The organism is Atribacter laminatus (assembly GCF_015775515.1).
In the GTDB taxonomy this organism is placed as follows: Bacteria; Atribacterota; Atribacteria; order Atribacterales; family Atribacteraceae; genus Atribacter; species Atribacter laminatus.
Map to the genome: position 1 here is coordinate 1,557,130 of NZ_CP065383.1, position 115,343 is coordinate 1,672,472.

Genomic DNA, 115,343 nt, shown 5'->3' on the forward strand with positions numbered 1-115,343 from the left:
GGTGGCGAAGAAAAACCGCTCCTATCGGTTCGAAACCTTTCTACTGATTCGATTCACCAAATCAGTTTTGATCTTTGGCCTGGTGAGATAGTTGGTTTGGCTGGACTATTAGGAAGCGGACGTACCGAAATATTTAAAGCTCTTTTTGGCTTGGATCCTATAAAAAGTGGAGAAATATTTATTCAGGGTGAAAAATCAACTATTCTATCGGTTCCCGATGCTCTAAAGCACGGGCTGGGTTTGGTCCCAGAGGATCGACGAAATCAGGGTCTTATTATGGATTTTTCAATTAATGAAAATATCTTGCTTCCTCTAATGAACAAACTGACTCAGCTCATTTTAATCAATGATCAAAAAGGGAAAGAAATCAGTCAAAAATTTGTCAGTGATTTTAAAGTGAAATGTGATGGTATTGAACAACAGGTTCGGTATCTTTCCGGCGGTAATCAACAAAAAGTTGTCGTTGCTAAAAATGTGGCCAATCAACCAAAAATCGTTCTCCTTGATGATCCAACATTTGGAGTGGACATTCAATCGAAATGGGAAATTATGAATATAGTTAAAGAATTTGCCCGATTGGGGAACGGTGTTTTATTTATTTCTTCCGAGTTTGGAGAAATAGCCTCTTTCTGTGATCGGGTGTTGGTGGTTAAAAAAGGAGAGATAATTGAAACAATTGTTAATTGTAATGAACAAAGCCTTGATGAAGAAGCCCTCTTGAAGATGGTGCAGTAGGTTTTATTGGTTTTCAGATTGATTTAATTTTTTATTCATAATCCATGCTAAGTCATTATTTAGTTCCTTCTCCCTTGATGGGAGAAGGCGAGGATTTGTGCCCGGCATGGGCCTATTCTATAGGGTGAAAATCCCGAACGACGAAGGGAATCGTAGTCGTTAGCTCAAGGCAAGGGTGTCCACCGTGAGGTGGAATCTGAAGGAAGCCAGCGGCAAATCTCCGGCCTGAGGAACACGAACCTCAAGCGAGGCTCTTGACAAGTGGATGAGCTTGCATCCCAAAGCGAAATCCTGATTCCCAAAGGTGTCAGGAGTACATGAGGCAGGTAGATGGAGAGACAGAATAGGCTCTTACCCGGGGAGGCCTGCTGGCCGGCCGGGCCATCCGGTAAGGGACATCATATTCAAAAGTGTCCGTGAACCAGCAGGAGTCAGCAGAGGCCATAGTACTTAAGAAAAAGGAAGGGCCAAACGAAAGGAATGGGAGTCACGTCATGAGTTCAGACCAAAAACACCGACAGCCGAATATCTCGAATGAGAGCTTCCTCAAAGGGGAAACGGTGAATCCGTCTTCCTTCCGAGAAGTGCCGAGTTCCCGTCGTGCACCCCGACGCCAGCCTCCCAACGAAGCACTCGGTTGGTAAGTATAAAAGGCAAATACCAGAAGCTTCGGGTATCCTTTTGAACCGCCGTATACCGAACGGTACGTACGGTGGTGTGGGGGGACGGGGGTTAGTCGCCCCCTCCTACCCGGTGAGGGTGAAAGGTTGGATTTAGAAACAAGTTTTGTGTTTTAAATTGAACTTGAGGAAAATATCCAAATATCCCCCTCACCTGAATCCTCTCCCACCAGAGGAGAGGAAAAAAAGAGAAATAGGAGAAGGTCAGGATGAGAATCTGGTAAGCTCCATGTCATGACATGGAGCTGCATTAAATAGGTATTGTATTTGTATCCCAACATTTTAAAAATATTTAATAGAGCTTGATTTAAAAAGAATGCTATTGGTTCAGAAAAGAAGAATATCTGAAGGAAGGAGATTGCTCTTGAAAAAAAGAAGTCAATCAAATCGAGCCATCAATACCAATGAATTTATAGTGTATATTGCCTTTTTAGCAATTTTTGTCTTTTTTTCTATCGTTCTCAGAGGGCGGGGATTTCTCTCTTCGGAGAATTTAATGAACATTGCTCGTCAGACTGCCATGATTTCGGTTATGGCTGTTGGGATGACTTTTGTCTTGGCTGCTGGAGAAATTGATCTTTCGATCGGTTCTATTGTAGCGTTGGCGTCACTTACAACTGCATTAGCCCTCCGCCACAGCTCCTTATTGGTTGGAGTTATTACTGGGTTGGGTACCGGAGTTTTAATTGGTATGGTTAACGGTCTTTTTGTAGCTAAAATCGGAGTCCCCTCCTTTCTTGTCACCCTGGGAATGACCGGAATTATTACCGGATTAGCCCGTTGGATTACGCAGCTTAAATCTATTCCGGTAACTAATAAAACCTATAATTTTATTTTTGGATCAGGAGATATCGGACCGATATCAATTCTTTTTGTTTGGACAGTTGTTTTGCTCATTATGGGTCAAGTTGCCTTGAGGAAGACCAAATTTGGTCGTTATGTGTTGGCAACTGGTGGAAATAAAATATCTGCTCTTTATTCAGGAATCAATGTTGAAAGAATTAAATTTTCCGTTATGGTTTTAAATGGTGCCTTAGCAGCTTTGGCTGGAATGCTATATGCTGGTAGACTTCATGGTGCTCGTTATACTTTAGGCGAAACTGATTTGATGACGGTTATAGCAGCAGTTATCATTGGAGGCACCAGCATGTCAGGAGGCCGGGGATCGGTAATCGGTTCCATCGTTGGTTCTCTTATAATGGGAATGATTAATAATGGATTGATATTGATGGGTTTATCAGTCGATCAACAAATGATTTTCCGTGGATTGATTATTATTATTGCAGTTTCTTTGACCATGAGAGAAAAGAAAAAATAAAGGAGGCCGGTAGATGCCACCATCTTTGCCATTTTTACGTATACCAAAGGCTGCTCAACTGGTCGTAGTAACCGATCTTGAACAGGAAAGCTTCCCCGTCACCCAGTTGAAAAAATATTTTCAACAGCGGGATTTTGTTATTCTTTCTCCTCGAGACTTTAAACTTCGTGATTGGAAAAAGGTTGATAAAAACTTTAAAGGTTTTATTTATCTGGAAGAAAAGGAAAACCAACTTTTCTCTGATATACAACCTTCAGGGAAAAGCGCTCAACTGGTAGAAGATGGTTTTAAAATTCAAACCGCTCAATGGCAGGAAATTCCATTGATACTCCTTTTAGGGGGTGGTCGACCGGGTTTGATTTATGCGGTGAATGAATTGGGTCAAAAAATTCTTTCATATCAGGGTGATGAGATATTCATTCCGGAAGTGAATCTTGAGCAGTCACCTTTACTTCCTTATCGTTTGCTTTGGACCTGGGACCATAGTACCAACTGGTGTTTGGAGCAAGTCGGTATTCAGGAAATCGGTGCCATGAATTATTATTCCAAACCCCCAGAGGGGTTTTTAGAAGACTACTATCGATTAGTTGATTTTATGAGTCTCAATCGAATTGGGGGAGTTACTATCTACGGCTTTTTGAGGGATTGCCATGGAGGAATTGAAGCCGCGCAGAAGCTCTGCCGATATGCAACTGACAGGGGAGTCCGGATTCTCCCCGGAGTTGGAATTAATGCTTACGGAGGGATCTATTGGGAAGGAAACCACCGCTTTAATTTAACCCAATGGCTCCGACAACATCCAGAATTAAAAGCCGTATTAGGAGCGCCGGCCGCTTTTTCCATTCCTGACTTACCTCCTCTTTGGTTTCCAGAAAACCAATACACCGATACCGCCTGTCCTTCAAAATCGGAAAACGCCCGATATCATGAGGAGGCGATTGCTTGGTTAGCAGAAACCTTCATGATTGGTGGGATTAATTTTGAAACCGGAGATTATGGAGTTTGCCAGTGCGAAGAATGTTCTCGAAGACGTAAAGAAAATTCAACTTGGTCGTTACGAGATATGGCTCTCCTTTATCCACGTCTTTTTTCGGCTGCTCGAAATCAGCGTCAAGACCTTTGGTTGGTCAGTGAGGCTTATTGGGATAACCTTTTAAACCGACAAGTACTTCAATCTCTTGATGAATTGCCCGACGAGGCAATTTATCAATTTTGTTTTAATCGCTCTTACTGGCCTCGTTTAAAAACTGATTTAACCAGGGAATATGTTCAAGGATTGCCTCGGAGTAAAAATATCTTTCGCACCCATATGGGTTCACAATGGAATCGGGAACGGTATGAATTAGTTGCTGACCGTTTCGCTGAAATGATGCAGTTGGCCTTTAAAAGTGGAATGAAAGGCGCAACCATTTTTGGTGAGGTTAGTGCATTTAGCGTCGTCAATGAAATCAATTATTTAGCGTTCGCTCGCTTTGGTTATCAACCGACTCTGACTTGGGAGAAATTTATTGAAAAAGACCTTAGTCCTCTTTTCGGAGGGAAACTGGCTGCCGAAATCTATCTTCGGCTTCTTACGGTTCCATCGCAAGGAGATATTTTGAGTCAAGCGATTGGCGAGGCTCGGGAAATGAGTCACTCGTTGAGCGGAGAGCAGTATCGACGGTGGATATGGCTTCAAAATCGTCTGATGAAAAAGAAAGCCATGGTGATTGATTAATCTTTTTCATGCAATGGTTAAAGAATGAAAGAAGGTGAGGATGAGGGTGAAAGCCAAGATTGAAATCCAGGTTTGGTGTTATGAAATGAAGTTTATGGAAGGTATCCAATCCCCCCTCACCTTAATCCTCTCCCACCAGGGGAGAGGAAAAAATAAGATAGAACTCTCCCATCAGGGAAGATTTGGTAGCGGTTTGATAAATCAAGCCCGCTAAAAAGTTTACAGGACAGAGATAGGAGCTTGACCAGTGAGTGGTTTTTTATTTACAAGATTTTGGGCAGCTGCTAAAGCTGAACAAGGTCGACTGGAGTAAGTACAAATATAAGTACTCACTGAAGGAAATTCGGAAAGCTCATAGGAGCTGCGAAAAGCAAGAACGATCATTCGATCGCCGACAGATGTTGATAGTTTATTTACTAACTGTTTTTGGAGGTTGGTTTCAAAATCCGCACCAGGAAGTGGATAATCCTCGGTCACTGCAATGAAAGAATGAGCTGATAATATTGTTTCGGGGATAGCTTCATCCCTTAAGTCTTCATAATGATAGATTTTAATGTCAACACCTAAACGAACCAGTTCTTTTTCAAAGATGTCAAATGCCGGTTCCGATTGGTTTGGACCAATGCCTCTGGTGTGAGAGAGAATAGCATAGGCATCGCGTGGGACACAATTAATGACAGTAAGCGGCTGATTTAAATTTATTGGCCATAATTGCGAACGATCCCGTAAAATTGTAATTGCTGAAGACGCCGCATCAAGGGCTACTGATGCATGATCACTCAAGCCAAACTGTGGTTTTAAATCGGCTATCATCGACGGAGCAGAGAAAATCCCTTTATTAAATTTGAGAGTTAGAATTCTTCCCGAAGCTTGGTCTAATCTTTCCTGAGTTATTCTTCCTTTTTTTACCGCTTGAATGACGCTTTGGATAAGCTTCATATGCTGTTTAATATATATCGAGGAATCATGATCGTAGTGTTCTTCAGCTAACATAATCATATCAACACCGGCTTGAATGGCCTTGATGGCGGCTTCATCAGAAGGGTAATTTTTCTTTATAGCTCCCATATTCATGCTGTCAGTGAGCACCACTCCTTTAAAGCCCATTTTTTCCCGAAGGAGATGGTTCATAATTAAGGGGGACATAGTCGCAGGATTGATAGAATCGATTTGAGGGAAAAGGATATGGGAGGTCATGACCATATTGACACCAGCGTCAATACCTTGTTGAAAAGGATAAAGGTCACCTTGTTCTAATTGATTGAGGTTTTTATTCACAGTTGGGAGATTGCGATGGCTGTCTATGGAAGCATCTCCATGACCGGGAAAATGCTTCAAGGTTGATATTATGCCACTGGTATTTGCTCCTTTGACGGCGGCTACAACCTGGTCAGCGACTCTATTGGGAAATTCACCAAAGGATCGCATACCGATAATGGCATTATGAGGATTGGAATTACAATCAGCACAGGGAGCAAAAATAGCATTGAAGCCAACCGAGAGCATTTCTTTTCCAAAAATATCGTATATTTTTTGTGTTAGTTCTGGTTTTCCGGTTGCACCCAAGGCTAAATTTCCCGGCCCGGTTGTACTATACGGAACCAGCACTCCCCAGGTTCCCTCATGATCTACGCCTAAAATAAGAGGAATTTGATGGGATGTTCGCTGGGTAAATTTCTGGAGTGAAAGCGTCAATTCTTTTGCTTCTTCAGGATTGGAGGCGTTCTCCTGGCTTAAATAGCAGCCACCAATACCGTATTCTACAATAAGTGGTGTAATCGGGTTAAGGTTGTGCCCTGCAAAAGCTAGAAGAAATAGCTGTCCAACTTTTTCTTCAAGAGAAAGAGAATTCAGAAGGGACTGAATTGGTGATGGAAAATTCATGCTCATCCTCCCCAATATTATTTTACCAATTATAGCATGCATTTCCGTTGACATTGATTCTATTTATTGTTTACAATGTTAATAGTTCGTTCTCGAATCGAACAAATGGTACAATGATGATGACAACTCTAACCAGTTCTCGAGTTAATGATATCCACAAGAAAATGGTTTTCCGTTATATCTGGGAAAAAGAACAGGTATCACGAACCCAGATACGGTCCAATTTTGGGTTTAGTAAATCGACGGTATCGGGTATTATTCGTGATTTAATTGACCAAGGTTTAATTGTTGAAAATGGTCAAGAAGATGCTCCTTTGGGGAGGAAACCCGAGCTTCTCACGGTGAATCCCCAGGGACCAGTGGTCCTCAGCGTTTTACTTAAAGATTTTGGGGACGTTGAAGTTGCTATTGTTGACCTCAAGGGTACCATCCTTAACCGAGAATCCTTCACCTTATTAACCAAAGAACCACCCCGAGCCGCTGTGGATGAGGTTGCCTGGTTTGTGAATGAAGCTCTTTCGAGGTTTCCAGAAACGACCTGTTTAGGTATAGGCTTGGGTGCTCCGGGTATTGTTAACCATCGTTCGGGAGTTATTGAATACTCAGCTCATTTTGGGTGGAAAGGGATACCAATCGGTTCGATGTTGGCAGCGAGTGTAAATCAAAAATTCCCTATTTTAGTTGATAACCGAACCACTGCAGCCACCTTGGGGGAAATGTGGTTCGGAAGCGGAAAAAACTCTCGAAATCTTATCTGTATCAACTGCGGAGAAGCCATTGGAGCAGGAATTGTCATTGAAGGGAAAATATATCGGGGTTTTTTAGATGGCGTTGGTGAAATAGGTCATATTCCTTTGATCCAAAATGGAAATCCTTGTTTTTGTGGAAAAACCGGTTGTATTGAATCAATGGTTTCACTTCCCGCTTTAATGAAAAAAATGGGAAGAAAATATACCGGAGAGGACGATGCAACTCGTATACTGCGAGATAAAATTAAGAAACCTTCGACAAGGGAAATGACCTTGGAAGCCTATTCTACTTTAGGCGAGATAACTGCCATCCTTACTAATGTTTTAGCACCCGAGAAGATTATTTTTGCCGGAGGGCTTACCCGGATCGAGCCGGAGGAAATGTTACGTTCAGTCCAACAAAAAGTCCAAGAAAAAGCTCTGGAACCTTTAGCGCGCAATATTCAGTTAGAAATGAGTCGTTTTCACCAAGAAGCTGAAGCGCTCTGGGGTGCTTCTCTGGTGATGGAAAATTTATTTAGTTTAGAGATAATTCGTTGATGGAGGGTTGATGATGGAAAAAATTGGTTTTGGCGTCATCGGTGCCGGAATCTGGGGCAATTCTCACGCTTGGATTTATTCAACTGAGCCATTTTCAGAACTGATTGCAGTATGTGACAAAGTTGAAGAAAAAGCGAAAATCCTAGCGGAAAAGTATCATGCTCGGCGTTGGTATACAGATCCAGAAAAAATGTTAAAAGACCCTGAAATACAAGCTGTTGGGATAGCAACACCCGATTTTGCCCACCGAGAACCTTTTGTTGCTGCCTGTCAAGCAGGTAAGCATATTCTCTTGGAAAAACCGCTGGCAACCAATCATGAGGATTTAAAATTTATGAAAACCGCTTATGAAAAATCAGGAGTGCGAGTCATGGTTGATTTCCACGCTCGTTGGAATCCACCTTTAGTCGTTGCCAAAAAGAATATTGACCAGGGAACCATCGGTGAGATTATTTCCATGTACTACCGTTTGAATGATACCATTTATGTTCCCACCCAGATGTTATCCTGGGCTGAAGAATCATCCATCCTTTGGTTTTTAGGAAGCCATACGGTTGATACCCTTCGATTTCTTTCCGGCAAAGAGGTCAAAAGAGTATATTCGGTTTCCCGGGCTGAAGTCTTAGTGAAGCTTGGTGTGAATGTTCCCGATATTTATCAAAGTGTTTTGGAAATGGAAGATGGAATTATTGCCAGCATTGAAAACAACTGGATTATCCCAAATTCTCATCCCAACTGGAATGATATAAAGCTGAACATTTTGGGGAGTAAGGGGATGTTTAATATGGATCTGACCAATAACCAAGCCATTGAACGCTATCTTCCCGAAAAGAGTGATCATCCCGATATCCTGGTAATGCCCACCATACATGGCAAGCCGAGTGGTTTTGCTCATGAAAGTATTCGGGATTTTATTCATAGATTAAGGACCAGTGAGAAATTTGTTGTTGACTTTGAAGATGGATACCGGGTGAGCAAGGTTATTCTCGCTATTATGGAATCAGCAAAAACCCGAATGCCGGTTGAAGTCACCTATAATTCTTAGTAATAAGTCAGGAGGGATTCGAATGCTTGATAATGCCATAAAAATATTTGATTTAAGTGGAAAGGTAGCTTTGATAACTGGAGCAAGTAAGGGTTTAGGGAAGGCATTTGCTACCGCTTTAGCTGAAGCCGGGGCAACGCCAATTTTACTGGCGAGAAATCAATCGGAACTGGAGAAAACTGGCAAGGAAATTGCTCAGATTAATCCACAATGTACTTGGTATGCAGCAGATATAACCAAAGAAATTGAAGTTGAAAAAGTTGTGAATAAAATAATTGATCAGTTCGGAAAGATCGATATATTAGTTAACAATGCAGCAACCGGTCGAATTAATCTTCCCCCCGAAGAAACCAGTTTAGACCAATGGAATTTTGTTATTGATACTAACCTCACCGGTATGTTTATTTGTTCCAGGGCGGTTGGGAAGGAAATGATAAAACAAAGGGCCGGGAAGATAATCAACTTGGCTTCAATTTCAGGGTCAATAATCAACAAAGGTGTACATGGCGGATCCTATGAAGTTTCAAAATCGGCAATTGCAGCCTTAACCAGGGCTTTGGCTGTCGAGTGGGCTCCTTATAACATTAACGTCAATGCCATTGCCCCTGGATATTTCCTGACTGAACCGAATATCAAATTTTTTGAAGCTAACCAGGATTTTTATAACCAGGTAGTGGATATGGTCCCTTTAAAGCGAATTGGGAATCCCAATGAACTCAAGGGAACCGTTATATATTTAGCGTCGGAAGCTTCCAACTTTATGACTGGATCAATTGTCGTTGTTGATGGAGGATATACTTTGTGGTAAGAGAAAAGATAAAAAGAAAAAAGGGAGGTGATAGCTTAGCTTTTCATGAGTCACAGATTTTTTAATCAGATAATAATAAAAAGGGGGAAAAATGAGATGCGTAAGTTTATTATTCCATTCGTGATATTGCTGTTTTTTTCATTAGCAAGTGTTGTTTGGGCAGAAGTCCCGGCCGAGGTAGCTACCTGGTCGAATATGGTTAAAGAAAAATTTGATGGCACAACCATTACCTGTGCTTTTACCTCACACCCAACCACCGATGCCATGCAAGCAATGGTTGACGAGTTCACGGAATTGACTGGGATTAAGGTTCGATGGGATATCATTGAGGAAGGCTTGCTCCGCCAGAAACTGCTTTTAGAACACGAAGCCAAAACCGGTGTCTATGACGTTATACTCATCGATGCTTTCAATATGGCTGAGTACGCGCCAAGCGGAGTAGCACTTGATCTTCAGCCGCTCCTCGAAAACAAAGAAATTACTCCTGATTGGTATGAATATGCTGATATTCTACCGGCCTACCGGGATGGCATAGGAACTTTCAATGGAGTCATCAGTGGAATTCCAGTCGCTGGTGAGACTCGTTATGTTGGCTATCGGACTGATCTTTTCGAAAAATACGGCCAGAAGCCTCCTGAAACCATGGATGAATTGTTAGCAATGGCCAAATTTTTCAAAGGAAAAGAAGAAAACCTTTATGGAATAGGAATGCGTGCCCAAAGAGGAATCCATTTTGCTTCCGGTTGGTTGACGGTAATGTATCAACTGGGTGGCCAGGTACTCGATCAAAAAACCTGGGATGTTCTTTTGAATGATCCAAAAACAGTAGCCTCACTTGAATACTATGTGGATCTATTAAATCAAGGACCTCCGGATATTGCCGTTTATACTCATGAAGAAGCGGTTTCAGTATTTACTTCTGGCCGAGCGGCCATGTGGTTTGACTCAACCGCTCTTACTCCCTGGGTTATTGATCCAACCAAATCGGCCATTACTGATAAAGTCAGTTTTGTGCCACCTCCTAGCGGGCCAGCTGGAGCATATGGAGTTTTAGCCGGGTGGAACGTTGGTATTTCCAGCGATGTCGATGAAAAAAGACAGGAAGCCGCTTGGGCGTTCATCGTGTGGATGACCAGCAAATATAAAGCGAAAGACTATGTCAAACTTGGTGGTACCCCAGTGCGAGAATCGGTTTATACTGATGAAGAACTAGTTGCCGCCAACTGGACCTTCCCGATTCAATTAGAATCCTTAGGTCGTGCCGCCAATTTAGTTAAAGATGGTATGATGTGGTTGCCTCCGCACCCAAAACTAATGAAAGTCTTGGAAATTGCTGGATCCTATGGTTCCGATGTGTTAGCTGGACAGATGTCTGCCAAAGATGCTATGGATAAAGCCCAAGCTGAATGCGAAAATATCATGGCTGAATAGGAATGACTCTCGGGGAGGGTGAAAACCCTCCCCCCCCATCGGGAGAATTATCGATGAAGAACAAAAGGGAAGAACACTATTGGTATTTACTGCCGTCACTGCTTACTTTAGTGGCGATTGTAATTTTTCCCACAATTTTTCTCTGGTATATGGGTTTCACCAATTATGATTTGACAATGGGATGGGAACAACACAAATTAATAGGTGTCAGAAATTTTCAATATCTGGCTTTTGAAGACAAAGATTTTTGGCATTCGATGAAAATTAGTCTCTGGTTTATGGTTTTTACCGTTGTCATTGAATTCGTATTGGGTTTAGCTATTGCTTTGCTTTTTAATCGACGTATTCGCGGGAAAAGATTATGGATGTCTTTTTTAATCATACCCATGGTGATCACCCCGACTATCATTTCGCTCATCTGGAAATTAATGCTCAATACCGAATATGGAGTTCTTAATTATATTCTTTCTTTATTTTCTATTACAAAAATCAACTGGTTAGGGTATGAAAACGCTCTCTGGTCGGTTATGATGGTTGATATTTGGGAATGGACTCCTTTTGTTGCACTTATTCTTTATGCTGGTTTACAATCTCTTCCTCAGGAACCCTACGAAGCGGTTGTCGTTGATGGCGCCTCACCCCTGCAAATATTTTATTACCTTACCCTTCCTCTTTTAAAGCCGATGATTCTTATTGCCATTTTGCTTCGTTCCATTGATTCTTTAAAAATATTTGATATTGTATACGGTTTGACTCAAGGAGGACCGGGAAATGCTACTGAGTTAATGAGTATGCATATCTACCGACTCGGTTTCCGACATACCAATTGGATTGGACGAGCATCGGCGAATGCTATGGTTTTACTGGTTATTATTACAATATTGACGAACATATTGCTACGGATAATGAGAAGAGGGACCAGGGGGGAATTTTAAATGACCACATTTTTTAATTATACCCGACAAAGAAGAGTCAAAAACATCATCTTAGATATTCTAATTGCTTTGGTGGTTATTGTCTGTGTTTTTCCTTTTATCTGGATGTTTATGACTTCAATAAAAACTCGGGTTCAGACCATTGATCCTTCAGTTTGGTTTTTCCAACCAACTCTCGAAAATTATCGAGCGATATTTCAAAAAAGAGATATGTTTATGTATATCAACAATAGTATCATTGTAGTATTGTTTACCACCTTGATTTCTGTTGTATTAGGCACTTTTGCTGCCTATGGACTAGCACGTTTTCAGTTCAATAGAAAAGAAGATATTGCCTATTGGATTCTTTCGCTCCGGATGTTACCACCTATGGCAGTGGTTATACCCTTTTTCCTTCTAGGGCGTTTTGTAGGGCTTCTTGATACCCACCTCCTTCTCATTATCGTGTATCTGAGCTTTAATATTCCTTTTACTATTTGGATGATGAGAGGCTTTATTGAGGATATTCCTCGTGAACTCGAAGAAGCAGCTTGGGTGGATGGCTGTTCAAGATTCCAGGCCATACGACGAATCATTTTCCCGCTCATTGCTCCGGGGATTGCTGCTACTTCAATTTTTTGTGTCATCCAATCCTGGAACGAATTTTCTCTGGCCTTTTTTCTAACCAGTTTTAATGCTCGGACTATACCAACGACGGTAACTTTTTTCCTTTCAGTTCTTGGTGTAATCTGGGGAGAAATGGCGGCAGTGGGAATAGTTGCTACTATACCAGTTCTTATCTTCGCTTTAATAGTTCAAAAATATCTGGTTCGTGGTCTTACTTTTGGTGCTATTAAGAGCTGAGCAGCTAATAAAGGATTATTGTACCTTGAAATGGAACTCTCCGAGGAATAGAATATGAATGAAGATATTCCTAAGGTGGAGATGAAATGAAAATAACAAGACTAATCGCCTATACCGGGTTGTCGGTTGCAGTGGTCACAGTTGTTACCATGGTAGTACAGGTACCGATACCGCAAACCAAGGGGTATATTAATCTTGGTGATGCGGTTATTTTGGTTTTTGCTATGCTTTTTGGTGCCAAGGTGGGGATGATTGGTGGCGGGTTAGGTTCAGCTTTAGCTGATATTCTTACTGGTTATGCTCACTGGGCGCCGTTTACTCTTATCATTAAAGGAATAGAAGGGCTGATCGTTGGTCTTTTTGCTTCAAAAGAGATGAGCGCTGGAAAAAGAATTCCTATTCTTATTCTTGCGGTTCTAGAAATGGTTTTTGGTTATTTTTTAGTTGAAACCCGTCTCTATGGTTTGGGGGCAGCTTTGGTTGAAATACCTGGAAACTTAATACAAGCAGGAAGTGCCGTTATCATCTCACTTTTACTTTTTTATGCGATAAAAAGAGTTGAGAAGGTTTATACTCGAGAAGTATGAAAAAAATTAAATAAAGGGATTTTTCTTGAGGAAAAATCCCTTTATTTAGAAACGGTATTATTTTTAACCTAAAAAATTAGTTCAGAGAAGATAGGTTCTAAAAGGTCTTGAACTCAGATTATTGTTTTTCGAAGAGGTCTTTTGAAGCACCACATACTGGACATACCCAATCCTCAGGAATATCATCGAAAGATGTACCAGGTTTTACTCCAGCATCAGGATCGCCTAATTCAGGATCATATACGTATCCGCAAACTGTGCAAACATACTTATCCATAAATCTACCTCCCTTACAATTTAAAAAATTATAACTCTATTCTACCAAAATATATTTCCAGTTTTGAAAATATTGTGGGCTAAATATTTTCGATATCTCCTCAACGTCTTTTACACTCCACCTTTAATAAGGCGAGATTTGAAAAAATTCTAAGAGAATCGAATCCCTCTTAATCTCCCTTTATCTAAAAAGAGAGGAATGAAAAAGATTGAACTCATGAGATTGCCACATCACTTCGTTCCTCACAATGACGAATCAGAGTTCCTTCTCCCTTAATGGGAGAAGGTGAGGATGAGGGTGAAAAGCCCAAGATTCGACATGCCCTGGCATGTCGCTACATTAATCGGGTGCAATAAATTGCGCTCCATCATTTTTTAATTCTTTTGTAGGGTCTTGATTTATCAAGCTCGCGGTTTTATGAATCAAGTTAGATATCGTTTATAATTAATGATAACTATTCACCTATCACTACTTCATACCTTGACAAATATTTGTTGAAAGAGTAATACTATATCTTAGTATGGAATAAATAATGGAAAGGAGATGATAACAAAAAAATAAATATCATTATTAGTTATTTAGATTCAATTTTTTAAAAAGGAGTGGGAGGATCAATGAAAATGAAGAAATATGTTTTATGGTGTGTGATATTGGTTTTCGCACTTTCCCTGCTTTTCCCAGCTATCAGTATCGCTGCAAACAAATATGTATTTGCTTGGATCCCAAAAGCTCTAAATAATCCAGTGTTTGAACTAGGCCGAAGTGGTGCCTTGCAAAGAGCTAAAGAATTGACTGAAGAAACCGAAGATACAGTGGAAGTGTTGTATGTAGCCTCGGTTAATTCCGATGCTGCCGAACAAGTTCGGGTGGTTGAGGATGTTATCTCTAAAGGAGTAGATGGTATTGGTGTATCTTGCAACGACCCGACTGCCCTCGAAGATGTAATTGATAAAGCTATCGAAGCCGGTATTCCAGTTATGACCTGGGATTCAGATTCCCCTGAAAGCCAACGCTTTACCTATTTAGGGGTTAGTAACTATGATGGTGGAAAGGCAGCGGCTGATCTGTTGGTAAAGGCTATGGGAACGGCAGGAAAAGTTGCATTGCTTACCGGAGTACCAGGAGCTTTCAATTTAGAGGAAAGAATCCGTGGTTTTAAAGATGGGGTAAAAGACTACCCGGATATTGAGATCGTAACCACGGTTGCCTGTGATGATGATATCAATAAAGGAGTTCAGGTAGTTGAGGAAGTTATGCAAGCTAATCCTGATTTGAATGGGTGGTTTTTTGTGGGTCTATGGCCGTTATTTGCTGAGAGAGGCTCTATGCCTCTATGGGAAGCCGCAGCCAAAGCCGGTACTTTAAAGACGATTGCATTTGATACATTGCCAGTTGAATTAGAACTTTTAAAAGATGGCTATCTTTCCGGTCTGGTTGGCCAAAAGTATTGGGGTTGGGGGTATGATACAATTCAAATGCTCTACGATTATATTGTAAATAATAAAAGGTACGAGAGCTGGACTGACTCCGGTATGGATATTGTAACCATCAAGAATGTCGATGCAATGATTGAAGCTTGGGAAACCCAAGACTTTACAAAACCTCTTCCGCCAGCCTTCTAATTAGCGAAATGAATGAAGCCCGAGAAAAGAAGGCTACTTCATAGAAATCAATTTCTCCAAATTGAAAATTAGAGTACAAGAGGGAAAATGGGAAAGAAGAACCTCGCGCTTTTTGAGTGTGAGGTTCTTCTCCTAAACAGAGGGGAGTGTATAATGCCAACACCAAAAACCGAATCTGATGCGGAAACTACTGCATCTCCGCAACCGGGAATCGGTAGCAAGCTTTTAAACAATCAACTGACCACAATTGTTCTTATTCTATTTTTAATGATTTTTTTACTAGGTTTGTTTACCCGAACTTTTTTAACTGCCAATAATATTTTCAATGTTCTGAGAGCATTTTCTTGGATTGCAATTGCTTCTTTTGGCCAATCGATGGTTATTATTGGGGGCGGGATCGATCTCTCTTCAGGCTCAACTATGGCTTTTGCCGGTATTATGACTGCTATGATGCTTTCCTATGGTTTAGGAGTTTTGGTTTCTATCCTTATTGGTTTAGGATTCGGAGTATTTATTGGTTTCATAAACGGAATTTTAGTAAGCCGTGCAAAACTTCCACCCTTCATTGCAACGTTAGGCATGTTAAGCATTCTGCGGGGGTTTTGTTATGGATTAACCAGTGGTTGGCCAATCAGAGATCTACCTCGAGGATTTCTTTTTTTGGGCCAAACTGATTTAGCTTTTTATATTTGGAAAGTTCCCCTTCCCGCACTAATCATGATTTTCTTTGCCATTATTTCATATATCTATTTAAGCAAAACCAAGGTTGGATATCACATTTATGCGGTGGGAGGAAATGAATATGCAGCATCGCTGGCCGGTATCGATGCGAAGCGGGTAAAATACGTTATCTATTCATTATCCGGTTTATTTGCTGCAGTTGGTGGGGTTCTTATGACTTCCCGTCTGGGGGTAGCAGCACCAACGGCTGCTCAAGGATATGAGTTAGATATCATTGCTGCAGCAGTTATTGGCGGCATTAGTCTTAATGGTGGAGAGGGAAATGTATGGGGAGCGTTAGTGGGAGCAGCCATTATGCAAATTCTTCGTAACGCATTAGTATTGGTGGGTTTTCCCGCTTATTGGCAATCCTCAGCTATCGGTGCGGTAATTATAGGCGCGGTAATGATCGACCAGTATCGAAAAAGACGAATCTGAGGGGGACAATGAGATGAATGAAGAAAAGCAGAAGGATTTTACTCCAATTCAAAATGCTCAACCAATTCTTGAGTTGAAAGGAATTTGCAAATACTTTGGTGGGATTCATGCTCTTGAAAATGTCGATTTTGACGTTTTTCCAGAAGAGATCGTTGCCATTGTTGGTGATAATGGAGCAGGAAAATCAACCTTAATAAAAATTATTGCTGGAGTACATGCTCCAACCGCTGGAGAAATTTATATGCAAGGGAAACCGGTCGAAATAGCCTCTCCAATTCAAGCTCGGGAATTAGGGATTGAAACGGTTTACCAGGAACTGGCATTGATAGAAACTCGTGATGTTCCGTCAAATTTTTTTTTAGGGAGAGAGCCAACTCTTGGGAAAATGGGTATTTTCATCGATAGAAAAAGAATGGTTGATGAAACTGTAAATACCTTAAATTCGTTAGGCATAAAACTTCCATCTCTCAATACGATGGTTAGGTATTTATCCGGCGGACAACGTCAATCATTGGCAATTGGTCGGATCATGCCCTGGGGTGGAAAAATTATTATCATGGATGAGCCGACTGCTGCTTTGGGTGTTAAGGAATCAAGAAAAGTATTAGATTTGGTACTGAAACTAAAGGAAAAAGAATGTTCGGTAATTGTTATTAGCCACAATATGCGTCACGTATTTAATGTTGCCGATCGTATTGTCGTTTTGCGAGGAGGGGTCAAGGTTGGTGAAAGAATAAAAAATCAAACCACTCCCGACGAGATTGTTAAATTAATTGTAGGCGCTGAGATGCTCTAATCTGACTGACGGTTGGAGATTTTTAGACAAGATAAAGCGATTAAAGGTATAATATTATTTGATATCAATATTATTATAAGGAGGTAAGATATCATGAAAAAATCTGTTATTAAGGGGCTGGGTGTGGTTTTATTAGTCGCACTCTTCTCACTTCTTGTTCTTGGTATTGCTTTTGCTGAAGAAAATGAAAAGCTGACTTTCGGTTATATTGCTTTTAGTAGGAAAGACATTTGGAATAATTATTCAATTTTGGCTTTTGAATACGCAGCAAAGCAAAAAGGTGTTGAGACCATTGTTCTTGATCCAGAAGGAAATCTAGAAAAAGCTGTTTCTTCAATGGAAGACCTCATAACTAAAGAGGTTGATGGAATATCGGTTTTCACCATGACTCCTGAATTGGATGTTACTATGGCCGAAATGGCAAACGCCGCCGGGATACCAATTACCTTTGAAAACTCACTTCCTGCCGAAAATACCCCCGAATACATTTCCTGTGTAGCCTGCCAATACGATGATATTGGATATGCGGCAGGGAAATATATCAATGAAGCTTATCCAGGAAGTAAATTGTTCTACGTAATGGGGGCACCAGGCATGGGGATTACTGAGCTCTATGAACAAGGGCTTCATAAGGCACTCGATGAGTTTGGTAAGGTTGAACTGGTTTCAACCCAGCCAACCGATTGGGGCGCTGAGCAAGCAATGAATGTTACTCAAAATGCTATACAATCCGGTCTTGAGTTCGACGTTATTTTTGCCAATAACGAACAAATGGCAACTGGTGTTATCAATGCTTTAAAAGATGCCGGTTTATTTGGCAAAGTCAAAGTCGTTGCTACCGGAGGAGGACCCCATGGTCTGGAAATGGTTGAGAAAGGTGAGCTAGATGCAACCATGAGTGCACCAGTCTCGTTGCAAGGCTTGATTACTTTTAAGAGTCTCTATGAATTTATAACCAAAGGAAAGCAACCAGAAAAATTCATCCCCCTTCCAATTATTCCAATCTACAAGGATAATTTAGATGAAGCGATATCTTGGGAAATAACCGATGAAAACTACGAACGGGCTTTAGGTTATATTGGTGGCATTGAATAGTTCTATTGAAGTTTTTGTGATGTCCTTCCTCAGATGAGGAAGGACATCTTTTTAATTGGAGACAACTTGAAAAAGGAAAACGATTCATGGTAGGACCAGAAAATAGAAAGAATAATATTATTCAAGCCCTTCATATTTACAAAACATTTCCAGGAGTAAATGCCCTTTCTGACGTATCTTTTGATCTCCGTCAAGGTGAGATCCACTGCATTGTTGGAGAAAACGGTGCCGGAAAGTCAACCTTTATTAAAATTCTTACTGGAAGTTATCGGCCTGATAGTGGAGAATTAATAGTTCATGGTAAATCTTATAAATATCTCACTCCATATCTTTCTCAAACTTTGGGGATTCAGGTTATCTACCAGGAGAACATCGTAGTACCGCAAATGACCGTTGCGGAAAATGTCTTTGTTGGGAGAGAAAAGGCCAGTCGCTTTGGTTTGATTCGTTACCAAGATACAGTTCAAGCAACTCAAAAAATCATTGATTCCTTGAAGATTCATCTGGATCCGGAAGCTCCTGTTGAAAAGCTGAGTCCTACTGAGCAACAATTTGTGAAAATTGTGAAATCGCTTGCCTATGAGCCTCGGGTATTAATATTGGATGAACCAACTGCTATGTTTAATGTGAATGATGTAAAAGTGGTATTGGATTTGGTGAAAGATATCAGCCAGCGGGGTATCAGTGTCATATATATTTCCCATCGATTAGAAGAGATTTCAGAAGTTGCTGACCGAATTACAGTTTTTAAAGATGGTCAGATAGTCATCACTCATGATAATCCTGATAAGAATTTTGATTTGAACCTCCTCACCCGTGAAATGGTTGGTCGTTCAGTGGAAACTTTTTATAAAAAGGATAAGAATTCCATCGGTGATGTGGTACTTGAAGTAAAAAATTTGCAACTCCATCGCCACTCCCCAACCATTGACTTTAATCTCAGAAGAAGTGAAATATTAGGTATTGCCGGTTTGGTTGGCTCCGGACGTACTGAGTTATTTCGAGCTCTCTTTGGAATGGATCGGAAGGTCGGTGGAGAAGTGTTTCTTCGTGGAAAGCCGGTCAACATTCGTTCCCCTCAAGATTCTATTCAGGCAGGAATTGGTTTAATTACCGAGGATCGACATAAAACCGGTTTGGCGCTCAACTTAAGCGTTATCAAAAATACTACCATTGCTGGATTAGACCAATATCCTGGAGGAATCCTTAATTTAAACAAAGAAAAAATAGATGTGGAGCATTTTATTCTTGACTTAGACATTAAAACTCCGTCACCTCATCAGGAAGTTCGATTTTTGAGTGGTGGAAATCAACAAAAAGTAGTTCTGGCTCGCTGGCTATTTAAAAACGTTGACATCCTGATTTTCGATGAGCCGACTATTGGAATTGATGTCAATTCGAAAAATGAAATTTATAAGTTAATAACCGAGCTTGCCAAGGAGGGAAAATCGATTATTATGGTTTCTTCCGAATTGCCAGAACTTATTGCTTTGAGCGATCGGGTTTTGGTGGTTAAAAACGGAAGGATCATCACTGAGTTAAACGACCAGGAAATAACAGAAGAAAATATTATATCTTATGCTTTTGGGGTGACTGAAGATGGACAAGCCGAAAAGTGATGGTCAATTAACTGCAAAATCCACAAACTTGCCTGCTTTGTTCAAGAATCAATCGTTTTTTTTATTGATTGTAATAATTTTACTTTCGGTGATTTTTGGATCAATGAACCCCCGTTTTTTGACTTGGGGGAACTTATTAGCGGTCTTTCAGCAAATTACCGTCCTTGGCATTGCGACTATGGCCATGGCTCTTTTGCTCATTTCAGGTGGGATTGATTTGTCGATTGGCTCGATGATCGGTCTTTCCAGTGTCGTCATTTGTACATTGATCATGAGAGGATCGAATGTCGGTTTGGCAATACTCATTGGTTTTGGGATTCCGGTCATCTGTGGCTTTATTAACGGTGTGATTGTCAGTAAAAGTAAATGTGTTCCTCTCATCGTTACTTTGGGAATGAATTATGTATATTATGGCTTGGCTTTAGTAATATCCCAAGGTCTATTTCTTTCAATGAAGGGGAATTTTCAATTTTTAGGACGAGGCCGGATTTTAGGAGTTCCCATGCCGATGATTATTGTCATTGTAATGGTTTTTGCCACCCATTTTTTACTAACCTACACCAAATATGGTCGGCGTCTGGTTGCGATGGGAGGCAATGAACAGTTAGCTTACCTTTCCGGTATCAACGTTGATCGTTTGAAGATTATGAACTATACCCTCAGTGGGGCAATTATTGGCTTGGCATCTTTAGTTTTAGTTTCCCGCTTAGGAAATGTTTTAGCGAATGCAGGCGAAGGGTATGAATTAAGAGCGTTAGCTGCTGCTATCATTGGAGGAGTAACCTTTGAAGGAGGACGAGGAACCATTGCTGGAACATTTCTTGGTGTGATATTACTGGGGATTGTCCAGAATGGTTTAAATATTTTAAATGTTTCATCCTACTTTCAGACTCTTGCCGTTGGGGTTATTATCGTCGTTGCAGTTGTAGTAAGCAATTTGGAAAAGATTCGAAATCGATAAATTCTGCATGAGAAAAACATGGTGGGCGAAGCAGGATTTGAACCTGCGACCCCTTGCGTGTAAGGCAAGTGCTCCGCCGCTGAGCTATTCGCCCACGTCACGAAGGCAATTATAACAGGAATAAAAAAAGAAAACAACCAAAAATACCCTCGGAAAAATCCTCCGAGGGTATTTTTTTATGAGCTCATAGACTCATTTTATAAATAGCTAACACATCTTCTTTATTCAGTTTTTTAACACTTCCTAATGGTCCTCTGCTTACTGCTTTGGCAGCCATTTCTTCCAACCGGTCACTTCCAATTCCGACTTCTTTGAGCGATACTGGGGCGCCAATTCCCTGGAACCAGTTTTTGGTTCGTTCGATAGCCGCTAAACCGAGCTCACTATCGGATTTTCCATTACGAGGAATATTCCACACCCGTTCACCAAATTGAGCAAATTTCTCTGGAATAAGGTCAAGAACGTATTTCATCCATTGAGGAAAAATAATAGCCAAACCAGCACCGTGAGGAATATCATATATGGCACTCAATTCATGTTGAATTCCATGAGTCGACCAGTCACCATCAACACCGGATCCGATCAAGTGATTAAGAGCCATAGTCCCGCACCACATGATGGTTGCCCGAGCATCATAATCATGGAGATTTTTTAGGAGGAGAGGTGTGGTTTCAACGACGGTTTGAATGATGCTTTCTGCCATTCGATCCTGAAGTGGAGCTTCTTTGGTAGGGTTGAAGTATTGTTCGAAAACATGAGCGAGAATATCGGCAATTCCGTTAACGGTTTGATCACGGGGGACGGTCATGGTGTTTTCCGGGTCGAGTATGGAGAAGGTTGGAAAAGTGGAAGGATCCTCAAGGCCCAACTTTTCCTCAGTCTCGTCGTTGGTAATAACTGCGTTATGATTCATTTCAGAACCAGTTGCCGCCAGAGTTATAATGGTTGCCAAAGGGTGCATTCGTTCCGACTTCACTTTTTTAATCATAAAATCCCAGGGATCACCATCGTAATATACACCAATTCCCATAATCTTCGAAGCGTCGAGGACACTTCCTCCTCCAACGGCTAAAATTATATCGATTTTTTCTTTTTTGCAAATTTCAACACCCTGACGAACGCTGGTTATGCGAGGATTGGGTTGAATTCCACCAAGCTCAAATACTTGTAGATCGTTTTCTTGAAGTCGTTTCATGACTCGATCATAAAGTCCATTTTGTTTGATGCTTTTCCCTCCATAGGTCAAGAGGACTTTTTTTCCGTATTTCTTGATTTCTTTGCCAATCCGGTCGGTTTCTCCTTTTCCGAAAAAGACTTTGGTTGGATTGTGAAATTCAAAGTTAATCATAGTTCCTGTACACCTCCGAATAGATTAATAAATTGAGTATTCATTCTTAGCGGATTTCTTAAAGACAAGTGGTAAGTTTTTCCTTAATAATAAACTTGTTTTATTGTTTTTTGACCGGTATTATATTTTGACAAATTTATCTTTACCCGCGCCACAAATAGGACAAACCCAGTCCTCGGGTAAATCCTTAAACAAAACCCCACAATCGATTCCAGAATCAGGATCTCCGTAACGGGAGTCATAAATATAACCACAAACTGTACAACGATGTCGTTCAATTTCCGCCTTGTCGGCTTCTTCCGGATGAAAGGTAGCAGCGGTACGAGGGACCTTCCCGCCTTTGACATCGCGATAATAATTATAGGTCATTGGTTCTTCTTTGGTTAAAAATTCCGATTCAAGCACTTCGCTTAAAAAAAGAACATGGGTTCCAGCATCCAACTTAGAAACCACTTTGGTTTCGACATAAGAAACAGTGTGGTCGGTAACAATGGGGATTTTATTTTTCCCTAAGATAAATTGGCTTTTTGAGAATTTATCAATTTTCTTTCCGGTTTGGAATCCGAAAAGACCAATTAACTGCAAGGGAGCATCTTTATCTAACACTGAAATATTATAAAGACCACTTTTTTTAATGTATTCCAAGGTCAAGCTCTCTTTGTTGACACTGGCAATAATCTGATTAGGAAAGGCTGTTACCTGGACTAAAGCATTGATTATCATTCCATTGTACTTCCCATTATAACCAGAACTGATAATATACATTCCACAATTTAAAGAGAATAGAGCATCTAAGTTCAAAATTGACACCACCTTTTATCCATGGAGGAAATTAGGGGGAATTCATTCCATATTATGTTTCATAAATTTTACTCGATAAATGGTTTGTTGCCAAATTATTCTTTGAAAAACATAAATTATCCTTTACAGGGGCTACTCTTTTCATCCTCAACTGGCGCTGCAAATGCAGCATGACGATCTACCCTGAGAATACCATCAAATGAATTCCCCCATTGAGGGGGGTTAGGGGGGTGTGCCTTTCATTCGTCATCCTGAGGCTTCGCTTTTTGAAGCCGTGAGGATCTCATCTTTTCAATTCTTTTTTTTATAAAAACTTTAAAAGGATGAGATTGCCACGTCGCATAAGACGCTCCTCGCAATCAGGCTGTGTCACAATCCCTTTCATGCACCAAGAAGAGCTTGAAAGTGGAGGATACATTCTATTTATCTTCAGTTTTTTGGTTATCTATTCCCAATATTCCTGTAAAATATTAACATAAGTGGTGGTAAATATTTACAAAATAATTATGACACAGCCTGAATGACGGAGTGGGTGGATGGGATGCTTACGTCGTCCGGTCAAAGTCACCGGACTCCTCAGAATGACAGACTCAGTAAATGAGATTGCCACGTCGCTTCGCTCCTCGAAATGATGGAGAAGGAAAAATTCAAATCCCCCTGACCCCCTTTTCTAAAGGGGGAGATTGGTTCCTGAGTTTATATTTTCATCCTCATCTAGTGATGCGATGCAGCATGACAGTCTATCATGTAAATCAAGGAATAAATGAAAAGTAACGAAACAAAAAAAGATAAAGGCACACCCCCCTTGAATCCCCCCTCAATGGGGGAATAAGTCAACAATTCCCCTCCGTGGAGGGGTGCCGCTTCGCGGGGGGAGGGTGCCTTTTAGTTTTTAATGATTACCCTGAGACGATGAATAAGTAACATAAAAAATTTTGCTAAATGAGATTGCCACCTCGCTTCGCTCCTCGCAATGACGGATTGAGAACAGGTATGATGAATCATTCTCTATAATAAATGCTTATCAATAAGTTTATAATTTTTGTGCCTGATTAATGTAGCGACATGCCATGGCATGTCGTATTCGGATTTTCATCCTTATCTGATGCTACGAAAGCGGCCTGAAGGTCTATCCTTTAGAAATTATAAAAATTTCAATCTGTAAATCTTCATGCCAGCTGTCATAAATTATAAATGAAATATTCCAAAATGGGTAAAATTGTTTTATAATTATTTTATGGTTTACTTTCCTAAAAAAATAACTGATATCGATCAAAAAGTAATAATTCTGGGAGAGTCGGCTCAATATGATTTATGTGGAGCCTGTGCGAACCAGATTGAGAGAAAAAGAAATCCTCAGGGTGGATGGATTTATCCTACAGTGACCCCCGACGGAGAAAGAGTAAATCTCTTAAAAATCCTCCTTTCCAACGACTGTATTCATAACTGTTATTATTGTGGGAATCGTGAAGGACGAAAGGGAGATCGAGTTCGTTTTTCGCCGGAAGAATTGGTTCGGATATTCCTTAACATGAAAGATAGAGGTTTAGTGAAAGGGCTATTTTTAAGTTCAGCAGTTGATAGAAATCCGTTCCAAACTATGGATGATATGATAAAAGTGACCGAACTGCTGAGGTGGAAATATCATTTTCGAGGATATATTCATCTAAAAATATTTCCTGAGTCAACCGATGACTATATCGAGACTGCTATAAGATTGGCTACTCGAGTGTCGATCAACATTGAAGCTCCTGGTTCTGATTATTTAAAGAGTATTGCTCCTCAAAAGAATTTTAATCGAATATGGAACAGATTTCTTTATCTGAAAAAGCTTTCTCAAAAGGGGATAAGACCTCGCGCTGGATTCACTACCCAGTTGGTTATCGGAGGAGGTGAAGAAAAAGATCTGGATATAATGAGGACTGTTAGCACTCTTTACCATGACTTTTCTATGACCAGAGCTTATTATAGTGCGTTTCATCCGATTATTGAGACTCCTTTAGCCGAAAAACAACCAGAATCGACTTGGAGAGAACACCGCTTATATCAGGCTGATTATCTTTTTCGGAAATATCACTTTTCTCTTGATGAACTCATTTTTAACCAAAATGGAAATCTGCCCTTGGAAATAGATCCAAAAACTTTATGGGCATTAAATCATCCAGAAGTTTTTCCTTTAGAAATTAATACTGCTTCTTATCAGGAGTTACTCAGAATACCAGGCATTGGTCCAATATCGGCAAAAAGAATTATTCAATTTCGCCAAAAGGCCCCTTTTCGTGACTTATCCTCACTTCAAAACTTAGGGATTCGTGCCCAGGCAACTGCACCTTATATTCTTCTTTCTGGAAAACAATTCCGGATACCTCAGCAACTCTCACTTTTTTCAGAATATATCGCTGGATAAACCCTCAGTCCACTTGTGCGGCACCAGATGGACATGAAAAACTACCATGGCATGTTGTTACATTAATTAAAGAACAGGCACTCTAACCCCCCCCCACTCAATGGGGGAAGATCATTCATTTGATGGTATTTTCTGGATAGGACTTTCATACAAATTTTTTGGCAACAGATGAGAATAAAAATATACACTCAGGAACCAATTTCCTCCTTTAGCAAAAGGGGGAAAGGGAATTGAATTTATTGGTAACGAATCGAATCCCTTCCAATCTCCCTTTATCCAAAAGGAGAGGTTGATATAAAATGAATTTGCTGAAAATTGGATTTAAGGGATAGGCGAAAAAGGTTTTATTGTGCCAAATTATTAAAAGAAACGAACATAGGATTGAAATAGGTTTGTAATTTCTCTTGAAAAACCTCCTGAGGAGCCTGGCAAAGGAGTGCTGAAAGATAAGAGAAATTGGCAACAGGTATATACAAGACAGTAGCCTGGAGTTGAAAAACAAAAACTTTCCCCTGGTAAGTTCCTTGAAGAACTACATTCCCTTTGGTTAAATTCATACCGGTTTGAGATGAGCTGGGATCAGTTCGATAATCCTGGTTGACGATTTTCAAGTCAGGAATGGAAGAATGAAGCCAACTAGAAATCTGTTGAGAATAAGCCTGGGCATCTTGGAGCGTACCTTGAACCGGTAAAAAGGCAGTAAAAGCTGTAAAACCACTTTGATCCTCGGAAAAAACAACCCGTTTATTCCAAGTATCAACGTTTACTGCCCAATTCGCTGGATATTTGACTGTACCAGCAATCATTGGATCGAATCCGAAGGTCTGAGATAAATCCAGTTGTTTCCATTGAATGACGGGTTGGTCTTGCTGGGGTTGTAATTGACCTTCGGGTTCTTGACTGGGTAAAAAGGGATTCGCTGGGCCAGTTGTGGTTTGATTTGGTTCATTCCCTTCAGGAATTGGAAGAGTTGGAGTATCTTGTACTGGTCTTTGTGGATTTTGGTCAAGAGCTGGCAGTTGAAGGGCATTGACATCGGGGAGGGTATCCTGTGCAACACTTAAAGAAACCAAAGCAAGCACCAATAACGATGTAATAATTAATGTTCTGATGAGTATTCTTAATCGGAAATTCATTTTATCCTCCTTATTTAAAAAATATCAAGAAATAATTCATTCAAGGATTGTCATCAAAATGATGATAGTAAATTGCCCTATTATTAATTAGTGAAAATCAAAGCTTTCTATCTTGAGGTTCTCAATAATAAATTTTAGACTTCATTTTTAACGCCGTCAATTCAAATTTATATTATAGTATTTATTATGTTATAGTATTTTGAAAGAACAATATTAAAGTAGGATCTTTTTTAAAAGGAGAAGAGCTACTTGAATTCAGTCGAAAATTTATTTAGTAAAAATGAAATAAAAACTCTTGAAAATATCATTGATACCGCTATTAAGGTATCAAATGCTCAAACCGGTTCGTTGTTGTTAGCCAGAAATGATGGAAGCTTGTTTATAGCAGCTGGTAGAGATTTGTTAGATAAGTATATCGGATCACGGGTAGATCTGGATAAAAAAACAGTTTCAGGATATGTGTTTCAAACCGGAAAACCTCTCATTATCGATGACAACAACATTAGCCAATTTTCTCGCCGTAAAGAGAGAAAGAGCTATTCAATTTCTCTTCCCATCAAAAAAACCACCAATCAGGTAGTTGGAATTTTAAATTTAAATCGAACGGATAAATCCTTTGAGAAAAAATCTATTCCGCAATTAGAAGCTTTTACTACCAACATTGCGATATTATTAGAAGAGAATAATCTCCGCCAAGATCGAGAACGGATCATTATTGTTCTTTCGGAGATCATTGAACTCTTTTCATCTTTATGTTGCAATGATACATTTAATGCTGTTTTTGAGAAAACCTATTATGCGGTGAAGATCTTAACTGGCGTGAAAAAGGCTTCGGTGTTTAGGCTTTCAAAAAAAAGGCCTTATTTCGTTTTTACCAAAGAATGGCCAAGAAAAATGAATTGGAGGACTTTCGATAGTATAAGTCAACAAGTACAAGACCTTATCGATCATAAAAAAGTGACTCTCATTAGTGGTAAAGCAAAAACCCAGCTTCTTTTTATTCCTTTAATTTCTGATAATCATCCTCCCTTTTTGTTTATAGGAATTCTTAATAAAGAGATTGATATCATTGATTATTTAGTTCTTTCCATTATTGAGAATATGGGAAGTTCAACCTTAGAGAATATTACACTCTTTAAAAACAGTAAAAAGCTTACCCAGGAAAAAGAACGTAATCGCTTAGCAAGAGAACTTCACGACGGATTAGCTCAAATATTAGCATCAACCCAGATTTATTTGCATTTTTTGGAAAATATGGTATCGAAAGAAAACCAGAATGAAATTGAGATATTAAAAAAAATCAAATCGTTGAATACCTTAGGAATTGAGGAGTCACGCTTTATTCTTTCTGAACTCAAGGGAAAACCGATCACGGCAAGCCAATTCAAGGAGAAAATCGATGAAATCATCGGTCTTTTTATTGTTCCAGGCAATAAAATTCATATAAATTATCAGGTGGAGCTGGAAGAAATCCCCTATCGGATATATAAAATGTTTTTAAAAATATTGCAAGAAATTTTATCAAACATCCAAAAGCATGCTCAAGCTAGTTTAATTAATATTCATATCACCAATAGTAAACGCCAAATGATTCTTTCCGTAGAAGATAATGGAATAGGTTTTGATCCACAGATTATTGACGAAAAAGGTGCTGAACATTTTGGTTTACAAAACCTTCAAGAAAGGGTGAGAATTTTAAAGGGGAAATTTATTATTGATAGTAAATCGGGTAGAGGAACGAAAATTATGGTGAAAATTCCTTATGAAGAAAATGATTCAAGTATAGTCTGGGAAGGATTAGAGAAATGAAAATACGAATTGCCCTCATAGATGATCATCCAATATTTTTAGCTGGTTTGAAACGGCTTATAGAAAGTACTAATTCCTATGAGGTTAGCTCAATTGCTAATAGTTATAAAGAAGCATTAGAAAAGATTGACTTCGATAATGTTGATATTGCTTTAGTTGATGTAAATATGCCTGGTGCAAATGGTATTGAATTATTAAAAGCTATCAAGCAAAGAAGCAGTGCCTGTAAAGTGGTTATGTTGACAATTGAAGAAGATGAAGAAACAATTTACCGAGCTATGAAGGAAGGTGCTCGGGGATATATTTTAAAACAGGATTCTCCCGAACGTTTATTAAAGAGCATCCAAGCCTGTGTAGAGGGAGAAATTCTGTTAAGCAATCAAATTTATTCAAAAGTAGTCGATAGGATAAAGAAAGTTAGTCCTCCTGAAAGTGCTCAGTCGATAATATTTTCTACTCTAACCGATCGTGAGATTGAGATTACCCGATTGATTGTTCAAGGAAAAAGTAATCCTGAGATTGCTAAAACTTTATATATAAGCGAGAGTACAGTAAAAAATCATATTAGTAATATACTCCATAAACTGGAGATGAAAGACCGGGTAGAATTAGCTATTTTAGCTGTTCGTGAAGGAATTGGATAAACCTCTTGACAAACTTGCTATAATTCCTATGGTTTTGGGGATAAAAATTTTAAAATCTTCGAGGGTGACCTACTTATGTTAAAATCTGTTCTTTTTGATATAGATGGAACAATTACTGATACCAATCCAATTTTTTTGGATGCGATCGTTCATACCCATTATGAAATGACCGGTCAACAGAAGAATCGTGAGTATTTTCATTTTTCATTGGGTATTCCCAGCCCAGTTACCATGGGAATTCTTGAGATTCCTCAGGATATTAGGGTGCCTTACATTCAGAGATGGCAAGAACATATTAAAGAAAAGATGCATGAAGTGGTTCTTTTCCCAGGGATTGTAACAGTCCTTGAGAGTTTAAAAGAGTGGGGGCTTTCCATGGCTTTGGTAACATCAAAAGTCCGTTCGGAATTTTCCTTTCAGTTTGATACATTTGGGCTGAATCATTTTTTTCAAGTGGTTATCTGCGCTGACGATGCACCTCGTCCCAAACCCAATCCAGACCCGTTGTATGAAGCTTGTTCTCGTTTGAAGGTGAAACCTCGTGATACTGTTTATGTAGGTGATAGCCGATATGATATCATGGCTGCCAAAGCAGCTGGTATTCCATTTCTTTTTGCCTCCTGGGGAACAATTGATCCTACTTCGGTTTTAGAACTTCATCCCGATTTTTATCTCAAGGAGCCAATTGAGATTTTAGATGTTGTTCAAAAGAAAACTCAGGTGGAAGCTCATACCCAATTGAATTACCAGAATATGTAAGAGTGTGGAATTCCTTTCCACATTTTACCTAAGAATTATTGCAGTTGAAATTTTTCTTTCTCCAGTTAGGTCAGATGGCCAATTAAGAATTTTTCCTTGGAGATAAAAAGTTACCGATCCACCACCATCAAGGTTGAGAGCATCAGACACCTGATAGTGCTTTAATTCCTCAACTAGCTCAGGTATCGTTAAACCCGAACTATGGCCAGGACGTCGACCATCGACGGCAAGAAAGAGAATTTTTCCATCTTGGGTTTGTCCAATAACAGCTCGAGGATGTTTATTTTCGACAATTTCTTTGCGAAATGCACCAAAAGGACCTGCTAAACCATTTTGGAAAAGAAGAGGGCCGCTACTGAGTATGTATTCTAATCTCAACCATTTTTCCAAGTCTCCAGTTTCGGGGAGAATAGTCATTTTTACTGATAGAGGAGTTCCAGGATAGAGATTTTGCAGCATCCAACCAGTTATATCACCTTTTCCTTGAAGAATAAATCCGCCCTTGGGTATCAAGGTTTCACCATTGGTTCGAGATGTAACTTGAATAATACCATTTATCACGACAGTTTCAACCCCTTGCGTTCGAGGGGTTTTGCCATTATAGCTTTCGTCGAAAATAACAATTTCATCTCCACGATTGGGACGGTTAATCCCATGAATAGTGAATCCTTGTTGGTTGGGAAGAGAAGCGGTTGTGTTGAGATGAACCATTCCAAAAACCAATTCTTTATTCTGAGTGATTCCGAATGAATACCACCCTTCTTGGGGGTCACTTAAAACTTTTCTATTAATCATCAAAAGGCCAATGGGGTCACCTTCTTGACTAAAAAATCCAGCATTAACGGCAAAAAATGCATTTTTTTGATGGGCAATAATGCTCATTTTTTCCCTTTCAAGAATTTTATCATGAGCAAGGACTACTTCGGGGGTATACGTTGATATATTAGGGTCATATAGTAAAGCTATAGAAAAAACTGATCCACCTTCAACCTTTGATTGGGGTGTGCTTACCACATTTTTTTGTGCAACCGGAACGCTGGGAAAACCTTGTTTATTGAGTTTGTCTTGAATTGAGGAAATATCTTGAGCGGGGAAAGGACCAACTCGTACCTTAAATAATGATTGTTCTTCAACAATTGAGGTATTATAACCAAGTTCTTTTAAAAAAGTTGAAGTATTTTCAGCACGAAATCGCTCGCTGAAAGCACCAACTTGAAGGTAGGCTGTTGGTTCTGAGGAAGATGCCGAAGGGAGAGCAACTGGTTCACCAAATCCCCACTTTTTAATCATGAGCATTATTCCTGGTTCTAAGATTTTAGAAGATTCATAATAAAGATTCCCATTTGAATAGGCTTTTAATTTTTCCTTTAAAAAAGAGAATTCTTGGGGTGTGAGTGGATCGTTAGGTCGGAAAAGACCTTGAGCATCACCGGTAAACAAGGGTGGATTGAGTTGAGTGGAAAGAATAACAACCTTTTTTTCGTCTTCATTGAGGTTTTGAATATCCTGGAAAGGGATCGACCCAGCATCAAAATAATCATATAAATCATTATATGAAAGAGCATCGATTATAGTTCGAGCAGCATCGAGACGAGTAACGAATTGAGTGTTAGTGCGGTTTTGGCTTATAACGATTGTAGGCCCAAGGATATTTTTTAACGAAATAGTGAAATCATTCCATGACAATCTTGATTCAGCTGTCAACCCTGGCAAAGAAACGGTAATAACAAGAAATAAAAGAACGATTATATGATGAGTCAAATATTTTTTCATATTGCATCCCTATTTACTAATATTCTTTTTATAATAAAGTTCCTCATAGGGTAACAAATCCAGTAAAAAAATTCAAACCCAATTTTTATTCCAACATCTAATTAGTACTTTTAGCTATGAAAATGGGATTAATGACCTATATAAGTTTAAATTTTTTTTTCCTATAATTTCGATAGTGACGATTATGACAGGAGGAGATTCAACTGATTACAACAAAAACAAAAACAACCACCAAAAAAATATTTGTTGTTGACGATAACCGTTTTTTTCTTGAAAGTTTGGTGTTCCTCCTCAACCGTCAGATCGATATGGATGTTGCGGGAACCCATGATCGGATTCAGGGGGTGTTAGAAAGAATTGAAGCGGTTAAGCCCGATGTAATCATTCTTGATATGCGACTCCCCGATGGCGATGGGATTACTTTGCTTCAAAAAATAAAATCAAGCTTTGACATTCCAGTTATCATGCTTACTATGTACGAGGAGCATAAAGAACGGGCGGCCAGAGCAGGAGCATTTGCCTATCTTGTCAAAGGAGAAGGTCTCGACCGTCTGTATCAACTTATACGAAAAGCCACTGAATCGTTTGTTAATTCTTGAGTTATATATTCTATCTTCTCCCTGCTTTCTAACAAGTTAGTTTTATCTTCTTTTTTTGCTCATTCTCTTTCCTGTATATAAAATACAATGAAAAGTCATGATTTTGTTTTATCGGAATCCTGAGCACTTACTTTTTTGTAAACCTTTTTAAAATTTAGAGGAAAACTTTTTTTAAAAAATCCTAAAGTATTTTGATATTGTTCCGATAATTAATAAAGGACTGGAAATATATATTAGATATATATATTAAAGGCAAACTCTCCGAAAGGGGAGGACGCAAAACCACGAACCTAAAGCACGAAAGTGCTACGGCAGTCGGGTTGCCGGATCGGCATCGAGTTGATCTGTTAAAATGTGCGTCACTCTCAAAAATGATTTCGGAGAAAACTCTGAAGGAGGCATGAGAGTTGAAGCACAAACAGTTACTGCCACTCATCATCTTCGGGCTTCTCCTGATGGTGTTTATCTCTGGTTGTACCAACTTCGTAAACACTCCGGAAACCGATTTTGGTAATAATAACGCGATAACCAATGTGATTTCTTTAGATAGTTTAGATAAATTTATTGAACGCTCTGATACTAAAATCCTACTTGACGTTCCTTTCCTTCCGCAAGTTCCTCCTGGAACCTGGTCAAATACTCGAAATTGTGGTCATACCGTCGCAGTCATGATGAGAGCTTACTATTATGGAATAGAACCACTTCCAGATCACATCATTCAAGCGGATGATTGGTTGAATGATCGATACGGCCTTCCGATTAACAATTATAATGGTGACTGGACAAACAGTTTTCAGATCCGTGCTTGGTTAGAAAGTGAAGGAGTCCCAACCAAGGTTGGTATGGGTAATTTAGAAAGAGCTCGGAATATGCTTTCAGAAGGGAAACCATTTTTAGCTGCAGTATATTCTAATATGAATCCGAATGGTGGCGCCAAACATGCTATGTTAGTAATCGGAATCGACTCCGCCAATGTATATGTCAACGATCCGGGTAAGGTTAATGGTGCCAACAATTCCTATACCATTAATCAATTCCTTTCAGCTTGGGGCGCACAAGGCAATTGGTATGTGGCATTGGATTAATTAAATCATAGATTGATTTTTAACTTCTTAGTTATATTTACGCTTTTATTTTGAATTGACCTGCGGTTTTCTATCTTCAAATTTACCAAGGCGATGGCTTTTAGACCATCGCCTTTTGTTTTTTTTAGCCTTTGTTGAACAATTACTTACTCACTCCTGCCAGATTTTCTTCCATTTTTTTTAAGATGCAACAGGTTATCTATTGAAAATACACGGGCATGATAAATCAAGCCCCTACAAAAGATTTAAAAGTTGTAGGGGTGCAATTCATTGCGCCCGTTTTCCATTTAATGTAGCGACATGCCATGGCATGTCGAATCTTTGTTTTCTCCCCCATCTAAACCTTCCCCGTTTTTTCTTTTTTTCCCTCTCCCCTGGTGGGAGAGAATTAAGGTGAGGGGGGAAATTGTATACCACGTCGAGCTTTTATTTAAAAATTCCAAACCTGAATATGAATCTGAACTTTGATCCTCATCCTTCCCTTCCCCCATCAAGGGAGAAGGAACTCTGACTCGTCATTGCGAGACCTCGTTTTTTGAGGTCGTGGCAATCTTATGAGTTTAATTTTTTTTATTCCTCTCCTTTTAGATAAAGGGAGCTTGAGAAGGATTGTTTTTTTTTCCAGTACTTTCAAACCCCCCTAATCCCCTTTGCTAAAGAAGGAGATTCATTTCTGAATAGGTGTTTTCATCTTCATCTAGTGCTGCTAAGCAGCATGAAGGTTTGTAGAATTCAAGGGAATATTGCCATTGTAGTTTATAAAAATAGTACCACTGGTTGGTAAAAATAGGCATGATTTCCTATATCCGATTCATCTCTCCTCAACTAATCTATACCAAGAAATCTAATTATCCCGAGAGGAGGGATTATTCGTGAATAGAAAAAAACTATGGTTTTTGGTCTTAACAACAATTGTGTTAGCGTCTTTAGTCAGTGGCTGTATCGGTGGTGGCCAATTCGGAGCTCCATCAACTGACAGCTCAGTCACCATCAAAGGAGTGGTGGTGGCCCCTGATAATAACTGCTTTACCGATACCTGTGCTAACCCATCGATCATTGAAGGAGACCCTCTCCCCAATGCCGATATCATATTAAAAGGAGATACTCATACCCTCACCGGGAAAACTGACTGTGCTGGTAACTACCAGATCTCAGGTCTTGCTGATGATGGGTACGTTCTTTATGCCAACCGTGGTGAGGTTTGGGTTAAAAAAGCCATCTCCCCAGTCACTGGTGATGGAGGAGAAGCCAATTACCTTACCACTGCCCAGGTGATTCTCTGGGAAGTGATTGAAAGTTCATCTCCTGGTTCGATTCCGATCAAAGACATTCCAACAGTTATTCCTTTTGATGGTATTCCACAAAATTTCATCGATGCTGTCAAAGCTGCTTTGGCTGATTGCCGAGATGCTCAACAAGATAAAACGGTCATTGGTCTTGCTAAAGAAATTGCAATTGCCAATTTCGGTGCTCCTAGTTATTGCGTGGTGCCAGATTCATCACCACAAACTTTTCCATCTCCAGCACCACAGCCTTCACCGGATTGTCCTATTCCAACTGCTAAAATCGGAGTGCCTCAATCAGTGGAAGGAAGTGATGGCGAATTTAAATTCGATGCCAGTGGTTCAATAGCAGGTGGAGATGACTTGACTATTACCAATTATAAATGGGATTTTGGTGATGGAGTAACTTTAGAAACCACAGAACCAATAGTTCAACATCAGTATTCAGAAACTGGCACTTACCAGGTAACTTTAGTTGTAGTCAATTCATGTGGATCGTCTTCTGCTTCAGTAGGAGTAAGTGTTACTTATCAGAAAACGATAACTTATACTCTTACTACCAATGTTTCTCCCAAAGGGAGCGGAACAGTTTCTGGAGCTGGGATTTATAGTGCAGGTTCATCGGCTGAAGTCACTGCCACTCCAGCAGCTGGTTATAAGTTCGATCACTGGGAGGGTGACCTTACTGGAAACACCAATCCTGATTCTATCACCATGAATAGTAATAAATCAGTAACTGCAGTGTTCGTCCCGGTTAACTATACCCTTACGATTACTATTGTAGGAGAAGGATCGGTTACCAAAGAGCCTCTTGTATTTAAAAGATCAAAAAAAGCTAAAGGCCCTGATGTTTCTACTTGGCCGGCAGGGACGATTGTCCAACTTGCTGCAAATCCAGCAAACGGTTGGAGTTTTGCAGGTTGGAGTGAAGACCTAACTGGTGCAAATAATCCAGAGAATATAACTATGAATAGCAACAAGAGGGTAACGGTAACTTTTAACGAAAATGCCACCTACAACGTGTTCTACGATGCCAACGGTGGAACCGGTGCTCCAACTGATCCCAGCTCTCCCTACTTTGCTGGAGTGACAGTAACCGTTGTTTCTGGTGATCCAACCAGAGATAATTACACCTTTGCTGGTTGGTTATACAATGGGACCACCTATACTGCTGGACAGACCTTCCAGATGCCAGCAAACAACGTGACCTTGGTTGCTCAGTGGACCCAAGACAACCAGTACACTGTCACCTACGATGCCAACGGTGGAACCGGTGCTCCAACTGATCCCAGCTCTCCCTACTTTGCTGGAGTGACAGTAACCGTTGTTTCTGGTGATCCAACCAGAGATAATTACACCTTTGCTGGTTGGTTATACAATGGGACCACCTATACTGCTGGACAGACCTTCCAGATGCCAGCAAACAACGTGACCTTGGTTGCTCAGTGGACCGAAAATGTTTGCACTCCAGCAGATATTACTGGTTTTACAGTAACAAGTGAATGTAGTTGCCCTGAATATCAATCGAGATGTGTGGACTGTGAGAATTGCAAAGAATGTACAATAACTATAAGCAATGTTAGTGCGACAGGAACCGAACCTATTCAATACAATTATGGATACAAAAAAGCTGGATCAAGCGATTATTCTATGTCTGGATGGACAACAGTTAATGGTTATACATTTACTGATATCGAAGAATGTAATTCAAGAACATATGATGTCATTGTTAAAGTAAAAAGTGATTGTAGTACCAGCGACTTTGATGATTCCTTGACGAAGCCAATAACTCTAGATGGAGGTCAATGTGAAAAATGTTGCAAATTTGATTTCTTTTCGGGTGGCGGAAATCAAAAAGCTAAATGGGATTTTGGTTGGGATTTGAGTAGTAGAGTAAAAGTACAATTTCAAATAAAAAACGTATGTCAACATGAAAGAATTAATCTTAAAGTTGAAGTATATAAAAAAGTAAAACACGGAAATTGGGTTTTACATGGAACCGATAACACGACATTCACAAATATGGAGCCTAATTCTGGAGGAAATATTACTAGAAACTCAGAGTGGGAATCAACTACTATAACAGGATGGGAGCTTGGTTATTCATATGAGATTAAGTTTACAATTACCGAGGCTCAGGGTTATTGCAGTGGTTATTCACAAACAGTAGAAAGGGATTTTTAGTATACTTTAAGTTACTAATGTAAGAGAAGATATTTGTTAAGTTAAAACTCATCAATTAGCTATAAGCCTCCTAGTTTAGGATAATAAACTAGGAGGTGTTTTTCTTCTTAAAGATATATGAGATCTTATAGATCTATAAAATATTTTGAAGTTTTGGGATGTGGCTGTTGGGGTTCGTTATCCAGGAAACTTAATTCAATTGATTTTGAAATGCCACCCTCGTTTTTTTTGTCCCGTTTGCTGGAATCAAGTTGTGATTTTAAAATTTAATCATTTCTTAACCCTTTTAAATAAAGCTTTAGGAATGAAGATAATTTTTATTACAATTTTTAAAAAGATGAGAATACTACATCGATGTGCTTCATGGAGTAAAAAACATAGCCAGTTTGTAATTGAAATAACCGTGAACCGTTTTTTACTTACCCAATAAGAGACAATGGTTCAGAATATTAATTAACTCCTTTTTTGCTACAAGAAATTTACTGCAGTTTTATTCAGCTTAATTAGATTCGATAACGTATACTAAAGTTCGCAATTTCGCACCTTGAAAAAAGCCACCAGAGATTCCAAAATGAAGGTTGCACGAACCAAAAACTTCATCGAGGAGGAATATCCGATGGCTCAAAATAATCATACACCATTTCTCAAAAAAATGCTCCTTGCATTCATGACTGAACCTGATCCGCTCTATGCCATGCTCGAGTGGTTGACCAATGAACTCATGAAATTAGAAGCTGAAAACAAAGTAGGAGCTCACAAGGGAGAACATTGCCCAACCCGAACCACCCATTTCTCTGGAACCCGAGTCAGACGATTTGATACCAGGCTGGGAACCATCTACCTTCTGGTTCCAAAACTAAGGAAAGGAGGCTATATTCCCTTCTTTGTGACCGAAAGGAAACGCTCCGAACAAGCCCTCCTCCAGGTGGTTCAAGAAGCCTTTATCAATGGCGTTTCCACCCGAAAAATGGAGCGCCTTGCCCAAAGCTTAGGAATTGAGTCCCTCTCTGCCAGTCAAGCCTCAGAAATCACCAAAGACCTCAACGATCAAGTCGAATGGTTCCGTACTCGTCCTTTAGAAAAAGAATACCCCGTTATCTGGGTTGATGCTCTCTATTAACTTAATGGTGCCTGTCACCTTAGTTATTAAGTTATTGATCAATCCGACACTTCCTAGGTTCACTGTTTTCCAAAATAATCCAAATTCATTAAACCGCCCCTTATCAAATTAGAATTTAAGGCAGGTTTGTAAATCATTTCAGAAGGATGGTCTCCCCTTATAAAATAAATATTAGTTCTAGGCAATCAGTTATTACGGGCATGACGAGTAAAGGGGCCGATAGATAAAAAAGAAGGCATAAAATAAAATGGGGAGGGGATCAAAGATTTTCTAAATCTTCTTTGTGAATACCTGCCTGCTTTAGAATGGTGTAAAAGGTACCCTTAGGTAGGTCTTTGGTATGCAAGGGAACCACAACTCTTCTTTTTGACTCTGGATGATAGTAGATATGATGACTTCCTCTTGTTCGATGGAGGACGAATCCTTTTTTCTCAAGGATTCTTATGATTTCCGAAGGTTTAAAATTTGTCACTTATAAATCTTCTCTCTGTAAACTAAGAGTATACTCCAGAGTTGTTTCATCAGTGGGTATTTCTTCTCCTTCAGCTATAAGACTATCGAGGTAGAGTTCAATGGCTTCCCTTGCCATCGCAAGAGCTTCTTCAAGGGTTTCCCCATAGGTAACGCATCCAGGGAGGGAAGTTACAATCACTGTAAACCCTCCTTCTTTTTCCTTTCGTAACAGAACTCGATAATTCAACACTCTCATTGGTTTCACCTCTTGTGTGGATTATAGCATATCGTAACTTAATGGTGCCTGTCACCTAAAAACTTAATGGCGCCTGTCACCTTAGTTATTATCATAAATTAAACTGGTTACCAGGAGGTGTCCTTTTTTTTGGGGAGATATCCACGCATTGAATACAATGGAGGAATGTATCACGTCATTTCTCGGGGAAATAATCGGGAGCATATTTTGAAGGAGTCATCCGATAAGCAATATTTTATTGATCAGGTAAAAGAATTCAAAAATCCATTTGGTTTAAAAATTTTTGGTTATGTCTTGATGGATAATCATTACCATTTCCTCTTACAAACAACCAATAAACCCCTTCACACAATCATGCATCAGCTGAATAACAGGTATAGCAAATATTTTAATAAGAAATATTTAAGATCCGGACATGTCTTTGAAGGGAGATATAAAGCAATATTAGTCCTGGATGAGCGATATCTTTTGAAAACTTAACGGTGCCTGTCACCTCAGTTATTAAGTTATTGATCTGAAAAATACCTCCTGGTATGTTAAATTGAGCTGGTTACCAGGAGGTATCGTTTTTTGGGGAGAAATCTACGTATTCAATACGAGAGGGAAATATACTACGTTATTTCTCGGGGAAATAACCGGGAGCATTTTTTTTGGATCCATGTTTAGTAAAAGGAGACATTCAACAAAGAAATATCTTCTTTAGCGTTTGATTTTACTATTTGCCATTAAATTGACAAACTCTCGGGGGTTTACAATTTTTAAGGTTTCGAACTGTTTTTTCAAAATGAGCAAATCTTTATCTCCTGTTATCAAAAATTGAGCTTTCGTTTCCAACGCAACCGCAATATAGACATTATCAGCCTTGTCACGGGAAAAGTTCTGAATTTGTGAAGGGCGGTGAGGCTTGGTCTCTTTTATAAAATCAGTGAAGAACTTTTCAACAAATCTCCTTTGTTTTTCACTAAAAAAGGTGCCCTTCTTAGAAGCCTGTTTCTCAATTTCTTCTAAAAAGGCAAACAGCTCTTTTTCCATCTCGGGTGGTCGGTATACAGAACCAATGCTAAGAGCGAGAAAAAGAGCGTTGGATGGAATTCCACCACCAATTAAGCTTGATATGATAACATTGGCCTCGATTACTACTTTAATCCGGCGAAGCATAAATTTTTTGGCGAACTTTCTCTAAAATCTCCAGGGCATCTTCATCTGAAATACCGGTATTCCTCAAAGCTTCTTGAGCTTGTAAAAGAGAGGCTTCAATTGGGCTGAGCGCTTCAATTCTGGCTACTGGTTTATTTCGCATCGTAACAATGATTGTTTCTTTTGATTTGATCAGGGAAGAAAGCTTACTTTTTGCTTCCCTCATATTTATAACTTTCATAGTAACCACCTTTGTATTACTCGAGTAGTTACATTGTATCCCTAGTTTGTTATATAATCAAGGTTTCATTTAGTTAAAGGTGCCTGTCACTTCAGTTATTACATTTCTCTCCATTTTTTGATGTTTTTCCCAAATATTACCGAAAAAATTAGCATAAATGGGGGCAACTCATTTATAGAATCAATTATTGCAACAATCTGATTGAGGGGAGATTTGAATTTGTTAGAAAAAATCGAATCCATCTCGATTCCCCTTTATCCAAAGGGAGAGGCTTTTTTCATGGGTTGCTCAACACAAAAGTTCATCAATTCTAAAACTTAATGGTGCCTGTCACCTTAGTTATTATCATAAATTAAACTGGTTACCAGGAGGTGTCCTTTTTTTTGGGGAGATATCCACGCATTGAATACAATGGAGGAATGTATCACGTCATTTCTCGGGGAAATAATCGGGAGCATATTTTGAAGGAGTCATCCGATAAGCAATATTTTATTGATCATGTAAAAGAATTCAAAAATCCATTTGGTTTAAAAATTTTTGGTTATGTCTTGATGGATAATCATTACCATTTCCTCTTACAAACAACCAATAAACCCCTTCACACAATCATGCATCAGCTGAATAACAGGTATAGCAAATATTTTAATAAGAAATATTTAAGATCCGGACATGTCTTTGAAGGGAGATATAAGCAATATTAGTCCTGGATGAGCGATATCTTTTGGAATTAGTTCGCTACCTTCATCAAAATCCGGTTCGGGCGAAGATGTGTTCCAAAGTAGATGAATATCCGTGGAGTAGCGATATCTTCTACCGGAAGAACGATGAGAGCTTGGTCGATATTGGTTTGGTGCTCGATACCCTTTCGGAAGAGAGATCAGTTGCGATCAAAATGTATTCCGAGTGTATCGATCAAATTCCAGAAAATACCGTCAATTACGAGGAAGGAAAATTAATTGGTGAGGATACTTCACCCGTAATGAATTCTTACAAGGTTAAATATGAAGAGAGAAAAACACTTGATGAACTTTTACTTTTATCTGGTGCCAGTTCCAATGATCTCATTCTCTTAAAGAAAGGATCAAGGAAGAGGCACCTGACCCCTTACAAACTCAATTTTATTCAATCTTCTTTTGAAGAGAAATATTCATTCAGTGAGATCGGTCGAGTCATTGGTATGTCGAGTCCAGCTGTCTATGATTTGGTAATGCGATATAAATTAAAGGTTAATGAAATAACTTAACTTAACGGTACCTGTCACCTCAGTTATTATGGTTTTACGATACTAATTGAAATAATTGTGATAGACAGTTCTTGGCAGTTGTATTTGATAGTTCCTGGTACTGAGTTATTAAGATAATGCAAAGTGAATTGCGACTGTGGAACTGGATAAGTGTATAATAAATTGAAGACAAGAATAAAAGACGATAAATGAGATTTGTTTAGTATTGGAAAATGATTCCAGTATATAAATGAAGTTCAATTGGTGAATGAGGAAAGTAAATTTAAAAACCTGAACTCTCATTTAATCAATATGAGGGCAGAACAAAAATATGGAGGTGAGTTTCGATTATAATAAATATATCAAAGGAAGAGATAAAAATTTTAGAGAAATTAGAAGTGATTTCTCAGAGCACACCCATTAAAGAAAAGATAAAGTTTTTTGAAAAAAAATATGGATCTAGTTTTAATATATTTGAGCACGAGATAAAAGAAGAAGTAAAAGAGAAAGAAGATTTCCAAAAGTGGGATGATTACATAGAATGGAAGGCTTATTTTGAAAAATTAAAAGATTTGGAATTAAAACTAAAAGAGATTGAGAATGCTCAAGAAGTTAAACTTTATTGAAAAAAGTAAGATTGTAAAATCATATGAAATACTCGATTTTAAGCAAGGGAAGGATTTTTATTATATAAAGATAAAACTCGTTTTTACCGATGAAAGCGAGTTTTATGTTAGAGAATTTATTTCTGAGAAAGATTATCTCTATTCATACCATTGGCAAAATAAAGATGGAAAGTTAAGAATTCGATGGGATAATGTTCCTCATCATAAAGATATGAAGACTTTCCCTCATCATAAGCATTCTCCAAAACTAGAAGAAAGTACCGAAATAGGTTTTGAAGAAATCATGCTATTTATTGAAGAAAAAATGAAAAAAGAATAAAGAAACCATTTTTCTAAAATTGAGAAATTTCAATTTGGCATAAAACCACACCCCTTATATAAAACTGTCAAATCCTTCCATTGACAAACCGGTTTTCATATGTTATGACTTCAAAAATGATTTTTTGCCGCGGAAGGGATAAACATGCTTGGAAATAAAGCCTTTAATCAAAAAAACCATCTGGAAATAGCTGGGTGTGATATTGTCCAATTAGCAGAAGAGTTTGGAACTCCTCTCTATGTATACGATGAAGCGCTGTTGCGTTCCAATATCAAAGACTATCAAAAACGACTGAAGGAATTACACCCGGATAGTACTATTGCTTATGCCGGCAAAGCCTTTCTTTGCTCGGCCATGTGTCGTCTTCTCGATCAAGAATCGATGTGGTTGGATGTTGTTTCGGGTGGCGAGTATTATGTTGCCCGTGAAAGTGGATTTCCCACCGAACGATTATTGTTTCATGGCAACAACAAGAGCCCACAAGAACGAGAATTGGTTTTAAAAAATGGAATAGGACGATGGGTTATTGACAGCGAATGGGAGCTTGCTCTTCTCAGTAAAGAAGCCAAAAATTACCTCCATGGAAAGTTACCGGTGTTTTTCCGGATTACTCCTGGTATAGATCCTCATACTCATGCCTATATTACCACCGGCAAAGTAGATAGTAAATTTGGATTAACCTTGGTAGATGGAATCGCTCAAAGGGTGATTCGACAAGCGTTAAGCTATGAAAATCTTGATGTAAAAGGGCTTCATTGCCATATCGGTTCGCAAATCGATTCCTTGGAACCTTTCATCAACACCATTAAAGCCATGGTTCGGTTTATGGACAGTTTTAAAGAGCAAAATAACTTTGTATTTTCCGAGTTAGACTTGGGTGGCGGTTTGGGGGTCCCCTATCTGGAAGAACAAAAGGGGAAATTTCCTTCAGTTCAAGAATATGTTGAAGCGATCGCTAAAACTCTCCAAGAAGAATGTGAAAAATATCAATATCCACTTCCCAAACTATTTATTGAACCAGGCCGTTCGATTGTGAACAATGCCGGAAATACTGTCTATACCGTCGGAACGATCAAGGAGATTCCTGGAATTAAAAAATATATCGCTGTTGACGGTGGAATGACTGATAATCCCCGACCAATACTTTATGATGCTCGTTATCAGGCAATCATAGCCAACCGAGTCAATCAGGGATCTCCTGAAATGGTTTCAGTGGTTGGGAAATGCTGTGAGTCGGGTGATGTTGTTATTCAGCAAACGGAAACCATTTCAGTCCAAAACGGCGATATCTTGGTGGTCGAAGGAACCGGTGCTTATAATTATTCCATGGCTTCAAACTATAATCTCATCCCCCGACCGGGAGTCGTGTTTATTCGAGACGAAAAGCCGTATTTGGTCGTTCGTCATGAAGGCTGGTATGATTTAGTTCGTAGAGATATCCTTCCCGAGTATCTTATCGAAAAGGGAGAATGAAAATGAAAAAAATTCGAGTAATGATTACTGGGATAGCGGGAAAAATGGGCCAAGAGTTAGTGCGAACTGTTGCCCAGCAAAAAGATATGCTGCTGGTTGCTGGCTGTGATATTTCCCAGGTTGGTAAAGACGCTGGAGAGATGTGTGGCATTGATGCGATCGGGGTTATTATAGAAATGGATTTAGGAGTTACCTTACGAGAAGTAAGACCTGATGTCGTTTGTGATTTTACTTATGGTGAGGCGTTAAGGAAGAATCTACCATTATATCTTGAGAATAGAGTGAATATGGTTATTGGAACGACTGGTCTTACTCCAGAAGAGCTCAAAAAATTGGAAGATGAATGTCAGCAGAGAGAAATTGGTTGTTTAGTAGCCCCCAATTTTGCTATTGGTGCAGTGCTTATGATGCAATTTGCTCAAAAAGCTTCTCAATATATGGAAAGAGCCGAGATTATCGAGTTTCACCATCCCCAAAAAAAAGATGCACCCTCCGGGACAGCAATTAAAACCGCTGAAGGGATTATTGAGGCAAAAGATCGAGCCTATGAAGAGAAGAGCTTTGAATTACTTCCAGGCTCACGAGGCGGACGTTTAGGCACAGTTAACATCCATAGTGTCCGCCTGTCAGGTTTTGTGGCTTCCCAGGAGGTCATATTTGGGGGTGAAGGTCAGACGCTTACCATCCGCCATGATTCATTAAGTCGTGTTTCCTTTATGCCCGGAGTTCTCTTGGCAATCCGAAAAATTGCAAAGAATAAGCATTTTTATTATGGTTTAGATAAAATAATGAAATTGTAAGGACAAACTCTTATGCTGCGTAGCAGCACCAGGTAAGGATGAAAACCCAAGATTCGACATGCCATGGCAGGTTGCTACAACAAAAATAAATTGTGGAGGCTTGATTTATCAAGCCCACAAATGAGTTTACAGGATTGAAGTTCATGTCACGTTATGGTGCCGGTTGAGGATGAAAAATAGTGTTATCCTCTCAGCCTGAATCTCTCCCACCGAGGGGTGAGAAAAAAGGTTCCCCCTTTAGAAAAGGGGGTAAGGGGGATTTGAGTTTTTTCCTGCTCTTTCATTGCGAGGAAGTCAACCGTTCTTTGGTTGGACGACGTGGCAATCTCTGCCACCCAGTTTGTCATTCTGAGGAGTCCGGTGTCTTCTCCCGGACGACGTGAGAATCTCATCTTTTTCAATTCCACAGTTCAATACATAATAAAAAATGAATCATGAGATTGCCACGACCTCAAAAAACCAGGTATCGCAATGACGACTCAAAGTTCCTTCTCCCTTGATGGGAGAAGGTGAGGATGAGGATGGAAGCTCTGGATGACGAATGAAAAGCACCCTCCCCGCCGTAAACGGCACCCCTCCAAGGAGGGGAATTGTTCAATATATTCCCCCATTGAGGGGGGATTTAAGGGGGGTGTACATTTCTCTTTTTTTGTTTATTCTTTTTTCACCAATATTGGTATTTTCAGGATAGAACAGAAAGCTAGCAATAGTTAATGAGTAATAAAGAATCATTAAAAAATTAATAAGTCGGAATTTGAAGAAGGAGGTTGCCATGCATTTGGTTAAAATGCACGGGTTGGGGAACGATTTTTTAATTATTGAAGACCATGAAGCCCAAAAAATTACTTCAATCAAGGATTTTGCTATTTCTGCTTGTGACCGTCACTTCGGAGTTGGAGGAGATGGAGTGATACTCATTTTGCCCTCGCAAAAAGCTGATATCCGAATGAGGATATTTAATTCTGACGGGAGTGAGGCAGAGATGTGCGGTAATGGAATTCGCTGTCTTGCCAAATATGCCTATGAAAGAGGATTAGTTCCTGATCCGATTTTAACGGTTGAAACCGAAGCTGGGATCATAATTCCAGAAATTATTTTAGAAGATGAAAAGGTGAAGTCAATTCGAGTTGATATGGGACAACCTCGTCTTGAAAGTGGAGAAATTCCAATAACCCTTGATAAAGAGAGGATTATTCAAGAACCTATTGAGATTTTAGGAAAAGCCTTTTATTTTACTGCTGTGTCAATGGGAAATCCTCATGCAGTAATTTTCGAAATTCCTGATCAGTGGCAAACCTATGGGGAAGCCATTGAGAAACATCCCCTCTTTCCTCGTAAAACCAATGTAGAATTTGTTCGTTGTTTGTCTTCCAATCAAGCCGAAGTAAAAGTTTGGGAGCGAGGAGCAGGGCCGACTTTGGCCTGCGGAACCGGAGCGTGTGCAGTATTGGTAGCCGGAGCTCTCAATCAAAAATTAAACCGTAAAGCTGAAATTCGGCTGCCTGGCGGAAGCTTAACCATCGAATGGTCATCAAAGAACCAACATGTTTATATGGAAGGTCCAGCTCAAGAAGTGTTTCACGCAGAGTTGTCGGAGGAGGTTTATGAACTATGGACGTTGCATCGCGCATAAAAAAATTACCCCCTTATCTTTTTGCCGAAATTGAAAAAAAGGTGGAAAAAATACGAAATCAGGGGAAAGAAGTGATCGACTTGGGAATTGGTGACCCTGATCTTCCCACTCCCGAATTCATTATAGATCGCTTGTGTTTAGAGGCTAAAAAAGCTGATAATCATCGTTATCCTTCTTATCGTGGTTTATCTGCCTTTCGAAAAGCTGCGGCAAGCTGGTATGAAAAACGATTTGGGGTCACTTTAAATCCCGATCGGGAAGTTGTTTCATTAATCGGTTCAAAGGAAGGGATTGCTCACTTTGCTTGGTGTATAGTCGATCCTGGTGATATCGTTTTGGCGAGCGATCCTGGATATCCGGTTTATAAAACCAGCACAATGTTAGCCGGTGGAATTCCCCTTGAACTTCCCCTGCTAAAAAAGAATCAATTTCTTCCCGATTTTACTTCCTTCCCAGATAGTGTATTAAAACGAACTAAATTAATTTTTATCAATTATCCCAACAATCCTACCGGAGCTACTGTAGACCATAGGTTTTTTCGAGAAATAGTTCATTTAGCCCATGACTACGATTTTGTTATTGCTCACGATTTGGCTTATTCTGAGGTGAGCTACGACGGTTATAATGCCCCGTCAATTTTCGAAGTTGATGGTGCCCGAGAAGTAGCTGTTGAATTCCATTCTCTTTCTAAAACCTTTAATATGACTGGTTGGAGAGTTGGGTTTGCAGTCGGCAATGAAAAGTTAATCGAGGCTTTAGGTCGGGTGAAAACTAATATAGATTCGGGAATTTTTAACGCTATACAGTGGTCGGGCGTGGAAGCTTTGGGGAGAACTCAGGAAGTATTGGATTGGATTCACCCAATTTATACCCGCCGTCGCAATCTGGTGTTTGAAGCATTGCAAGCTTGTGGATTTGAAGTTGAGAAACCCCGAGCCAGCTTTTATATCTGGGTACCGGTTCCGACTGGGTATACGTCAATGAGTTTTGCTGAACATCTTTTAGAAAGAACCGGTGTGGTGGTGACTCCAGGTACCGGTTTTGGTCAATATGGAGAAGGATATATTCGAATTTCCTTAACCAGCCCGGAAGAAATTTTGGCAAAAGCAATGGAAAAAATTCAAAATGAGCTATAAATAAGGGGCAAACTGAGATGAAAATTATTGTCCAAAAATTTGGTGGAACGTCGGTTCACACTCCCGAGTTACGAGAAAAGGCTGCTTTGAAGTTAAAAGAAGCTTATGAAGAAGGATATTCACCGGTAGCAGTGGTTTCGGCGATGGGTCGAGCTGGGGCACCCTACGCTACTGACACTCTGATTTCTTTAGCCAAAAATGAATACGAACACTTAGATTCAAGAAATTTAGACATATTGATGTCAACTGGAGAAATTATTTCTGCGGTGATTATGACCCAAACTCTCAGGAAATTAGGTTTAAAAGCGGTTGTAGTAACCGGTTGGCAAGCTGGAATTATAACTGACGATCGTTTTGGAGATGCTACCATTAAACGGGTGGATACCAAAAAAATACTGAGTTACCTGGAAAAAGGATATATTGTTGTGGTAGCGGGATTTCAGGGGGCATCTGAAGATGGAGAAATTACGACTTTAGGTCGAGGAGGAAGCGATACCTCAGCTGTTATTTTGGGGCTGGCTCTCGAAGCTGAATATGTTGATATTTTTACCGATGTTATTGGAGTAATGACCGCTGATCCTCGCATTGTTCCCGAAGCCCATATTTTAGAGGGGCTAACTTATACTGAAGCTGCTGAAATCATTCAACAGGGAGCAAAAGTAATCCACGATAAAGCCATGAATATTGCTCGAGAATATCGTGTCCCGCTTCGGGTCCGGAGTTTAAATGACGAAGGGAAAGGGACCTTAATCTGTGATATCCGTTCTATGTCGAAAGAGGGATTGCGATTGTTTTCTCAGGATAGAACGGTTTATAGCATAGCCTTTCGAAAAGGATTGGCACAGTTTCGAGTAAAGCTTAATGGAAAAAAAGAGGATAATTTATTGATGTTTCAGCTCTTAGCCAACAAGGGAATCAGTATCGACCTCATCAATCTTTTTCCTGATATCGTAGCCTTTGTCGTTGAAGAGGGGAAAGCCTTAAGGGTCAAGGAAATATTGGAGAAAGAAGGTTTTGAGCTTACTCTCATTTATCCCTGTGCAAAAATTTCATTGGTTGGTTCAGGAATGGCCGATCGTCCAGGAGTCGTGGCAGATATGGTTGAGGCTCTAAGAGAATCCAAAATTGAAATCCTCCAAACCAGTGATTCCCATGTGACTATTTCTTGTCTGGTTCACGCTGCCGACATGGAAAAAGCGATTCAAGTTCTTCATCGAAAATTTCAACTGGAAGATATTTGTTAGAAATAGTCAGGAAATAGAGGAAAAGAAGGATATTAATAGAATCGCTTAAAAGAAAAACCCTTGAGGAGGTTCATCATGGAATGTGATTTTGGTCAAATGTTAACTGCAGTGGTGACTCCATTTGATTCAAATCTTGCCGTGGACTATGATCAATTTCGAAAATTGTTAAATTATTTAGTTAAAGAAGGATCGGATGGAATTGTGGTTTCCGGAACTACCGGAGAAGCACCGACATTAACCAAGGATGAGAAATTAAAACTTTTTGAGATTGCTTTAGAAGAAGTAGGAGATCGAGCCAAAATTATTGCGGGAACTTGTAGTTATAATACTCACGAATCTATGATATTCTCTCGAGAAGCGGAAAAAATAGGTGTTCACGGGATTTTAGCTGTAGCTCCTTATTATAATAAACCACCGCAAGAGGGTCTTTATCGACACTTTCGAACGATCGCCGAAGGAGTTGCCATTCCGGTTATGTTGTATAATATTCCATCTCGAACTGGAGTTAATATTGAACCGGAAACGGTAACCCGGCTTTCAGAAATCCCAAACATCTGCGCTTTGAAGGAAGCTGCCGGGAGCGCTGATCAGTTATCGGTTTTGAGAACGCTGCTTCCAAAAGATTTTGCTATTTATAGTGGCGATGATAATATGACCTTGGTGGTTTTGGCTTTGGGAGGGAAAGGAGTGGTGAGTGTTGCCTCCCATGTGGCAGCTCGTGAAATTAAGGATATGATTATTCTTTATAAACAAGGAAAAGTTGAAGAAGCACTTCACTTGCATCTTCGTTTATATTCTCTTTTTAAAATAATATTTATTTCAACCAATCCAATACCAATTAAAGCTGCATTGAACCTAATGGGTTGGTCGGTTGGAGAAACTCGGCTTCCTCTTTATCGAATGGAAAAAGAAAAAGAAGATAAATTGAAAAAAACCTTACTTGATCTTGGATATTTGGGTTGAATTTTCTTTTGATTTTTGGCATAATAGTTGAACCTTAAAAAAAGAATACGTTAACAGCGATGAATGGGAAGTTCGTCGGAAAAAATTATAGCGAGGAAGTTTTATGGTGAAAGGCTTCCAATTATTTCCGATAGAACGAGAGCCTGTGAGCTGATCCTGAAGAAAAGGCTTTTCAAGCCTAAGTAGGGATGTCCGGTTAAACCGTTATGAAAATGAGTAGAACAGGGTGGCACCGTGTGCCAGTTGGTTCACCCCTGTGGTTCTGTTCGAGAAAACCTCGTCTATAGGACGAGGTTTTTTGTTTTAAGGAATAATTGTCCATTGTTTTTAAAATTAAGATTTGTGAGAAAGATGAGAAAAAGTTGTTATTGGTCATGAATTAAGCCATCTTCAGGAGAAAATAGGAATAATTGATTCGCTCTGTCTATTTATAAAAAGAAGCTGAAATGGAATGGTGGTGTTTAGGGTAGACCTTCATGCTGCCTGTCAGCACCAGATGAGGATGAAAATACCTATCTAAATCCGTCATTGCGAGGAGCGTCTTGTGCGACGTGGCAATCTCTACCATCCACTTAGTCATTCTGAGGAGTCCGGTGTTTTTGCCGGACGACGTAAGAATCTCATCATTTAAAGTATTTATGAAGAAAAAACTTAAAAGATGAGATCCTCACGCCCTCAAAAAGCGAGGGCTCAGGATGACCGATTAAAGGCACACCCCCCTTTATCCCCCCTCAATGGGGGAATTTATAAGATGGTATTTTAAGGATAGAATGAAAAATTGAACAGAATGACGATTAATTTAAAAAGGAGATAAGCAAGATGATTCGGGTGGGAATAGCAGGTGCAACTGGTTATACCGGTCTTGAATTGTTGCGTATTTGTTCTCATCACCCTGAAGTTGAAATCATTTGGGCAACTAGTGATAGCTATTCGGGGATAGAGTTGGGGAATTATTGTCCAGCATGGCAGGGTCGAACCTGTATGGTTCTTGAAAAACCGGATATGGAGGAAATGGCTCGAGAAGTTGATGTAGTATTTTTGGGATTACCCCATGGCGTTTCAATGGATTACGTTCCAGCTATTTTTCCCCATGCCAAGGTTATTGATCTGGGAGCCGATTTTCGTATTCAAAATCTTGAGACATATGAAAAGTATTATGGTTTACACCATAAACTTCCTACGGTTGTTCGAGAAGCGGTCTATGGATTACCGGAAATTTACCGACAAAAAATAAAAACCGCTCAAATAATTGCTAATCCCGGATGTTATCCAACTTCAATTATTATTCCCCTTTATCCTTTACTAAAAAATCAAATTATTCAACCTGAGATTATAGCTGATAGCAAGTCGGGAGTGACCGGTGCCGGAAAAAAACCAACCGAAGTGACCCATTTTTGTGAAATTGATGGAAGTTTTAAGGCCTATAAGATTGGCGAACACCGGCATCAACCGGAAATACAAGAACAGCTTTCCAGCGCTTACGGTGGTTCGGTTGATATAGTTTTTACTCCTCATCTCCTTCCTATTAAGAGGGGGATATTAAGCACCATTTATGTTCAGGGAGATCCATCAGTTTCAGAAAAGGAAATGTGGAAAATCATAGAGAATTTTTATCATAATGAACCATGGGTAAGGGTTTATCCTCTTGGTCAATTTCCAGAATTAAAGTGGGTATTAGGTTCAAATTTCTGTGATATTGGTTTAAAGAAAGTTGATAAAAAGCATTTTGTCATTGTGTCGGCCATTGATAACCTAACTAAAGGGGCGTCTGGCCAAGCCGTTCAAAATATGAATATCTTATTTGGAGTCGATGAGCGAGTTGGATTACCAAGTTCAGTACTCTATCCATAGGGGGTATCAGTAGTGGGAAAGGAAATGATTCAACAATCAGGTGGTTTGGATATTGTAGAAGGTTTTTTTACCCGAGGAGTACATTGTGGAATAAAGAAATCGAATAATGATTTAGCAATAATTTTTTCTGAAATTCCAGCGACTGCTGCTGCAGTTTTTACTACCAATCAAGTATGTGCAGCTCCAGTTAATCTAACTCGAAGAAACTTAGAGAAGCATCACAAATTTCAACTGGTGGTTATAAACAGCGGTGTTGCCAATGCCTGTACCGGATCGAAAGGTGTGGACGATGCGATACAAATGGCTCAAATGGCAGCCCGAGAATTTAATATAAAGGATCCTTCCTTAGTAGCAGTGGCTTCTACTGGGGTGATTGGCGACTTTCTTCCTTTAAATAAGATTGAAATTGGTATCAAGAAAGCTCATGATTTTTATCCTGATAATCCATCGGGACATGATACGGCTCGGGCAATAATGACAACTGATACTTTTAAGAAAGAAAAAGCAGTTTCTTTTTTTATCGATGGTCAAGAATGTAACATGGCAGGAATAGCAAAAGGATCGGGAATGATAAAGCCCAACATGGCGACCATGCTCGGCTTTATCATAACTGATGCGGCTATTGATCCAAAGAGCTTACAAAAAGCCTTAAAGGGCGCAGTAGACATGAGCTTTAACCGAGTTACAGTTGATGGTGACACGAGTACCAACGATATGGTTCTGTTGATGGCAAACGGTAAAAGAGGGAAAATGATGATTAATGAAAATCATCCTGATTTCTTCATTTTTCAAGAAGCTCTCAATCAAGTTTGTCAAGATTTGGCCAAAGATATTGCTCGTGATGGAGAGGGAGCTACTAAATTCATCAATGTCGTCGTTCAAAAAGCAAGGAACGAATCGGAGGCTCGAGCGGTGGCATTCACGGTTGCTGAGTCACCCCTGGTTAAAACCGCTTTCTTTGGAGAAGATCCAAATTGGGGACGGATTATGGCAGCGGTTGGCCGGAGTGGTATTTCAATTCAACCTGAAAAAATTAATATAGTGTTTAATGGAGTTCCTTTTGTTGAAGAAGGTATGGGAAATCAAAAAATGACTCGGAATGAATTACGGACGGTTGTTCAGACTAAAGAATTGGAGATACTGATCGATTTAGGATTGGGTAGTGCTAGTTTCAATGTCTGGACTTGTGATTTTTCTTATGATTACGTAAAGATTAATAGTCATTATAGTTGATTTGAAAAGAATAAATGGAGACGGCTCTATGAAGTTAGTCTTAAAGTTCAGTGGAAAAAATATTGATCCTCATAAAAGTGCTTTTCTCAAACCAGTGGTGGAATTGTGGCAAAAAGGGACAAAGTTGGCATTCGTTCATGGTGGCGGACCTCAAATAAGCAAATTTATCGAAAAAATGGGAAAAAAGCCATCCTTTGTCCAGGGATTGAGGGTTACCGATCAGGAAGATATGGACCTTACCGAAATGGTGTTGAGTGGATTGCTAAATAAAGCTTTGGTTGGAATGCTTTCACAATATGGGGTAGCTGCCTGTGGAATCAGCGGAAGAGATGCAAATCTTTTCATAGCCAAGAAACATATCATTAATCGTGAAAATCAACTGATTGATATCGGTCGAGTGGGGGATATCAATCAGGTCAATACTCAACTGATAGAAACCTTATGGAACAATAAAATTTTACCCGTTGTTTCTCCAATATCCAGTGATGGGAATGGAAAGAGCCTGAATGTGAATGCCGATTGGGCAGCAGCTCAACTGGCTATTGCCTTACGAGTTGAAAAACTCCTCCTTTTTACCGATGTTCCTGGAGTTCTATCCGATCCATCGAAGCCGGATAGCTTGATTGAAATTTTATCGGTGAATGATGTTCCATTGTTGATTCAAAAAGGGATTGTTACCGGAGGGATGATTCCTAAGCTTCAGATGATTGAAACAGTTCTTCGAGGAGGAGTTGAAGAAGTCTTCATTGCTGAGGGTGCTTCTTTAAAATTCGTCGATCAGCTGTTTAAAGGAAAAAGTATTCCTGGAACTCGGATAATAAGGTAAAAGATAATAATTTACGAAAAATTAGTACTGATGATTTGAAATATATGGAATGGAAAAAAGGAATTCCATGGTTTGTTGATTGAACTTGCAAATCGATTTATAAAAAAAGTAAAAAAAGGGTGAAATATGAATAGCGATCAAGTTATTCAAATGGAAAACGAAAATATGTTGGCAACCTATGCTCGGCTACCAATCGTGATAAAAACTGGCAAAGGATGTATAGTATATGATCCGGAAGGAAAACCATATTTGGATTTTGTTGCTGGAATTGCTGTGAATCTTTTAGGATATGGGTATCAACCTTTGATTAATGCTATCATTGAGCAATCTCGTGAACTGATTCATGCTTCCAACCTTTATTACACTGTTCCTCAAACTCAATTAGCTAAGGACTTGATTAGTGTTTCTGGATTTGATCGAGTATTTTTTAATAATAGTGGGGCTGAAGCCAATGAAATAGCTTTAAAAATGGCTCGTTTCTATGGAAGAAGAAAGCATGGAAACCGTTATAAATTTATAACTTTTTCTCGGTCCTTCCATGGACGAACTTTTTTAACTCTAACAGCTACCGCTCAGGAAAAATTCCATCATGACCTGGAACCCTTGGTGAGTGGAATGAGTTATGCAGACTTGAATAAGATAGAAACCGTTATGAAAGTCATTGATGATGAAACCTGTGGAATCATTGTTGAGCCGGTTCAAGGAGAAGGGGGGATTTTTTGTAGTAAAGCCTCTTTTCTTCAAAAAATTCGCGAAATATGTGATGAGCGAGATATTATTTTGATATTTGATGAAATACAATGCGGAATGGGTCGAAGCGGTAAATTTTTTGCTTTCGAAAATTATAGTGTGAAACCTGATGTTATTACTTTAGCCAAAGGTTTAGGTGGAGGACTCCCCATAGGAGCAGTTTTAGTAAACGAAAAAATTGTAAACATAACTCGAAAGGGAGACCAAGGTAGTACTTTTGGAGGAAATCCAGTTTGTACTCGGGCCGCTCAGGTTGTGGTTAATACTATTGCTCAATCTGATTTTTTGAAAAATGTTATTGAAACCGGAGAGTATTTACAACAACAACTAAACCGAACCCAACAAAAGTTTAGCGATTTGATCCAAGAAATTCGTGGCATTGGCTTGATGTGGGGTATGCAAATTCCTGGAAAAGCCAAATTAATCGTCGAAAAGATGTTGGAAAAAGGGGTTATAGTTAATGCGGCAAACGATGATGTAGTCAGGTTTCTTCCGCCTCTTGTTGTTGGTAAAAAAGAAATAGACCTAATGGTAAAAAGCTTGGATGAGGTTTTATTAAACATTTAATTTGCCACTATAGCGCCTGGAATGAAATAGGGAAAAAAGACTATTCGCCATGCATTCCACTTAGTAGAATTTAAAAGGAAAGTTGGCGAGTTCGATTGAGGAGGAATAATATGAGTAAACGAAAAAAGATAGTTCTTGCTTATTCGGGAGGTCTCGATACCTCAGTAGCAATTCGCTGGCTTCAAGAGAAATACGATGCCGACGTTTATGCGGTAACCTTAGACTTGGGTCAGGGAAAAGACCTGGATGGAGTTCAAAAAAAAGCTCTGAGTATTGGAGCCAAAGAAGCCTTGGTTTTTGATGTCCGAGAAGAATTCCTTAGTAAATATGTCTTGCCGGCTTTGTGGGCAAATGCAATTTATGAAAAACGCTATCCCTTGGCAACGGCATTATCCAGACCATTGATTGCCAAATATCTAGTTCAAGTCGCTGAGGAAAAAGGAGCAACCTATATTGCCCATGGTTGCACCGGGAAGGGAAATGACCAGGTTAGGATCGAAGTATCGGTGGCAGCTTTAAATCCTGATTTACAGATTATCGCTCCAGCTCGGATATGGGGTTGGACGCGAGAGGAAGAAATAGAATGGGCTCATGCTAATGGAATACCGGTTCCAGTGACAGTTGATAGCCCTTATAGTATTGATGTTAACATCTGGGGTCGAAGCATAGAATGTGGTGTATTAGAAGACCCTTGGGCTGAGCCTCCTGAAGACATATATCAATGGACTCTTTCACCAGAAAAAGCACCCGATGAACCAGCTACCATTGAAATTGGCTTTGAGAATGGTATACCCAAGTTACTAAAAGGTCAGTTTTATTCACTGGTCAACATGGTCGAAGAATTAAATACTATTGGTGGTTCCCAGGGTTTTGGAAGAGTAGATCATGTCGAAAACCGTTTGGTGGGAATAAAATCCCGTGAAATATATGAATGTCCGGCTGCTCTTCTCCTCCTCGATGCGTATAAAGATTTAGAAAACTTAGTTATGCCCCGAGAAGTCACTCATTTTAAATCGATACTGGAAGAAAAATATTCTTTAATGGTTTACGAGGGACTATGGTTCTCCCCCCTTCGGGAAGCTTTGGATGCCTTTATGCAAAAGATTGCCGATAGAGTAAGCGGATCGATTCGAATTAAACTTTACAAAGGAAACATGCAGATTACTGGCAGAAAATCCGAAAACTCATTATACGATTTTGCTTTGGCAACTTATGATAAAGGTGATCGTTTTGATCACGCTTCTGCTGAGGGATTTATTAAGCTCTGGGGATTACCGACCAAAATAGATGCTATTGCTCGGAAAAAAACTGACCAGTAAGACAGTAACCAGTGGAAAAATAGTTCACACCAAGGGACATATATTAACAAGATGTATTTTCTCAATCATCCATTTTATGGTCATGGTTGGGTGTTAGCTTGAATAAAGGTTAACGGTTTAATAAATTCAGCCCGGGCAATTCGTGTAAAATATGGGGGCACAAATAGATTGTGCCCTCTTTTTTATGTATTATAGTAAAATATTATGGTATGTTGGTTGTTGAAACTTATTATTAACAATTATTTTGAGCGTTATACGCACTTATTTCATTAAAAGTTGGTGATGAAAATGCGCTTGTGGGGAAGCCGAATGGGCAAGGACTTGGATCAAGAAGTTGCTGATTTTTCAACTTCGATAAATGAAGATCAACAGCTTTACTGGTTTGATATTATTGGTAGTCTTGCCCATTGTAAAATGCTTCGAAAAATTGAAATTTTGAACGAAACCGAAGCGGTTCAGATACAAAAAGGCCTTGTCCAGCTTTTAAGAGATATAGAAAAAAATCAAATTGATCTCAGTATCTACGAAGATATTCATAGTGCTATAGAAATGAACTTGAAACAGAAGATTGGAAAGCCGGCTGAAAAATTGCACACAGCGAGAAGTCGTAATGATCAGATAGTTCTTGATGAGCGCTTGTATTTAAGAGAAAAAATTATTCATCTCATTCAGGAGATCAATGGCCTTCAAAAAGGATTCCTGAATTTAGTTCAAAAATATCCTGATTTGGTAATGCCCGGATATACTCATCTCCAACCTGCGCAGCCGGTTCTTTTTGCTCACCATCTTATGGCATATTTCTTTATGCTGCAAAGAGATGCTGAGAGACTAAAAGATGCTCTTACCCGTTTCAATCAATTGCCATTGGGGGCTGGGGCATTGGCTGGGACTTCGATCCCTATTGACCGAAAATATGTAGCTCAACTGCTGGCGTTTCCCGCGGTACAAGTAAACAGCATGGATGTGGTAGCTGATCGGGATTATCTTCTTGAAATTCTTGGTGCATTATCAATTGCCTTTCTCCATTTAAGCCGTTTTGGCGAGGAATTAGTGCTTTGGAGCTCACCGGGTTTTCAATTTATTATCATAGATGATGCTTTTACGACTGGTTCGAGCATTATGCCGCAGAAAAAAAATCCAGATATAGCCGAACTCATAAGGGGGAAAGCCGGTGAAGTTATTGCATCCTGGATCAGTTTAGTGATAACCTTGAAAGGGCTTCCTTTAACCTATAATCGAGATTTACAACAAGATAAACCGCCTCTTTTAAGAGCTATAAATGAATGTGAAAAAACCTTTCATATAGCAGCTCGTTTGATTAACAATATTCAGCCTAATCCAGAGAAAATGGAAGCCGCCTTGCAAAAGGGATTTCTCACTGCCACTGACCTCTGCGAATATTTAGTTGGGAAAGGTGTTCCCTTTCGAAAGGCACATGAGGTAGTGGGATCAATTGTACGTGAGCAAGCTTCTCAAGATAAAAGCTTGCATGACCTTAATTATGAAGAATTGGAAAAATATATTGATTGTATTGATAGAGAGGTTATGGTAGTTCTTGACGAAAAACAATCAATAAACCGAAAGCAATCAGAGGGGAGTACATCGCCCCGGGAAGTAAAAAAACAAATAGTAATTGCTCAAAAGCTTTTAGATCAATGGAAGGCATATTATACTTGTATAGAAAAAGAATGGCAAAGTAAATATGAGCTATTACTCAGTGGCGAGTAGATATTCATGCAATTTATGGAGCACCAGAAGAGAATGAAAATAGGTATCCCCCTCAACCTGACCCTCTCCTACGAAGGGGCGAGGGAAAAAAATTAATATAAGGATTAAATGATTCCTTCTTCCTTGATGGGAGAAGGTGAGGATGAGGGTGAAAGCTCAGGATGACGGATTAAGGGCACGCCCCCCTAACCCCCCTCAATGGGGGAATTCATTTGATGGTATTTTTAGGATAGATAGTTGGGATAAGTATAATATTTATTCGTGTTATTCATAACTGTACTGATAGATTTTGAGAGGAGTGTTTGACAGTGTCCTTGACCAGGGACGATATACTTAAAGAAGCAAAAGCAATGGGTATTCAGTTCCTTCGCTTACAATTTGTTGATGTGTTAGGTATTCCAAAAAATGTAGAAATACCAGCAAAACGTCTCCCCCAAGCTCTGAGTGATGGGGTGAATTTTGATGGTTCTTCAATTGAAGGATTTGTTCGAATTGAGGAGTCAGACATGAAGCTAGTCCCCGATTTAGATACATTCATGTTTTGTCCCTGGGAAAAGGACGATCGGGTGGCGAGAATTATCTGTGACGTAAAGAAATCAGATGGAAATGATTTTGAAGGTTGCTCTCGCACTAATTTAAAAAGAATTTTGAAAGAAATTAGGACTAAAGGTTTTGAAATGAACATTGGAACTGAAGCAGAATTTTTCATGTTTAAATGGGATGAAAAGGGAAAACCCTATACAACCGATAAAGGAAGTTATTTTGACCTTCTTCCCCTTGATCATGAAGAGCAGCTACGAAGAGATATGGTTATTGCCTTAGAAGAGCTCAATTTTAATATTGAAGCCTCTCATCATGAAGTTGCTCCAGGACAGCATGAAATAGATTTTCAGTATGGAGACGCCTTAAAAATTGCCGATAATTTAATTACTCTAAAATTAGGTATAAAAACTTTGGCAATCCAAAATGGCTATGTAGCCACCTTTATGCCAAAACCGGTTTATGGTGTTCCTGGTTCAGGGATGCACACCCATCTTTCCTTATTTCAAGATGGAGAAAACGCTTTTTATGAGGCCAATTCACCTGATGGTTTAAGCAATATTGCCAGAGGCTTTATTGCTGGACTTCTTCAACATGCTCCAGCCTTTACAGCAATTATTAATCCACTTATCAATTCTTATAAACGCTTAGTTCCCGGTTATGAGGCTCCGGTTTATATTGCTTGGGCAGAGAAAAATCGCAGTCCACTGGTCAGAGTCCCGCCCCAGAGAGGGTCTGGTACCCGTGCTGAACTCCGTAGTCCTGACCCATCCTGTAATCCTTATTTAGCTTTTTCGGTCATAATTAAATCTGGATTAGATGGTATAGAAAAAATTCTCGATCCTGGCAAACCATGCAACAATGTAAACCTTTATGAAATGAGCTGTGCAGAAAGGGAAGAATGGGGTATCAGGAACTTACCCCGAAATTTAGGTGAAGCCTTGGAGGAACTTGAAAAAGATGAAACAGTAAAGTGTGCCCTCACTCCGCATATCTTAGATTATTTTTTAAATGCCAAACAAAGGGAATGGGAAGAGTTTCAAAGAATGGTTCATCCCTGGGAAGTTGATCGGTATCTTGAATTATATTGATCCTGGAATCACATCTACAGGCTAGAAAAATCAAACCCCTACCAAAGAATTAAAATATTGGGGGTTAATTTATTGCCTTTCTTTTCGAAATTTCTCCAAAAGGATCAATAACGCCGCCAGATCAGAAGGCGTAACCCCCCGGATTCGCGAAGCTTGCCCCAGAGTAGTTGGACGTAAAATCTGCAGCTGTTCTTGAGCCTCCCGAGAAAGTATTTTAAGCCGATCAAATGGAAAGTCGAGTGGAATCGGCCGACTTTCCATTTGGCGGAATTCTTCAACCGATCTAATCTGTCTCTCGATATACCCGCGATATTTGGTTTGTATTTCAACTTCTTCAATTATATCAGGAGAAAGAAAGGGTCGATCAGGATCAAAAGGAGAAAGGTCGTAGTAACTAATTTGTGGTCTGGTAAGGACGGAACTTATTCGAGCTGGCTCTGACAAAGGACTCGTGTGTTTTTTCCCTAAAAGCCGGTTTAAATCTACTGTTGGGAAAATGCTGGTTTTTTCAAGGCGTTTTAGTTCTTGAGTAATGATGTTTTTCTTTTCTCGAATCATCTGATATCGACTCTGTGAGATTGTTCCCGCTTGGTATCCATATTCTGCTAATCGAATGTCAGCATTGCTATGGCGAATGAGAAGTCGGTATTCGACTTTACCGGTTCGGAGACGATAAGGCTCTTGGATCCCTTTGGTGACTAGGTCATCGACCATAACTCCTATATAGCTTTCATCGCGTTGTAAAATTATAGCCGGTTTATTATGAGCATAGCGTCCGGCATTCATTCCGGCTAAAATACCCTGACCGGCAGCTTCTTCGTACCCGGATGTCCCGTTGATTTGTCCAGCAAAAAAGAGGCCAGGAATTAACTTGCTTTCCAGTGACGGTTTAAGTTGGGTAGGGGGAATAAAATCATATTCTATTCCATATCCAGGTCGGATGATATGACAGTTTTCTATTCCGGGTATTGAATGAAGGATTTGCCACTGAACCTCCTCTGGAAGCGATGTGAATACCCCTTGAACGTAAATTTCATTGCTATTTTCACCTTCCGGTTCAAGAAAAACCAAGTGACTCAAACGATCAGGGAATCGATATACCTTATCTTCCAGAGAAGGACACTCCCGAACCGGGGAACTATCACTGAAATGGTAAAGAAGAGGCGAACGTTCAAAATTTTTACGAATTATTTCACAGGTTTTTTCATTGGTTCGAGTTAGAAAAACCGATGACTCTTTATAAACTCGAGGAGTACTTTCCCATGAAAAACAGAGGGGTAGGTCATCACTTTTTTGTTCGTCACATTTTTTAAAATCGATGGTTCTTTTGTCAATCCGGGGTGGAGTACAAGTATTCAAGCGACCAGTTTGAAATCCCTTTTGACGAAGTGATTGACTGAGATGATTGGCTGGGAACTCACCCTGACGACCGGCTGGATAACTCATTTCGCCGATCTTAATTACTCCATTCAGAAAAGTACCAGTTGCTATGACAACTGATCGACACTGAAATTGAGTACCTTGAAAGGTTTTTACTCCAGATATTTCGCCATTTGAATTGAGTATCAGATCGGATGCTTCTCCCTGAAAAATTGATAATAAAGAAGTTTTTTCTAAATATTCCCGGATGATCAGGCTATAACGATCTCGTTGGGTTTGGGCGCGGAGAGTTTGAACGGCAGGTCCTTTACCGGTGTTTACTTTTTTGATATGGATGGTACATAGGTCGGTTGCTTTGGCCATCAAACCTCCCAAAGCATCGATTTCCATGACTACATGTCCTTTACCTGGTCCACCAATTGCTGGATTACAGGGCATAAGAGCTATGTGGTGAATCGAATTTGTGATCAGAAGAGTTTTCAATCCCATCACAGCTGAAATATGTGCGGCTTCAGAACCAGCATGGCCTCCACCAATGACAATCACATCGTAATGATAATCCATAAAATATCTCACCTTTCATTTGAAAACAAAACGACAGGTATTTGGGCAACATTGCCCAATTTCAAACATCATCATTGATTTCTGGAGAAAAAGTTTAGCATTTCTAATACTTCTTGTCACTTTTAAAAGGAGGTAGCCTATATTGAACTATAGAACATTATGATAAAATGATAGCCGATTGAATATCCTTCTTTTATTGTACCCGTGGGAAAAATAGGATGGTGGATACCGAATGCTCATAGTGGTTCATGGTGGAATTTATGTTGAAGAAATTCCAGAAATCTCTGATGCTTTAAAAAAGGCCTGTTCAGCTGGACACGAATTTTTAATGCAAAAAGAAGCTGTAGATGCAGTAGAGGAAGCAGTAAAGGTGTTGGAAGATGACCCTCGTCTTGATGCTGGGACCGGATCATATCCAAATCTATTGGGTGAAATTGAAATGTCGGCCAGCATTATGAAAGATGACTTGTCGTGCGGTGGTGTAGCGGCAATCAAGAATATTAAAAATCCAATTTCGGTTGCCCGGGGAGTAATGGAACAGACTAAACATGTCTTATTGGTGGGTGAAGGCGCTAACCTTTTTGCCAAATTGTTAGGTTTCGAACCCTATAATCCGATGGCTGAACTCACTGTTACCACTTTACGTAAAGCTATTGAAATCGCTGAGAATGAAAAAAATTCTATTTATCATTACTATTTAGAACGAGCTCGACTACGTCTTCAGACACTCCAATTAGGAACAGTAGGGTCGGTTGCTATTGATAGCAAAAAGCAAAAAGCGGCGGCGACCTCAACTGGTGGAATTGAAATGCAGCTCCCAGGACGAGTTGGAGATTCTCCTTTAATTGGTTTGGGGAATTTTGCTGGGGAATGGGGTGCGGTATCGATGACAGGAGCTGGAGAGGGAATCATAAAATTAGGTTTAGCCCGGAAAATTGCTGATTGGATGGAAGAAATGGATGCTCAAAGTGCTGTTGACCGGGGTATGGCTTTAGCGAAGAAAAATAATGTTGTTTGTGGAGCTATCGCACTTAGCTTGCGAGAAGAGATTGGTATTGGAAACAATGGAGGGAAAATTAGTTTTGCTTACTGGAAGGATGGGATGCAAGAACCACATAGTTATAAGAATAATCAGTGAAGAATGAATTTATTACTTTTATGGTTTTAAAATCTTGACGAATAGTTTTGGTATGTTATAATCCCCATCAGGAAATTTGAGCGGGAATAGCTCAGCTGGTAGAGCTCCAGCCTTCCAAGCTGGTTGTCGCGGGTTCGAGTCCCGTTTCCCGCTCCATTTTAATAGAGAAACTTCGCTTTCCTCGAAAAACTACGAATAAATAAAACACCCTGAGTTTGAATATTGTTTTTTAGATTAGCAATTATTTTATTTGCTGGGGTCGATATTAATGCCGTGCAGCGACAACAGATAAGGATGAAAATAGGTTGCCCCCTCATACTGACCTCTCCCACGAAGGGGCGAGTGAAAAAATCTCCCTCTTTCGAAAAGGACGATAAAGGGGAGATTTGAATTTATTACTGCTCCGTCATTGCGAGGAGCGTTTTATGCGACGTGGCAATTTCATTCCTAAAAACAGTGAATCGTGAGTCGAATAAAAGAAAAAGCAATTCGTTGTAAAAAAGACAATATGGTGTTTTTCCCTAAAGACCTGAAGATCTCATACTAAAAAAATATTTTTGAATTAAAAAAGAAAAAGATGAGATCCTTACTCAGGAAAACATTGCTCAGGATGACATCATTTTCCACTTATTATTGTATTTTCTGGTTAGAAGAGGATTATGGAGTAGTTCTAATTTAAACTGGAATAAAAATATAAAAATAGAATAGATAAAAAATTTAAAGGAGGTGTTCAATTTGGTGGTGAAATGGGGAGTGATAGGAGCTGGAGGTATAGCTCGGAGGAGAAGTATACCTGAGGTGGTGAAATTTTCAGAAAAAAGCCGAATTACTGCATTAATGGATGTTTCTGAAGAATTAGTAAAGGAAACGGGAAAGCAATTTGGAATTGAACAATGTTACACCAGTGTTGAAGAAATTTTAAAAAAAGATATAGATACAGTTTACATTGCTTCACCAGTTTTTGAACATGAAAAACAAGTGGCAGCAGCCTTGAATGCTGGTAAACATGTTTTATGCGAAAAACCGATGGCTTTAACCCTCGATCAAACTGAAGCGATGGTTGATTTGGCCGAGAAGAAGAACCTAAAAATCGGCATTGCATTTATGATGCGTTTCAATGTTTACCATCAAAAAATCAAACAACTGGTGGATGCAAACCAATTAGGTCAAATTGTCTATGGGAGAGCTCAACTGACTTGCTGGTATCCACCTATTCCTGGTGCTTGGAGGCAAAAAAAAGTAACCGGAGGTGGGGGTGCCCTCATTGATATGGGTTGTCACTGTATTGATCTTTTAGAATGGATTATCGGTCCTTGTCAAGAAGTGACTGCTTTTATTGATACTATTACCCATTCCTATGAAGTTGACGATACATCAACTATCCTAATGAAGTTTAAAAATGGAGCTCAAGGAGTCGTTGACAACTTTTTTAATATTCCTGACCTGGCAGCCAAAAATATGTTAGAAATATATGGGACCAAAGGTGCGGTTATTACTCATAATTCGATTGGTCAAGATTCAGCTGGAAAAATGTGGCTCTTCCTTGAGTCAGGGGATCAAGGATATTCTTCACAGCAGGCTCGCACTCAGGATGCCTATCAAGAGGTCATATTAGAGCCAAAATCCATGTACGCCCAAGAATTTGATGCCTTTAGTGATTGGATTCAAACCGGGAAAAAGCCGATTATTCATTACGAAGCCGGGATTCGTAACTTTAAAATTATTGATGCAGCTTATCGATCATCGCAAGAAAGAAAAGCAATAAATGTATAATTAATGGATGAAAAGAGCCACAAATGGATAGAATAATTGACATTTCAATTATCAAGTGATAATTTATAAATAAGAAGAACTGAATAGATGTTTCAGTGGGGAGCTCCATAGTGCGGGGCTGAGAGGAAAGCGCGAGCTTTCGACCCCTCGAACCTGATCTCGGGTAATGCCGGCGTAGGGATGAGGAAGGATTATAAAACCACCCGCACAAAAAGCGGGTGGTTTTTTTATGTTACGAGGAAACAGGATGAAAAAAAATTATTCAATCCGCCTTTTCACCTATACAGCCCTTTTTGCTGCTTTGGCGGTTTTAGGTTCATTTGTCCACTTTCCAATTGGACCGGTAAAAGTTTTTCCTTTTCAACATGCTATTAACGTGGCAGCTGGTATTATGATAGGTCCTTGGTATGGAATGGTTGCTGCTTTTTTGGCTGCTTTGGTACGGTTGATGATGGGTACTGGAACGGTATTTGCCTTTCCGGGTGGGATTCCCGGAGTTTTGGTGGTAGGAGCGTTATACCATTATTTTTTCCGGCGGGATTGGGTAGGCTTTTTAGAACCGATTGGAACAGTTTTGGTGGGTGCAACGCTTAGTGCTTATTTGGTAGCTCCTTGGATGGAAATGTCGGCAACTCTTTCTTTTTTTCAAATTAGCTTTCTTTTTAGTAGTTTTCCCGGGAGTATCATCGGGTTTTTGTTGATTAAAGTCCTAAGAAAACTACCCTGGCTTAATATAGAATTATTCAATGGTGGTGAATAAAAGTTGGAAGAAGAAGTCATTTTAGTTCCTCAATCAAAGCGTAACCTTACTGGCTTGGATTTCTTTTTATTATGGTCGGGTGCAGCCATTTCTATTGCTGAAATATGGGCTGGTGGGATGTTGGTTTCTCTGGGATTTTGGGGAGGGGTTATGGCAATTTTAATTGGACATATAGCAGGGAATGCACCCCTTAGTTTAGGAGGAATTATTGGAAGTGAATGGGGTATTTCTTCCATGTTTTCTATTCGGGCTGCCTTCGGACGTAAGGGGTCTTTTGTGGCTTCATTCTTTAATATTATTCAACTCTTAGGCTGGACAGCAATTATGGTGATTATTTGTGCAAGAGCCATGGATGTCATCAGTATGAAGATGTTTGGCTATAATAATCGATTTTTATGGATTCTTATAGCTGGATTGGGGAGTACGGTCTGGGCAATGGTAGGCAATCGTTGGTGGAAGTGGATTCAAAGGATTGCTATAGTTGCATTGGGAGCTTTATGTGTGGTCATGACCTATGTGGTCATGATGAATGCCCCCTTTTCATTTTTAAAGAATATTATTGCTGATGGGTCGCTTCACTGGGCGACCGGATTTGACATTGTAATAGCCATGCCAATTTCCTGGCTTCCCTTAGTTGCTGATTATTCTCGCTTTGCCAAAAATACGAAAAGTGCTTGTCGGGGAACGTGGTGGGGTTATTTCTTTGTTAGTTCTTGGATGTTCATTTTAGGCTTTTTCCTTTCATTAGCTACTGGACAAAGCGACCCAATCCCTGGTATGGTTGCCATGGGTTTTGGGATTATAGCTTTTATGGTGGTTCTTTTTTCGACTATTACCACAACGTTTTTAGATATTTACTCAACAGCAATTTCTTTTATGAATATTAAGCCAAGAGTAAAAGAGAAGTTTGCGACTTTCCTTTTTGGAATTGGAGGCACAGTGCTTGCTCTCTTTTTTCCAGTGGATCGATATGAAAGTTTTTTATATTTTATCGGATCAATTTTTATTCCTTTGTTTGGCGTCGTTCTTTTTGATTATTTTATTTATCGGAAAAGAAACATTGATGTCAAAGAACTCTTGCACCAAAAAGAATACGACCTTTTAGCCTTGTTGGCTTGGGCAGGCGGGTTCGTTATTTATCAATTATTTTTGAATTATTTACCCGTTTTGAGTGCATCTCTCCCCAGCCTTTTTTCTTCCGGTGCTCTGTATTTGGGGTTAAAAAAATGGATAAAAAAATAGCTCGGAAATGTGCTTTAATCCTACTAAAAATTCGTCAAAAAAAGCCTCTTATTCACCATATAACCAATATGGTAACCGCCAACGATAATGCCAATGTAACATTGGCGATTGGAGCCTCACCAGTGATGGCGCTTTCAAAGTATGAAGTTGAAGAAATGACTGCTCAAGCTGATTCTTTGGTTTTGAATTTGGGAACATTAAATCCAGATCTCATTGAGAGTTGCTGGTTAGCTGGGAAAGTAGCCAATCAAAAAGGAATTCCGGTTATTTTAGATCCAGTTGGAGCGGGAGCTACTCAATATCGAACTAGTACAGCAAAAAAAATTCTCTCAGAAATGAAGATAGCTATAATTCGTGGGAATGTTGGGGAGATGTCTGCTCTTTTAGATGATCCACGATTTATTAAGGGTGTGGACGCCGAAGTAACCGGCTTATCTATTTCAGATTTGGCTCAAGAAGCTAGTAAACGTTACGAAACGGTTGTGGCAGTAACGGGGAAAGTTGATTACATCAGTGATGGGATTCATCTTATTTCAGTTTATAATGGTCATCCATGGTTAAAGATTTTAACCGGAGCCGGATGCATGGCTTCTTCTCTCTGCGCCACTTTTGCTTCGGTTGAAGAGGATCATCTCATGTCAACCGCCGCCGCTATAGGATTTTTCGGTGTTTGTGCGGAAATTGCTGCCAAAAAAGTTAAAGGTCCAGGGCTTTTCCATCAGGTTCTATTTGATGTTATATATAATATGGATGTTGAAACCTTGGTTTCTTCATTGCAGGTTGAGATGAAATGATGATTGATTTTTCTTTATATGTTATTACCAATCGAGATTTATCAAGAAATAAAACTATTATCGAAGTGGTTGAGGAAGTAATCCAGGGAGGCGCCACAATCATTCAAATCCGCGAAAAGAACTTGCCGACCCGGATCTTTTTTGAAAATGCACAAACTATTGGGAAAATCACCAAAAAAGCAGGAATACCATTGATCATTAATGACCGTCTGGATATTGCTTTAGCAGTAGATGCTAATGGTGTCCACCTTGGTGATGAGGATTTGCCTTTAAAATATGCTCGGAAAGTAGCTCCTCATTTAATTATTGGCTATTCGGCGGGTTCGATCTGTGAAGCCCGAAAAGCTGAGGAAGATGGAGCTGATTACTTAGGGGTCGGTAGTGTTTTTTCCACCAAAACCAAAATCGATGCCGGTGAGGCTATTGGTGCAAAAAAACTGGAGGAAATTAAGAGGGCAGTTTCGATACCGGTCGTTGCCATAGGTGGCATTACCTTAGTAAATCTTCCCGAAGTGATCCAATCCGGTGTTGATGGGGTGGCAGTGGTTTCATCGATAATCGGTGCTGAATCGCCTTTTCAAGCAACTAAAAAGTTTCGTTTTACAATTGATTATTTAAGAAAGGGGAAAATATGCTAACCCTCACTGATATTGGAGAATTTGGACTCATCGATTTAATTAAAAAGAAGTTTATGCCATATGGTCCGGAAACCATTGTTGGTATTGATGATGATTGCGCTGTGGTTACTGGAAGGGAAGGATTTTATACTCTTTATACCTGTGACTCTCAAGTAGAAGGATCCCACTTTATAGCTGATTTAGTTCCTCCCTACCTTCTGGGACAAAAAGTTTTAACGGTAAACTTAAGTGATATTGCAGCTATGGGAGGAACACCACGTTTTGCCCTTTTGTCTTTGGTTCTTCGACCTGATATTTCAGTTGAATGGATTGATACCTTTTTAGAAGGTTTTCGCTATAAGGCAAACCAGTATGCTGTTGAGGTTATAGGCGGGAACCTAGCTCATACCGAGGGTAAATTGATATTCGATGTAACTTGTATTGGAGAAGTTAAGAGAAATCGGCTTTTACTTCGAAATCAAGCCCGTGTTGGAGATTTAATTCTGGTAACTGGTTCCTTAGGCGATGCCGCTGCCGGGCTAAAAATCCTTTTAGAAGAACAAAAAATGAATACGACGAGAGAGCAATATCTTTTAAATCGGTATTTTTTACCCGAACCGAGAGTAGATGTGGGGAGAATCTTGGCTGAAAGTCCCAATAGGATCGCACTTATAGATATATCCGATGGTTTTGCTCAGGATTTAGGGCATATATTAAAACAAAGTCAGGTTGGTGGGATTGTTGATGTTGAAAGGATTCCCCTTTCTCAGCAGCTCATTTCTTGGTGTACGGTGCAGAATTGTTTTCCTCTTGATTTTGCCTGTAGCGGAGGAGAGGATTATGAACTTATTTTTGTTACTGCTCCTCAAAGTGCTGATGAGCTTCGAAAGAAAATCCAGCACGAGATTGGAATTCCAGTGACGATTGTTGGTGAAATCACCGCTGGAAGTAAACTTATATTTGAAAAGAGTGAGCAAAACTATGAATTTCATACCCAGGGATGGAATCATTTTTCCTCCTTCTGAAAAATATTTATTCTGGAAATAATTTTGAATGTCTTTTTTTACAGATGTAAAGAAAGCTAAAAACCGAAAAAATAACGGCGTGGAGGAATATTCATGTTAAAACGAGTATTGACGATAGCTGGTTCAGACTCAGGAGGGGGAGCGGGTATTCAAGCTGATTTAAAAACTTTTTGTGCATTTGGAGTATATGGAATGACTGCGGTGACCGCGGTTACTGCTCAGAATACCTATGAGGTCTTATCGATTGCCGCCCTAGAGCCATCATTAGTTTATGACCAAATAAAAGCAATTGCTGAAGATATTGGAGTTGATTCAGTCAAGACCGGGATGCTTTTTAATGCTGAAATTATTGAGGGAGTGGCTGAGGCTATAAGAGATTTTTCCTTGCCCCATTTAGTCGTAGACCCAGTTATGATTTCAAAATCGGGTCGCTATCTTCTTGAACCGGATGCTATTGGTGTTTTTAAAGAAAAAATTATCCCATTTGCTCAGGTGGTTACACCCAATCTGAATGAAGCTGCAATTCTATCGGGTATATCAGTTCATACTATAGAGGATATGAAACAATCAGCCTGGATTATCCACCAAATGGGTCCAAAATTTGTTTTAATGAAAGGTGGACATTTATCGAGCAATGAAATAGTTGATATTCTTTATGATGGAAAGGAATATGTTTTTTTTTCGGTACAGCGACAATTGACTAAAAATACTCATGGAACCGGATGCACCTTTTCGGCGGCTTTAGTTGCTCTTCTGGCGTTGGGATATGATGTTCCAAGAGCAGTTAAAATTGCTCGTCGATATATGGATATCGTTATTCAATATTCTCTTGATTTGGGGAAAGGCTTTGGTCCAACCAATCATCTCGCACCACTTTTTCTCAAATGTAATTTAAATCCCGAAAAGGGAGGTTGGAATTGGTAGGTTTGGAATAGGGATGAGATTCTCCTGTCTAACTATAATGGGTAACCATAAATAGTTTATAATAATATCGGGTGACTTATCATGGGGGTGGAATTATGCAGAAAAGAAAATTGGGAAAAACCAATCTGGATATTACAGTAATGGGATTAGGTGGATTTCATTTAATAGAACTCAGTGAGAAAAATGCTATTGAAATAATTAATCGATATTTAGATCAAGGTGGTAATTATTTAGAAACAGCTGCTGGCTATGGATTTGGGAATTCGGAATTGAAAATTGGAAAAGTTGCAAAAAAACGCCGTCAAGAGTTTATCTTAGCGAGTAAGAGCATCGAAAGAAAGAAAAAGGAGCTTTTAGCATCGATTGATGAGAGTCTGAAAAGATTGCAAACCGATTCGATTGATATCTTTTTTCTCCATGAATTTGGAAGACATGAATTCGTTGATATTGCGTCCGGATCCAACGGAGCATTGGAAGGATTAGAGGAAGCGAAAAGATTAGGGAAAATCCGTTTTACTGCATTTTCGAGTCATACCGGTCCAGAGGTTGCTTTGCGAGCGCTTAATACTTATCCTTTTGATGCGATTATGATCCCCCTAAACTTTTTCGATCGTTTTAATTTTCCTGCCTGGGAATCTCAAGTTATACCCGCTGCTTTGGAGAAAAATGTCGGCTTATTAGCCATGAAGGTTTTTGCCGATGGATTCCTATGGAGAAATTGGGAAAATGCTCTTCGTTACACTCTGAGCCTACCAATTTCTTCGCTTATAATTGGAGCCAACACTCTTGAATATCTGGAGAAAGATATTCAATTTATTAATACCATCCAACCTATGAGTGAAAAAGAAAAAGAACTTCTTTTCTTAAATGCTGCGGAACTCGGCCAATATGTTTGCCGTCAATGTGACAAATGCTTGCCCTGTCCAGAGAATATTGATATCCCCCGGGTTTTTGTTTTTGAAGGACAATGGGACCGTCAAATGGCCGATGGTGTGGTTCGTGAACCTGGTGAATACGCACTTCGTGATCGTTTACGTTTTTGGTTTGGTAACCAAGATTATGCTCAAGAAGCTTATAAAAAAGTTGATCCCAATGCCCTAGCTTGCAGTGAGTGTGGTGAATGCATCCCTCGCTGTCCCTATCATCTCCCAATAATTGAAAAATTAAAAATTGCCCATGATAAACTGACCGATGCCCGCCCACCAGTGAAAATCCGGATTATTTAGAGACGGTAATTAGCGATATGGAGCTGGAAGGAATTATTCAGTCTCATTTTCCTGTATTTCGTCAAAGGAGATGGAACCCACTCAATCGGTTTTGTGGAATAATCCTCAACTTTAATTGAAGAGAGTCTGTTTGGAATATAGACCCTGATGCTGCTTTCGCATCACCAGATAAGGATGAAAACCCAAGATTCGACATGCCATGGCATGTCGCTACAACAAAAATAAATTATGGAGGCTTGATTTATCAAGCTCACAAATGAGTTTACAGGATTGAAGTTCATGTCACGTTATGGTGCCGGTTGAGGATGAAAAATAGTGTTATCCTCTCAGCCTGAATCTCTCCCACCGAGGGGCGAGAAAAAAAAGTTCCCCTTTTAGAAAAGGGGGGAAGGGGGATTTGAGTTTTTTCCTGCTCCGTCATTGCGAGGAACATCCGAGTCTCGCAATGACGACTCAAAGTTCCTTCTCCCTTGATGGGAGGGTATGATCCGGACACATAGGTAACAGAAAGTTCCTGACACATAGGTAACACTTTGTATACTACTGGCATAAGGAGGAATGCCTTATGCCATGGACGGAGGTACACAAAGTGGATCTCAGACAAGAATTGATTTATCGTTATCTCAACAAGGAAAAGGTGACAGATTTGTGTCGAGAATATGGAATCTCTCGAAAAACCGCCTATAAGTTTATTCATCGTTTTCAAGCCTTTGGTTTGGATGGACTTAAAGATCAATCCCGACGTCCTCATCACCTGGCGGGTCAAACTGATGCCCTGACCGAGCAAATGATTCTGGATACCAAATTCAAGCATCCCAGTTGGGGAGCTAAAAAGCTCAAGCCCGCCTTGGAAAGACAGTATCCCGATATTGTCTTTCCAGCAATCAGTACCATCAGTGCCATCTTATCTCGCCATGGACTGGTGAGATCACACCCTCGTCGATTGAGAAGAAGTGTGCCAACCAGTCAACTTCGAACCAGCCATGAACCCAATGAGATCTGGTGTGTCGACTTTAAAGGACAATTTCGAACCCAAGATCGGAAATACTGTTATCCTTTAACCATCACCGATCACTATAGCCGGTATCTCCTTGCCTGTGAAGCTCTTTCCTCTCCCAGCATTCAAGAATCCCTTCCGGTCTTCAAAGAGTGCTTTTCCACATATGGTCTTCCCCAGGTGATCCGCAGTGATAACGGGAGTCCCTTTGCTTCTCTTCACTCTCCCTTTGGACTCACTCAACTCTCGGTGTGGTTAGTGAAACTCGGCATCATCTTAGAGCGCATTGATCCGGGACATCCAGAACAAAATAGCCGTCATGAACGGATGCACCGCACCTTAAAAGAAGAGGCCTGTCAAAAACCAGCCACCAATCTTTTCACCCAACAAGACCGCTTTGAAACCTTTAAAACCATCTATAACACCGTACGACCCCATGAAGCAATCAACCAAGAAACCCCAGCTTCCTGGTACCACAAAAGTGACCGGCCCTATCCAAAAACCTTAAGTGATTGTGAATATCCTCATCATACGCTCACTCGTAAAGTCGATTCCTCAGGACGGATTTCTCTTTATGGCAACCGTCTGATCAGAATCAGTAAAGTCTTTGCTGGTGAACTTCTCGGATTCAAAGACTATACTCATTCCTGGTTAGTTAGTTTCTCTACCTATGATATTGGTATAATTGATAAAAAGACCCTTACTTTTGAATCAACGGAGATTCAAGATGATTAAAAAGTGTTACCTATGTCCTTAGACTAAAGTGTAACCTATGTCCCCGTTCGTACAGAGAAGGTGAGGATGAGGGTGAAAGCCCAGAATGAGATCCTGGTTAGTTGCTATAAAAGAGTTACTTTAAAAAACATTCAAGTATTTTCAGGATAGACCCTCATGCTGCTTCGCAGCACCAGATGAGGATGAAAATACCTATCTAAATCCGTCATTGCGAGGAGCGTCTTGTGCGACGTGGCAATCTCTACCATCCACTTAGTCATTCTGAGGAGTCCGGTGTTTTTGCCGGACGACGTAAGAATCTCATCATTTAAAGTATTTATGAAGAAAAAACTTAAAAGATGAGATCCTCACGCCCTCAAAAAGCGAGGGCTCAGGATGACCGATTAAAGGCACACCCCCCTTTATCCCCCCTCAATGGGGGAATTTATAAGATGGTATTTTCAGGATAGACGGTTTCAATTATTTTTTCAAACAGCGTTTCCTAGAGGGTATGTAACTAAGACATTAAATGAGTTTCAATTTTTTCTACTCCACCTCGTAAAGTATTCATAACCGTGCAGGCTCTTTCTCCAGCTTTAATTAATCTTTCCTTTTCTTCAAGGGTCAGATTGCCAATAATATCGATATTTACATAGATTGATTGAATTCGAGAAGGAGCTGAGCCTAAATCACCTTTAATTTTTAGAATAACTTTTTCTAAAGGATAATTTTTATTTTTGGCATAGGCAAACAATGATCCAGAAAGACAACTCCCTAAAGCAGCAAGAATATATTCAGTTGGCCAATGACCGGAATCGCTATCGGCTCCGCTACTTTTAAACTTTATCTTTTCGCCCTTGATATCAGCTTCAATTTTTCCTTTTTGTGCAGAGAGTTCAATATACGCCATGGTTATCCTCCTCAATTTTGTAAATGTATGTTACCATCATTTATAGTATTCTAAAAAGTTATATAATTGCAAAACCAAAATTATTTTAATCCATTCCAAAATTAAGCAACAAATTGACACAGAATGCGATAAAAGAAGAAAGTAAAGTAAAAAAAGAAATTGGAACGAGGAGGTTTAAAATGAAGAGAAATTGGTGGTTTGTTCTCGGTTTTATGTTTATAGTTATTTTCATTTCTGGATGTGCACAAATTGAAGTGGGGATTAAGGTCGATTCCAATGCGACCATTCCGAAAGCTAGAATTTCTATTAGTACCACTGACGTTAACGTCTATAGTCAAATTAAAAAAGCTGCTGTGAATGAATATAAAAAGCTACCCGAAGACGAAAGAAGTTATGTTGAAATCCAAGCTAAAGAAGATGCCTCTCCTTATATCATTGCTTGGGTATGGTCTTTTCCTAATCAAGAGAAAGCTCAGCAATTTACCGAGCAATTTTTAGGTTCAACTGCTAAACTAAGCAAAGATCAAGACCTGGTGATTCTTGAAGCAACCTTGAATGGGGAAGAATTGGGGGATGCTTTGGACAAAATGGGTGCCGGAACGGTCAAACCATTATTGGGGAATGTTACTTTAGCATTAAAAGCTTATATGCCAGGAGAAGTCATTAGTTACGTTGATGGAAAGGTTGATCAAAATACCTGGACTTTGGAAATGAATGTTGGGAAAGTTTATAAAGAAAAGCCTACTTATGATATAGAAGTTATCTCAAGAGATAAATAATTAACGGAAAGGTCAATAATAAAAAGGGGTGGGCAACACCCCTTTTTATTATTGGTTTTTGGCGATTTGCTCTTTTAGTGTTTCAGCATAATCTTTTTGAATCAAATACCGATCTTTATACCTTTTTTCTACAACATTGTTTTTTAGTACAGTAGTTTCAACCTCGATAAATGCCTCTGAGTCTCCATTGGGGGTAATGCTTTGTATTTGATTTATAATTGATTTGTTTCCAGAAAATTCATTTTCTCCCCAAATTTCTGCGACCAGACGATCATTTTCAATATAAGTAAAAATTGCGATCCGTTGTTCTGGGAAATTAAATTTGAGATCTTTGTATCCATAGCTAACAGCTGCATCAAGCCCCGGATTAACATAAGATGTTGTCTCCGAATAACCAGAGTGAGAGCTTCTTTCGATGACCTTCGCATCACATTGAAGCAGTGCATTGTACAAGGTTGAAGAAACTTGGCATATTCCTCCTCCATAGCCAGGTACTAACTTTCCATTAACAACAACTTTGGTTTCGAGGTAACCATCCTCCTTATCGGCAGGACCGACAATTTTATTGAAGGAAAAAATTTCTCCTTTTTCTACAATATAACCGTCGATACTTTTGGCACTTTTATCTATATTAAGACGGGTATTTTCATCTTTTTCCACCAATGAAGTTTCATAGCGAGCTAGTAAATACTGAAATCCTATTGATTGAAGCAAGGTTTTGGTATCGATGGCTGGTGGTAAAACTTCATAACTTCTAATAACGATTTTATCTAAACCTTGGGAAAGACCATTTCGGATTTCATCTATAGCATTTGCTGGATGAAGACAATAGCCTGTTTTAGAACGAATTATCCGTCCATCTTTTTGTATTGCATCTTGAGGCATTGAGTTAGTTTTTTCCGCAATAAATTGAGAAGCTTCCTCAACTTTTTTTTCATCCCAAGAAAAATAGAGTGGAACATTTTGGTTTTGGTTTTTTCTGTGTAAAAGACCTTTTTTTATTTGAGACAAGTTCCATTGAATTGAAAGAGCTTTTTTGTCAATAAGGAAATTTTTGTTGAGAGCTTCAACTTGAAGTTGTTCGGTTATCCATTTCCTTTCCATGAGTTGGAGATAAGGAATAATGTCATTTTTAGCTATGTTATTAAAACTTTGATTAAGAAAAAACACGTTTTGAGGTGTAGAAGAAAAAACCCGGGGAATGAATACAATAAACAAACCCACAATCAAAGCTATCAGAACAAAAAATAAGATAATTTTCTTTTTTGAATAATATCGACAAATAATCAATAGAAACAAAATCCTTTAAGGATTTGGTGTTGATATTATATTGGGTATTTCAGTTGGTTCAGATGATTCAGGAGAAGGAGCCGCCGAATTTTCGGATTCCACCGGCTCGGTCGGTGACGTTTCGCTTACTAAACCTGAAGATAATATGCTTTCAGAGTAAACAATATTTGATTTATCGCGAATTTCAGCGATTAAATGCTCAAGTTTTACTTTTTTTTGCTCATTTTCAAGAATTACTTTTATTTCTTCTTGGGATTCTTCAAAGGTTTTTTCCTCAGCTGGTTTGTATTCAATGAGTTTAAAAAATTGATAATTATTTCCGACTTTCACTATTGGAGTAACACTCCCCAGTTTTTCTTTTAATTCTTTAATAACATTTATGGCTTCATTGGGAAGAGCATTTTCTGATATCCAACCAGCGTCTCCGCCTTGGGAAGCATAGGTGTCAGTTGAACTCGACTTAGCTAAATTGGAAAAGTCTTCACCTAAATTGACTCTTTTATAGATTTTCTCGGCTTCTTCTTGAGAAGTAAAGGTCATTTGGTAGAGGTGATATTGGGCAGGTATTGAAAACAAACTTTTATTTTCTTCGTAATAATTGTTAATATCTTCAGGCGGAATAACAATACTTTCGTATAACGAATTGGTAAGGTTGGTGATCATCAAGTCTCTTTTGATGGATTCCCTCATATCATTTATACGAATTCCGTTATATTGAAGGTAATTTTGAAACTCCTTCTCAGAAGGGAAATTAGCTTTGATTTCGTTTAATCGAGTATTAATATCATTATTATTAACTTTAATTTTTCGCGATTTTGCTTCTTGGTACAAAAGTTCGTTGTTTATCATGCTTTCCAAGGTGAGTCTTTTAAGATAATTAATTCCCTGTTCGTCTAGTTCATTTAGGTACCGGTTGTCAAACTGAGAAATAAAATTTCGAAATTGATTTTCAAGGTCATAAATTGTTATAACGGTATTGTTAACCGTTGCAGCTGATGCGGCACCTTGTGAAGGGCTCTGAGATCGACGAGTGAAAGTGCCATAAAAAATGGTAAAAACAAAGGCAACCACAATGATTATTATGATAACATCAAGATTTTTGCGAAGTCCTCTCAGCATATATTCTCCCACCTCTGAGACAATTATTGTTATTTTTGGTAAAATACTACTCCAGTTAATCTTTTATGTCAATTTTCGCAAAATTCTCTCAATAGTCCAGCGTGAACACGACGAACTGATAGAGGATTGAATAGAAGACTTTTAAAAAAGGGGAGGTATTAAAAAATGGACTTGGATAGTCGAATGATCCAGAGAATCTTGCCCCATCGTTTTCCGTTTTTATTGGTAGATAGAGTTACTATTGAAGAAATGACAGCCGTTGGAATTAAAAACGTGACAATTAATGAATGGTTTTTTCAAGGTCATTTTCCGGGATTACCAACCATGCCAGGTGTGCTCATCATCGAAGCTATGGCTCAGGTCGGTGCCACAATGATGATGAATTTGGATGAATATCATGATTGTGTTCCTTACTTTACTACAATTGATCGGGTGAAAATTCGAAAACCAGTTGTCCCGGGGGACCAATTAATTATTAAGGTCGAGCTTCTCAAGATTCGTAAAAGAATGGGAAAATTAAATTGTGTTGCCAAGGTCAACGAATCAATAGTCGCTGAGGGAGAAATCGGTTTTTCGCTCGTTGAAAAGAAGGAGGAAGAGATTTGAAAAATCAACCAGTGAGAATACTAGGAGTGGGAGCAAGCGTTCCTCAAAAAGTCATAACCAATTTTGATTTAGAAAAAATGGTTGATACCAGTGATGAATGGATCGTCAGTCGAAGTGGCATACGAGAGCGAAGAATTGCTTCAGAAAGCGAAACCACATCTACACTGGCAATTGAAGCGGCACGAATAGCTCTGAAAAAATCTGGTGTGGAATCGTCAGACCTTGATTTGATTATCGTAGCTACCGTCACTCCCGATATGCTATTTCCAGCGACAGCTTGTATTCTCCAACGTGAATTGGGAGCAGAAAATGCTGCCTGCTTTGACCTCGAAGCCGGTTGCACTAGTTTTGTCTATGCTCTTTCTATGGCAGAAAAGTATCTTTCCGCCGGGGGTGGAAATTTCGCTTTAGTGGTTGGAGCTGAAACTTTATCGAAAGTTTTAGACTGGAAAGATAGAGCAACCTGTGTGCTATTCGGTGATGGAGCCGGAGCAGCTGTGTTAGGTCTGGGAGAAAAACTGGGTATTATTTCGACTCATTTAGGCGCTGATGGAGGAGGAGCTAACTATATTGAAGTTCCAGCTGGTATTTCCCGTATGCCAGCCTCAATAGATACAGTTCAAAATCGACTCCATTACATAAAAATGGCAGGAAATGAAGTCTTTAAATTTGCCGTAAAAATTATGGAAGAAGCTTCGCTGAAAGTTTTAGAAAAGGGGAAGATAAAGATTGAAGATGTCAATTTATTTATACCCCACCAGGCTAATATACGAATCATCAAATCAGCTGCGAAACGTCTTGGCATTATCGAAGATCGTATCTTTGTAAACATTCATAAATACGCAAATACTTCCTCTGCATCAATACCTTTAGCACTCTTTGAAGCAGTTCAAGAAAATCGTATCCAGGAAGGAGACATTATATTGCTGGTTGGTTTTGGTGCAGGCTTGACATGGGGTTCAGCTCTTATTCGATGGTAAGGGAGGTTTCAACTTTGGATAGAAGAGTCTTGATAACCGGAATTGGGGTGGTTAGCCCAATCGGTATTGGAAAAGAAAATTTTTGGCAAGCCCTTATAAATGGACAATCGGGAATTGATACTATTACCAGATTTGATGCTAATCTGTATGATAGCCAAATAGCGGGAGAAGTAAAAGACTTTAATTGTGATGAATATTTACCTCGCAAAGATGCTCGCAGGATGGATCGTTTTTCCCAATTTGCCGTCAGCGCTTCCATCATGGCTTTTCAGGATTCACAGATAAAATTAGATAAGCTCAATCATGAGCGTTCGGGTGTTATATTGGGTTCGGGTATAGGAGGGATTTTTACTTTTGAAGAACAACATGAAGTGTTGATGAATCGTGGTCCCCAAAAAGTCAGCCCTTTTTTTATTCCGATGATGATTGTTAATATGGGAGCGGGAAACGTAGCCATACAGTTGGGCTTAAAAGGTCCCAATAGTTGCGTTTCAACTGCCTGCGAGTCATCTACTCATGCGATTGGAGAAGCCTTCCGGATCCTACAGCGAGGTGATGCTGACTTAATGGTGGCGGTTGGTTCGGAAGCATCAATTACACCTCTTGCCTTAGCCGGTTTTTGTTCGATGAAAGCCCTTTCTACCTATAATCAAGAACCAAAAAAAGCTTCACGACCTTTTGATAAAAATCGGGATGGTTTTGTTATGGCCGAGGGGGCAGCAGCGTTGATTTTAGAAACAAAAGAATCAGCAGAACGAAGAGGTGCTCCGATATATGCTGAGTTGAAAGGGTATGGTGCTAGTTGTGATGCATACCACATAACTGCACCCGATCCAGAAGGTGAAGGAGCGACTCGTTCTATGCTTTATGCAATTCATGACGCCGGACTTCAGATTGACGATATCGATTATATCAATGCTCATGGAACATCAACACCGTTAAATGATAAGATGGAATCGTTGGCAATTAAAAAGGTATTTGCCGAAAGAGCGTACCAATTAAAAATTAGTTCAACCAAATCTATGACTGGTCATCTTTTAGGGGCTGCTGGAGCTATGGAAGCAGCAGCAACTGTTTTGGGAATATATCATCATATCGTACATCCAACCATCAACCTTGAAGAAGCAGATGAAGATTGTGATTTAAACTATGTCCCTAAAAAAGCCCAAAAAATGGAAATTCGCAATGCAATTTCTAACTCATTTGGATTTGGAGGGCATAATGGTTCTTTGATTTTTGGACAATTTAAGGAGTAACTATCATGTCTGGATGGTGGGTTATAGGGATTAATTACCTCATCGGTTCTCTTCCTTTCGGGGTGATTATTGGATGGTTGCTTAAGGGGATCGATATTCGGAAATATGGGAGCGGGAATATCGGTGCTACCAATGTTTCTCGAGTATTAGGATTTACCCCGGCATTATTGGCGGGGGTTGCTGATGCTTTAAAAGGTTTTTTAGGAGCTTATTTAGCGACGCGTTTTGTCCAGAATCCCTTCCTATGGTTTTTAGCGGTTTTCATGATTGTTATAGGTCATAATTGGTCGGTGTTTCTCCATTTTAAGGGTGGAAAAGGTGTTGCTACAACCGTGGGAATTCTTTTTTACCTTTCCTATCAAGCTGCTATTATTAGCTTTTTATCTTGGATTGGGATGGTTTTGATTAGTCGTTATTCCTCTCTGGGTTCTTTGGCTGGTGCACTTTTCATGCCCATAGGTCTGTATATTTTTAAAAAGTCTCCAGAAATTATTTGGTGGGGAATATTCGCTTGTGCTTTGGTGTTTTTAAGACACAGTGAGAATATAAAAAGGTTAGTAGGTGGAAAAGAACATAAAATAGGCAAAAAGGGGCGTGAATAAAATGGCAGATTCGATTATCGATCTGAACAAAACAAATTTTGATGTTGAGGTTCTTCAATCAACTACACCAGTGGTTGTTGACTTCTGGGCAAGTTGGTGTATGCCTTGTCGAATGATGGCTCCGGTTATGGAGGAAATTGCCCAAGACATGAAAGACAAGATAAAAGTTGGAAAATTAAATACCGATGATAGTGGCGAAATAGCTGCTCGTTATGGGATTAGTGCTATTCCGACCCTTATTGTATTTAATGGAGGAAAAGAAGTCGACCGGATTGTCGGTTATGTTGCCAAGAAAGCCATTGAAAACAAAATTAATAATATTTTATAATTAAAGATATGATAAATAAAAAAGGCCTGGTCTGTATTTCTTTAATTTTTTTCCTGATAGTGATATTTGTTGAAATAGCCTGGGGTTTACGATTGAATGATGATCAGGTCTATGGATATAATTGTGTTCGTCTGTTGTCCAGTAATTATCGAATTGGTAAAAAAGTTGCCTTGACTTTTGATGATGTTCCAAATATGTACACCCAAAAAATATTGAAAATATTACGCAACTACCGGATCAAGGCAACTTTTTTTATGGTTGGGTACCAGGTAAATAATAATCCTGACTTAGCCAGAGAAATCGTTAATCATGGTCATGAAATAGGAAACCATTCCTATACTCATCGCTGGAGTGGCGGGAAATCCGTCGATGAGTTACTTGAAGATATCGATAAAGCCGAAAAGTGCATCGTTGAAACAACTGGCCAGATACCATTATACCTTAGACCACCGGGAGGCTTAATTGATGAAAACATTAAAAAAGCTTGTGGAATGAGTGGGTATGGTATCGTACTTTGGACAGTAGATTCAAGAGATTGGTTTCATACTGACAATCGACAAGCAATATTGGACAATGTTTTGAATAATGCAAAATCTGGTTCTATAATTCTCCTTCATAGTCTTTCTAAAACTGTTGATGTTTTGCCAGAAATTATTGAAACCTTGCATAAACGAGGGTATCAAATAGAACCGGTTTCGAACTTAATGAGTCAATAAATCATTTCCTATTTAAATGAGTAATATGGATAATAAAACCTCATCGGAAAGATGAGGTTTTATTATTTTATAATTCAAGATACTGAGCAGTAACTCCTGATAATTTTTCCAAATCGTTTCTTAATGCTTGAATATCCTCTTGATTATCTGCTAACTCGAGAATTACTAATCCATCTTCAGCACAATAATTGGGAGAAGTTTCATGGAGCCCCAATCGAGTTCGGATGCTGCAGCCATGTTGAGTTAATACTTCTTGTACTTTGGTAGCCTGATTTGAACGAGCTCCAATTTTAACTACGAGTAGTTTATGAGCCATATTGTTCACCTCCTCTATCATTTTAACAAAAGGAATTCCTGAAAGTAAGTTACTACTCTTTTTTATTACATTTTTTTATTAAGTTAACGGTAATTTTGTAATTGTAAAAGAATGAATTATGCTCCTTTTTTAGAATAATCCTATTCCAGGATAGACCTTCATGTTTAAAGATAGCACCAGATGATAATAAAAACTCCAAGATTCGACATGCCATGGCATGTCGCTACAATAATGAAAGAAAGGGCACAATACTTTGTGCCCCTACAGTTTTTAAATCTTTTGTAGGAACTTGATTTATCATGCCCGTAGGTTTTCAGGATAGACCCTCATGCTGCTTTGCAGCACCAGATGAGGATGAAAATACCTATCTAAATCCGTCATTGCGAGGAGCGTCTTGTGCGACGTGGCAATCTCTACCATCCACTTAGTCATTCTGAGGAGTCCGGTGTTTTTGCCGGACGACGTAAGAATCTCATCATTTAAAGTATTTATGAAGAAAAAACTTAAAAGATGAGATCCTCACGCCCTCAAAAAGCGAGGGCTCAGGATGACCGATTAAAGGCACACCCCCCTTTATCCCCCCTCAATGGGGGAATTTATAAGATGGTATTTTCAGGATAGACCCTCATGCTGCCTAGCAGCACCAGATGAGGATGAAAATAGGTAACCAGGAATCGTTTCCCCCTTTAGTAAAGGGGGTTAGGGGATTTGAGTTTTTTTCTGTTCCGTCATTGTGAGGAGCATCCTATGCGACGTGGCAATCTCATTGAGCCATTCTTTCATCCTGAAAAGGGTGGCGTTTTTTACCGGACATGATGAGCATCTCATTTATTCCATTTCCACAATTCCACACATAATAAAAGATGATTCAAGAGATTGCCACGACCTCAAAAAACCAGGTCTCGCAATGACGACTCAAAGTTCCTTCTCCCTTGTTGGGAGAAGGTGAAGATGAGGGTGGAAGCCTAGAATGAAATCCCGGTGAGTTGCTCAATAAAAATGACCTTAAAAAAGTTCCAGTATTTTCAGGATTGAAAGAGAATTTAAATTATTTATTAGCTTTATTCTTTGATGGAAGGAGATTAGAAGATAAAGATGATTTGATCACGTTTTTTGATTTTGGCTATTAGTTGATCAATTCTGATAAGAGTTTTCCAGGATGAATTATTGTTTGAAGGTAAAATAAAATTTTCAAAAGATCAATTCTTTCTAAGAATAATAGAAAATATCCATTTTATAAACTAAAAAATGTGATACTTGTTTAGCTGGACAAACTAAAATATGAAAATTATAATTAGGCTATATGCGTAAAGAAGATGGATTAAGGTGGGGTGAAAATGGGGAATAAGAATTTCCAATACATTCTTGAAATGAAAAATGTCGGAATGAGTTTTGGGAATGTCGAAGCATTGAGAAATATTAATTTTTCGGTTGGGAAAAATGAAGTAGTCGGTTTACTTGGTGATAATGGTGCTGGAAAATCGACTATGGTTAAAATTATGACAGGAGTTCTCCATCCCACCTGTGGAGAGCTCCATATCCGTGGAAAGAAAGTTACTTCCCGAGACTACAATGTAAAAAAAGCCCACAGTTATGGTATAGAAACTGTATATCAAGATAAATCGTTAGGAGAAAAACAAGCCTTATGGAGGAATTTTTTTATTGGACGGCAAATAACGAATAGATTTGGCTTCATCAACATTAAAAAGGAAAAAGAAATTGCCAACAACATCATTATGGATATGATTGGATTCCGAGGTGTTGGTATTGGTGTTGATTCCAAAGTGAGCAAGCTTTCAGGTGGGGAACGACAAGGAATTGCCATTGGGCGGGCAATGCATTTTGATGCCGATTTAATCATTCTTGATGAGCCAACGGTTTCTTTGTCGGTTAAAGAAGTCAAAAAAGTTCTTCAATTTGTTGAGAAAATTCGAGTCTCTGGTCGAGCTTGTGTTTATATATCCCACAACATCGGACATGTTTACGATATCTCCGACCGTTTTGTAATTATTGATCGGGGAATGGTGGTAGCTAACTTCTCCAAAGAAGAGATGTCTTTAGAAAAATTAGATGAATTTCTATTACGATTCGCATCTAAAAAGAGGGGAGACGAATAGGAGCTATGATTAAAACTGAGAAAAAGGGTTTATTAGCCATAGAAGGTTTTCCAGTCATGCTGGTTTTTGTGGTTATAATTTTAGCTTTTATGAAGACCGCACCTAATGCTTTTCTAAGGCCAACCATATATATGTCTTTTTTAACCTATAATGCTCCTACTCTAGTTTTAGCTGCCGGATTGACTCTGATTATCACTGCTGGTGAAATTGATCTTTCTTTTCCATCGGTTATTGCTTTTTGTGGAATGGTGTTTGCCTATCTTTTTCACATCACCGGAATGATTTTTATTCCTTTTTTAGCAGCTTTAGCAGCCGGAGCCTTTATTGGTTATATGAATGGTTTGATCCTTACCAAGGTTGGGATTCCTTCAATAATGACAACTTTGGGGACCAACTTCTTTTGGACGGGTTTAACCATTTTAATTTCAGGAGGAGTTTCTCTCAACGTCAATCCAATAAAAGGTTCTCTTCTTCATGCCTTGTTGGTTGGTAGAATTGGGGATCTATTTCCTGCTCAAGCCATTTGGTCCATTGGTTTGACAATTTTTGTTTGGTATTTATTGAATCGTCATACTTTTGGGGAAAGTATTATGTTTATTGGAGACAACGTCAATGTCGCTCGGGTCATGGGAGTCAATGTTGATTCAACCAAAATTAAGGTTTTTACTTTAATGGGTTTAATGGGTGGTTTTGCAGCCTGCTTGCTCACATTTGAAATGACTAATTTTTGGACGAATCAAGGAAGTGGTTTCTTGCTCCCAGTCATGGCAGCTGTTTTTATTGGAGGAACATCAATTACTGGTGGAGAAGGCCGGGTAATCGGCACCTTGTTTGGTATGTTTATTGTAGGTTCTCTTGAGACTGGGGTTACAGCTTCTGGTGTAGGTGGATTCTGGACTCGTTTGACCACCGGACTCATTATGCTTGGTTCTATTGCCTTGAATATTGTACTTGATCGGACCAACGGAAAGCGACTTTGTTTTTTTGATAATTTAAAGAATTCAGTTTTTACTAAAGGATTAAAGAAAGAATAAATTTATTGAAGGAATTGAAAATAGGTTATTGAATTATTTGATAGAAAGGAGGGAAAAGCTTTCAAATAAAATTAGGAATATCTCCGATTATTTTTTAAGTTCTAAGTACAATATTATTAAGGAGGAATAGGAAATGAAAAAAATTTCATTTATTCTCATCGTTGCATTGATATTCTTAACTTTTACTCTACCACTCTATGCCCAAGATAAACTTTTAGGGGAAGGAATGGTTATTTACTGCCAAATGGGAGGAGCTGAAGGTGCTGTTGCCACTATACAGAGAACTTTAGGAGCGCGTGAAGCTGCTAAAGCTTTGGGTGTCAAATTAATCGAACAGTATTCTCAGTGGCAACCAGAAAAAATGGTTCAACAATTTAAGGAAGCCATTGCTGCTCAACCCGATGGGATTGTTATTATGGGACATCCAGGTTCGGCGGCAATGTGGGATTTGGCAAGAGAAGCTGATAGTAAAGGAATTATTGTTACCGTGAACAATACCCCGCTTCCTGATATCCAGGAAGAGTTTTTAGCAAAAGGGTTTGGATATTCTGGTGTTGATTTGTTTGCGGGTGGATATTTAACTGGTCAAGCGATGGTAAAAGCTGGCTTAAAACCAGGAGATAAAGCCATTGTATATGGTCTTTTCTCACAGCCATTCCGTGGACAAAGCGAAGAAGGAATGGCAGTAGCCCTTGAAGATGCCGGAATCATTGTTGATCGCCAAGAAATTTCTCCTGAAGCTGATGCTGATGCCTCGACAGCCATACCAATATTAACCGGATATTTTCAAGCCAATCCGGATTGCAAGGCAATTGGGACCCAACATGGGGCAATCACTGGAATTTTGGTTAATCTGCTGAGGGATAATTTGAAAAAACAACCAGGTGAAATTATTTCTGCCGGTATCGATTTATCACCAGCTACCATTGAAGGACTTAAAACTGGATACATTAGTGCGGTTCTGGATCAACAACTCTATTTGCAAGGGTTTATCCCCATTGTTCAAGTCGTTTTGACTAAAAAGTATAAAATCACCGGTTTTAATATTAACACCGGAGCTGGAACTGTAACTCCGGAAACTATCGGTGAATTGGAAGAGCTTATTAACGCTGGATATCGTTGATGAATTTAAAAACCCTCTCCTATATTTTAGGAGAGGGTTTTTAAATAAGCTAGAATGCTTATTGATTAAATAAACAAACTATGCTTGACATTTATAATGGCCCTGGTTATAATTCGTAAATATTAATCGGCTTAGAACGGGATGAGTAGTTGAGGAAGAAGGAATAGAGAACCGGGTAAGGTGGAAGCCGGTCCTTCAGAACTCGGTGAACATGGTCCGGGAGCCGTTACGGTGAAAGAAGAGTAGCCGGAACCGTCTAATCGGCGTTATTCGATTGCCATCTGATGTTTAAGATGGGGAATGAGTTGGATAGTCATAGACTATCAGAATTAAGGGTGGTACCGCGGATGAACCCCCGCCCCTTGGGCGGGGGTTTTTTATTTTTAAAATAGGGGGTGCATATCATGGCTGTTGCTTTGAGGTCTTATCAAGAAATAAACGAAAAGATTAAAAAAGGAAAAGCAGTTGTTGTCACTGCTGAAGAGGTTATTGAATTAGTTGATAAAAAAGGAATCGAGAAAACCGCTCGAGAAATTGATGTTGTAACCACTGGGACCTTTGGCGCGATGTGTTCTTCAGGTGCTATGATTAACACCGGTCATACCAAACCAAGGATGAAGATCAACGAAGCTTACTTAAATGGAGTAATGGCTTATGGAGGCTTAGCAGCTGTTGACCTTTATATCGGAGCAACACAGGTTGCCAAAGATGATCCATTGAATAAAATCTATCCCGGAGAATTCAAGTATGGGGGAGGTCATGTCATTCAAGATTTAGTTGCCGGTAAAGATATATTATTAGAAGCATACGGTTATGGAACCGATGAATATCCTCGTAAAAAATTAATAACCTGGATTAATATTAAAGATTTAAATCAAGCCTATCTCTTTAATCCCCGTAATGCATATCAAAATTACAATGTTGCCGTGAATTGCTCCGACAAAATAATCTACACTTATCTTGGAGTACTTCTTCCCCATTTGGGGAATGCTGGCTTTTCATCTGCTGGTCAGTTAAGTCCATTGTTGAATGATCCTCATTATCGAACTATTGGTGTCGGGACCAAGATATTTTTAGGTGGTGGCGTTGGTTATGTTGCTTGGCAGGGGACTCAACATGACCCTGGAGTGGAAAGAAACGATAAGGGAATACCAAAAGGGGGTGCGGGCACCTTGGCAGTAATTGGAGACATGAAAGGCATGGACCCTAATTGGCTTTGGGGGTTAAGTGTCAGAGGTTATGGATGTTCTCTTGCTGTTGGATTGGGAGTTCCCATCCCCATACTTGATGAAGAAACTCTCCAGTTTTGCGCAGTTCGAGATCAAGACATTGAAGCGCCGATCATTGATTATAGTAATGCTTATCCGAATGGAACTGGCGAAGTTTTGGGATATGTAAATTATGCGGAATTAAGAAGTGGTAAAATACATCACGCAGGGAAGGAAATACCAACCTCACCAATTTCCAGTTACTCTCGTGCTCGTGAAATCTGTTCATTTTTGAAAAAATGGATTCAAGATGGAGATTTCATTTTAACCCAACCAACACTTGCTCTTCCTAATACAGAATCAGATGTTCATTTTAGAAATCTTACCGAAAGACCTTTTACTAATAATGCCAATGGGATTAGGAGGTAAGTCAAATGGTATCGACTAAGAAGGTGGTTTTACATTTTCCCCGAGAAGCGGCCGAGAGACCGGTGGTATGTGATTTGGCACTTCGGTTTGGATTAACTTTTAACATTCTTCGTGCCTCTATTTCTCCGCATCATGAAGGACTTATGGTTTTGGAGATCATCGGTGAAAATACTAAAAATGAGGAAGGTCTCAAGTATCTTCAGGAGAAAGGAGTAGAAATTCAACCTTTAAGCCAGGATATTAAGAAAAACGATCAACGTTGCATCGACTGTGGTTCTTGCTTGGGAGTTTGCCCAACTTCTGCTCTTTATATGGACAAGACATCTTATCGGGTAATATTTGAAGAATCGAAATGCATTGCTTGTGAGCTTTGCGTTTTGGCTTGTCCTACCCGTGCGATGGAGGCTTTATTTTAATCTATGACCGAATATGTGGAGCGGTTTTATCGTAAGACCATAAAACCCTCTGATTTAATATCTTTTGCAGTAAAGATAAACGAAAGCGATCTCATGATCTATGCTCAATGCGATTTAAGTCAACTCTCTTATTCTCTTTTAGATAAAGAGCGAAGGAACTTAGAGGCTTATATTCGCTATAATTCACAGTTTCGAAAGTCTTTAATTCCGATATTAATCGATGATTTTGCTCCTCCTATATGTAAAAATATGGCAGATGCCGCAAAAAGGGCAGGAGTTGGACCGATGGCTGCGGTGGCTGGAGCGGTGAATGATCGACTGGCAAACGGACTCTTATCAAAAACGACAGAATTGATTATCGAAAACGGAGGAGATCTGTTAATCCATTCTTTAAGAGAACGAGTCATCGCTATTTATGCTGGAGAAAATTCTCCCTTCAATTCCCAAATCGGTTTATTGATTTCACCGGGGAAAACTTTCGGAGTGGCAACATCTTCTGGGAAAATTGGCCATTCTTTAAGTTTTGGAGAAGCTGATGCAGTTACTATTGTTGCTCATTCATCAGCAGTAGCAGATGCTTGGGCGACAAGTGTTGGTAACTTAATTCATTCAAAAAAAGATATTGAGAAAGTATTAAAACATTGTGAAAATATTCAAGAAATCGTTGGAGTTGTTATTATTTTTCAGGATGTTTTAGGTATTCGGGGTGATCTACAGCTAGTACATCTTTAATGTTTTGAAGAAGATAAATTAATTGCAGTTTGTTGTTCTTAAGGATTTTAAGACTTCTCCATTAAAGTTACCTCCTGACTATTCTTTATGCTCCCTAATCTGATGTCTTTTCCCTCGACTTGGTTTTTGCTAATATGAATAACAATGATGAGTAGTAATATGATAAACTCATTTAAGCAGGAATTGAACTTTTTTAAAGAAAGAGGGAGGGTTTGATGAATACAAATTTTGAGCTACAACCCGAACAGCTCCGATGGCACTGTGAGCCAGAAAGCCTTGGTTTTGAATATACCTCAGAACTATGTTCTTATAATGAGTTTATTGGACAGGAAAGAGCGATCCGGTCGATTGAATTTGGTCTGGATTTAGAGAGACCTGGATATAATTTATTTTTAACAGGTTTTACAGGGACAGGAAGAGTTGGAGCTATCAAATATTGTATTGCGAAAAAAATCAAAGACCAGCAAACCGAGGGCATCCTCCCCCAGATTTTTGATTGGTGTTATATATTTAACTTTGATAGCCCAGATCGACCTCGAGTGTTAAAAATTTCTGCCGGAGAAGGTAAAAAACTATCAACCCGCTTAGAAAATCTTTTAAAGAGTATTAAAGAAATCCTTCCCAAGGCTTTTGCCGGTGAAGAATACAAAAATCAGAAGCAAATTTTAATTGATGAGGAGCAAAGAAAAAATCGACAAATCGTTCAGGAATTGGAACGGATGGCTCTCCAGGAAAATTTTGCTTTTCGAATGACTTCCATGGGACCAATCTTGGTTCCTTTGGCTGATGGAAAACCGATGACGCAAGAGCAATATATTGCTTTATCTGAAACTGAAAAAGAAACCATAGAAGAAAGACGGCGATCGCTATTAAATGAAATTAATAATTATTTCGAGAAAATACATGAGTTAGAAATTGAGCTTAAAAATAAAATTTCCGAACTAGATAATCGTATTGCTGACTTCTCCATAACTCCCCTTTTTAAAGAATGTATCCAACCTTATGAAGACCAACCGGATATTGTACAATTTCTTGATTTTTTAAAGAAGTATACCCTGTCTTATCTTCAGTCTTTTCGGGATTCTCAAGAAACATCTACGGTTCCACAACTTCTCCCCTTTCAAAAATTACAGGATCCTTTTTTACCTTTTAAAATCAATATTTTGGTTGATAATTCCGACCGAGGTGAGCCTCCCGTCATTTTTGAGTCCCACCCTAACTGGACAAACTTGTTTGGCCGAATTGAACGAAAGGCAATGATGGGAACTTATTATAGCGACCATACTATGCTTAAGCCGGGATCTCTTCATTTGGCAAACAGTGGGTATCTCATCATGTATTTCCGCGATCTGATTATGAACCCTGGTGTATGGGAAGGCTTGAAAAGAGCATTAAAAAACCATGAGATTAAAATCGAGGATCCTTGGGAGCAATTTGGATTGGTTGCACCGCAAGGGCTAACTCCTGAACCTCTTCCATTTAGTGTAAAAGTAATTTTGGTTGGAGATGATATGGTTTACCGATTGCTTACCCTATTTGACGAAGACTTTAAAGATTTGTTTAAAGTGAAAGCCGATTTTGACTTTCAATTAGAAAAAAATAATGATGTTATTCACTCTTTTGCTTGTTATGTAAAAAAAGTCTGTGAGAATGAAAATCTCCTTCCTTTTGAAAATTCGGGAGTTGCCCGTCTTTTAGAAGATGCCACTCGAAGAGTTTCTCATAAAGATAAGTTAGTATCCCAGTTTGGTTATATTAAAGATATTGTAGTTGAATCTGATCATTGGGCAAGACAAGAACATTCCGAAAAAGTAACAGGAGACCATGTAGAACGAGCCTTAAAGGAGAGAAAAAACCGCCATAATCAAATCGAGGATAAAATTCAAGAATTGATCGATCAGGAGATAGTATTGATCGATATTCAAAATGAAATTATTGGCCAGATTAACGGACTATCAGTTTATGAGTTAGGCGATTATAGTTTTGGAAAACCTTCCAGAATAACCGTTAAAACCTATTTAGGCCGACAAGGTATTATAAACATTGAACGAGAATCACGAATGAGTGGAAAAATATATGATAAAGGAATACTAATCATAAGTGGGTATTTAGGTCATACTTTTGCTCAAGATAAGCCACTTTCAATATCAGCCAGTATCTGTTTTGAACAGTCCTATGAAGGGGTTGAAGGAGACAGTGCTTCTTTGGCAGAAACTTGTGCTATCCTTTCAAGTCTCGGTGAAATTCCAATTCGACAAAATATTGCGGTAACAGGATCTATTAATCAAAAAGGTGAAGTTCAAGCTATTGGGGGAGTGAACCAAAAAATTGAAGGATTTTTTCAATTATGCAAAAACCGAGGGTTGACTTCGAAGCAGGGAGTGATTATTCCTGCCAGTAATATTCAAAACCTAATGTTAGACGATGAAATTGTTCAAGCAGTTCGGGATGGTCTATTCCATATTTATGCGGTGAAAAGTGTTGATGAAGCTTTAGAAATTCTTACCGGAATGAAATCGGGAAAACTTCTTGATGATGGAACCTATGAATCTGGGACAATTAAAGCTCGAGTTGATGAAAAAATTAGGGTTGCCAATGAAATATTGAAAAAGATTTCTGAAATAAAAGAGAACGGGATAAAAGATATATCGAATAAAACTGATCAATAAGTCACCTGCAAGAAAACCAAAATCATGGTTTTAATTTGCCAAGATTAGAAAAAATCTAATCGGCTAATTTTTCCTCAGATATAAAAAATAGATGCTGGCCGATCAAATCCTTAAAATGGAAAGTTTAGTATTGAGTTCCCGTTGTTCACACTCGGTAAGGCCAAGGGTGATGATTCATTCGTTCTTTACCTATCACTGTTTTTTAACCAATTCTTTTTTTGATAATAAAAAATTATCACTAAAATAATTATCATACCGAGAATAAAAAGGAGAAGAATTCTTTGGTTGGAAATATATTGAGAAAAATATCCCAAGAATTTATTTCCATTGACGGTTAGAGAATTTTCAGAAATAGTTGCATCGATGATTCCATTTTTTTCAAAAATAACCAAATTACCCGAGATGCTCGAAAAAGTGGTTTTGAGGTTAAAGTATTTTTTAAAATGGTTATCAGCAACCGATTTTGGACCGGAAGTTGTAAAAAGCATCACCGGGATATGATTCTGGTAAAAAAATGCCAAGCAACTAATTGGTTCGTTCAGGGTGGTAGTGAGGTGCGTTTGGTCTTGAATTGCATCCTTTACAACCATTTTTCCAGATTCAAAGAAAACCGGAGAGAAAAGGTAATTTGGAATAGTTTCTGGACTAACAATAATGAGGAGAAAATTTTCTTTCTGATGAGCCTCAATCGGTATGGGGTTTGATAAAAAAGATGAGAAGAATTGATAGATAAACTGACCGAAGGGGATCGTTATATTATAAATAGCAGCAGGTATTTTTTGGAGAAGGTTAAGATTACGGAAATTTGATGATGATAAAGCGAGCTCGATCTGCTTTGGTAATTGTATGAAGTTTGCCCAATGGTAATCCCAAATATCAGGGTAAAAATTTGGGTCCCAATCGATAGTCATGGAAGACGGGCCTAAGAGATTATTCAACTGGGTTTCCCCAAAAATGATTTCTACTGGAATCAGCCTTGAATTATAAAGCTGAATTGAAGAGAGAATATCAGCAGCGATTTGTAAAGTATTTTCATCGAGTTCAGAAGGAAGCACTATTTTCATTTTGTTGTCAAGTACAGTAGGGATCCTTTTCCAAACGGAAAAAATAGCAGATTGAGAACTACTTTTAACCTGGAAATAGGAATCTTCAGAAATAAAACCCTCAAAGGGCATTTTCCCCGGTCGGTAATCCTCTTTATTGGGAAAATAACTTAACCCAAGAGTTATGGTATTAACTGGCTTAAGAAAATAAGCCGGAAGATAGAGATCAATGGGAAATAAATGGCCGCTACTCTTGTCATTAAGACGTTGGGAGTAAACCAACTGAGAGTTTATTGACAACTTAAAAAAGGCTTCTCCTTTAAAATCTGAGGGGAGTGGAGTATGGTTGAAAAAAAGACGAAGATTTAATGAAGTTGGATGATGAGAAATGTCAGAAAAATAAAAGCGCAAGTTTTTTTCCATATTACCAAATCCCTTAAACTTGAAAGAAGAATATCCTAAATCAAAGAAAGTTGTTCTAAAAAATCGGGGAGATATTTTATCTTCAGTGACATATGAAGTTTTTCCGCCTTTACCGATCAGGAACTGGTGAAGTTCAGATGATATTGTTTTTATTCCTTCAAAGGTTAGAAAAAGTTTTCTTCCATAAAGCTGATAATCACTAACTGAATTTTCTATAAGATATATTTGGTAATTGTGTTTTGAATCTTTCGAACTCAGTTGAGAAGGAGCAATTAACGTTTGGATTCGAAAAGGTTGTTCCCGGTGAATTTTATGAAGAAAAGCATATAAGGTGAAATAGGATTGAAGAATTCGATCAGACCAAGGTCGCGGAGGAAGAACCAGAGTTATCGCTTCCTTGATACTTTGTAGGAAGTCATCAATGGTTTGGGGGATCCAATCGGTTTTCATTTTGAAAGTTATAAAACTTTCTTTTTTGACGATAATCCAGAGATTTCCAGAAGAAATATCCTCACCCAGATGGCTACTAATAAAAAGAGTCGGTTGAATTTCAATTTTTATGAGTTGATTGTTGGGCTTTAAGGCGGTTTCAGGAATTGGAATATCAAGATAGGCAACCTGATCGGGTTGTATTTGAATGTCTTTTAAAAGTTGGGTATACGCTAATTGTTCATTAATGAAAAGGGACACTCGGCTTTCTGGATTGAGCACTTCTGAAAACCAAATTTTTAAAGCCAGGCGAGTTTCTTCCCAATTTACTCCTTTAAAGTAGGGTAAAAAAAAGCTATAAGACGGTTGATATCCTTCTAATCGAATATCGTTTTCCTGCTCGACGAAATCGGATATATTCCAAACTATAGCATTTGGTATTTGAGCAAAAGCTAAATTGGTGATTGGAAGGACAAGCAAAAATAAACTTATAAATAAAAAAGCACCAAAAAAAACAATACGTCGATCATTTTTAAACCACATTGAGTTCCCCCTCCACCTATAAAAGATATCCCTTTTATAAGTTTAAAATAAATCATTTGTTGATACAAGTGATTCTTGAATGGCAGTGACGATTGATTGGAGAAGGAATAATAAGCGAAAAGACCGGGATTAGTGATCAGATATATGTTTTTAGAAATAAATTGGTCAGAATAAAAAAATATTAAGAAAATTAGACAACCAAGCAAAAAATTGTCTTTATATTTTTAGTTTGACCTTACTTGACAAATAAGAAAATAAGTGATTAAATACGATAGTCTAAGATGGTAAAATTTTGAAGGTCACGACCATGGCAAGGCAGAAGGAAGATGAAATCAATAAGGATGGTGATATGAAAATGAACAACCAGAAGGAGGAACCAAAGGTCATCAATGAAAATGAGACATTAGGTTGTGATGAGATTTCTATAGAAGAATTGAAAAATACTTGCGAAGAATACCGAAATACCGCTGAAGAATATAAAAAGAAATCCGAAGAGTATTTGAAAAACTTAAAATCGCTAAAGGCAGAGTTTGAAAACTATCGAAAAAGAGAAACACAGTATCGGGAAAGTTTTATCAAATCATCAAATAGAGATTTAATACTTAAACTCCTTCCGGTAATGGATGATATGGATAATGCCATTCTTGAAAGTAAAAAAAATGAGGTGCATCAGTCTTATATAGAAGGAGCTGAGCTAATCTACCGCAAACTTTTAAATATTTTGGAAAAAGAAGGAGTTCGACAGATAACCACCTTGGGTGAGAAATTTGATCCAAAATATCATGAGGCAATGATGACAATATCATCCCCTGATTATGAGGATTATGCAATTGTTGATGAGTTAAGAAAAGGATATGTGTTGAATGAAGAAGTTTTACGTGCAGCCCAGGTATCGGTTAATCGTTGGGATAAAAACGAGAAAGAAAGGTAAAGGAGGCAAACACTATGGCAAAAGTAATCGGTATTGATTTGGGAACAACCAATTCTGTTGCGGCTTATATGGAGGGTGGTCAACCAACCATTATACCTAATAAAGAAGGATCTCGCTTAACACCCTCAATCGTTGCGTTTACAAAAAATGGTGAAATACTGGTTGGTCAACTAGCAAAAAGACAAGCAATAACCAATCCAAAGAATACCATTTATTCTATAAAGCGTTTAATGGGTAGACGTTATGATGATCCAGAAGTTGAAAAGGCGCGAAAAGTACTTCCCTATGAAATTGTACCAGGAAAGCATGGGGAAGCTGCTGTAAAAGTCGGAGATCGAGCATACACTCCTCCCGAAATATCAGCCATGATATTAAAGAAAATGAAAGAAGATGCCGAGGAATTCTTAGGAGAAAAAATAACCGAAGCGGTTATCACCGTGCCGGCATATTTTAATGATAACCAGCGCCAGGCAACCAAGGATGCCGGTAAAATTGCCGGGCTTGAGGTAAAAAGAATCATCAACGAACCAACCGCGGCTTCTTTGGCTTATGGTTTGGGAAAAGGAAAAGAAGAAGTCATAGCAGTATATGATTTAGGCGGCGGAACTTTTGATATTTCAATTCTTGAAATTGGTGAAGGAGTATTTGAAGTAAAATCCACCTCCGGAGATACATTTCTTGGTGGTGACGATTTTGACAGGAGAGTAATGGATTACATTATTGAAGAATTCCGAAAAGACCAAGGTATTGATCTTCGAGGAGATCAAATGGCGCTTCAGCGTTTAAAAGAAGCGGCAGAAAAAGCCAAAATTGAATTATCCGGTTCGCTCCAGACCGAGGTGAATTTACCCTTTATCACTGCTGATGCTTCCGGGCCTCGTCACTTAGTAATGACTTTAACCAGAGCAAAATTAGAGCAATTAACCGCAGATCTTATTGAACGTACTTTTGAACCTTGCGAAAGGGCGATGAAAGATGCTGGTCTGAAGGCAGAAGAAATTGATTCAGTTATTCTGGTTGGTGGTATGACCCGAATGCCAAAAGTAGAAGAAGTCGTTAAAAAAATATTTCAGAAAGAACCAAAACGCGGAGTTAACCCCGATGAGGTTGTTTCTGATGGGGCAGCAATCCAAGCTGGAGTTCTAAAGGGAGAAGTGAAAGACGTCCTTCTATTAGACGTTACCCCACTTTCATTGGGAATAGAAACGTTGGGAGGAGTTTTTACCCGTATCATTGATCGGAATACGACCGTACCGGTTTCGAAGAGTCAGGTCTTTACCACAGCTGCTGATAATCAAACAACAGTTGAGATTCAGGTACTTCAGGGAGAAAGGCCGTTGGCAAAAGATAACAATTCTCTAGGAAGATTCCAGCTTTCTGGAATTCCGTCGGCACCACGGGGAATTCCTCAGGTTGAGGTCAAGTTTGATATCGATGCCGATGGAATTCTTCATGTATCGGCTAAAGACTTGGCGACCAATAAAGAACAAGCCATTACCATAAAGGCTTCTAGTGGTTTATCGAAGGATGATATTGATCGTATGTTGCGAGAGTCAGAACTTCATGCCGAAGAAGACAAGAAAAAGAGAGAAGAAATTGAATTAAAGAACCAAGCAGAGAACCTAATCTATTCGGTAGAAAAAACCTTAGGAGAATCAGAAAGTAAGTTGTCGCCTGAAACGAAGAGTAAAGCAGAAGCTGCTTTGAATAATCTCAAGGAAGCCATGAAAGGTGATGACGTCGCTGATATTCGACGCAAAATTGATGAACTCCAATCAACGTCTCATGCTTTAGCTCAAGAGCTTTATCGACAGACCTCCAGCCAACCGGGTCCAGGTGAAGCAGCGGGAGCCAAAGCTGAAACAGGTTCGGACTCGAATAAGGAAAATGATAATGTCGTTGATGCCGATTATAAAGTTGTTGACGATGATCAGAAATAAATGATGGAAAATCCTTAGGTCAATAATAGCTTGGCCTAAGGATTTTCTTTTATTCAATTTCCCCATTGAACTTCAATACCGTTAATTATTTGAACTTCTTTGATTTTTTTACAAAATTGATATAAAGTAATCGTATTCTTCTCCGACTAATCTTGAAATATATAAAGGTGATTTGAGCATGAAAAGGGATTATTACGAAGTTTTAGGAGTGAATCGTAACGCCTCCTTAGAAGAGATTAAGAAGTCCTATCGAAAACTGGCAAGGCAGTACCATCCTGATGCTAACCCTGGGAATAAAGATACGATTGAAAAATTTAAAGAAATCAATGAAGCCTATCAAGTTCTTTCTGATTCGGAAAAGCGAGCTACATATGACCGTTTTGGCCATGCCGCATTTGACTCACGTGCTCAAGCCGGTTATGGTGGAGCTGGTTTCGGACAAGATTTTGATCCCTTTGGAGATTTTGGCAGTTTTGGTGACATTTTTGATATGTTTTTTGGAAGCTCTACCGGATCGCGGAGAAGAGAATCAGCGTCCCGTCCAACCAAGGGGGCAAGTGTCAACATTGATGTTACGCTTGAATTTGAAGAGGCTGCTTTTGGCGTCGAGAAAGAAATTGAATATTCAAGAGTAGAAATCTGTAAGGAGTGCCAGGGAGTTGGGGGGAAAAAGAAAGTCGCCTGTCCTCATTGTCGAGGCACTGGAGAAATTAAACATACCCAAACCTCAATTTTTGGCTCAATAGTGACTTCTCGTGTTTGTAATTTTTGTCGTGGAAAAGGCTATATTGCTGAAGATACTTGTCAGAAATGTCATGGTTCAGGAAAGATGAAAACGACCCGGAAACTCAAGTTAAAATTTCCAGCTGGGGTTGATAGTGGTTATCGACTTCGGGTATCTGGGGAAGGAGAGGCCGGGGATAATGATGGTCCAGCTGGAGATTTGTATGTCTCAATAACAGTGAAACCACATAAAATTTTAGATAGAAAAGGAAAAAATCTCTTCTTCGATGCCGAGGTGACTTATACCCAGTTAGTTTTAGGGGATGAAATCGAGGTTCCTACTATACAAGGAATGGAGAAAATTAAAATATCACCAGGAACAGACGCTCATTCGGTTTTAAAATTAAGAGGAAAAGGTTTGGTCGATCCCAGTAATGGCTCACGGGGAGACCAATTTATTCAGCTCAAGCTCAGCATACCAAGACGGTTAACTGGTGAATATAAAAAATTGATGGAGCAATTAGCCGAACTCGAAGGTCAGGAAAAAAACAAAAAAACTGGTGGTATTTTTGAACGAATCAAAGAAGCTTTTACCAGCACTGAAGGCTAGAAAATTAGAATGAGTCGATTTTATTACCATCCAGAAATAAACCAATCAACCGTCATTGCTCTTAGCTGCGAAGAAAGTCTTCATCTCAAAGCGAATCGAATTCTTCCTGAAACCAAGATTCTGTTGTCAGATGGATTAGGGAATTTATATTCAGGAATTTTTAAAGGATTTGTTTCACAAATCGCCCAAGTCGAAGTGATTGGAAAGGTAATAAAAGAAGACAAAGCTTATAAAGCTTATCAGCTTTGGGTATGGCAACCTCTTCTAAAAAATTGGTCTCGCTTGGATTGGCTCATAGAAAAACTGGTCGAAATTGGTGTTACTGGTATTGGAGTTTTTTATAGTGAGCGATGTGTGCGTGAACACATTTCTTCAACACGAAAAGACCGTTGGAGAAAGATTATAATCGAAGCAGCAAAACAATCAGGAAGAACTTGTTTTCCTGTTCTAAAGGTGATGACGAATTGGTCTGATTTTTTCGATCAATGCCGAAACAATAACCTGAGTACTATTGTTGGTGATTTGAGTGTCTCGGAAACGATTTCGGACTTTTTAAAAAAACAAAATTTATCTTCTTTACAGATTATTGTTGGCCCGGAAGGTGATTTTAGTAAAGGAGAAAAAGAACAACTCCAATCTCTTCCCAAAGTTCATTTTTTAAGGTTATCCAGCCAAATTCTCCGAAGTGAAACAGCTGCTTTATATGCCAGCATAGTGAGTATGGCAAACTTGGAGTCAAAACATGAAAATTGCTATTAAAACTCTTGGATGTAAAGTAAATCAATCGGAAAGCGATGTACTAGCTGCATTACTAAAAAATGAAGGTATTTCTTTGGTTCCTTTTGAGGATCAAGCAGATTGGTATATTATCAATAGCTGTGCTGTGACCAAGATGTCGGAAAAAAAAACTCGTCAATGGATCGGCCGAGCCCTAAGGAATAACGAAAAATCACAAGTTATTCTGATTGGCTGCTATAGTCCTTTGTATATTCGCCAATTTCCACTTCCCCAGCCTCGTCTTCAGGTTATTGATTCTCCAGAAAAGATCAAAAAGGTAATGGAAATACTCAATTTACCTTGGGATGAATCGTTCTCAGCAAAAGTCATACCGGAAACCGAGCGGGCTCGGGTCTGGTTAAAAATTGAGGATGGATGTGATCATTTCTGCAATTATTGTATTGTACCCCACCTCCGTGGTTCTGTTCGAAGCGAAGAACCGGAAAAAATAATTCGCCAAGCAACTCATTTAGAAAGAAAAGGTGTTCAAGAAATTGTTTTGTGTGGCATTAACTTAGGAATGTATGGTTTAGGAAATGACCACGCTAGCTTGATTGAATTGCTGGAAGAGTTGACAAGGTCAACCAATACCATTCGCTATCGTTTAAGTTCTATTGAGCCATTTCTGATTGATAAAAAGTTTTTGGATCGATATTTTTCTTTAACCCCCCGAGTGTGCCCGCATTTTCATATTCCTCTTCAAAGCGGGAGCGATGAGGTTTTATTAAAGATGGGAAGGGGATATACCACTCAATTTTATAGAGACTTGATAGAATTGATTCGAAAATATGATAACAATGTAGCAATTAGTACTGACATTATTGTAGGATTTCCCGGAGAATCGGAAAGGCTGTTTGCCGAAACCACTAAATTTTGTCAGGAAATCGGTTTTTCCCGTGCTCATGTTTTTGTATATTCTCCACGTCCTTTCACTCCTGCTGCCCAGTGGGATAAGGCTGAAGGTGTACCTTTCCAAGCCAAAAAGGAACGAGAAGCAGGTTTATTAAAAATTATTTTCGACAGCCAAATTAAATATTATCGGTCTTTTATTGGAAGAATATTATCAGTATTAGTTGAGACAACCACTGATAACCGCGAAGTAACTGGTTATTCTGAAAACTATATACCAGTTCGAGGTGATGGGATTATTGCTTCCGATTATGGAAAGGTTCTTCCTGTCTGCATACATGGAGAAAAGAATAGAATTTTATTAGGAGAAGCCATTTAAAACCAATATACCGTAAATTCCCATTGAAAAATCATTTTATATTCAATAAAATAGAGAGAAAATTGGAGAAGGAAAGATAAAATGGCAGCTAAGAAAAAGGCAAAGACGGTAAAAGGAACCAAGTCAAAACTTTCTGTAATCGAATCCCCTGAAAGAACGCTCCCACTTTTAGAAAAATTCCTTCAATATGGTTTATTGTTGATTGTGCTTTTATCTCCTTATTACCGGGGCTTATATTTTGATTACGAAAGATATCCCTTCTTTTTGGCAGTTTTCATTGTTGCTATTATTTATTTTTTATATCAGATAGTTTATCAAAGAAAAGTAATTACTATAAAAACTCCCATCGAATATTTTTTTCTTTTTACTGTATTACTATATGGTCTCAGCATTTTATGGGCTGCGGACCAAGGGATGGCTTTTCGTGAGTTTTTTAGTAGTATAGTTTATTTCATCTTTTTTCTTTTAGTCACGCATTTATTCCTGACCAAGCAATCAAAAAAAATTTTTTTAATTGCATTTAATATTAATGCTGTCTTCCTGGTTTTAATTGGATTTTTCTATCGATTTGGATGGGTTAATCCCCTGTCTCGACCATTGGGGATGAGCATGAAAGATCTTTTTTTGACTGCATCAGGTCGATTGCATTCATCTATGCAATACCCGAATACCTTTGCTGCTTATCTCGCAATGGCGATAATAACCTTGATTATTTTACACTTGTTGGAAGAAAAACCGATTTATATCAGTTTGTGGGGATTTATTCTATTTTTTCTTCAAACTGGATTATATTTTACCTATTCCCGGGGAGCTTTGTTGGTATTTATCATAACCTCGGTGGTTCTATTCCTTTTATTGAAAAGGAAAGAAAAGATTAAGTATCTCCTGGTTCTCATGGCTGCATTTGTCTGGACAATACTCTTTACTCCGCGTTTGGAAAATTTTTTATTCAACAATTTACCCGGTCAGTTTTTTGGTTTTCTCTTATTAGGAAGCCTTGTCCAAGCTTTTAGTGTCTATTTGCTTTCCTTTCTATGGAAAAAGTTGGTTAACCTATCAAAACCATCAATTCGTACCTCCTATTTTACAGTTGGGATTGGAGTTGCCCTCGTTCTCGTTATTTTAATTGTTTTGGGGCTGAAGCCGGCCTTCTTAGGTGATCGTTTTCGGCAAATAACTCTCAATACTATCATCTCGCAGGAAAGATGGATTTTTTATGGTGATGGTTTAAAAATATTTCAAGCCCGACCAATAGCTGGTTGGGGAGGAGGAGGATGGGAAGCACGTTACTTGGCCTATCAATCCTATCCCTATTTTAGCGAAAACAGTCACAATTATTTTCTTCAAGTAATGATTGAAATCGGCATTATTGGTTTGTTAGCAACAATTGGGTTAATAATAGGCCTTTTTTATCAAATTTATCGTTTTAAAAAGGCGAATAAAGACGGTTGGAACAATCTTTTGATTTTAGGACTGGGAGCAGCGGTTTTTTTGGGATTTTTTCATGGATTCATTGATGTTGATTTTGCTCTTGGTTCTTTTTATTTTGGTATTTTGGCGTTTATCGCTTTCATAAATCAAATAACTCGCTCTCAACAAATCACCATCAACAATCGACATTTATTTGAATTGAAAATACCTACTTGGGTGTTGTTTTCCGGAGTTATTTTTTTAATGATTTTTTCCTTTTTTTTGATTTCGGGTGATCGAGCGAAAATTAGAGGTGGGTATTTTGCATCTCATGGAGATCTTAATCAAGCTATTCAATATCATCAAAAAGCAGCCAGTTCGATTCCTTTCAATTCCCAAAGCCATTACTTTTTAAGTACTTATTACCGGCAATTGTTTAATACCCAAAAGCAAACTGATCTGAGAATAAAAAGTGAATATCACAACGAAAAAGCCACCAGCTATTCTCCGTTTAATTTTCGATTTCAAGAAAATAAAGCGGTTTTAAAGATTGAGAGAGGAGACTTTGAAACTGGATTGAATGAATTTGAAAAAGCCATATATTTGGCACCCTTTATATCAACAACCTACGAACGCTACCTCCAAACCTGCCTATCAGTTGCTGATTATTACCTTATGCGATCTGAAAAAAACAAAGCTATTCATTATTTAGAAGAGGGTTTGCGCATTGATGATATATATACGGCTTTTTTAGAAGGTTCATTAAGACCAAAAAAGAAAACCACCGCTTATAATAAGATTCTAAATGAATTAAAAAATAAACTCCAGGAAATTATGGAATGACCTCAATCACCGAAAAGCTTTCGTTTTTTTTGGTACTGTTCGTGGTAATTCTATCTCCTTATTACCGGGGCATCTATCCAGATTACTACAAGCTCCCCTTTTTGACCCTCATTTTTTTAGCTTTTCTCATTCATCTTCTGGTGAGGATAAAAAAGAAAGAAAGTCTTTTTCAATTAAATATGCCAGAAATGCTTTTTTTCTTATTAGCAGTAGTATACCTGGTGACGATTATCGTGGCTTCCAGTGGATATTCTTCTATAATTACTTTTATAAGCTATATAGCCTGGGCATTTCTTTTTTGGTTAATGTTTGAGCTGTTCCAAAAGAAATCCCTCAAAATGTTCTTAATTCAAATAATGGTCGGTAGTGCTGGCGTATTATCACTATTGGGTATCTTTGATGCCTTTCACCTCATTCCAGAAAGATTTCAAAATTTTTTAGGGATGAGTTTTTGGGGTTTATACTTTTCTGGTAGACTTGCCACTACCTTTCAATATCAAAACACCTCGGCTTCTTTTTTTGCTGCTTGTTTGTTCTTAGGAATCTTGATTTACCTTCAAGAAAAAATTTTGTGGAAGAAGTTAATCAATGGTGTTCTTTTATATTTGATTTTCTTCGGTTTTCTTTTTGCTTTTTCGAGAGGGGCAAATCTAGTTTTTTTAATTACACTTCCATTTCTTTTTATTTTAATCAGAAAAAAAGTATATATTATTTCGGTTATTTTAACTTTATCTTCACTATTTTTGCCATTCATTTTTTTACAGATAGAACTGGATAGGTATTTATCTCAAGCTCTTCCTTTCCATTTTTTAATTATGTTTTTGATTGGATTAGGTTCCTTCTTTTTTTTAAGCTTTTTATTTTTGCCTGGTCAACAAATTTCCTTGATAAATAAAATCAATAAAAAACTCCTTTTTTTTCTAATTTTATTAATAATCTTGGGGATAGAGAGCTATTTTGTTTTTTTTGTTCAATTCGATACAAAGAACTTCACTTTTATTCGAGGATTTGGAGAAAAGGGGAGAGATATCAGCTTTGAAACAAAAAATGTTATTTTGAGGTTTACTTTTTACCGAGATGCTCTCAAGATGATTCAAAAAAAGCCTCTTTTGGGTTGGGGTGGCGGAGGTTGGGCAACGAGGTATTTCTCCTTTCAATCTCATACCTATTACACCAAATTTCCTCATTCCTTTTATTTAAATACCTTAGTTGAATCAGGAGTCTTGGGATTGGCTTCCCTTTTATTTTTACTTTTTTACTCACTGCGCATTTGTGTCATTCATTGTTATCAAGACCAATTTAACTCAATAAATCCTTTCATAGGTGCCGGAGTCTTTTTTATTTTTTTACATAGCAGTATAGATTTAAATTTTGCCATGGGTGCTTATCAGGTTTTTGCTTGGACGCTCCTTGCTCTTTTGTTGAATTCCTACTCTTTACAAAAATTAAAGCTTTCTATTCCCTTGATAATTCCCTTTTTCATTGCACTTTTATTCTTTGTGATAAGTATTTTTTATGGGAATGCCGAGTATTATTATCAAATAGGGAATGAGTATCGAGCTGATAATGATTTCGTTCATTCGGCTCAAGCCTGGGAAGCTACCGTTCGACTCAACCCATGGCACGACAACGCCTTTCATCAACTAAGCAATTTATCTTCCGAATTTTATTTACAAACCAAAAAAGAAGAATTTTTACAGCTGGCACTGAAGAAAAACCAAAAAGCTTTAAATATTGAACCTAATAATTATGAGTACTATCGGCACAGAGCAGATCTTTTTCTTTTAAAAGGAGAACTCGATGAAGCTTGGAGAGATTATAGGTATTCTATGGAACTTGCCCCAATGGTTTTAGGTAATTACGAAAAGATACTTTTTGCTTTTTTGAATATGATTCGCTCTCAACAGAACACCAGGGATCCAAAAATTTTTAATCAAATAAAAAGATATACTGATTCTGTTTATAATTTTTATATGGAAAATCAATCAAAATCATCTCAATTCAATCCTCCAAGTGAAGCTTTGGATTCTTTAAAAAAGGATATTGAAGATATATTGGGAGGTGAAAACGTTAGAAGTTCAATAACCGAAGATTGAGAGTATAAAAAGACTTTATTATTGAATGAATGAAATGATAGGAGTGATTTCACATTGAATAATGGTAAACAAGACCAATTACTAAAGTATATCCCCTTATTTTTGCTTATCTTTATTTTGATTCCTGGATGCTTTTTAGCTTCAAATCCCGACCAACCAATTCCCACCCCTGAATCTTCTGTTGATCCGTCTCCAACTCCTTATGTATCTCCGAACGCTATAGATTTTACTCTCTTCGATCTGGATGGGAACGTATATTCCTTAAATGAATATCGTGGGAAGCCTGTTTTGGTCGCCTTTTTTGGTTATTTATGCCCCCATTGCCGAAATGAAATGCCTCGAATTCAAAATCTTTATAACAAATACAAAGAGAGTCAAAACCTGGTCGTTTTAGGGGTAGGAGTTTCAAGCTCGATTGCACAGTTACGTGAATTCCAATCACAATATGGCTTAACCTTTCCTATTCTTGACGATTTTAGCCGGAATGTTTATCATAGGTTTTTCAGCATGGGAATACCAGCCATAGTACTGATTAATAAATCTGGTGAGGTTGCTTATTCCTATAATCAATCTGAGTTGTCGGAAACTGATATTGAAAACCTTTTAAATTCTTATATTTTTTAATTGAACACATAGAATGCAACCCAGATAACAGGATTCACTGGGTTGCATTCTATTTATAAAAAATCTTCAACATATTCTTCTAAGAGACCAGCTTCATCAAGGATGTCTAAAATGGTAATTCGGCTCCTCACAAAGCGGGAGAAAAGGAAAGAGTCTTTCACTAAGGATCGCGAAAAACCTAATTCTTCAAAAGTCGATGGAGTTTTCGATCGATTTAAAGCTTGTTCAATATCAGGTATAGCAAAAAGTTTTTCTGATATCATTTGTCGCAACTGATTGGAAAATCCAGGTTTTTTATAAGAATCGGTAAAAACCATTGGGGATGTCATTTTTTGAGTTGCTTCTTTTTCAACTAAAGGATAGAGAGAGCCGAATTTTTCCTGTAAGATTTTCTTGTTTACCCGAAGTGGATGGGGAGAAGCAATCTTTTCCCAATCGACGGTGTCAATTTCTTTTAGAAATCGCTGATACATTTTGTGAATATAAAAAGTTGCAACTCCAACTCGTAAACCATGAAGAGAAGTATTTTCTCCACGAGAAAGGCTAACCATTTCTAAATAATGAGCGATGAGATGCTCAGCACCAGAAGCTGGTCGGGAATCACCAACCAATGCCATGCTAAATCCTGAGTTGAGAAGAGCGATGGACAAAGCTCTGACGGCTTCTGGCTTTCGTTGAGGGATTTGATCAGCAGATTCCCACAAAATATGAAGAGCTTCCTTGACCAAGTCCCAGGAGTAGTGACAAATATATTCATCTTGAAGTTGATTTCGTAGTACCCAGTCAGAGTTTGCCGTGGTTTTCCCAATTAAATCAGAAAAACCCGACTGGAGAAGTTCTAAAGGAGCTTTTACTAAAACATCGAGATCCATAAAAATTGCTTTGGGGGGAGTCGCTTCAAAAGTAATTTTGTATCCATTCACTAACATGGGAGCGCCAAGAGAAGGATATCCATCCATGGATGCTGCGGTACCAACCACCACATAAGGAATATGAGAACGATGGGCAACGAATTTAACCAAGTCATTAATAACACCTGAGCCGACAGCAATCATAAAGTCTGGTTGGTATTTTAAGCCAGTTCCAACCTGATGGCGGGTATCTTCGTCGGGCTCTAAGTATTGACTCGAAGAGTTATGAGAGAGTAAGAGGGGAATAGCCTTATACTTTTCTTGATTTAAAATTGTTTCAACTTTTTGTCCTGCTGCTTGGTAAGTATTTTCGTCAAAAACGATCAAGCATTTCTTCCCCAAATGAAGCTGGTTCAGCACAAGTGGTATCTGCTCCAAAAGTGAGTGATCAACGATGGTTTTTTGAGTTAAAATATGGTGGGTTTTACCACAAGAACAAGGAATTTCTGCAGCTTTCTGAAAATAAAAAAGTTCATCCATAGTTTTCTCTCTTTCTGATTTTTTTATAGTTGCTGATAGAGTAAAAATAGTAATTTCATTTTGATAACAATATACTCTTTGATATTTAATGTATTCAATAGGGCAGTTGCTTTTAAATAACTGGGTTTTAATCAAGGTTAAAAGAAAAAGAATTTCATTGACCCTGAAAAAATGATAAGATTAAAACATTGAATTATTATCTTAGGTTTATTTTGATAGGTCAAGGAGGATGTTTTATGTCTCTCAATCAAGATTTTTGGAAAAAAGCTCTCACTGAATCATATGCTGCTATTGAAAAACTCACTGGTGTTTTTTTGGTTACTCAGGGGAAAGAAAGGAAACCGAACATAATGACCATTGGATGGATGCAGGGAGGAATTATTTGGGGTCGGCCTATTATATCTGTATTGGTGAGGCCTTCTCGTTTTTCATATATTCATATTGAGGAAAATCCCTTTTTTACGGTTTGTGTTCCTACTGAGAATATGAAAAAAGAAATAAACTGGTGCGGGAGTGCCTCAGGTGCAACAGTTGATAAATTTAAAAGTACTGCTTTTACTCCTATTTATAATGAAAACTTCTCAGTTCCAGTCATTAAGGAATGCCCTATTTATTTTGAGTGCAGAATAGTTCAAAAAACCAAAGTTATAGAAACAAATTTTATTCCTGAAATCATTCATGAGTATTATTCTTCTGGAGATTTTCATTCAGTCTATTATGGAGAAATAGTAAGGGTTAAAATTTAAATTCTTTTTTCCGTGGAGAGGTAATGAACTAAGCTCAAAAAGAGATAGAATTTTCTCATAACTTTCACGGCAAGAATTATTGGTGCCCAGCTAAAATATTTTTTATTTTTTAATAACGGTATTTTTAAGAATAGTGTATAATATCATTCGGGTTTTTTCCAACAAGAGAAAAGGCCGCTTTGTTTACTGAGAATATTTAATATCGTTTCTATTTTGGAAAAAGGAATAACATACTACAGCTCTTAGTAAACACCAATAGAAGCAGTGGGATAATATGATCTCCATTGGGGAATGACAATACTTGTGTTATAACCCCTCCCATAATAAAGGAGGAAACAATTGAAAATATTATTAATAGCGCCAGAGTCTAAAAGGGCGTCGAAAAAAAAGGCAATTCTTGTTCCTTTTCCGCAAGCAAGTCTTACCATAATAGCTGGTTTAACCCCAAAAGAACATTCGGTTACTATCATCGATGAAAGACTGCATGAAATAGATTATGATGGTGATTATGATTTGATTGGCATAACTGTCATGACAGCAACTTCAATTCATGCTTATCAGATTGCCGATGAGTTTCGTAAAAGAAATAAAAAAGTTGTATTAGGTGGGATTCATCCTTCCTTTCTTCCTGATGAAGCGATCCAACATGCCGATTGCGTGGTTATCGGTGAAGCTGAAAACTTATGGAAAATAGTTTTAGATGATTTTCAGAAAGGTCAAATAAAAAAGTTTTATAAGAGCGAAGAACTCCCTTGTTTGACCGACCTTCCCCCAGCACGTTTAGATTTGCTTGGGAAAGGATACTTGCTTAAAAATGTTTTTCAAACAACCCGCGGATGTCCTCACAATTGTGGTTTTTGCTCGGTTTCTACATTTAATGGAAGGCGTTACCGACACCGACCAGTTGAAAAAATAATCGAAGAAGTGAGCCGATGTCGCTCGAGGATGATTGGTTTTTTAGACGACAACATTGTTGGGAATCCAAAATACTCTAAAGAACTTTTTCGTGCTTTAATTCCTTTAAAGAAAAAATGGGTGAGTCAGGGAACTGTTAAGATGGCGGAGGACGAAGAATTAATTAGCCTTGCCCAAAAATGCGGATGTATAAGTCTATTTGTTGGATTCGAATCGGTTAACGAAATGAATTTAGAAGAGATGCATAAGCAGTTTAATCCTATAGAAAAATACCAAAAATTAATTGATAATTTCCACCGGCATCATATTATGGTGGTAGGTTCCTTTGTTTTTGGTTTTGACAATGATGACTTGTCGGTTTTTGATGATACTCTGAAATTTATTGAAGATACCAAAATTGACTTTGCTACCTTCAATATCCTCACTCCTCTGCCTGGAACAGAGGTTTATGAAAAGTTTAAAAACTCCGACCGAATCTTTTCCCACGATTGGACCAATTATGATTTTTCTCATGTCGTTTATCAACCAGCTAAAATGACCCCGCAAGAGCTCCAATTTGGCCATAATGAATTATATCGAAAATTTTACACTCTTCCAAAAATAATAAAGCGAGCTTTTTGGAATTGGAGATACCTTGGTTACTTTTTACCGGCCAGTCTCTATTATAACTGGGTGTCAAGAAATCCGCATCAATTACCCAATTTGCATGATTAAGTCAGTTTTATTTGATCTTGATGGAACTTTAATTTTCGCCGAAAAAGCTATTATTAAGGGAATTCAAAAATGTTTTATGATGTATGAGTTAAATCCACCTGAAGAAGAAAAGATTCGGAAAACAATTGGCCTTCCACTGGCGGAATCTTTTACAGTTTTACAATTCTCCAACCCTGAAGAAGGCGCCAACCTATATCGGGAATTTTTTTTAGAGCAGCCTGAAGATATTATTATTAATCCTGAATCCTATAAACTCTTAGATCACTTGGTGAAAAGGAATATCCAGATTGGGATAGTTACTAATCGAAAGTTAGCAAAAAAATTGATTGACAAACTTCCCTTTCCCGTGCCATTTGATATTGTTATTGACCTTTCTTTGGGAATCCAGCCTAAGCCGTCACCAGAGGGTGTTTTATACGCTATAACTCAATTAAAAGTCTCTCCGCAAGAAGTTATTTTTGTTGGTGATACTCATTATGATATAATCGCAGGAAAATCTGCTGGGGTTAGCGTAGTGGGGTATTCTCAGGGAATACACGAAAGAGAAATCCTAAAAGAATTTCACCCTGATTGGATGATTGATTCTCTCAATGAAATTTTTACTATTCTTGAGAGGGCATGATTGAGAAGCTCATTCCTGATGCTCAAAATAAGCAATAAATCTAAACAGGAATTATATTTATTTCCTATTTTCGTATAAAAATAAAAAAGAAAGGGTATGATAATTTTTCAGCATATAAAAAAAGCGTTTAGAATTGCAACAACTCCTTGTTGCTCCCTTATTTAGTTCGTTTTATTCACATTTATTTGTTGAGATAAAGATCTTGACAAGCATGTTATATTAGTCGGAGGGTGTTTTGGATAAATGAAAACGCTATTAGCTCTGGAAGATGGTCGGTGTTTTTGGGGACACTCTTTTGGATCAACCGGAGAGGCGTTTGGTGAAATTGTATTTAACACCAGCATGACCGGTTATCAAGAGATATTAACAGATCCTTCTTATTGTGGCCAAATTGTTACCATGACTTACCCTTTAATTGGAAACTACGGTTTAAACTCAGAAGATGGAGAATCCTCGCAACCTCAGTTAGAAGCTTTCATTGTAAGAGAAAAAAGTCCTTTGTATAGCAATTGGAGAGCTGAAGAAAGTTTGGACGATTTTTTACTCCGTTACCGGATTATTGGAATGGAAAGGGTGGATACCCGAGCAATCACCCGCCACATCCGAGAAAAGGGAGCTTTGAAAGCAGTCATCTCTACCGAAGACCTCAATCAAGATTCACTGGTTCAAAAAGCCATACAAGGACCTCCCTTGGTTGGTGTTGACCTGGCTAAAGAAGTTACGACCGAAGAACCTTATTACTGGCAATCAGAAGGTAATTACACCATAGCAGTGATAGATTTTGGTGTTAAATACAATATATTGAGGCAATTAGCCGCTCGTGGTTGTCGAGTGAAAGTTTATCCAGCTAAAACAACTGCTCATCAACTCATTAAAGACAACCCAGATGGTGTTCTTCTGTCCAATGGTCCAGGAGACCCGGCAGCTCTTCATTATGCTGTTGAATTCGTTCAGGAACTACTTGGGAAATTACCGGTATTTGGAATCTGTTTAGGCCATCAAATCATTGGTCAAGCTTTGGGTGGCAAAACCTATAAGCTCAAGTTTGGTCACCACGGCGGAAATCATCCTGTGAAAGATCTTATGGATGAAAAAGTCTATATTACTACTCAAAATCACAGCTTTGTGGTGGATATCAATACACTTCCTATGTCTGATCTTAAAATAACCCACATCAATCTCAACGATAATACATTAGCAGGGATAAAACATTGCAAATACCCTCTCTTTTCCGTTCAATTTCATCCAGAAGCAGCACCGGGTTCTCATGATACAACATATCTTTTTGATCAATTTGTCAAGATGATGGAGGAATATTGTGCCAAGAAATAATGATATTCATCGAATCTGCATCGTTGGTTCTGGTCCGATCACCATCGGTCAAGCATGTGAGTTTGACTATTCCGGCACTCAGGGCTGTAAAGCCCTAAAGAGTGATGGATATGAAATAATCTTGATTAATAGTAATCCGGCAACAATTATGACTGATCCAGAAATGGCTGATCGAACCTATATTGAACCACTTATCCCCGAAGTGATAGAGAAAATTATTGCCCGGGAAAAACCTGATGCCTTTTTACCCACTTTGGGTGGGCAAACCGCTTTGAACCTCACTGTTCAATTGGAAAACCAAGGAATTTTTAAAAAATATGGCCTGAAAGTACTGGGAGCTTCTCCAGAAGCCATTAGTAAAGCGGAAGATAGAGAGTTATTCAAGAAAGCGATGTTACGGGTCGGGATTGATGTTCCACAAAGCGACCGAGCTTATTCTCTTGATGAAGCAAAAGAAGTTGCTAATAGAATTGGATTCCCTTTAGTTATTCGACCAAGTTTCACTCTTGGGGGAACGGGGGGATCGATCGCTTATAATATTGAAGAATTCGAAAATCTCGCACAACAAGCTTTAGAAAGCAGCATCATTCGAGAAATATTAATTGAAGAGTCAGTTATTGGTTGGAAAGAAATTGAATTGGAGGTAATGCGTGATTCCAAAGATAATGTCGTAGTTATTTGTTCAATTGAAAATTTTGATCCCATGGGAATACACACTGGAGATAGCATTACCATTGCACCGGCTCAAACGCTTACTGATAAAGAATATCAACATCTTCGTGATTTATCCATACGTGCCATTCGAGAAATTGGAGTGGCGAGTGGAGGGTGTAATATACAATTTGCTCTGGATCCCTCCGATGGGAAAACGGTTATAATCGAAATGAATCCCCGAGTTTCGAGAAGCTCGGCCTTAGCTTCTAAGGCAACGGGATTCCCAATAGCTAAAATAGCTGCAAAATTAGCTGTTGGGTATACTTTAGATGAAATACCCAATGATATTACCCGCAAAACTCCAGCCTGTTTTGAACCAGCTATCGATTATTGCGTCGTGAAAATACCACGGTTTACCTTTGAGAAATTTCCCGACACTGAACCAGTATTGGGAATATCCATGAAAAGTGTTGGTGAAACCATGGCGATTGGAAGAAACTTCAAGGAAGCTCTTCAAAAAGGTCTTCGATCACTGGAAATTGGGAAATGCGGGTTGGAAGACCTTAAAAGCTGGAATACCCTTACCACTGAAAAAAAGCACTTTCTCCTTCGAGAAAAACTTCAAAAACCCAATCCCGATCGATTATTCTTTTTGAAAATGGCACTTAAGGAAGATGTTTCTCTGGAAGAGATTTATGCTCTCAGCTCTATTGACCCTTGGTTTATAAGACAGATAGATGAGATAATCGAAATGGAAAAAAGTTTGGAAGGCTTAAGCTCTTGGGAAAACATCGATCCTGAACACTTGAGAAGGGCGAAAGAATTCGGATTCTCTGACCGTCAATTGGCTGCCATTTGGAAAGAGTCAGAGTGGACTATGCGGGATTTTCGGTTAAAAAATGACATCAAAGCGGTATATAAGCAAGTTGATACCTGTGCTGCAGAATTTGAAGCTGAAACTCCTTATTATTATTCAACTTACGAAGAAGAATGTGAAGCCAACCCGAGTTCCCGAAATAAAGTAGTAATTCTGGGGGCAGGACCCAATCGTATTGGTCAGGGTATTGAGTTTGACTATTGTTGTGTTCATGCTACCTGGGGTTTGCGAGACCTTGGATACGAAACCATAATGGTTAACAGTAATCCGGAGACGGTTAGTACTGATTATGATACCAGCGATAAGCTATATTTTGAGCCAGTTTTCTTGGAAGATGTATTAAATATCATTGATAAGGAAAAACCCATTGGAGTGATTGTTCAGTTAGGCGGGCAAACTCCTTTGAACTTAGCGAAGGATCTGGAAAAAGCCGGAGTTCCAATTTTAGGGACATCTCCTGAAAGCATAGATATCGCCGAAGACCGGGATCGCTTTAAAATTTTAGTAGAGCGATTAGGCTTAATTCAACCCAAGAATGGAGTATCAGTATCTTTCGAAGGTGCCCGAGAAGTCGCTTCCCAAATTGGTTTTCCGGTTATGGTGCGTCCGTCATATGTTTTAGGTGGGCGAGCTATGAAGGTGGTTTATAGTGAAAGTGAACTTTTTGAATTTATGAATCAAGCCGTGGAGATTTCACCGGGTCATCCGGTTTTAATCGATAAATTTTTGGAAGATGCAATAGAAGTAGATGTGGATGCCATCTGTGATGGAGAGACGACCGTTGTTGCCGGTATTATGGAACATATTGAAGAAGCCGGAGTACATTCGGGAGATAGTGCCTGTGTTATCCCTCCCTATTCTCTGAGTGATGAAATTGTTGATCAAATTAAAAAATTTACTCAAGCTCTAGCTCGGGAATTGAATGTTGTTGGACTTATGAATGTACAATATGCGGTAAAAGAAGATACGGTTTATGTGTTAGAGGTTAATCCACGAGCTTCAAGAACAGTACCTTTTGTGAGTAAGGCGACAGGAATTCCCTTTGCCCGGTTAGCATCACAGGTGATGGTCGGTCGAAAATTATCGGAAATTGGTTTGAATCGTGAAATTGAAATCCGACATTTTGCTGTTAAAGAGGCAGTATTTCCTTTTAATCGGTTTCCTGGCGTTGATCCAATATTAGGTCCTGAAATGCGTTCCACAGGCGAAGTGATGGGTATAGATACTGATTTTGGAATGGCTTTCGCCAAGTCACAAATCGGAAACCAATCTCAACTTCCTCATGCCGGAAGGGTTTTCATTAGTGTGAAAAATCAAGATAAAAGAGGGGTTATTTATATAGCCAAAAAACTGGTTGATTTGGGATTTCAAATTGTTGCCACCAAAGGAACTGCTAAAGTATTAATGAATAACGGTATTACAGTTGAAATTGTTAAAAAGGTTGGAGAAGGCCGTCCCAACGTGGTGGATTTTATTAAAAACCAAAAAATTGACTTGATTATCAATACCCCCTCGGGAGGACGAACTCAGGTGGAAAGTAGTTTTATTCGAAAGGAAGCTGTGATAAAAAACATCACCTATGTCACCACGCTTTCGGGAGCCGAAGCCACGGTTTATGCTATTGAGCGGCTTAAAAAATTTCCCATTCGAGTTCGTTCTATTCAGGAGTATCATCAGGAAATATTAAAAACCCTATCAGTATAGATTAGCAATTTAAATTAAAAAGAATCCTTATTTACAAAAACCTTAATCGATTCATTTTTATTGGGTATGCTGTTTTTTTGAAGAAGGGTAACTGTAAAAATTTCCTCTGATTATGGTAAACTGGTTTTATCTATTTGAGGAGGTGTGGTGTGAAAACCTTTGGAATCATTGGGTGTTTTCTCCTTATAATTGGTTGCTTTTCTCTCTCGGTTTCAGCCCTTTCGATAAGAGGAGATGTTTTATGGAATGACCAGCCTTTATCTTTTTTGCTCATTGCAGAAGATTCCCGTTATGTATTAAAGATAGAAAATCAGCAGGATCAACTTTTGAGAGTTTTAGCTGATATGGAGGCTGAAGAATTATTTATAATTGATGATATGATGGAAGAGTATGCTTCGGTTCAGTCAAAGCAATTAATTTCCATTGTATCTTTGTTGGCTTTGGGAAAAGTCATTGGTGTAGAAGAAAGCTGGTTACAAGGAGAGCAGGTGAATTTTTATCAAACCGGTGAGAAAAAGGAATACGACCCCTTTGGTGAATGCCTTCAGCTTCGAGTGAATGATACCATCACTGGGATGTATTGGTCCTTCCAATTGGATAATCTATTCCTCCCAATTATAACTCCCATGCTTGAGAAGCTCATTCATGATGGTATCCACTTTCCTTTTTGGGAGTCAGTTGTCAAAATGAAAGGTTTTATCGTAGTGAACCAAAAGGACCAAAAAACTATTTATCGATTAATTGAAGTTGGGGATGTTCCTCTTGAATGGCAAAAAGAAGCTCAACATGGTGACTATGAGCAGAAAGAATGGATGGATTTTCTATCGCCATTTAAAGGGGGGAATTAAGCCAATTCTCTGAATACTGAAAGGGAGGAGAAATAACATGCCAGATATTACCATTACCATAGGAGGCGAAGCGGGGCAGGGTGTTCAAACTATAGGTGAGGTATTATCACGGATTCTCATCCGCAATGGATTTTATGTTTTTTCGATTCAGGATTATCATTCCCGTATTCGAGGTGGGCATAATTCAGTTCAAGTTCGCTTTTCTGATCAACCGATTCAAGCCATTGGTACTGATACGGATCTTTTAGTGTGTCTCAATCATGAAACTCAAGAAATCCACCAAACTGCATTAAAAAAAGATGGGATAATGATAGGTACGATATCAAGCCCACCTTCACCCTCTTTACCTTCTTCAATGGTTTCAATTCATTTTAACGAAATGGCAAAAGAGCTGGGAAATCGAATTTTTGCCAATATTATAGCAGTAGGTGCTTTAATCGAGATTTTAGGGATCGATGAAAAAATTGCTGAGTTGTATCTGGAGGAAATTTTCCAAAAAAAAGGAAAGGATATCATTCGGCTCAATAAAGAAGCACTTGCCTTGGGACAAAAGGAGATCCGAAAACACCAAATCTCTCGAAAGTTTTTAGATAAAAGAAATGGGAGCCAGAATCCTGGAAAACTTTTTATTGTAGGAGGAAATGAAGCTTTAGGTCTAGGTGCGATCCTGGCAGGATGCACTTTTTATAGTGCTTATCCCATGACACCATCAACTGGAGTTATGAATTTTATATCATCACGATCTAAAAAATACGGCATAATTGTCGAACAAGCTGAAGATGAAATTGCGGCGATTAATATGGCCATAGGCGCATCCTATACTGGTGCAAAGGCTATGACGGCCACTTCAGGGGGTGGCTTTTGTTTGATGGTGGAAGGTTTAGGGTTAGCGGCGATGACCGAAACTCCAATAGTTATTTTAGATGGTATGCGCCCCGGTCCTTCAACTGGTTTGCCGACCCGGACCTCCCAGGGTGATC

At 38.8% G+C, this 115,343-nt stretch carries 97 protein-coding genes, 2 tRNA genes, 1 pseudogene, 2 riboswitches and 1 other annotated feature (2 of these 103 only partly in view); of the genes and pseudogenes, 82 read left to right on the forward strand and 18 right to left on the reverse strand.

The genetic code is table 11. The features are described from left to right. The 3 genes from RT761_RS07140 to RT761_RS07150 form a co-directional block, all read left to right on the forward strand. Positions 1–735, forward strand: partial view of a sugar ABC transporter ATP-binding protein gene (locus RT761_RS07140; protein ID WP_218110738.1) — the final stretch only. 768 nt of this gene lie to the left of the window's left edge; only the last 735 of its 1,503 coding nucleotides appear in the window; the start codon falls outside the window, past its left edge; the stop codon is at positions 733–735. Between the two features lie 1,044 nt (positions 736–1,779). Beyond that, positions 1,780–2,733, forward strand: coding sequence for an ABC transporter permease (locus RT761_RS07145; RefSeq protein WP_246465102.1), 954 nt, complete (start codon positions 1,780–1,782; stop codon positions 2,731–2,733). Positions 2,734–2,746: 13 nt separating this feature from the next. Continuing rightward, positions 2,747–4,450 (forward strand): hypothetical protein, encoded by a 1,704-nt coding sequence (locus tag RT761_RS07150; protein ID WP_218110740.1) that lies wholly within the window; start codon positions 2,747–2,749, stop codon positions 4,448–4,450. A 219-nt stretch (positions 4,451–4,669) separates the two neighbouring features. On the opposite strand, the gene RT761_RS07155 is transcribed toward RT761_RS07150, so the two are convergent. Further along, positions 4,670–6,334 carry a glycoside hydrolase family 3 protein gene (locus tag RT761_RS07155; protein ID WP_218110741.1) on the reverse strand — a complete coding sequence of 555 codons (1,665 nt, stop codon included), beginning with the start codon at positions 6,332–6,334 and terminating at the stop codon, positions 4,670–4,672. A gap of 47 nt (positions 6,335–6,381) precedes the next feature. Here RT761_RS07155 and RT761_RS07160 point away from each other — a divergent pair, with 47 nt between their 5' ends. From RT761_RS07160 to RT761_RS07190, 7 genes are all read left to right on the forward strand, one after another. Next, positions 6,382–7,623 carry an ROK family transcriptional regulator gene (locus RT761_RS07160; protein WP_218110742.1) on the forward strand — a complete coding sequence of 414 codons (1,242 nt, stop codon included), beginning with the start codon at positions 6,382–6,384 and terminating at the stop codon, positions 7,621–7,623. Between the two features lie 10 nt (positions 7,624–7,633). After that, a complete protein-coding gene (locus RT761_RS07165) occupies positions 7,634–8,668 on the forward strand; it encodes a Gfo/Idh/MocA family protein (protein ID WP_218110743.1) in 1,035 nt (344 codons plus the stop codon). 22 nt (positions 8,669–8,690) lie between these two features. Then, a complete protein-coding gene (locus tag RT761_RS07170; protein WP_218110744.1) occupies positions 8,691–9,476 on the forward strand; it encodes an SDR family NAD(P)-dependent oxidoreductase in 786 nt (261 codons plus the stop codon). Positions 9,477–9,572: 96 nt separating this feature from the next. Continuing rightward, positions 9,573–10,907 carry an ABC transporter substrate-binding protein gene (locus tag RT761_RS07175; protein WP_218110745.1) on the forward strand — a complete coding sequence of 445 codons (1,335 nt, stop codon included), beginning with the start codon at positions 9,573–9,575 and terminating at the stop codon, positions 10,905–10,907. 53 nt (positions 10,908–10,960) lie between these two features. Beyond that, a complete protein-coding gene (locus RT761_RS07180) occupies positions 10,961–11,842 on the forward strand; it encodes a carbohydrate ABC transporter permease (RefSeq protein WP_218110746.1) in 882 nt (293 codons plus the stop codon). Beyond that, positions 11,843–12,685: a carbohydrate ABC transporter permease gene (locus tag RT761_RS07185; protein WP_218110747.1), complete on the forward strand. Its 843-nt coding sequence runs from the start codon at positions 11,843–11,845 to the stop codon at positions 12,683–12,685. An 86-nt stretch (positions 12,686–12,771) separates the two neighbouring features. Next, entirely contained in the window at positions 12,772–13,272 is a 501-nt protein-coding gene (locus tag RT761_RS07190; RefSeq protein ID WP_218110748.1) for an ECF transporter S component, read from the forward strand. Between the two features lie 118 nt (positions 13,273–13,390). Here the strand turns inward: RT761_RS07190 and rd are convergent, their stop codons facing one another. Next, complete coding sequence (gene rd, locus RT761_RS07195) at positions 13,391–13,549, reverse strand: rubredoxin (protein WP_218110749.1); 159 nt, start codon at positions 13,547–13,549, stop codon at positions 13,391–13,393. A gap of 620 nt (positions 13,550–14,169) precedes the next feature. Here rd and RT761_RS07200 point away from each other — a divergent pair. The 6 genes from RT761_RS07200 (at position 14,170) to RT761_RS07225 (ending at position 20,800) form a co-directional block, all read left to right on the forward strand. Beyond that, complete coding sequence (locus RT761_RS07200) at positions 14,170–15,171, forward strand: sugar-binding protein (RefSeq protein ID WP_218110750.1); 1,002 nt, start codon at positions 14,170–14,172, stop codon at positions 15,169–15,171. A 153-nt stretch (positions 15,172–15,324) separates the two neighbouring features. Next, positions 15,325–16,329 (forward strand): ABC transporter permease, encoded by a 1,005-nt coding sequence (locus RT761_RS07205; RefSeq protein ID WP_218110751.1) that lies wholly within the window; start codon positions 15,325–15,327, stop codon positions 16,327–16,329. A 13-nt stretch (positions 16,330–16,342) separates the two neighbouring features. Continuing rightward, on the forward strand, positions 16,343–17,125 hold the full coding sequence (locus RT761_RS07210; protein WP_218110752.1) for an ATP-binding cassette domain-containing protein: 783 nt from the start codon (positions 16,343–16,345) through the stop codon (positions 17,123–17,125). A 93-nt stretch (positions 17,126–17,218) separates the two neighbouring features. Then, complete coding sequence (locus tag RT761_RS07215; protein WP_218110753.1) at positions 17,219–18,220, forward strand: sugar ABC transporter substrate-binding protein; 1,002 nt, start codon at positions 17,219–17,221, stop codon at positions 18,218–18,220. 86 nt (positions 18,221–18,306) lie between these two features. Then, positions 18,307–19,839: a sugar ABC transporter ATP-binding protein gene (locus tag RT761_RS07220; protein ID WP_218110754.1), complete on the forward strand. Its 1,533-nt coding sequence runs from the start codon at positions 18,307–18,309 to the stop codon at positions 19,837–19,839. Next, positions 19,820–20,800, forward strand: a complete 981-nt coding sequence (locus RT761_RS07225; protein ID WP_218110755.1) for an ABC transporter permease — start codon at positions 19,820–19,822, stop codon at positions 20,798–20,800. The genes RT761_RS07220 and RT761_RS07225 overlap by 20 nt, the downstream gene beginning before the upstream one ends. Positions 20,801–20,819: 19 nt before the next feature. Here RT761_RS07225 and RT761_RS07230 read toward each other — a convergent pair. The 3 genes from RT761_RS07230 to RT761_RS14280 all read right to left on the reverse strand — a co-directional run bounded on the left by RT761_RS07230 (position 20,820) and on the right by RT761_RS14280 (position 22,949). Continuing rightward, positions 20,820–20,894 (reverse strand) — tRNA-Val (locus tag RT761_RS07230). A gap of 90 nt (positions 20,895–20,984) precedes the next feature. Next, the gene (locus RT761_RS07235) at positions 20,985–22,148 is read right to left on the reverse strand and encodes an iron-containing alcohol dehydrogenase (protein ID WP_218110756.1); all 1,164 of its coding nucleotides are present in this window, start codon (positions 22,146–22,148) and stop codon (positions 20,985–20,987) included. A gap of 120 nt (positions 22,149–22,268) precedes the next feature. After that, positions 22,269–22,949, reverse strand: coding sequence for a flavin reductase (locus RT761_RS14280; protein WP_218110757.1), 681 nt, complete (start codon positions 22,947–22,949; stop codon positions 22,269–22,271). A gap of 1,219 nt (positions 22,950–24,168) precedes the next feature. Between RT761_RS14280 and RT761_RS07245 the strand changes: the two genes are divergently transcribed. Further along, entirely contained in the window at positions 24,169–25,356 is a 1,188-nt protein-coding gene (locus RT761_RS07245; protein WP_218110758.1) for a radical SAM protein, read from the forward strand. Between the two features lie 344 nt (positions 25,357–25,700). Here the strand turns inward: RT761_RS07245 and RT761_RS07250 are convergent, their stop codons facing one another. After that, the gene (locus RT761_RS07250) at positions 25,701–26,492 is read right to left on the reverse strand and encodes a hypothetical protein (RefSeq protein ID WP_218110759.1); all 792 of its coding nucleotides are present in this window, start codon (positions 26,490–26,492) and stop codon (positions 25,701–25,703) included. Between the two features lie 249 nt (positions 26,493–26,741). Here RT761_RS07250 and RT761_RS07255 point away from each other — a divergent pair, with 249 nt between their 5' ends. The 3 genes from RT761_RS07255 (at position 26,742) to RT761_RS07265 (ending at position 29,704) form a co-directional block, all read left to right on the forward strand. Further along, entirely contained in the window at positions 26,742–28,301 is a 1,560-nt protein-coding gene (locus RT761_RS07255; protein ID WP_218110760.1) for a GAF domain-containing sensor histidine kinase, read from the forward strand. After that, positions 28,298–28,945: a response regulator gene (locus tag RT761_RS07260; protein ID WP_218110761.1), complete on the forward strand. Its 648-nt coding sequence runs from the start codon at positions 28,298–28,300 to the stop codon at positions 28,943–28,945. The genes RT761_RS07255 and RT761_RS07260 overlap by 4 nt, the downstream gene beginning before the upstream one ends. 75 nt (positions 28,946–29,020) lie before the next feature. Next, positions 29,021–29,704 (forward strand): HAD family hydrolase, encoded by a 684-nt coding sequence (locus tag RT761_RS07265; RefSeq protein ID WP_218110762.1) that lies wholly within the window; start codon positions 29,021–29,023, stop codon positions 29,702–29,704. A gap of 24 nt (positions 29,705–29,728) precedes the next feature. On the opposite strand, the gene RT761_RS07270 is transcribed toward RT761_RS07265, so the two are convergent. Next, the gene (locus RT761_RS07270; protein WP_218110763.1) at positions 29,729–31,477 is read right to left on the reverse strand and encodes a phosphodiester glycosidase family protein; all 1,749 of its coding nucleotides are present in this window, start codon (positions 31,475–31,477) and stop codon (positions 29,729–29,731) included. A gap of 239 nt (positions 31,478–31,716) precedes the next feature. Here RT761_RS07270 and RT761_RS07275 point away from each other — a divergent pair, with 239 nt between their 5' ends. The 4 genes and pseudogenes from RT761_RS07275 to RT761_RS07290 all read left to right on the forward strand — a co-directional run. Continuing rightward, a complete protein-coding gene (locus RT761_RS07275) occupies positions 31,717–32,076 on the forward strand; it encodes a response regulator (RefSeq protein ID WP_281388063.1) in 360 nt (119 codons plus the stop codon). 241 nt (positions 32,077–32,317) lie between these two features. Continuing rightward, positions 32,318–32,404: riboswitch (cyclic di-GMP riboswitch) on the forward strand. Positions 32,405–32,483: 79 nt separating this feature from the next. Then, positions 32,484–33,161 carry a C39 family peptidase gene (locus RT761_RS07280; protein ID WP_218110765.1) on the forward strand — a complete coding sequence of 226 codons (678 nt, stop codon included), beginning with the start codon at positions 32,484–32,486 and terminating at the stop codon, positions 33,159–33,161. An 872-nt stretch (positions 33,162–34,033) separates the two neighbouring features. Then, positions 34,034–36,628: an InlB B-repeat-containing protein gene (locus tag RT761_RS07285; RefSeq protein WP_218110766.1), complete on the forward strand. Its 2,595-nt coding sequence runs from the start codon at positions 34,034–34,036 to the stop codon at positions 36,626–36,628. A gap of 616 nt (positions 36,629–37,244) precedes the next feature. Further along, positions 37,245–37,745: pseudogene (locus tag RT761_RS07290) on the forward strand (transposase); the annotation flags it as partial. A gap of 262 nt (positions 37,746–38,007) precedes the next feature. Here the strand turns inward: RT761_RS07290 and RT761_RS07295 are convergent. Both RT761_RS07295 and RT761_RS07300 read right to left on the reverse strand, forming a co-directional pair. Continuing rightward, a complete protein-coding gene (locus tag RT761_RS07295; RefSeq protein ID WP_218110768.1) occupies positions 38,008–38,220 on the reverse strand; it encodes a type II toxin-antitoxin system HicA family toxin in 213 nt (70 codons plus the stop codon). Then, a complete protein-coding gene (locus tag RT761_RS07300; RefSeq protein ID WP_218110769.1) occupies positions 38,221–38,457 on the reverse strand; it encodes a type II toxin-antitoxin system HicB family antitoxin in 237 nt (78 codons plus the stop codon). Positions 38,458–38,622: 165 nt separating this feature from the next. Here RT761_RS07300 and RT761_RS14360 point away from each other — a divergent pair, with 165 nt between their 5' ends. Next, positions 38,623–38,937 (forward strand): transposase, encoded by a 315-nt coding sequence (locus RT761_RS14360; protein WP_425491272.1) that lies wholly within the window; start codon positions 38,623–38,625, stop codon positions 38,935–38,937. Between the two features lie 219 nt (positions 38,938–39,156). Here RT761_RS14360 and RT761_RS07310 read toward each other — a convergent pair whose 3' ends face one another. Next, a complete protein-coding gene (locus RT761_RS07310; protein ID WP_218110771.1) occupies positions 39,157–39,615 on the reverse strand; it encodes a putative toxin-antitoxin system toxin component, PIN family in 459 nt (152 codons plus the stop codon). After that, positions 39,599–39,835, reverse strand: a complete 237-nt coding sequence (locus RT761_RS07315; RefSeq protein WP_218110772.1) for a type II toxin-antitoxin system Phd/YefM family antitoxin — start codon at positions 39,833–39,835, stop codon at positions 39,599–39,601. Before RT761_RS07315 ends, RT761_RS07310 begins: the two co-directional genes overlap by 17 nt. A 419-nt stretch (positions 39,836–40,254) precedes the next feature. Here RT761_RS07315 and RT761_RS14365 point away from each other — a divergent pair, with 419 nt between their 5' ends. From RT761_RS14365 to RT761_RS07400, 17 genes are all read left to right on the forward strand, one after another. Then, positions 40,255–40,536: a transposase gene (locus tag RT761_RS14365; protein WP_425491273.1), complete on the forward strand. Its 282-nt coding sequence runs from the start codon at positions 40,255–40,257 to the stop codon at positions 40,534–40,536. A gap of 20 nt (positions 40,537–40,556) precedes the next feature. After that, complete coding sequence (locus tag RT761_RS07325) at positions 40,557–41,078, forward strand: hypothetical protein (protein WP_218110774.1); 522 nt, start codon at positions 40,557–40,559, stop codon at positions 41,076–41,078. A 377-nt stretch (positions 41,079–41,455) separates the two neighbouring features. Beyond that, on the forward strand, positions 41,456–41,683 hold the full coding sequence (locus RT761_RS07330; RefSeq protein ID WP_218110775.1) for a hypothetical protein: 228 nt from the start codon (positions 41,456–41,458) through the stop codon (positions 41,681–41,683). Next, complete coding sequence (locus RT761_RS07335) at positions 41,658–42,002, forward strand: toxin-antitoxin system TumE family protein (protein ID WP_218110776.1); 345 nt, start codon at positions 41,658–41,660, stop codon at positions 42,000–42,002. Before RT761_RS07330 ends, RT761_RS07335 begins: the two co-directional genes overlap by 26 nt. Before the next feature lie 144 nt (positions 42,003–42,146). Beyond that, entirely contained in the window at positions 42,147–43,475 is a 1,329-nt protein-coding gene (gene lysA / locus RT761_RS07340; RefSeq protein ID WP_218110777.1) for a diaminopimelate decarboxylase, read from the forward strand. A gap of 2 nt (positions 43,476–43,477) precedes the next feature. Further along, a complete protein-coding gene (gene dapB, locus RT761_RS07345; RefSeq protein WP_218110778.1) occupies positions 43,478–44,275 on the forward strand; it encodes a 4-hydroxy-tetrahydrodipicolinate reductase in 798 nt (265 codons plus the stop codon). Between the two features lie 772 nt (positions 44,276–45,047). After that, positions 45,048–45,908, forward strand: coding sequence for a diaminopimelate epimerase (dapF, locus tag RT761_RS07350; protein WP_218110779.1), 861 nt, complete (start codon positions 45,048–45,050; stop codon positions 45,906–45,908). After that, positions 45,887–47,044 (forward strand): LL-diaminopimelate aminotransferase, encoded by a 1,158-nt coding sequence (locus RT761_RS07355; protein WP_218110780.1) that lies wholly within the window; start codon positions 45,887–45,889, stop codon positions 47,042–47,044. The genes dapF and RT761_RS07355 overlap by 22 nt, the downstream gene beginning before the upstream one ends. A 17-nt stretch (positions 47,045–47,061) precedes the next feature. Continuing rightward, positions 47,062–48,288 (forward strand): aspartate kinase, encoded by a 1,227-nt coding sequence (gene dapG, locus RT761_RS07360; protein ID WP_218110781.1) that lies wholly within the window; start codon positions 47,062–47,064, stop codon positions 48,286–48,288. Between the two features lie 75 nt (positions 48,289–48,363). Then, positions 48,364–49,251, forward strand: a complete 888-nt coding sequence (dapA, locus tag RT761_RS07365) for a 4-hydroxy-tetrahydrodipicolinate synthase (protein ID WP_218110782.1) — start codon at positions 48,364–48,366, stop codon at positions 49,249–49,251. 819 nt (positions 49,252–50,070) lie between these two features. Next, positions 50,071–51,102 carry an N-acetyl-gamma-glutamyl-phosphate reductase gene (gene argC / locus RT761_RS07370; RefSeq protein ID WP_218110783.1) on the forward strand — a complete coding sequence of 344 codons (1,032 nt, stop codon included), beginning with the start codon at positions 50,071–50,073 and terminating at the stop codon, positions 51,100–51,102. A 12-nt stretch (positions 51,103–51,114) separates the two neighbouring features. After that, positions 51,115–52,335 (forward strand): bifunctional glutamate N-acetyltransferase/amino-acid acetyltransferase ArgJ, encoded by a 1,221-nt coding sequence (gene argJ / locus RT761_RS07375; RefSeq protein WP_218110784.1) that lies wholly within the window; start codon positions 51,115–51,117, stop codon positions 52,333–52,335. A 28-nt stretch (positions 52,336–52,363) separates the two neighbouring features. Beyond that, positions 52,364–53,161 (forward strand): acetylglutamate kinase, encoded by a 798-nt coding sequence (gene argB, locus RT761_RS07380; RefSeq protein ID WP_218110785.1) that lies wholly within the window; start codon positions 52,364–52,366, stop codon positions 53,159–53,161. A 126-nt stretch (positions 53,162–53,287) separates the two neighbouring features. Beyond that, complete coding sequence (locus RT761_RS07385; RefSeq protein ID WP_218110786.1) at positions 53,288–54,478, forward strand: aspartate aminotransferase family protein; 1,191 nt, start codon at positions 53,288–53,290, stop codon at positions 54,476–54,478. Between the two features lie 110 nt (positions 54,479–54,588). Then, positions 54,589–55,797, forward strand: a complete 1,209-nt coding sequence (locus RT761_RS07390) for an argininosuccinate synthase (RefSeq protein ID WP_218110787.1) — start codon at positions 54,589–54,591, stop codon at positions 55,795–55,797. A 288-nt stretch (positions 55,798–56,085) separates the two neighbouring features. After that, a complete protein-coding gene (gene argH / locus RT761_RS07395) occupies positions 56,086–57,525 on the forward strand; it encodes an argininosuccinate lyase (protein ID WP_281387955.1) in 1,440 nt (479 codons plus the stop codon). A 350-nt stretch (positions 57,526–57,875) separates the two neighbouring features. After that, positions 57,876–59,156 carry a glutamine synthetase family protein gene (locus RT761_RS07400; RefSeq protein ID WP_343073777.1) on the forward strand — a complete coding sequence of 427 codons (1,281 nt, stop codon included), beginning with the start codon at positions 57,876–57,878 and terminating at the stop codon, positions 59,154–59,156. 69 nt (positions 59,157–59,225) lie between these two features. Here RT761_RS07400 and mnmG read toward each other — a convergent pair whose 3' ends face one another. Further along, complete coding sequence (mnmG, locus tag RT761_RS07405) at positions 59,226–61,100, reverse strand: tRNA uridine-5-carboxymethylaminomethyl(34) synthesis enzyme MnmG (RefSeq protein WP_218110790.1); 1,875 nt, start codon at positions 61,098–61,100, stop codon at positions 59,226–59,228. 232 nt (positions 61,101–61,332) lie between these two features. Here mnmG and RT761_RS07410 point away from each other — a divergent pair, with 232 nt between their 5' ends. The 11 genes from RT761_RS07410 to RT761_RS07460 all read left to right on the forward strand — a co-directional run bounded on the left by RT761_RS07410 (position 61,333) and on the right by RT761_RS07460 (position 72,331). Further along, positions 61,333–62,238 carry an isoaspartyl peptidase/L-asparaginase family protein gene (locus tag RT761_RS07410; protein WP_218110791.1) on the forward strand — a complete coding sequence of 302 codons (906 nt, stop codon included), beginning with the start codon at positions 61,333–61,335 and terminating at the stop codon, positions 62,236–62,238. Positions 62,239–62,318: 80 nt separating this feature from the next. Continuing rightward, positions 62,319–62,394 (forward strand) — tRNA-Gly (locus tag RT761_RS07415). 582 nt (positions 62,395–62,976) lie between these two features. Continuing rightward, the gene (locus RT761_RS07420) at positions 62,977–64,011 is read left to right on the forward strand and encodes a Gfo/Idh/MocA family protein (RefSeq protein ID WP_246465333.1); all 1,035 of its coding nucleotides are present in this window, start codon (positions 62,977–62,979) and stop codon (positions 64,009–64,011) included. Positions 64,012–64,096: 85 nt separating this feature from the next. Beyond that, positions 64,097–64,209, forward strand: a riboswitch (TPP riboswitch). A gap of 49 nt (positions 64,210–64,258) precedes the next feature. Beyond that, positions 64,259–64,771 carry an energy coupling factor transporter S component ThiW gene (gene thiW, locus RT761_RS07425; protein ID WP_218110793.1) on the forward strand — a complete coding sequence of 171 codons (513 nt, stop codon included), beginning with the start codon at positions 64,259–64,261 and terminating at the stop codon, positions 64,769–64,771. 3 nt (positions 64,772–64,774) lie between these two features. After that, positions 64,775–66,013 (forward strand): putative hydroxymethylpyrimidine transporter CytX, encoded by a 1,239-nt coding sequence (cytX, locus tag RT761_RS07430; protein WP_218110794.1) that lies wholly within the window; start codon positions 64,775–64,777, stop codon positions 66,011–66,013. Beyond that, positions 65,998–66,807, forward strand: a complete 810-nt coding sequence (gene thiM / locus RT761_RS07435) for a hydroxyethylthiazole kinase (protein ID WP_218110795.1) — start codon at positions 65,998–66,000, stop codon at positions 66,805–66,807. The genes cytX and thiM overlap by 16 nt, the downstream gene beginning before the upstream one ends. Then, positions 66,804–67,445 carry a thiamine phosphate synthase gene (gene thiE, locus RT761_RS07440; RefSeq protein ID WP_218110796.1) on the forward strand — a complete coding sequence of 214 codons (642 nt, stop codon included), beginning with the start codon at positions 66,804–66,806 and terminating at the stop codon, positions 67,443–67,445. Before thiM ends, thiE begins: the two co-directional genes overlap by 4 nt. Then, complete coding sequence (gene thiL, locus RT761_RS07445; RefSeq protein WP_218110797.1) at positions 67,439–68,449, forward strand: thiamine-phosphate kinase; 1,011 nt, start codon at positions 67,439–67,441, stop codon at positions 68,447–68,449. The genes thiE and thiL overlap by 7 nt, the downstream gene beginning before the upstream one ends. 93 nt (positions 68,450–68,542) lie before the next feature. Next, complete coding sequence (gene thiD / locus RT761_RS07450; RefSeq protein ID WP_218110798.1) at positions 68,543–69,373, forward strand: bifunctional hydroxymethylpyrimidine kinase/phosphomethylpyrimidine kinase; 831 nt, start codon at positions 68,543–68,545, stop codon at positions 69,371–69,373. Positions 69,374–69,468: 95 nt separating this feature from the next. Then, positions 69,469–70,599, forward strand: coding sequence for an aldo/keto reductase (locus RT761_RS07455; RefSeq protein WP_218110799.1), 1,131 nt, complete (start codon positions 69,469–69,471; stop codon positions 70,597–70,599). A gap of 565 nt (positions 70,600–71,164) precedes the next feature. After that, on the forward strand, positions 71,165–72,331 hold the full coding sequence (locus RT761_RS07460) for an IS481 family transposase (protein ID WP_218110800.1): 1,167 nt from the start codon (positions 71,165–71,167) through the stop codon (positions 72,329–72,331). Between the two features lie 496 nt (positions 72,332–72,827). Here the strand turns inward: RT761_RS07460 and RT761_RS07465 are convergent, their stop codons facing one another. Next, positions 72,828–73,220, reverse strand: a complete 393-nt coding sequence (locus RT761_RS07465; RefSeq protein ID WP_218110801.1) for an OsmC family protein — start codon at positions 73,218–73,220, stop codon at positions 72,828–72,830. A 179-nt stretch (positions 73,221–73,399) separates the two neighbouring features. On the opposite strand from RT761_RS07465, the gene RT761_RS07470 reads away from it, so the two are divergent. Beyond that, positions 73,400–73,999 carry a hypothetical protein gene (locus RT761_RS07470; protein WP_218110802.1) on the forward strand — a complete coding sequence of 200 codons (600 nt, stop codon included), beginning with the start codon at positions 73,400–73,402 and terminating at the stop codon, positions 73,997–73,999. Between the two features lie 48 nt (positions 74,000–74,047). Here RT761_RS07470 and RT761_RS07475 read toward each other — a convergent pair whose 3' ends face one another. Continuing rightward, entirely contained in the window at positions 74,048–75,289 is a 1,242-nt protein-coding gene (locus RT761_RS07475; protein WP_218110803.1) for a VanW family protein, read from the reverse strand. A 15-nt stretch (positions 75,290–75,304) separates the two neighbouring features. Next, positions 75,305–76,408 (reverse strand): SurA N-terminal domain-containing protein, encoded by a 1,104-nt coding sequence (locus tag RT761_RS07480; RefSeq protein WP_218110804.1) that lies wholly within the window; start codon positions 76,406–76,408, stop codon positions 75,305–75,307. Between the two features lie 165 nt (positions 76,409–76,573). Here RT761_RS07480 and fabZ point away from each other — a divergent pair, with 165 nt between their 5' ends. The 6 genes from fabZ (at position 76,574) to RT761_RS07510 (ending at position 80,896) form a co-directional block, all read left to right on the forward strand. Beyond that, positions 76,574–77,014 carry a 3-hydroxyacyl-ACP dehydratase FabZ gene (gene fabZ / locus RT761_RS07485; protein ID WP_218110805.1) on the forward strand — a complete coding sequence of 147 codons (441 nt, stop codon included), beginning with the start codon at positions 76,574–76,576 and terminating at the stop codon, positions 77,012–77,014. Next, positions 77,011–77,994, forward strand: coding sequence for a beta-ketoacyl-ACP synthase III (locus RT761_RS07490; RefSeq protein ID WP_246465105.1), 984 nt, complete (start codon positions 77,011–77,013; stop codon positions 77,992–77,994). The genes fabZ and RT761_RS07490 overlap by 4 nt, the downstream gene beginning before the upstream one ends. 14 nt (positions 77,995–78,008) lie before the next feature. Continuing rightward, positions 78,009–79,250 carry a beta-ketoacyl-ACP synthase II gene (gene fabF / locus RT761_RS07495; protein WP_218110806.1) on the forward strand — a complete coding sequence of 414 codons (1,242 nt, stop codon included), beginning with the start codon at positions 78,009–78,011 and terminating at the stop codon, positions 79,248–79,250. 5 nt (positions 79,251–79,255) lie between these two features. Next, positions 79,256–79,852 carry a glycerol-3-phosphate 1-O-acyltransferase PlsY gene (plsY, locus tag RT761_RS07500; RefSeq protein WP_218110807.1) on the forward strand — a complete coding sequence of 199 codons (597 nt, stop codon included), beginning with the start codon at positions 79,256–79,258 and terminating at the stop codon, positions 79,850–79,852. A gap of 1 nt (position 79,853) precedes the next feature. Continuing rightward, complete coding sequence (trxA, locus tag RT761_RS07505) at positions 79,854–80,180, forward strand: thioredoxin (RefSeq protein ID WP_218110808.1); 327 nt, start codon at positions 79,854–79,856, stop codon at positions 80,178–80,180. A gap of 92 nt (positions 80,181–80,272) precedes the next feature. After that, positions 80,273–80,896 carry a polysaccharide deacetylase family protein gene (locus tag RT761_RS07510; protein ID WP_218110809.1) on the forward strand — a complete coding sequence of 208 codons (624 nt, stop codon included), beginning with the start codon at positions 80,273–80,275 and terminating at the stop codon, positions 80,894–80,896. A 67-nt stretch (positions 80,897–80,963) separates the two neighbouring features. On the opposite strand, the gene RT761_RS07515 is transcribed toward RT761_RS07510, so the two are convergent. Beyond that, positions 80,964–81,212 carry a CPF_0552 family protein gene (locus tag RT761_RS07515; protein ID WP_218110810.1) on the reverse strand — a complete coding sequence of 83 codons (249 nt, stop codon included), beginning with the start codon at positions 81,210–81,212 and terminating at the stop codon, positions 80,964–80,966. Between the two features lie 1,337 nt (positions 81,213–82,549). Here RT761_RS07515 and RT761_RS07520 point away from each other — a divergent pair. The 7 genes from RT761_RS07520 (at position 82,550) to RT761_RS07550 (ending at position 90,940) form a co-directional block, all read left to right on the forward strand. Continuing rightward, positions 82,550–83,329 (forward strand): ATP-binding cassette domain-containing protein, encoded by a 780-nt coding sequence (locus RT761_RS07520; RefSeq protein ID WP_218110811.1) that lies wholly within the window; start codon positions 82,550–82,552, stop codon positions 83,327–83,329. Positions 83,330–83,334: 5 nt separating this feature from the next. Next, positions 83,335–84,363, forward strand: coding sequence for an ABC transporter permease (locus tag RT761_RS07525; RefSeq protein WP_218110812.1), 1,029 nt, complete (start codon positions 83,335–83,337; stop codon positions 84,361–84,363). A gap of 133 nt (positions 84,364–84,496) precedes the next feature. Continuing rightward, positions 84,497–85,486, forward strand: a complete 990-nt coding sequence (locus tag RT761_RS07530; RefSeq protein ID WP_218110813.1) for a sugar ABC transporter substrate-binding protein — start codon at positions 84,497–84,499, stop codon at positions 85,484–85,486. A gap of 123 nt (positions 85,487–85,609) precedes the next feature. Further along, positions 85,610–85,852, forward strand: a binding site (T-box leader). Between the two features lie 38 nt (positions 85,853–85,890). Then, the gene (locus RT761_RS07535; RefSeq protein WP_218110814.1) at positions 85,891–87,123 is read left to right on the forward strand and encodes a homocysteine biosynthesis protein; all 1,233 of its coding nucleotides are present in this window, start codon (positions 85,891–85,893) and stop codon (positions 87,121–87,123) included. Between the two features lie 5 nt (positions 87,124–87,128). Further along, complete coding sequence (locus tag RT761_RS07540; protein ID WP_218110815.1) at positions 87,129–87,539, forward strand: NIL domain-containing protein; 411 nt, start codon at positions 87,129–87,131, stop codon at positions 87,537–87,539. Between the two features lie 3 nt (positions 87,540–87,542). Continuing rightward, complete coding sequence (locus tag RT761_RS07545; RefSeq protein ID WP_218110816.1) at positions 87,543–88,271, forward strand: UPF0280 family protein; 729 nt, start codon at positions 87,543–87,545, stop codon at positions 88,269–88,271. Positions 88,272–88,486: 215 nt separating this feature from the next. After that, on the forward strand, positions 88,487–90,940 hold the full coding sequence (locus RT761_RS07550) for a Lon protease family protein (protein ID WP_218110817.1): 2,454 nt from the start codon (positions 88,487–88,489) through the stop codon (positions 90,938–90,940). A gap of 185 nt (positions 90,941–91,125) precedes the next feature. On the opposite strand, the gene RT761_RS07555 is transcribed toward RT761_RS07550, so the two are convergent. Beyond that, positions 91,126–93,378: a cellulose biosynthesis cyclic di-GMP-binding regulatory protein BcsB gene (locus RT761_RS07555; RefSeq protein WP_218110818.1), complete on the reverse strand. Its 2,253-nt coding sequence runs from the start codon at positions 93,376–93,378 to the stop codon at positions 91,126–91,128. Between the two features lie 307 nt (positions 93,379–93,685). Here RT761_RS07555 and RT761_RS07560 point away from each other — a divergent pair, with 307 nt between their 5' ends. The 8 genes from RT761_RS07560 to RT761_RS07595 all read left to right on the forward strand — a co-directional run bounded on the left by RT761_RS07560 (position 93,686) and on the right by RT761_RS07595 (position 104,560). Next, the gene (locus tag RT761_RS07560; protein WP_218110819.1) at positions 93,686–94,309 is read left to right on the forward strand and encodes a nucleotide exchange factor GrpE; all 624 of its coding nucleotides are present in this window, start codon (positions 93,686–93,688) and stop codon (positions 94,307–94,309) included. Positions 94,310–94,323: 14 nt separating this feature from the next. Further along, a complete protein-coding gene (gene dnaK, locus RT761_RS07565) occupies positions 94,324–96,249 on the forward strand; it encodes a molecular chaperone DnaK (RefSeq protein WP_218110820.1) in 1,926 nt (641 codons plus the stop codon). Between the two features lie 178 nt (positions 96,250–96,427). Further along, a complete protein-coding gene (dnaJ, locus tag RT761_RS07570) occupies positions 96,428–97,582 on the forward strand; it encodes a molecular chaperone DnaJ (protein ID WP_218110821.1) in 1,155 nt (384 codons plus the stop codon). A 9-nt stretch (positions 97,583–97,591) separates the two neighbouring features. Then, entirely contained in the window at positions 97,592–98,341 is a 750-nt protein-coding gene (locus RT761_RS07575) for an RsmE family RNA methyltransferase (RefSeq protein ID WP_218110822.1), read from the forward strand. Beyond that, complete coding sequence (gene mtaB / locus RT761_RS07580; RefSeq protein WP_218110823.1) at positions 98,325–99,587, forward strand: tRNA (N(6)-L-threonylcarbamoyladenosine(37)-C(2))-methylthiotransferase MtaB; 1,263 nt, start codon at positions 98,325–98,327, stop codon at positions 99,585–99,587. Before RT761_RS07575 ends, mtaB begins: the two co-directional genes overlap by 17 nt. Before the next feature lie 81 nt (positions 99,588–99,668). Beyond that, complete coding sequence (locus RT761_RS07585; RefSeq protein WP_218110824.1) at positions 99,669–101,840, forward strand: O-antigen ligase family protein; 2,172 nt, start codon at positions 99,669–99,671, stop codon at positions 101,838–101,840. Further along, positions 101,837–103,936: an O-antigen ligase family protein gene (locus RT761_RS07590; protein WP_218110825.1), complete on the forward strand. Its 2,100-nt coding sequence runs from the start codon at positions 101,837–101,839 to the stop codon at positions 103,934–103,936. The genes RT761_RS07585 and RT761_RS07590 overlap by 4 nt, the downstream gene beginning before the upstream one ends. Before the next feature lie 54 nt (positions 103,937–103,990). Further along, the gene (locus RT761_RS07595) at positions 103,991–104,560 is read left to right on the forward strand and encodes a peroxiredoxin family protein (RefSeq protein WP_218110826.1); all 570 of its coding nucleotides are present in this window, start codon (positions 103,991–103,993) and stop codon (positions 104,558–104,560) included. 53 nt (positions 104,561–104,613) lie between these two features. Here RT761_RS07595 and RT761_RS07600 read toward each other — a convergent pair whose 3' ends face one another. Further along, positions 104,614–105,951: a sn-glycerol-1-phosphate dehydrogenase gene (locus tag RT761_RS07600; RefSeq protein ID WP_218110827.1), complete on the reverse strand. Its 1,338-nt coding sequence runs from the start codon at positions 105,949–105,951 to the stop codon at positions 104,614–104,616. Between the two features lie 236 nt (positions 105,952–106,187). Here RT761_RS07600 and RT761_RS07605 point away from each other — a divergent pair, with 236 nt between their 5' ends. From RT761_RS07605 to RT761_RS07635, 7 genes are all read left to right on the forward strand, one after another. Continuing rightward, positions 106,188–106,697, forward strand: a complete 510-nt coding sequence (locus RT761_RS07605) for a flavin reductase family protein (RefSeq protein ID WP_218110828.1) — start codon at positions 106,188–106,190, stop codon at positions 106,695–106,697. Between the two features lie 339 nt (positions 106,698–107,036). Next, positions 107,037–108,326 (forward strand): B12-binding domain-containing radical SAM protein, encoded by a 1,290-nt coding sequence (locus tag RT761_RS07610; RefSeq protein ID WP_218110829.1) that lies wholly within the window; start codon positions 107,037–107,039, stop codon positions 108,324–108,326. Further along, entirely contained in the window at positions 108,319–108,948 is a 630-nt protein-coding gene (locus tag RT761_RS07615; RefSeq protein ID WP_218110830.1) for an HAD-IA family hydrolase, read from the forward strand. The genes RT761_RS07610 and RT761_RS07615 overlap by 8 nt, the downstream gene beginning before the upstream one ends. Positions 108,949–109,191: 243 nt before the next feature. Next, entirely contained in the window at positions 109,192–110,280 is a 1,089-nt protein-coding gene (gene carA / locus RT761_RS07620) for a glutamine-hydrolyzing carbamoyl-phosphate synthase small subunit (protein WP_218110831.1), read from the forward strand. After that, a complete protein-coding gene (gene carB, locus RT761_RS07625) occupies positions 110,267–113,515 on the forward strand; it encodes a carbamoyl-phosphate synthase large subunit (RefSeq protein WP_218110832.1) in 3,249 nt (1,082 codons plus the stop codon). The genes carA and carB overlap by 14 nt, the downstream gene beginning before the upstream one ends. 149 nt (positions 113,516–113,664) lie before the next feature. Beyond that, on the forward strand, positions 113,665–114,363 hold the full coding sequence (locus RT761_RS07630; protein ID WP_218110833.1) for a hypothetical protein: 699 nt from the start codon (positions 113,665–113,667) through the stop codon (positions 114,361–114,363). A 37-nt stretch (positions 114,364–114,400) separates the two neighbouring features. Next, positions 114,401–115,343, forward strand: partial view of a 2-oxoacid:acceptor oxidoreductase subunit alpha gene (locus RT761_RS07635; RefSeq protein WP_218110834.1) — the 5' portion only. Its footprint extends 755 nt past the window's final position; only the first 943 of its 1,698 coding nucleotides appear in the window; it begins with the start codon at positions 114,401–114,403; its stop codon lies off the right edge, out of view.

What these genes read in the sequence shown, in the direction of transcription:
- thiD (WP_218110798.1), top strand. Translation starts at nt 68,543, where the DNA reads ATGTTAAAACGAGTATTGACGATAGCTGGTTCAGACTCAGGAGGGGGA.
- lysA (WP_218110777.1), top strand. Translation starts at nt 42,147, where the DNA reads ATGCTTGGAAATAAAGCCTTTAATCAAAAAAACCATCTGGAAATAGCT.
- RT761_RS07260 (WP_218110761.1), top strand. Translation starts at nt 28,298, where the DNA reads ATGAAAATACGAATTGCCCTCATAGATGATCATCCAATATTTTTAGCT.
- mnmG (WP_218110790.1), bottom strand. Translation starts at nt 61,100, where the DNA reads ATGGATTATCATTACGATGTGATTGTCATTGGTGGAGGCCATGCTGGT.
- RT761_RS07165 (WP_218110743.1), top strand. Translation starts at nt 7,634, where the DNA reads ATGATGGAAAAAATTGGTTTTGGCGTCATCGGTGCCGGAATCTGGGGC.
- RT761_RS07310 (WP_218110771.1), bottom strand. Translation starts at nt 39,615, where the DNA reads ATGCTTCGCCGGATTAAAGTAGTAATCGAGGCCAATGTTATCATATCA.
- argC (WP_218110783.1), top strand. Translation starts at nt 50,071, where the DNA reads ATGATTCGGGTGGGAATAGCAGGTGCAACTGGTTATACCGGTCTTGAA.
- RT761_RS07525 (WP_218110812.1), top strand. Translation starts at nt 83,335, where the DNA reads ATGATTAAAACTGAGAAAAAGGGTTTATTAGCCATAGAAGGTTTTCCA.
- RT761_RS07150 (WP_218110740.1), top strand. Translation starts at nt 2,747, where the DNA reads ATGCCACCATCTTTGCCATTTTTACGTATACCAAAGGCTGCTCAACTG.
- RT761_RS07520 (WP_218110811.1), top strand. Translation starts at nt 82,550, where the DNA reads ATGGGGAATAAGAATTTCCAATACATTCTTGAAATGAAAAATGTCGGA.
- RT761_RS07545 (WP_218110816.1), top strand. Translation starts at nt 87,543, where the DNA reads ATGACCGAATATGTGGAGCGGTTTTATCGTAAGACCATAAAACCCTCT.
- RT761_RS07535 (WP_218110814.1), top strand. Translation starts at nt 85,891, where the DNA reads ATGGCTGTTGCTTTGAGGTCTTATCAAGAAATAAACGAAAAGATTAAA.
- RT761_RS07455 (WP_218110799.1), top strand. Translation starts at nt 69,469, where the DNA reads ATGCAGAAAAGAAAATTGGGAAAAACCAATCTGGATATTACAGTAATG.
- RT761_RS07190 (WP_218110748.1), top strand. Translation starts at nt 12,772, where the DNA reads ATGAAAATAACAAGACTAATCGCCTATACCGGGTTGTCGGTTGCAGTG.
- RT761_RS07180 (WP_218110746.1), top strand. Translation starts at nt 10,961, where the DNA reads ATGAAGAACAAAAGGGAAGAACACTATTGGTATTTACTGCCGTCACTG.
- RT761_RS07220 (WP_218110754.1), top strand. Translation starts at nt 18,307, where the DNA reads ATGGTAGGACCAGAAAATAGAAAGAATAATATTATTCAAGCCCTTCAT.
- RT761_RS07615 (WP_218110830.1), top strand. Translation starts at nt 108,319, where the DNA reads ATGATTAAGTCAGTTTTATTTGATCTTGATGGAACTTTAATTTTCGCC.
- RT761_RS07590 (WP_218110825.1), top strand. Translation starts at nt 101,837, where the DNA reads ATGACCTCAATCACCGAAAAGCTTTCGTTTTTTTTGGTACTGTTCGTG.
- dapB (WP_218110778.1), top strand. Translation starts at nt 43,478, where the DNA reads ATGAAAAAAATTCGAGTAATGATTACTGGGATAGCGGGAAAAATGGGC.
- RT761_RS07235 (WP_218110756.1), bottom strand. Translation starts at nt 22,148, where the DNA reads ATGATTAACTTTGAATTTCACAATCCAACCAAAGTCTTTTTCGGAAAA.
- mtaB (WP_218110823.1), top strand. Translation starts at nt 98,325, where the DNA reads ATGAAAATTGCTATTAAAACTCTTGGATGTAAAGTAAATCAATCGGAA.
- RT761_RS07410 (WP_218110791.1), top strand. Translation starts at nt 61,333, where the DNA reads ATGCTCATAGTGGTTCATGGTGGAATTTATGTTGAAGAAATTCCAGAA.
- RT761_RS07460 (WP_218110800.1), top strand. Translation starts at nt 71,165, where the DNA reads ATGCCATGGACGGAGGTACACAAAGTGGATCTCAGACAAGAATTGATT.
- RT761_RS07185 (WP_218110747.1), top strand. Translation starts at nt 11,843, where the DNA reads ATGACCACATTTTTTAATTATACCCGACAAAGAAGAGTCAAAAACATC.
- argB (WP_218110785.1), top strand. Translation starts at nt 52,364, where the DNA reads ATGAAGTTAGTCTTAAAGTTCAGTGGAAAAAATATTGATCCTCATAAA.
- dapA (WP_218110782.1), top strand. Translation starts at nt 48,364, where the DNA reads ATGGAATGTGATTTTGGTCAAATGTTAACTGCAGTGGTGACTCCATTT.
- RT761_RS07225 (WP_218110755.1), top strand. Translation starts at nt 19,820, where the DNA reads ATGGACAAGCCGAAAAGTGATGGTCAATTAACTGCAAAATCCACAAAC.
- RT761_RS07175 (WP_218110745.1), top strand. Translation starts at nt 9,573, where the DNA reads ATGCGTAAGTTTATTATTCCATTCGTGATATTGCTGTTTTTTTCATTA.
- RT761_RS07390 (WP_218110787.1), top strand. Translation starts at nt 54,589, where the DNA reads ATGAGTAAACGAAAAAAGATAGTTCTTGCTTATTCGGGAGGTCTCGAT.
- RT761_RS07265 (WP_218110762.1), top strand. Translation starts at nt 29,021, where the DNA reads ATGTTAAAATCTGTTCTTTTTGATATAGATGGAACAATTACTGATACC.
- RT761_RS07515 (WP_218110810.1), bottom strand. Translation starts at nt 81,212, where the DNA reads ATGGCTCATAAACTACTCGTAGTTAAAATTGGAGCTCGTTCAAATCAG.
- RT761_RS07300 (WP_218110769.1), bottom strand. Translation starts at nt 38,457, where the DNA reads ATGAGAGTGTTGAATTATCGAGTTCTGTTACGAAAGGAAAAAGAAGGA.
- carA (WP_218110831.1), top strand. Translation starts at nt 109,192, where the DNA reads ATGAAAACGCTATTAGCTCTGGAAGATGGTCGGTGTTTTTGGGGACAC.
- RT761_RS07555 (WP_218110818.1), bottom strand. Translation starts at nt 93,378, where the DNA reads ATGTGGTTTAAAAATGATCGACGTATTGTTTTTTTTGGTGCTTTTTTA.
- trxA (WP_218110808.1), top strand. Translation starts at nt 79,854, where the DNA reads ATGGCAGATTCGATTATCGATCTGAACAAAACAAATTTTGATGTTGAG.
- RT761_RS07385 (WP_218110786.1), top strand. Translation starts at nt 53,288, where the DNA reads ATGAATAGCGATCAAGTTATTCAAATGGAAAACGAAAATATGTTGGCA.
- RT761_RS07270 (WP_218110763.1), bottom strand. Translation starts at nt 31,477, where the DNA reads ATGAAAAAATATTTGACTCATCATATAATCGTTCTTTTATTTCTTGTT.
- RT761_RS07600 (WP_218110827.1), bottom strand. Translation starts at nt 105,951, where the DNA reads ATGGATGAACTTTTTTATTTTCAGAAAGCTGCAGAAATTCCTTGTTCT.
- dapF (WP_218110779.1), top strand. Translation starts at nt 45,048, where the DNA reads ATGCATTTGGTTAAAATGCACGGGTTGGGGAACGATTTTTTAATTATT.
- RT761_RS07210 (WP_218110752.1), top strand. Translation starts at nt 16,343, where the DNA reads ATGAATGAAGAAAAGCAGAAGGATTTTACTCCAATTCAAAATGCTCAA.
- RT761_RS07335 (WP_218110776.1), top strand. Translation starts at nt 41,658, where the DNA reads ATGCTCAAGAAGTTAAACTTTATTGAAAAAAGTAAGATTGTAAAATCA.
- RT761_RS07200 (WP_218110750.1), top strand. Translation starts at nt 14,170, where the DNA reads ATGAAGAAATATGTTTTATGGTGTGTGATATTGGTTTTCGCACTTTCC.
- RT761_RS14365 (WP_425491273.1), top strand. Translation starts at nt 40,255, where the DNA reads ATGTATCACGTCATTTCTCGGGGAAATAATCGGGAGCATATTTTGAAG.
- RT761_RS07480 (WP_218110804.1), bottom strand. Translation starts at nt 76,408, where the DNA reads ATGCTGAGAGGACTTCGCAAAAATCTTGATGTTATCATAATAATCATT.
- dnaK (WP_218110820.1), top strand. Translation starts at nt 94,324, where the DNA reads ATGGCAAAAGTAATCGGTATTGATTTGGGAACAACCAATTCTGTTGCG.
- RT761_RS07550 (WP_218110817.1), top strand. Translation starts at nt 88,487, where the DNA reads ATGAATACAAATTTTGAGCTACAACCCGAACAGCTCCGATGGCACTGT.
- RT761_RS07560 (WP_218110819.1), top strand. Translation starts at nt 93,686, where the DNA reads ATGGCAAGGCAGAAGGAAGATGAAATCAATAAGGATGGTGATATGAAA.
- RT761_RS07605 (WP_218110828.1), top strand. Translation starts at nt 106,188, where the DNA reads ATGTCTCTCAATCAAGATTTTTGGAAAAAAGCTCTCACTGAATCATAT.
- plsY (WP_218110807.1), top strand. Translation starts at nt 79,256, where the DNA reads ATGTCTGGATGGTGGGTTATAGGGATTAATTACCTCATCGGTTCTCTT.
- RT761_RS07585 (WP_218110824.1), top strand. Translation starts at nt 99,669, where the DNA reads ATGGCAGCTAAGAAAAAGGCAAAGACGGTAAAAGGAACCAAGTCAAAA.
- RT761_RS07250 (WP_218110759.1), bottom strand. Translation starts at nt 26,492, where the DNA reads ATGAATTTCCGATTAAGAATACTCATCAGAACATTAATTATTACATCG.
- dapG (WP_218110781.1), top strand. Translation starts at nt 47,062, where the DNA reads ATGAAAATTATTGTCCAAAAATTTGGTGGAACGTCGGTTCACACTCCC.
- thiM (WP_218110795.1), top strand. Translation starts at nt 65,998, where the DNA reads ATGGATAAAAAAATAGCTCGGAAATGTGCTTTAATCCTACTAAAAATT.
- RT761_RS07540 (WP_218110815.1), top strand. Translation starts at nt 87,129, where the DNA reads ATGGTATCGACTAAGAAGGTGGTTTTACATTTTCCCCGAGAAGCGGCC.
- RT761_RS07355 (WP_218110780.1), top strand. Translation starts at nt 45,887, where the DNA reads ATGGACGTTGCATCGCGCATAAAAAAATTACCCCCTTATCTTTTTGCC.
- RT761_RS07575 (WP_218110822.1), top strand. Translation starts at nt 97,592, where the DNA reads ATGAGTCGATTTTATTACCATCCAGAAATAAACCAATCAACCGTCATT.
- thiW (WP_218110793.1), top strand. Translation starts at nt 64,259, where the DNA reads ATGAAAAAAAATTATTCAATCCGCCTTTTCACCTATACAGCCCTTTTT.
- thiL (WP_218110797.1), top strand. Translation starts at nt 67,439, where the DNA reads ATGCTAACCCTCACTGATATTGGAGAATTTGGACTCATCGATTTAATT.
- RT761_RS07170 (WP_218110744.1), top strand. Translation starts at nt 8,691, where the DNA reads ATGCTTGATAATGCCATAAAAATATTTGATTTAAGTGGAAAGGTAGCT.
- RT761_RS14360 (WP_425491272.1), top strand. Translation starts at nt 38,623, where the DNA reads ATGTATCACGTCATTTCTCGGGGAAATAATCGGGAGCATATTTTGAAG.
- RT761_RS07465 (WP_218110801.1), bottom strand. Translation starts at nt 73,220, where the DNA reads ATGGCGTATATTGAACTCTCTGCACAAAAAGGAAAAATTGAAGCTGAT.
- rd (WP_218110749.1), bottom strand. Translation starts at nt 13,549, where the DNA reads ATGGATAAGTATGTTTGCACAGTTTGCGGATACGTATATGATCCTGAA.
- RT761_RS07315 (WP_218110772.1), bottom strand. Translation starts at nt 39,835, where the DNA reads ATGAAAGTTATAAATATGAGGGAAGCAAAAAGTAAGCTTTCTTCCCTG.
- dnaJ (WP_218110821.1), top strand. Translation starts at nt 96,428, where the DNA reads ATGAAAAGGGATTATTACGAAGTTTTAGGAGTGAATCGTAACGCCTCC.
- RT761_RS07155 (WP_218110741.1), bottom strand. Translation starts at nt 6,334, where the DNA reads ATGAATTTTCCATCACCAATTCAGTCCCTTCTGAATTCTCTTTCTCTT.
- RT761_RS07205 (WP_218110751.1), top strand. Translation starts at nt 15,325, where the DNA reads ATGCCAACACCAAAAACCGAATCTGATGCGGAAACTACTGCATCTCCG.
- thiE (WP_218110796.1), top strand. Translation starts at nt 66,804, where the DNA reads ATGATGATTGATTTTTCTTTATATGTTATTACCAATCGAGATTTATCA.
- RT761_RS07215 (WP_218110753.1), top strand. Translation starts at nt 17,219, where the DNA reads ATGAAAAAATCTGTTATTAAGGGGCTGGGTGTGGTTTTATTAGTCGCA.
- fabZ (WP_218110805.1), top strand. Translation starts at nt 76,574, where the DNA reads ATGGACTTGGATAGTCGAATGATCCAGAGAATCTTGCCCCATCGTTTT.
- RT761_RS07470 (WP_218110802.1), top strand. Translation starts at nt 73,400, where the DNA reads ATGAAGAGAAATTGGTGGTTTGTTCTCGGTTTTATGTTTATAGTTATT.
- argH (WP_281387955.1), top strand. Translation starts at nt 56,086, where the DNA reads ATGCGCTTGTGGGGAAGCCGAATGGGCAAGGACTTGGATCAAGAAGTT.
- RT761_RS07530 (WP_218110813.1), top strand. Translation starts at nt 84,497, where the DNA reads ATGAAAAAAATTTCATTTATTCTCATCGTTGCATTGATATTCTTAACT.
- RT761_RS07400 (WP_343073777.1), top strand. Translation starts at nt 57,876, where the DNA reads ATGGGTATTCAGTTCCTTCGCTTACAATTTGTTGATGTGTTAGGTATT.